Genomic DNA, 90,367 nt, shown 5'->3' with positions numbered 1-90,367 from the left:
CGAAATAGCCCGACGGACGATGTCATTCTGCCGGGAAAGACAAAACCCCTTGGTTTCCCAAGGGGTTTTGATGGTGGAGCCAAGCGGGATCGAACCGCTGACCTCTACAATGCCATTGTAGCGCTCTCCCAACTGAGCTATGGCCCCAATTTAGTTGTGCCCTGGTGGGACGATCAGCGTTGGTCTTGAGTGGGCTGACCTCAGGGGTGTGTGCGGCGGGAACTTAAAGGCGCGGTTGCGAATGCGCAAGGGTAAAATGACGCGTGTATGACATTTTACGACTGATTATTCACCGCATCCGCCCCCGCTTGTCACACCGCATCCGACACCGCGCCACCATGACGTTGTTTTGGATGCGTTGGACATGCAGCTGTGATGCCAAGGGTTGGCTGAATTACAGGTCTTCGCCCTTGCCATCAACTTTGCGAATGACGCCGCTCACGTCGTCGTCGTCATCCAAATCAGACGTGTCTTCGATGAGATCATCGTCGTCGTCTTCATCATCAAGATCGTCGTCGACGTCCAAATCCAGATCAATGTCCAGATCATCATCATCATCGTCGTCACCCGGCAGGATGGACTTTTTGATAACGGGTTTGGGTGCGGGCTCGGCCACAAGCTCAAGTTTGGCTTTGGGCTTAGGTTTTCCGACCTCAACGACCGTTGCGCACTTGGGGCAAACGGGCGGTGTTTTGCCAAGATCGAAAAACCGCGTTTCGCAGTTTGGGCACTCTTGTTTCTGACCTAGGTTTGGCTTGGCCACTGGGCAGTCTCCGAACTTTTCTTAACGATGTTAATAACTCATTCGCAATTGCCACGTTCCGCGGGTTCTGTCAAAAGGAAAAATATGCTAGAGAGCGCAGAGTTGGCTGTTTCCATTCCCATTAAAGGCTGAAACCATTGTCCTCCTTGACATCCCACCGTTGTGGCCCGCTTTTGGGGCGCGTGCGCGTTCCCGGCGATAAATCCATTTCTCACCGTGCTTTGATGCTGGGTGCCGTCGCCTTGGGCGAAACGCGAATCAGCGGATTGCTGGAAGGCGAAGACGTTTTGTGCACGGCGGCGGCGATGCGCGCCATGGGCGCCCAAGTCGAACGCTTAAGCGAGGGCGAATGGGTGGTGAACGGTCTCGGCGTCGGCGGCTTGCTTCAGCCCCACAGTGCGCTCGACATGGGCAATTCGGGCACTGCGGCCCGGTTGCTGATGGGCTTGGTGGCGGGCCAAGGCCTCAAAGCCACCTTTGTGGGCGACGCGTCCTTGTCGTCTCGACCCATGAACCGGGTGATCGATCCGTTGTCACAGGTGGGGGCGGTGTTTGAAGCCAGTGAAGGCGGACGCATGCCGCTTACCATTACGGGGGCCCAAGACCCCATGCCCATCACCTACGAACTGCCGATGGCGTCGGCCCAGGTGAAGTCGGCGGTGCTGTTGGCGGGTTTGAATGCGCCCGGACAAACGGTCGTGATTGAACCCAAGCCGACCCGCGATCACAGCGAAAAAATGCTCACCCACTTTGGCGCAAAAGTCGAAGTGGAAGAACTGGACGGGGGCGCACGGCGCATCACCTTGCACGGTCGACCGGAGTTGCGAGGCCGTGACGTGATCGTGCCGGCGGATATTTCCTCTGCCGCATTTGTTTTGGTTGGGGCCGCCATCGTAGAAGGTTCCGACATCACCGTCACCCACGTGGGCCTCAATCCGCTCCGCGCGGGTGTGGTGGAAACTTTAAAAGACTTTGGCGCGGACATTAAAATCATCGATCAGCGCATCGAGGCCGGTGAAATCGTCGGCGACGTGCGGATTCGCTATCAGGCGCTCAAGGGCTGCACCGTTCCGGCCAGTCGGGCACCGGCGCAAATCGATGAATACCCGGTGTTGTTCGCCGCCGCCGCGTGTGCAGAGGGCGAAAGCCGCTTTGAAGGCTTGGAAGAATTGCGGGTCAAAGAAAGCGATCGTCTCAGCGTCATGGTCGAAGGTCTGACGGCGTGCGGCGTGGAGGTTGAAGAAGGGGACGATTGGTTGGTTGTCAAAGGCGTTGGTGGTACGGGTCAGCGGGTGCCGGGTGGCGCCGAAGTGGCTTCGCATCTGGATCACCGCATCGCCATGTCCTTTTTGGTGTTGGGCATGGCGGCGCAGTATCCCATCAAGGTCGACGACGTCGGCCCCATCGACACCAGCTTTCCGGGTTTTCAGGTTTTGATGGAAAGCCTGGGCGCAACATTGGTTGAAGAATAAGGAAGCAACATGAGCATCGTCATCGCCATCGACGGCCCCGCCGCAGCGGGCAAGGGCACTTTGGGTCTGCGTCTGGAACAGCACTTTAAGCTGGCGAAGCTCGATACCGGGCTGTTGTACCGGGCGACCGGCTTTAAAGTGTTGAGCCAAGGCGGCGACCCCGAAGATCCAGCCCAAGCGGAAGCCGCAGCCCGGGCCTTAGACCCGGCTGAATTGAATAATCCCGAACTGCGCACCGATGAATCGGCGCAAGCCGCTTCCAAGGTTTCCGCGATCCCCGGCGTGCGCGCGGCGTTGCTGGACTTTCAGCGCAATTTCGCCCAAAACCCGCCAAAATTGGCCGATGGCAGTGCGGCCCAAGGCGCCATCTTGGACGGTCGCGACATCGGCACCACGGTGTGTCCCGACGCCGAAGTGAAGCTGTTTGTCACCGCAAGTACGGAAATCCGCGCAAAACGGCGCTTTAAAGAGTTGCGTGATCGCGGTCTTGAAGCTATATATGCGCGCGTTCTCGACGACATGAAGGAACGTGATGCGCGCGATACGTCGCGAAGTGCATCACCGTTGGTGGCGGCAGCCGATGCGCTGCAGCTCGATACCAGCGATATGGACGCCGACCAAGCTTTTGCTGCGGCGCTCGACTTTATTGCGGCGAAGAACCTCTTCTGAAAAACGAAACTGTGTTTCGGAAGTGTGTTAAGCCCCGCATCTCGCAACAGAGATGCGGATTTTTGGATTTGATGAAAGACCGTTGGAACCAACCAGCAGGCCAGAAAGCGTAAAAAAAAGGAAGATTTAACTGATGACCACTGAAAATTTTGCGGACCTTCTCGAAGAGTCCTTTGCCCTAAATTCCATGCTCGAAGGCAGCGTCGTCACCGGCACCGTGCTGCGTGTAGACGGCGATGCCGTTCTCGTTGACGTCGGCATGAAGTCCGAAGGCCGTATTCCGTTGAAGGAATTCGGCGTCGGTGCCGATGCCCAGGTCGTTACTCTGGGCGACCGGATTGACGTCTTTATCGAACGCTACGAAGACCGTGACGGCATGATCCGCTTGAGCCGTGAAAAAGCGCGCCGCGAAGAAGCCTGGATCCAGTTGGAAAAGCTGTTCGAAAAGCAAGAACGCGTGACTGGCACCATCTTTGGCCGCGTCAAAGGCGGCTTTATCGTCGATCTGAACGGCGCCGTGGCGTTCTTGCCCGGTTCCCAGGTTGACATTCGCCCGGTTCGCGACGTTACCCCGTTGATGAACATGCCGCAGCCGTTCCAGATCTTGAAGATGGACCGTTCGCGCAACAACATCGTGGTTTCGCGCCGCGCCGTGTTGGAAGAAACCCGCGCCGAGGCTCGTTCCGAACTCATCGGTCAGCTGAAAGAAGGCGATGTGCTCGAAGGGATGGTTAAAAACATCACCGATTACGGCGCATTTGTGGATTTGGGCGGCGTCGACGGTCTGTTGCACGTCACCGACATCGCGTGGAAGCGCATCAACCATCCGTCCGAAGCGTTGCAGGTTGGCGAAACCGTTAAGGTTCAGGTCATCCGTTTCAACGCCGAAACGCAGCGCATTTCGCTGGGCATGAAGCAGCTTGAGTCTGACCCTTGGGAAGGCGTTGGCGCCAAATACCCGGTCGGCGAGAAGCTCAAAGGTCGCGTCACCAACATCACCGACTACGGCGCATTCGTCGAATTGGAAGCCGGTGTCGAAGGTTTGGTGCACGTTTCCGAAATGTCTTGGACCAAGAAAAACGTCCATCCGGGCAAAATCGTTTCCACCTCTCAGGAAGTGGAAGTCATGGTTCTGGACGTCGATCCCGACAAACGTCGTATTTCGCTTGGCCTCAAGCAGTGTGGCGACAACCCTTGGGACAGCTTCCTCACCACCCACGCGGCGGGCACCGAAGTCGAAGGCGAGATCAAGAACATCACCGAATTCGGTCTGTTCATCGGTCTCACCGAAGAAATCGACGGCATGGTTCACCTGTCCGATCTCAGCTGGGATCAGTCCGGCGAAGACGCCATCAAAGCCTTCAAGAAGGGCGACATGGTCAAGGCCAAAGTGCTCGACGTGGACGTGGCCAAAGAACGCATCTCCCTGGGCATCAAACAGCTCACCAAAGATCCGTTTGAAGAAGGCATGGCCGGTCTCAAGCGTGGCACCGTTGTCACCTGCACGATCACAGCCATCACCGAAGGCGGCATTGAAGTCACCGCCGGTGACGGCGTACCGGGCTTCATCCGCAAGGCTGAACTGAGCCGTGAACGTTCCGAACAGCGTCCTGACCGCTTCGCCGTTGGCGAAAAGGTTGACGCGAAGATCATGCAGATCGACGCCAACAGCCGCAAGCTGTCGCTTTCCGTCAAGGCCCTCGAGGTCCAGGAAGAAAAGCAGGCGATGAACGACTACGGTTCGTCCAACTCGGGCGCATCCTTGGGCGACATCCTGGGCGCTGCATTGCAAGAAAAGAAAGCGTCTACCGACGACTAAGTTTTTTTGCGACGAACACAATCAAAACGCCCCCGGCCAGAAATGGTCGGGGGCGTTTTTTTGCGTTTTGAGGGCCTGCTTCTCGCAAGGCAGCCAAAAAAAGAAATTCTGGTGCATTTTCAGCGAGGCTTGTCGGGGGCTTGTGATAGACTGCGCCCGAATGAGTTCCGTTTGAAACGAGTTGAGTGGGCCCACCATGTCTTTGGATACCGATAAATTGATCGAACGCCGTCGTCAGCGCCGCAGTGCCTTGCTGTGGAAGGTGATGGCGACATTGAGCCTGACCGCTTTGATTGCGGTGTTGGTGATGCGCACCGTCGCCCCGGATAATGGCTTGGCTGGTGGGCAATTGTTTGATGGTGCGCACATCGCGCGCGTGCAAATTTCGGGCATTATCCTGGAAGACCGCTTTCGCGATAAAATGCTCAAAGAGCTTAAAGACGACGACAAGGTCAAAGCCGTTCTGATTGAAATCAACAGCCCCGGCGGCACGGTGGTGGGGGGCGAAAACCTCTATCTGGGTCTTAAGGATCTCGCCAGCAAAAAACCCGTGGTGGCGGTGATGGGCTCGACCGCCACGTCGGCGGCGTATATGACCGCCATCGGTGCGGACCGCATTTTTGCCCGCAACGGCACGTTGACCGGGTCGATCGGGGTGATTTTGCAGACCGCCGATTTGACCGAGCTGATGGACAAAATTGGCATGAAGCCCGTCACCATCAAAAGTGGCGAGCTGAAAGCCCAACCCAATCCCCTGGAAAGCCTTTCGCCCGCGGCCCGCAAGCACATGCAAGACGTGGTCATGGACATGTATGACCTGTTCGTGGGTATGGTGGCGGAAAGGCGCAACATGGACGTGGATGCTGTTAAAAAGCTGGCCGATGGGCGTGTGTTTACCGGCCAAAAGGCCTTGGACGCGGGCTTGATTGACGCCATCGGCGGCGAAGCGGAAGCCATTCTTTGGCTGGAAACGGAAAAAAGTTTGGAAGCCGATTTGCGCGTGGTGGATGAAAAACCCGACTATCCGCGCCCCGATGTCGTCGAAAGGGTCTTTGGGGCAGTTGGAAAAGCGCTGGTTTCAGAACGACTTACCCTTGACGGACTGCTCGCAGTTTGGCAACCTGAACTGTAGGTGTCGACCCGCAGGCTTTGGGACGAGCAATCGTGTTCGGATTCAAGGACTGGTCTGAGTTTTTTTGGGGGGCGACAATCCCCGGTTTGCTTGGACTTTTGCCGTTTTGGGGAGGTCCGACATGAGGTGTAAACATGACAAAATCTGAATTGATCCAACGACTGTCAGAGGCCAACCCACATCTGTATTTGCGCGATGTGGAACGCATCGTTACCACCATCTTTGATGAAATCACGGATGCGTTGGCCCAGGGCGATCGGGTTGAGCTGCGCGGCTTCGGCGCTTTTTCGGTAAAAGAGCGGGGCTCGCGGACCGGGCGTAACCCGCGCACGGGTGACGCGGTTGACGTTCCGTCCAAGTTCATTCCGTATTTTAAAACGGGCAAGCAGCTGCGCGAAAAACTGAACGCAGGCTGAGTTGCCTCGGCGGTCCTGAAATAACCTCAGACGGGAGCAAGCCTTTGCGGCGTTTCATCTCGTGGCTGATTATGATTCCCGCTGCGGTGGCGGTGGTTGTCTTCGCCTTGAACAACAAAGACCCCATAACCCTCAACCTGTGGCCGTTCGCCTTGGTGGTGGAACAAGAGCTGTATCTGGTGTTGACCGCCGTGCTTGGAGTTGGCGTGCTGTTGGGCGGCGTGGTGTCGTGGTCCGGCGGTGGGCATATGCGCGCCAGCTTGCGCAAACAAGCCTATGAAGGCGAAGTCGCGCGGCGACAATTGCAGGCGGAACACGAAGAAAACCTCAAACTGCGCGCTGAGGTGAAGGCCATGAAGTCGGTTATGGAACACGGTTCTCAACAGTCGTCCGATGACGACGGCAAAACCATAGAGCACGCGCCCTCGTCTGCTGCTCCAGGGGGCTCAGCAGGCCAACTGATAAAATCGCAAAACGTCTCTTAAAAAAACGTCACTTCAATTTGCCACCGAAATGGTGTGCGCCTTCGCACGGTGAGAACAAACATGGTTGGAATAGAACATCCCCGGCAACGTATTTTTGTTGCACTGGACATGACCGATCTTGGACGTGCAGTTGAATTGGCTCACGGCCTCAAGGGGGCCGTCGGCGGGGTTAAGCTGGGCAAAGAATTTTTCACCGCCCACGGGCCAGACGGCGTGCACCGGGTCACCGAATGCGGCATGCCGTTGTTCCTGGATCTCAAATTTCACGACATTCCCAACACCGTGGCCGGCGCCATTCGCGCTTCGTTGGCGTTGAATCCGTTTATCGTCAACGTGCACGCAGGCGGCGGGCGGCGCATGATGTGGGCGGCTGCCGAGGCCGCCAATCAGGCCCCGGCGGAAACGCGCCCCAACGTCATCGGCGTGACGGTTCTGACCAGCATGGCGCGCGAAGACTTGGCCGAAGTCGGCGTCGATGAAGACCCGTTGGAACAGGTCTTGCGCCTGGGCCGCTTGGCAAAATCCAGCGGTCTCGACGGGGTGGTGTGTTCGGCCAAGGAAGTGGTCGCCCTGCGCGGCTCGGTCGGGCGCGATTTCTTGCTGGTGGTGCCGGGCATCCGCCCCACCTGGGCCAGCACAGACGACCAACGCCGCGTCGTCACCCCCAAAGACGCCGTCGATTTGGGCGCCGACTACCTGGTCATCGGCCGCCCCATCACCGCCCACAATCACCCCCTAGAAGCCGCCCGCTTGATCGCCGAAGAACTTTCCTAATGGCGGAGCCTCAACCGAGCATTGGTGCGCTTGCGGTTGCAAAAACAACCTATCGTCTTATTTGGCGCATGGTGATCCCGGCACTGGTGTTGATGGCGGTGCCGTTTGTTGTGTCGCTGGCGGCGGCGTATGGCGGTCAGAAAATAGGTTTGTTGTTGCATTTGCCGCTTAGCCTTATTGCGTACCTCGCCAATGTCGTCTTTATTGCAGCGCTGCTTCGTCATGTTTTGCTGAACGCACCGGCATCGGTGCGCGCTTTGAAGATTGGTCGGACCGAACTGCATATACTGGCCGTAGGTGTCATTGCAGTGCTGTTTCTGTTGTGCCTTCGATACATCCATCTGAACGTGCTCATTGTTGTGCTGACGTCGTTTACGGCCGTTTTCGTCATGTTATTAGGCTCAAAATTGGGATGGTTTGTTTTTATGGGTGGCTATTTGCTTGTCTTCCTATATTTTATCCTGCGCTTTGGGACGACTTTGCCTTTGATTGTGCAACATGGCACCAAATTCACCACCGCCATGGTCCAGGCTTGGTCCATGACCCGCGGGCGGGTGGGGAGCCTTTTTTGGGCGTTCGTGCTGGTGATGGTGCCCGTCGGAGTAATCAACGTCTTTGGCGTGCGCTTTGTGGGCGGTCATCTTCCCCTACAGCCCGATCTTATCCGCGTGTTTGTCAGTGTGGTTCAGGCGTATATTGTCATGACAGCCTTGACGATTTTCTCAGCAGTGGTATTCCAGGGGCTACACCAACCCGCCAAACCCGTCAGGACCCCATGACCGAGCACACGCCAGAGTCTCAAGAGCCGTTTCGCAGTCTTTCATATCAAGCTATGCAAACCTTGTGGCAGGCGTTTCCGGTGCTGGTGCGCTTGGCGGTGCTGCCGTTTGCGTTGTCGGTGGGGGCGGTCATTTTGGCGCGTTTGGTGGGACCGCCGGCACGCTATGGATTTGATGTGTTGCACGGCCTGTTTTTGCTGTCTTACATCACCTCGGTTTCCCGGGTGAGCGAAAGTCAGGCGTCGGGTCACGTGGTGACAGGACCCAGCCTTTGGGGCTGGGCCGTGCCGCAACCGATTTGGCCGGGGGTGCGCCCGCTTTTGGGGCTGTTGGGGGAAGCGCTGTTGCTGATCATTCCGGGCATCGTTTTGCTGTTTATCGCCACCATGGTAGTCAGCGCCGCCTTGTCCTCCATTGACAGTCTGGTGCTGGAGGTGGTGGGGATCCTTTTGCCGGAATTTATCCTCAACACGTTGTTGGGCTTGGTGCTGGGCGCGGGTGTGGCTAAAATCTTGGCTGAGCGCAACGCGGCATAGGAAAGAAACATGCCCATCGACGTTAAAATTTGTGGCATTAACTCAGTCGAAGCCCTGGACGCCGCCGTGGCCGGGGGCGCGAAGATGCTGGGCTTTGTGTTTTTTCCAAAATCGCCGAGGGCGGTGACGCCAATGGAAGCCAAGGCGCTGATGGCGCACGTGCCCGACGGGGTCTTGAAGGTCGCCTTGATGGTCGATCCCGACGATTTTGATGCGCGCGCGGTCTGTCACCAATTGCCCATCGATATTTTACAGCTTCACGGGTCCGAGAGTTTGGAGCGCGTTGCCGACCTCAAGGCCGTGACAGGACTACCCGTCATGAAGGCCGTCGGCATCGCAGGGGCGGATGACATTGCCCGGGCACACAGTTATGAAAGCGTCGTCGAGCGGTTGTTGTTGGACGCCAAAGCGCCCAACGACGCGGTGCTGCCGGGTGGCAATGCGGTGAGCTTCGACTGGCCTTTGATTGCCGACGAAACGTGGACAAAACCGTGGATGTTGGCGGGCGGATTGACGGTGGAAAACTTGAGCGAAGCGGTGAACATCAGCAAAGCGACCTTCGTTGACGTGTCCAGCGGTGTCGAAGACAGTCCCGGTGTGAAGTCGGTGGCAAAAATTCGTGCCTTTCTCAGCCTTGCCAATTCATTATAAGTCATGTGAAAGCCACATTTAGCGGCTCAAATCTGTGGCAATTGGACGCATCTCTTGCTATGGTCCGCCCTCCAAACCACCCGAGTACCGAAGCCCACTGAGTGCTGAAACCGATGAACAAGCCCAACACATTTCGCGCTGGCCCGGACGAAACCGGACATTTTGGCATCTTTGGCGGCCGCTTTGTGGCCGAAACCTTGATGCCGCTGGTTTTGGACGTGGCCAAAGCCTATGAAGAAGCCAAGGCGGACCCCGAGTTCGCCCGCGAAAAGGCCTATTATCTGGCTCAATACGTGGGCCGTCCAAGCCCCTTGTACTTTGCCGAGCGGCTCACAGCCAAGCTGGGCGGGGCGAAAGTTTATCTCAAACGCGAAGACTTGAACCACACTGGCGCGCACAAGGTGAACAACACGGTGGGGCAAATCTTGCTCGCCAAACGCATGGGCAAAACCCGCATCATAGCCGAAACCGGGGCCGGTCAACACGGCGTGGCGACGGCCACCGTGTGTGCGCTGTTTGACATTCCGTGCACCATCTACATGGGCACCAAAGACATCGAACGCCAAGCGCCCAACGTGTTTCGCATGAAAATGCTGGGCGCCGAGGTCAAACCCGTGACCGTGGGCTCGTGCTCGTTGAAAGACGCCATGAACGAAGCCATCCGCGATTGGGTGGCCAACGTCGAAAATACCTATTTCCTGGTCGGCACGGCGGCGGGCATGCATCCGTTTCCCATGATGGTGCGCGATTTTCAGTGCGTCATCGGCGAAGAAGTTCGGGAGCAATGCCTCAAAGCCGAAGGTCGTTTGCCCGACACCTTGGTCGCGTGCATCGGCGGCGGCTCCAACGCCATAGGCTTGTTCCATCCGTTTTTGGACGACGCCGACGTGCGCATCATCGGTACCGAAGCGGCCGGACGGGGCATTGAGACTGGCAAACACGCCGCCAGCCTGACCGCGGGGTCGCCCGGCGTGCTGCACGGCAACCGCATGTATTTGCTGCAAGACGAAGACGGCCAGGTCAAAGAAGCCGACAGCATTTCGGCGGGCCTGGATTATCCCGGCATCGGACCGGAACATTGCTGGCTGCACGACATCGGACGGGTCGAATACGTGCCCGTCACCGATGACGAAGCGCTGGCGGCGTTTCACACCCTGACCCGCTTGGAAGGCATCATTCCGGCTTTGGAATCAGCGCACGCTTTGGCCCACGTCATCAAGCTCGCCCCAACGCTTCCCAAAGACAACATTTTGGTGATGAACCTGTCGGGACGCGGCGACAAAGATTTGAACACCGTCGCCGCCCACATGGGTGTGGAGATGGGGGTGAACCTGTGAACGCCGTAAACGCAAAATCCGTGGTGACACGTTTGGCCAAACGCTTTGCCGATTTGAAAGCCGAAGGGCGCGGCGGTTTGGTGGCGTTTGTCACCGCTGGCGATCCCGACGCCGACGTCGGTCTGGAAATTTTGTTGGGTCTGCCCGCTGCGGGGGCCGACATCATTGAACTGGGGATGCCGTTTTCCGATCCCATGGCGGACGGCCCGGCCATTCAGGCCAGTTCCCAGCGCGCTTTGGCACACGGTATGACGCTCAGAAAAACCTTGGATCAGGTGCGCACCTTTCGCCTCCAAGACGATGCGACGCCGATTGTCTTGATGGGGTACTTCAATCCCATCCACCATTACGGCGTCGAAAAATTTGTGTCGGACGCCAAAACGGCGGGCGTGGACGGTTTGATCATCGTCGATTTGCCGCCCGAAGAAGAAGCCGAGCTGTGTTTGCCCGCGCTGGCCGGCGGCATCAATTTTATTTATCTGACCGCCCCCACCACGGACGATGAGCGTCTGCCGCGCGTGGTGGAGAATGCGTCAGGATTCGTTTACTATGTGTCCATCACCGGGGTTACCGGAACGGCGTCAGCGGCGGTTGGCGATATCGAAGCCGCGGTTGCGCGCATTCGCCGTCACACCGATCTGCCCGTCGCGGTGGGTTTTGGCATCACCACGGCCCAGGCTGCCGGCGATGTCGCAGCGGTTGCCGATGCCGCCGTTGTGGGTTCGGCCCTGGTCAATCGCATCCGCGACAACTTGGATGCGGGCGGCAAGGCCAAGCCGGGTTTGGTCAAAGAAGTGTTAGGCTTTGTCACAGAGCTTGCGGACGGTGTCCGCAAAGGCAACAAATAAAGGATCACGCATGAACTGGCTCAAAGATTTCGTCAGGCCGAAGCTCAAAGAATTGGTTGGTGGGGGCAAAGACATCCCCGAAAACCTGTGGCATCAATGCCCCAGCTGTCAGCAGATGATCTTTCACCGTGACTTGGAAGCAAAGCTCAACGTCTGTCAGCATTGCGGCCATCACATGCGCATTGGTGTGGGCAAACGCTTAGAGCTGTTGTTTGACGGCGGTGCCTACAAAACCGCGCGCTTCACCTCTCCGGTCACCGATCCGCTGAAATTCAAAGACATCAAACGTTATTCGGATCGTTTGAAAGAATCCCAATCGAAAACCTCGGAAGAAGACGCGCTGATCGTCGCGCACGGCAAAATGGGCGGGCAAAATGTTGTCATCGCCGCGTTTAACTTTGCCTTTATGGGCGGCTCCATGGGCACGGCGGTGGGGGAAGGCATCTTGACCGCGTCGCGTCTGGCTCAGGTCCAGGACGCCTCGCTGATCATCATTCCCGCATCCGGCGGCGCGCGTATGCAAGAAGGCATTTTGTCGCTGATGCAAATGGCCCGCACCACCATTGCGGTGGAGGAAGTCAAAGAAAAAGGTCTGCCCTATCTGGTGCTGTTGACCGATCCCACCACCGGGGGCGTGTCGGCCTCGTTTGCCATGTTGGGCGACGTGGCGATTGCAGAACCGGGTTGCGTGATCGGCTTTGCCGGACGGCGCGTGATTGAACAAACCATTCGCGAGCAACTGCCCGCCGACTTCCAAACCGCTGAATATCTGCTCGACCACGGCATGGTCGACATGGTGGTGGAACGCAAAAATTTACGCTCAACCATCATTCGCGTGCTGTCTTTGTTGCGCAACACAGGCGCTCCGGCGGACGTGGTGGAACTGCTCGCTGAGCCGGTGGTTATGCCCGATGCCAAGTTCGGCAAATCGATCGTCGATGCGCCCATTCCCCACGGCGCGCGTCCACCCGAAGGGGATGGTCGAAAATAGCGTCCTCCGCATTTTTCCGTCCCAACAGTTTGTGGGCTTGAACGACCCGACGTGACCTCACATATAAAGGCCCATCATGAGCACCGATGACATCCTCGCGCGCTTGATGGCGCTGCACCCCAAATCCATCGACCTGAGCCTCGAACGCGTAGAGCGTTTGTTAGGCGCTCTCGATCATCCGGAACAGAAACTGCCCCCGGTGGTGCACATTGCGGGCACCAACGGCAAAGGTTCGACCGCCGCATTTTTGCGGGCGTTCTGCGAGGCGGCGGGGCTTAAGGTGCATGTCTACACATCACCGCACTTGGTGTCTTTTAACGAACGCATCCGCGTGGCCGGACAGATTATTGATGACGATGCCTTGAACGCCGTGTTGGAAGCGTGCGAACAGGCCAACGCGGGTCTGCCCATCACCTTTTTTGAAATCACCACGGCGGCGGCGTTCTTGGCCTTTTCCAGGGTGGCGGCGGACATCGTTATTTTGGAAACCGGGTTGGGCGGGCGCTTGGATGCAACCAACGTTTTGGATCAGCCGCGCTTGACCTGCATCACCCCGGTGTCGCTGGACCATCAGCATTTTCTGGGCGAAACTCTGGAAGAAATCGTCGCGGAAAAAGCGGGCATCTTGAAACCGGGCGTGGCGTGCATTGTCGCCGCTCAGGGCAGTCGCGCCGCCGATAAGGTGTTGAAGAAAAAAGCCAAAGAGGTCGGCGCCAAGTTGATTTGGGAAGGGGCTGATTGGTTTGCCCGCTCTAAAGGGGGGCGCCGCTCTCAAGCGGACAGCGGCATGCTCTACAAAGGTCACGGCGTGCAAGGGGAAGTCGAACGGGCCTTTCCGACGCCGCACTTGCTGGGGCGCCACCAGATGCACAACGCCGCCTTGGCGATGGCCTGCGCAGAAGCCTTGGCCCCGGATTTTGACATTTCAGATGCCGCCATATCGCTGGGGCTCAAGGCGGTGCGCTGGCCTGGACGTATGCAGCACTTGACCCAAGGACCGCTGGTGCAAGCCCTCCCGCCCCAGTGGGAGCTGTGGCTGGATGGTGGACACAACAAAGCGGCGGCGGAAATGCTGGCCCAGCACACCCGCCAGTGGCGCGGGCAAGATTTGTGGCTGGTGTTTGGCGCGTTGAACCAACGCCCACCGCTGGCGTTTCTCAAGCCCTTGGAAGGCAAAGTTAAGGGAGTGCGCTGTGTCGATATTCCCGACCAAGAAAACACCCTGGCGGCTGTCGAAGGCGCCAAGGTGGCGGCGAGTCTCAATATGAACGCCAAAACCGCCGCTTCGGTGAATGATGCCGTCGCCTCCATCGCCGCTGAGCAAGTCCCAGGCAGTCCGCCCGCCCGGGTCTTGATATGCGGGTCGCTGTATCTGGCCGGGCACGTTCTCAAAGACAACTCCTAAGTCGGCTCTCTTGCATTGAAAGCAGTACCTGAGCAGTGCAGTAATATATTAGAACTATATTATACTAAAATGTACTGTAAAAATAACTGGGTCATACTTGGGAAATTTGCTAAAATTAAAGCCTGAAAAGCAGGAAGGAATTGAAGGAGGCCCAATGACAGTTCCGACCGAGGAAACACGCGCGGAAATTCAGGCTCAATTGATTACATCACTTTATAAAGGAACCGTATCTGCGGTGAGCGTTCACGTCGTTCTCGCTGCTGTACTTGCTTATATGTTGTCGCATGTTGTGGAGGCCACGCAGTTGGTGGTGTGGGGCGGGGCCTTGGCGCTGGTCTTTGCCGTGCGCATTTGGGCCAACACAAAGTTTACCGCCGCAGCTCCCCGTGCCGCAAACATCCGGCCCTGGTGGTTGCTGATGATGATGACGGCCTTCCTCACGGGGTTGGCGTGGGGCGGTGCGGCATGGGTATTTTTAGCGGAAATTCCGCTCGACCATCAATTGTTTCTGGCGATGATCTTTGTCATCATCACCACCGGTGCGATGAGCTATTTGTATCCCGTGCCCTCTGTTTTTCTGGCTTTTATCGTTCCCGTTATGGGGCTTTTTTTAACCCGCAGTGTGCAAATTGGTGGTGATCTGCATGGCGCCGTTGCGACTGCGGCGGCGTTGTTGTGGGTGCTGTCGGTCTACTTTGTGAAGCGCCATCGAGATGAATTGATGCAAAGTTTAGAGTTGCGCGAACAATACGCCGCCGTGTTGGAACAGTTGGCGCAAGAAAATAAAGAAGTCCGTAGCGAATACAGCGAAACCCATAAGATGGAAGTGGTTCTGCGACAAAAAACAGCGGTCCTCAACGCGGTGTCCAAGGTCCAAGGTTTGTTCATCGCCAATCGCCAACCGCGAGATATTTTTGATCAAATGCTGCAGATCATCATCGAACTGACGGACAGCTCGTTTGGATTTATCGGTGAGCTGGTGGTCCCTGAAGACGATGCGCCGTATCTCAAAATATTTGCGATCACAGATCAGGCCAAAAGGGCGCTGCTCAAGGCAGGCCAAGGAGACCTCAATCTGCAATGCCATGATCCGAAAACCGTCTTGGGGTACATCGTCAACAGCGGAGAACCGATTCTTTCAAATGACGCAAACTTTGATCTTCGTTGTGAGGGTCTGCCGAAGGAGAGGCCGAATATAAAGGCTTTTATGGGTGTCCCGCTGTACATCGGGGATCAGATAGGGGGTATTTTTTGCCTCGCAAATCGGTCCAAGGGCTATGACATTGAATTGCTGACGGCGCTGGAGCCGGTGATTACGGCAGCGGCGCAGATGATCGATGCGGTACAAAGTCGCCGCGCGCGAGCGGAAACACAAGAGCAACTGGAGCAGGCTAAAGAACAAGCGGAAAGCGCTAACAGAGCCAAGACCGAGTTCTTGTCGTCCATGAGCCATGAATTGCGCACGCCGATGAACGCGGTTTTGGGTTTTGCGCAGTTGATGCAATACAATCCGAAAGTTCCGTTGCATCCCGTTCAGGCCGATCATGTCGAGCAAATCATCAAAGCGGGCAACCATTTGCTGGAACTGATCAACGAGGTTCTGGACCTGTCACGCATCGAAGCGGGGCGGGTGAACTTGAGCGTTGAAACGCTGGATATTCACGAAGTCGGCGAAGACTGCATTGCTTATATTTCTCCGCTGGCTGCACGGCGCGGACTGGAGCTGAGCGCCGACATTCCAGCACCCGGCCAGGTCACTGTTGTTGCCGACCGCATGCGGTTTCGTCAAGTGCTGCTGAATTTGCTGTCCAATGCCGTGAAGTACAATGTGCACGGCGGTTCGGTTGAATTGTTGATCACACACGAAGAGAAAGGCATGGTGCGCTGTTGCGTGATTGACGACGGCCCCGGCATCGACATAGCCAAACAAGAAGAAATGTTTGAGCCCTTTTCGCGCTTGGGTGCGGAATGCACCGATATTGAAGGGACCGGCATCGGCCTAACCATATCGCGCAAGTTGACTCAGCTGATGGGCGGCAAGTTGGGCTTTGAAAGTGAGTTGGGAAAAGGGTCAAAGTTTTGGGTCGATCTGCCCAGCGTCGAAACCGTGTTGGATGTTCCCGTTATTGATCTGACCGGCAACAGTTTACCGCAGTTGCCCAGCGGCCAACACAAGGTGCTTTATGTCGAAGACAACCCCGACAATCTGCGCTTGATGGAACATGTGATTCCGATGCTCAACGATGCCCACCTGATCAGCGCACACACCGGCGAGCTGGGTGTGGAGATGGCCGAGGTCCACCATCCCGATGTGATTTTGATGGACGTACATCTGCCGGGCATTGATGGATTTGAGGCGTTAAAGCGTATACGCGCCAATGGCAACATCGCCACCATCCCCGTGATCGCCATCAGCGCCGACGCCATGAGTGCCGATATCGAACGTGGACTGGCCGCAGGTTTTGACGCCTACCTGACCAAACCCATTGACCTAAAGCAGGTGGTGGAAAGCATCAGCGCCGTGCTTGGGCCGTCGTAATCGTTTGACCTCATATGATAATCAACACTGTGCATCAGGGCTTATTATCAGTATAAGATGACCGTTTGTCGTTTGTCTCTTCGCATACGATGCAATATCAGGCTGCATTTACAGCTCACACACATTGTCCGTGCCCCCGTTAGCGGGTGCGGTCCTTTCTTCTTTGATAGGCTTTGAATGCATCTCAGAAAATGGCAACAAAAAATCATCGACAGCTTTCCGTCGATCATTCGCCAGCACCGCAAATTTATTCTGAAAGCACCCACGGGTGCCGGCAAGACAGTGCTGGCCAGCGAGATCGTTGAGCGGTTTTATAAGGACCAGAAGATTGTGGTGCTGTGCCACCGCCTGGTTCTGTTAGAGCAACTCGAACAGGCCTTGAGCAAAAAACACGCTGTGCGCAAGTTGGTGGCGTCGGATACGGGTCATGCTTTTGAAGGCTACGATATTTTGCTCTCGACCAATATGCGCGCCAAGGAAATGTTGGCAGACGCGATCACCAAGGCCGACCTTATCATTGTCGACGAGGCGCACCGCGTCTCGCCCAATGGACGGGCGTATAAACGGATCATCGATACCTTTAACGAAAAGGCCAAACCCGATGCCCACTTCATCGGTCTGACGGCCTCGCCTGAACGCATTACGAATGATCAGCGTGACCAGCTGAATTTGGCCTTTGATACCATCATCGACTGCGCCAACATCGAAGACTTGATTGAAGAAGGCGTGTTGGTGCAACCGGTCTATCGGGCTCATTTTGTGCACGATTTGGAGTTGGACGGCATCGACATCAGTTCAGGGGACTTTCCGGTTACCAAACTGGCGCCTGCGATCATTCGCTCATCGATGATCGACTATGCGACGTGGAGCTATAACGAAGAGCGTTTGAAGGTTTCGGGCAAACCGATCTCGGCCTGGTTCTGTGCCGACATCAGCGTTGCGGAAGCCACGTTGGAAAAAATCCAGGAATTCGGCATCAAGGCCGCAATCATCACCGCTGGGACCTCCATCAAAGAGCGCATGCTTCTTTTGGCCCGTCATGAGCGCGGTGAGATTGAGGCCATGGTCTCGGTGGGTGTGCTCGCCGAGGGCTGGGATAACCCATTTTGCAACATCATCGTCCATCTTCGCCCGACCTTGTCAAAGGTGCTGTGGGGGCAGTCCGTGGGCCGTGGATTGCGCTCGGCACCGGGCAAGGACAAATGCATCGTCATCGATGTGAGCTCCAACTGGAGCACATTCGGTCCTGTTGAAAAACTGGAATGGAGCCTGTGGAGCACACGGCGTTCTCATATGAAGTATTTGAACCGGTTCAACTGGATCGGTCGACAACATGATGGCGAGGACGTTCACGACACCTATTTGCTGTGCAAAAATGTCTTGGCGAACAAATCGCGCTGCTCACACATTTATAAAAAAAATGCCTACGAAAACGACACCTGTCCGGTCTGCGGCACCTATGCGGCCACCGATATCTACAAAGAGCAGAAACTGGACAGCTCCCTGAACGAAGGGGGGCTGCATCAGCTGTTCTTTGACAGGGCACCCAAGGTTTACGGCGAGATGAACCTGTCGGTTTGGGAAAGCCTGGGCGGGATGGCTTGGAAATCCGCCACCGACAAAGAGCGCGTGTTTCTCACCTTCTGCATGGCTTTTGCCGAAGTATCTGGCGCAGAGACCCATTCGGAATCGGAATATTGGGATGCTGCCCTCGCCACAGAAACGCAGATCCGTAAGTATCTTGTGAAACATAAGTTCTGGATCAAAAAACAAGAAGATTTTGAATTGACGCTTATCGCCGATGGCCTGCTGGCCGGCAAACAAATTCGCTCCTTGCCTGCCCATTACGGCATTTCCCTGTGCGGAACGGCCTTTCAAACCCACACGTCCGCCGAAAACGAACGCAAGTACCAAAAGGCCATTAAGATCACCGAAAGGCTCGCCATGCTCGGCTGCTCCTCACACGACAACCTCCCTTACTTCAACGCAGCTGATCATATGGGTGTTTGATCGGTGGTCGTGCTGCTGGTCGGGGCACGGTCTTAAGCGTTGGACTGCGTAATTTGGGTAATCGACAGTTGACACGTATCAATGCATCCTATGCATACGCGGGTATAGTGTCGCGCCAGAGGCTGTTTTGTATGATTTAAATTTCTTGTTCTACGTTAAAAAATTCATAAATAGTATTGTGGGACTGCGGAAAGCTGAGTGAGTGTTGATCAGGTCATCATGGCGTTTCCGTGGGCATTTTTTTGCTGATGCGCTCAAGCCTGATATCCGCAATAGGGGAACATGGTAGAGTGTAATGTCAGATATTGTTGACAAAAAAACAAAAAACCTCGCTTTGCAATTGCTCCCCATGCAGCTTCTTAGTGTGGTCATCGTTGCGTTATTGGCATGGTTTTTTGTACCTTACTATGTTGAGAAGAGCGCAGAAGAGCAAGCGGCACTTGCGGCCGAACAGGTGGCTCGTAATTTTCTGACGCTTCGAACCTATTATACCGATAATGTTGTCAATAAAGTGCTCAACAGCGATGGCAATCTCATCGTTGACCACGGACATAAAACCATAGCGAATGCAATCCCTCTGCCCGCGAGTTTGATCTTTGATATGGGTGAACTTCTCAAAGATAGCCAAGTCCAACTTAAATTTTACAGTCCCTTTCCATTTGAAAACCGCAAGGATCGACAGCTCGATGCTTATGGTCAGGCGGCCTGGCTTGCGCTCACACAAAACCCCAATACCCCATATGTTCAGCATACAAAAATGAATGGTCAGGAAGTCGTTCGCTTAGCCGTGGCGGATAGAATGACCAGTCAAGTTTGTATCGATTGTCATAACTCTCATCCCCTAAGTCCGAAAAAAGACTGGCACTTGGGAGATGTTCGGGGGGTTCTGGAAATCTCCAGTAATATTTCCAGCCAAGTCAGTAAGGGCCACAAGCTCGGCCTGTACATTGTGATCGGATTTGTGGTCTTGATCGGGGGCATGATGGCCATGTCTTTTCGCATAACGTTTGTCGAGTTTGATAAATGGAGTAACGCTCGCAAAATACATGAGCGGGAACTCTCAGATGCTTCGATGAAAGCGAATGCAGCAAGCAAAGCGAAGTCCGTATTTTTGGCGAATATGAGCCATGAACTGCGAACGCCATTGAATGCGATCATTGGATATTCAGAAATCCTGTCGAAGGGTATCTTGGGAAAATTAAACAATGCAAAACACGAAGAGTACGCCCTCGATATATACAATTGTGGAAATCATCTGCTCAATTTGATTAACGATATTTTGGATATTTCGAAAATTGAAGCGAAAAAGGAGGAGTTGTCCGAACGGATCATTGAGGTTCGGCTCATGATGGAAACCAGTTTGCAACGCGTCCGGCCTCTCGCTGATCAAAAGGGTATAACCCTGTCTATCGACGTGCCGGATCATCTTCCTGGCCTCTTGTGCGATGAAAGACGGGTCGTGCAGGTGCTCATCAACCTCCTGAACAATGCCATCAAATTTACCAATATGGGCGGTCATGTCGATTTTACGTCTGAGCTGGACGGGGCGGGAAGACATGTTGTGAAGGTTTCCGATAATGGCCGTGGCATTGCTCAGGAACACCTGAGCCGGATTATTATGCCTTTTGAGCAAATCGGCGATGCTTTCGATTCCCCTCAGGAGGGTACAGGTTTGGGTCTTACCATCTGTAAATCCCTTATGAAACTTCATGGGGGTGATTTGGAAATTTCAAGTGAACTGGGAACAGGAACAACGGTGACGGTCACGTTCCCACCGGAAAGAACCGTCCCAGACACGACCGATCCGGGGCAAAATCCAACGTTGGCGTAAGCCGCCTGTCCCCTGTGATAAAAGCAAAAAAATGGAGCCGGCCCTTGGGGCGGCTCCATTTTGATTTTTGATCCCAGGAAGGCTCTGCATCCATCCAAAAGGCGGATTAGAGCGAGCTTTGGATCCATTCTTGCAGTTTGTTCTTCGGCAAGGCACCGATTTTAACCGAGGCGGGCTGGCCGTTTTTGAACATGATCAAGGTCGGAATACCGCGCACGCCGTATTTGGTCGGCGCTTTGGGGTTGTTGTCGATGTTGAGCTTGGCGATGACGAGTTGCTCGCCCAATTCTTCAGAGATGGCTTCCAGCGCGGGGGCGATCTGCTTGCACGGACCGCACCATTCCGCCCAGAAATCGACCAGCACAGGGGTGGTCGATTGAAGGACTTCGGCGTCAAAAGTGTCGTCGGTGATCTCTTTCATGTGATGGGATCCTGAAAAATCATGAAGGGTTAAATCGTTGTCCCAAATCTAAGTGGGCGAAGGCCAAGCGTCAAGCAATCCGGAATGGGCAAATGGACCAAGGGTGCAAAAGCCTTCAATTTGGGGGGCATTTGGCATCTGGCTCTGGCGGCAGTTCCATCACATGGGGGCCGTCGGTCCACAGCAACAGGCAGCGAATCTGTTTGTTCGGGTAGATTCGCGCCAACAGCGTACGGTAACCGGCCATTTGCCCCAGATACTGGGGCGCCACCAGGGCCGGGTCCTTGGGCGCGGGGCGGTTGGTTTTGTAATCAATCACCAAAACGTCATGCTCGCGCACCAGCAAACGATCCAAGCGCGCCGACACCACCTGGGCATCGATGACGCCCGACAGGCTGACTTCGGCCAAGCTGTCAGGACCAAAAAGCGGGGCAAATTCGGGGTTTTCCAAAACCGCCAAGGTTTCCGTCAAAATATCGCCTTGCAGCGCCGGGTCGAGGTCATGGGCCGGGCGCGCCAGCCACGCCCTGGCCGCTGACGCGCGTTTTGCCGGGGCCAGGTTGGGGAGAATCTCCAGCAATTTGTGCACCAGCAAACCGCGTTTAAAACGATCCGCATTGTCGCCCGCAAAGGGTCCCAACGCGGGCGGCGCTTCGGGTTCGGGGCGCGACGGCGTCAGCGGTTTGGGCGGGCTGTCTTCCAAGGGGGCCGGGGTATGGGCCCAATCGGGCAGTCGTGTGTCCAGGCGTGTCGGTTTGGCCAAAGCGGGTTTTTTCGCCTCGACCTCTTGGGGTGTTTCATAACGCCAAGCGATTTCGCCATCGCCAAAGGGAATTTCCGTTCCGACGTCGGCCACGACGGGTTGGATGAGATTGTACCAACATCCCTCAGTTCGCCCGCGGCTGTCTTCAAACCCGGTGATGTACAAACGGTCCTTGGCGCGGGTCATGGCGACGTAAAGCAAGCGACGGTATTCGCGTTCACGTTCAGCGCGTTCCGCGTCGGTTTGGTCTTGAAACACTTGGCAGCGGGCATCTTTGTACGGAGCCCACAACACCCCCGCGGGGGTATCCGCATCTTTGCCGCCCAACCACTGAATGGGTCCGTCTTGGCGGCCATCGGGTTTGGTGCAGGTGTCGGTCAAAAAGACGATGCCCGCTTCCAGGCCCTTGGCTCCGTGCACGGTCATCACCCGCACCTGATCGCCTTGCACGTCCATGTCGCGTTTGATTTGTTGGGCGCTGGCGGTGAGCCAATGCAAAAAACCTTGCAAAGACGGCGTGTGGGTGCGTTCAAAATCCAGCGCCAGGCTGAGGAACTCATCAATCGGGTCTTCGGCGTCCACGCCCAAGCGGCGCGTCAACGCCAAGCGTCCACCATCGCGCAAAAGGCCTGCATAAAACTCATATGGCGGCATGAAGTCGGCGCGCGCCAGCAAGTTGGACAGCACGCTATGGGCGTGGGTGAAACTGGGCAATTCGTGCCGGCGGTGTTTGAGTTCTGCCCACAGGTTGCCGCGACGGGGGTGAGCCAGGGTGAACAGGTCTTCTTCACTGAGACCCACCAGGGGGCTTTTGAGAACTTCGGCCAAGCTCAAATCGTCTTCGGGCAGCACCGAGAACCGCCCGGCGGACAGCAAATCCATCACCGCCATTTGTTCCGTCAACACCATGCGATCCGCCCCCGCGACGGGGATGGAGTTGCTTTTCAATTGGCGTACCATTTCTTCGGCAAAACGCGCCCGGCGGCGCACCAAAATCAAAATATCGCCCGCCTGGATGGGACGGTCTTGAGACGTGAGGATGGTTTCGCTGGCGATCCAGTGTTTAATCGTGTCGGCAATCTGACGTGCCAGACGCATTTCGGCCCGTTCTTCACTGACGTAATCAACGGGCACGTCCCAGGGTTCAGAGGTCGTCTTTTCCAGCGGCTTGTGGGTGGGCCATACTTCGACCAAACCGGCTTCGCCCCGGCGGTGAGAATCATGTGCCACCCGTTCGCCCGCAAAGGTCAGACCGTCGGCGGCCTCTGGGTTGGCGAACACCCGGTCGACGACTTGCAGCACCGCGCGGGTGGTGCGAAAAGATGTGATCAAGGGAATTGCGGAAAACTGTCCGCCAGCGTTTTTCACCCGAGATTCAAAGTGTGCCTGCATGCGCCCGAATTCGTGGGGGTCGGCCCCTTGGAACGAATAGATGGATTGTTTTTCGTCGCCCACCGCAAACACCGTGCGCGGTTTGGGTTGCGGGGAATCCGCGTGTTCTTCGTGCACCCCCGCGCCCGCATAAAATTCTGCCGCGATGCGTTTGACGATGTCCCATTGGGCGGGGCTGGTGTCTTGGCTTTCATCGACCAAGATATGATCGATGCCGCCGTCCAGTTTGAAGTGCACCCAACTGATGCCTCCGTCGACCATCAACAAGGCGCGGGCTTTGTCGATCAAGTCGTCGTAATCTAGATGCGCGCGCACTCTTTTTAAGCGCTCATAAGCCTCCAGCATGGCGTGGCCGACGACCAGCAGGTGCCCGGTGGCGTCTGCCGTGGCACGGGCTTTCAGCTTGTCCAGCGCGGCCAAAACGCGGGCTTGCTCAGCGGCCAAAGTATCTTCCGCCGCTTCCGCCCCTTTGGTGGTGAGCTTCTTGCGCGCCTCGCCCGCTTGGGTGACGAACAGCGGCGCGTAGTCGCTTTGAAAGTGCTGGGCGCGATCCGGGTTTTTGATGTAGGCGCGCAACTTGACGGCAAAGTCTTGGCTGGTCTTGGCACCTTTGCTTAACGCATTGGCTGCTCCCATCAGTCCAACTTCGTTCAAGGACCTGTCGATGGCGGCTTCGATGGCTTGGACGGAGGTTTCGTCCGCTTGCAGTCCCACCAATTTGGTCACAGCAGGACCGATGCCGCCTTGGCGGGCATAATCTTCAAGAGCGTCGGCCAGCTTGGCTCTGTTGTTGGCGAGGCTTTGCATCAGGCTGGAAAAATCGTCTTCGCCCACGTGTTCGGCAATCGCTTCGATGGCCTGGGCCAGGGCGCTGGCGGGCTCTAAAACGGTGCGTTCCAGCATCCGTTCGCGGGCTTCAAACAACAGCTCGGCGGTGGTGCGTTCATCAATGACGGAAAAATGCGGCGCGACCCCGGCTTCGATGGGAAAGCGGGCAATCAAGCTTTCGCAAAACGAATGGATGGTGCGAATTTTCAGGCCCCCCGGCACGTCAAGCACGCGGGCGAACAAGCGTCGCGCGGTTTGCAGGGTGGTTTCGTCGGGCTCGGCTTGGGTCAACAAGCGCAGGTCTCCGCCCAGCGCTTGGTCGTCCATCAAGGCCCACGCGCCCAACTGGGTGTTGATGCGTTCCGCCATTTCCGCGGCGGCGGTTTTGGTGAACGTCAGGCACAAGATTTTTTGCGGCGGTGCACCGTCCAGCAGCAACCGGGCGATGCGATCCACCAACACCCGGGTCTTGCCGGTGCCCGCGTTGGCCGACACCCACACGGAGCCACCGGGTTGGGCGGCGGCGTATTGACCGGCGGTGCGTTTAAAACCACTCATGCGTCGCCTCCATCTTCGCCGCCCGCCGACCATTCCTTGACCCGGGCCAGATGATTAAAATCACCAAAGCGGCTTTGGAACATGGGCCGGGGGTGCGACAGGTAGGGCGTTTCGGCGTCGCCATATTTGTGAACCATCTGCACCAGACGTTCATAGGCGTCTTGGGTGGCTTGGTTGCCGTCCAGCTTGATGGGCTTTTGCTCGCCCGCCACCCGTCCACCGGACAGGCGCACATACAGCAGACCGGAAATGTCGGCGTTGCCTTTGAGATCTTGAAACCCCCCGCCCTGGGCGATCACCGCTTCCAAGGGCAATTGTGGGGTGAGGCCGCTGGCGACCTGCGGGGTGGTGGGTGGTTGCCCGGTTTTGTAATCGATAAGGCTAAGCCCGCCCGCGGCGTCCCGGTCAATACGGTCAGCCTGACACGTCAGCGTGAACGGCCCGGTCAGGCCGTCGATGTCAATCTGACCGTTTTGTTCAATGAGAACGGGGACAAACCCGGCCGCGCGGCGCTGGCGTTCAAAGCCAATGAACCAAGCGGCAATACGTTTGAAGCGCGGCCACCAAAAGGCGCGGACGCCGGGGTTGGCGATGTATTCGTCAAACACCTGTTTGCCGATCTCCATCAACTCCGCCTCGGCCATATCATCGTCTTCGGGCAGGGCCTCCATGTGGGCCTTGATGAAACGTTCCAAGGCTTTGTGCACAACGATGCCGCGGTCCGCCGCACCGGGGTCGGCTTCAATATCGTCCAGCGGCTCCAGGCGCAAAATCTTCCGCGCATAAATGGCGTAAGGGTCGCGAATCCAGGTTTCCACTTGGGTGACCGACAGGCGCATGGGCCGCGCCGTGACGGGGGGCTTTGGCTTCGGCGGCTTGATAGGTTCGGCCGCATCGCCGGATCGGGTGAGATCATCGGCCCACGCCAGCCAGTTTTCATCTAAGGGTTCGCGCAAAGCTTCGTCATTGGCGAGCAAGGTTTTTAGGCGAACCAGCCAACGCGACGGCACTTGGGGGCTGCCGCCGGACCGTTCGGAGCGGGTCAAATAGATTTTCGACGCGCTGAACGCTTGGACAAAATCATGCGCACTGAGACCGATGCGGCGTTCCGGCAAGGGCAAACCGAACTGGCGCATCATGGGGCGGCTCATCCATGGGCTGGCGTCAGTTTCGGGCGGCCAGGAGCCCTCGTTAAGACCGCCCAACACGACATGGTCGGCGTGTTGCAGACGCGCTTCCAAAGGCCCCCAAATGAACACACGGGGATGGCGGGCATACCGCGGACGCACCGCTCGGCCCGCCATCAGGGCTTGGATGAGCGCGGGATAAAGATCGCCGGGCAGGGGATCGAGTGCGGCCAAGGCCTCAAACGCCTCGGCGACAAAGCTGCTCAGCGCTTCGCCCGCCTCAGTGGCCCACAAGCTGCGCTCCGGTCCTTGGGCCAGCTTCACGGCGCAATCCGTGTGTAAGCGCAAAAGATGAGCGGCATCCGTATGGGGGGTTTGCAACGCCTGGGCAAAAGGCTCGACTGTTTCGCGCAGCAATTGGATGACGGTGCGGATGTCTTTTTGCGCCAAGCCGTGGCGGGCAAAGCGTTGGCCAGCGCGTTCGTCGTGCAAAAACACCCGGTGCAAATCCTCCAGGCCCTTTAACCCCGCACCCGGTCTTGGGCCACGCAGCAAAGCAATTTCCAAGGCCCGCACGGCGCTGCGTAAACCTGTCGCGTCAAGCCCCACGGCCTCGCCTGAAGCTAAGGGATGCTTCAGGCATGCGAGCAAATCGACGGGCTGAAATCCGCCCGCTGCCATGTCGGCCAAAAGATTGAAAAAGGCTCCGGGTGGTGTTTGGTCCAAGGGCGTTCCGGCAGAATCGTCCACCTCCACGCCCCAGCGACCCAGTTCCACCGCAACCCGGCGCGCCAAGGACCGGTCTGGCGTGATCAGCGCGGCGGTCTTAAAGGGCTCTTGCAAGGTGCGGCGTAAAATCAGTGCGATGGCGGTGGCTTCTTCGCGCGGGGTCGGCGCGTCCAGACGCACCACGCCTTGGAGCGCTTGGGGAGAAACGGGCTCAGTACTTTGCCACAGGTGGGTGGCTTCGGCGGGGGCCAGAGCCATGTGCAGCAATGCGGTGCGTGGATGAATGGGGTCTTGGGCTTGGGCTTGGTCTTGGGCTTGGTCTGGGGCCTTGTTCCAGGGCAAAACCTGGGCGCGCTCCAAACCGATTTTGTGCAGCAACTGCGCCATTCCGTATTGGGGATGGGTGGCGTCCAAATTTGCCCACACGTCATCATCCGTGTGTTGGTCCAAGCCCGGCAAAACCAGCGCGCCTAAGGGCAAGTTTGCGACGACTTGTAACAGTTCCGCCGTGGCGGGAATGGTGCCGGTGGACCCTGCGGCGATGATCGGCGTTTGTGGCGGGTTCAATTGCCACGTTTGGGCGCGCGCGCGCAGCAACGCATCGCGCCGCTGGGCTGGGTCGATGTGCCCCATCTGCTCCAACAATGCCGGCCACAAGGTGCCGAGAATCTCCAAAAAATCGACGGTCTTTTGCCAGTGCTTCGACAAATCGTCACGCACCACCAAGTCGGCCAAGCGGCTCAAATCCAAGCCTTCGGTGTGCACTTGGTCGACCAGCTGCGCCAGCTCACCTGCCAAGCGCACGGCTTGGTCGGGGGTGGTATCTGCATCCTTGGCCATCACCAAGCGGGCCAGCAAAACGATGCGCTTGGTGGCGGAAATGGCGGGCGGCAAGGCCAGCGCCTCTTCGATGCCCGCAGTAGAGAGGTTGGCATGCTCCAGGGCCAGATCTTCTTCGTCCACATCGCCCAACGGCAGCATTTGCGGCAACAGCATGGGTGCACCGTTCGATACGCGCAAAAACGCATCGCGCAAGGCCCGACAGGCTCGCCGGGTCGGCAGCAACACCCGCACCTGGGCTAAAGCTTCCGGGGCCGTGCCGACTTGATTGAGGATGCCCTTGGCCAGTTCGTCGACAAACGATTTGTCAGACGCGATGGTGTAAACCTTGGCCCCGCTCATCGGCGTACATCCCGTCCGTGCTGGTGGCCATGCTCAACCAGCCAGGCTTCGGTGTCGTCGCGCGCTTCGGGGGTGCCGACGTGAAACCATTCACCGTCGTGCACCAGCCCATACAAACGGTTCGTTGCCAAGGCGCGGTTATAGAGCACGTTCAGCGAATAGGCGCCGCCCGGTGCGCCCTCAAACAGGCGCGGGTGAAGCAACTGCACACCGGTAAAAACGTAAGCCTTGGCATCGCTATTTTGTCGCCGCGTCAATAGTCCATTGTTCGCTATGGTAAAGTCACCGGGGCCGTCGTAGCCCATGGCGCGATCTGGATTGTGGAGCAGCAACAGCCCGTCCATGGTCCCGTCATTCCACGCCTCGGCCAAACGGGTTAGGGCGTTTTGGGGGCCGTCTAACCACAAGCCGTCGGAATTGCAGGCAAAAAAGGGCTCCAGTCCGAGCAATTTCAAAGCATTTTCAATGCCGCCACCGGTTTCCAGCACCGGGTCTTCGGCGGTAAACTGAACGGTGGGGTGGGTGCGGTCTTTGAGATGCGCTTTGATTTGATGGCCTAAATAATGGATGTTGACCACCGCATGGGCGACGCCCGCGTCCGCAATGCGCGCCAAGGCCCAATCGATGAGGGTCCTTCCGGCCACTTGGATCAGCGGTTTGGGGCGGGTGTCGGTCAACGGGCGCATGCGCGTGCCCAGCCCCGCGGCCAAAATCATAGCAGACGATGGATTCATGAGGCGGCGTCCGGGGCGTGGCGTTTGGCGGCGGGAATGTGCGCATCCATCCACGCTTTCATCTCATTCAGGGCTGGATGGGTGAGGGCTTGTTCCAGCAACCGCCACAGCCGGGCGATGTGATTGAGGTAGTGGGGCTTGGCATCGCGGCGGTCCAAACGGGTGAAGATGCCGATGACCTTGGCGTGGCGTTGGGCGGCCAAGATGGCGTAAGCGCGTTCAAATTCTGTGCGTGCTGGGCCGTGAATGTTGAGCGCGTCGGTGTAGCGTTCCAGCATGCGCGCTTGCAGGGCGGGCTCGATGTCGCGCCGGGCGTCTTGCAATAGGCTCATCAAATCATAAGCCGGGTGCCCGGCCAGCGCGTCTTGAAAATCCAGCAATCCGCACGCTTTAACGCCGGGACGGTCGGGCAAATGCATCAAGTTATCCACATGGAAATCGCGCAAAACCAGGGTCCGGGGGCCGACATGCACATGGGCAAACAGGTCCAGCCAAATGCGTTCAAAGGCGCTGCGGGCGTCGATGGAGACGTCGAGACCTTGGGCGGGCATAAACCAATCGAGCAACAAAACCGCTTCGTCGCGCAGCCGTTTGTCATTGTAAGGCGGCAGCCATTCGGGCGTTACCACTTGGATTTCCAGGGCGTGGAGGGCGATCAGAACATCGGTCGCCAGGGCGTAAAGCATGTCTTCGTCAGCACCGCTATTGAGCAGGTTGGTGAACGTGGCGTCGCCAAAATCTTCCAGCAGCAAAAAACCGTTCTCAGCGTCTTCGCTGAGAATATCCGGCGCGCTGAACCCCAACCCGCGCAAATGCGTGTCGACCAGGACAAACGGGCGCACATCTTCGTGGGCAGGTGGTGCGTCCATCACCAAGGTGCTCTGGTCATCCAGGTGGAGGCGGATGTAGCGGCGAAACGACGCGTCTGCGGACATGGGTGCTAAGTTCGCATCGCCCCACCCGGCAGCGGTGAGGAACGCGGCCATGCGTTGGGCGCGATTGTCTTTGTTTAAGTCCATATCAGTCATGCCCACAGGTCCTTAAGCGTTCGGACCAATCCGTGCTGTGCGGGATCAGTTCAGCTTGGCGGTGGTTACGCCCTTTGGTGACGGTGAGGTGCACATCCAAGCGGTCGCGGGGGATGTAGGTGCCCATGCGGTCCGGCCATTCGATCAGCGAAACGGCATCCGTCAAAGCGTCTTCGATGCCCAGTTCAAAAATGTCTTCGGGGTGGTCCAAGCGGTAGAGGTCAAAATGGCACAGGGTGAATGGCTCGCCTTCGTAGGTCTGCACCAGGGTAAACGTCGGGCTGGGTACGTCTTCGTCGGGCTCGGTCAGGGTGCGGATAAAGGCACGAGCGAATTCGGTTTTGCCCGCCCCCAAATCACCCGAAAGAGCGATCACATCGCCGATTTTGGCGACCCGCGCCAACCGCGCTGCCAACGCGTGCGTCGCCTTCAGGCCGGCCAGTTCGATGATGACGGTTTCGGTGTCTGTGCTCATGGTGTCGTATCATAGCGTGAGCGGTGTCTTTGGCCCAATCTTTTTCCCTTAAAGACCAGTGTGAACCTGTTATAAAGCTCATAAGATTCGCACAACCTGTTTAACCCTCATCCATCGGGAGAGGCTATGCCCAACTCATCAGATGCCCCTACGTCGCATGACGCCGCTGAGGCCCCCTCGGAACCCGTGAAAACTGACGTCGCCGTGATCGGCGCGGGCCCGGTGGGCCTGTTTGCCGTATTTGAATGCGGCATGTTAAAAATGTCGTGTCATGTGATCGATGCGTTGGACGATGTGGGCGGGCAATTGACGGCCTTGTACCCGGAAAAACCCATTTATGACATTCCCGGCCATCCAGATATCTTGGCGGGCGATTTGATTGCCAATCTGGAGGCCCAAGCGGCCCCGTTCCACCCCACGTATCATTTGTCCCAACAGGTCACGGCGCTGGCCAGTAAGCCGGACGGACGCTGGCAGCTCACCACCTCCAAAGGGGTGAGCATCGATGCGGGCGCGGTGATCATTGCGGCGGGCGTCGGCGCGTTTGGTCCCAATCGTCCCCCCTTGGACGGCATTCAGGACTTTGAAGGTTTAGGGGCAGGCTTGGGCGTGAATTATCTGGTCAAGCGCCGCGAAGATTTCCGCGGTAAAAAGGTCATCATCGCGGGTGGTGGCGATTCGGCTGTCGATTGGGCGGTGTCCCTTGCCGAAGTCGCCGAAAGCATCAAAGTCGTGCATCGTCGACCAAAGTTCCGCGCCGCGCCCGAAACGGTGCAGCGCATGGAAGCTTTGGCCAAAAGCGGCAATGTGGAATTGGTGGTGCCTTATCAGTTGGCGGGTCTTGAAGGCGGGCCGGATGGTTTGAACGCGGTGCGGGTTGCGGATTTGGACGGCAACGACCGTGTCTTGGAAGCCGACGTGTTGCTGCCGTTTTTTGGCTTGTCGCAAAACATCGGCCCCATAGCCGAATGGAAATTGGGCATCGAGCACAATCACATCAGCGTTGATCCGGCCACCATGAACGCCGGGCGTGCAGGTATTTTTGGGGCGGGCGATATTGTGTCCTATCCGGGTAAGCTGAAGCTGATTTTGATGGGTTTTTCGGAAGCCGCCTTGGCGGCGCACAGCGCGCGGGACCATATCCATCCGAACGAAGCTTATCATTTTGAACATTCGACTTCGAGTGGGGTGCCGGGCAGCGCCTAGACTGCGGTTTGACAGATGTGGCTGATGTGGCTGATGTGGGCATACGTTATATGAGCGTGAACAATAGGTATCGTTTTTGGGTTGTGTTGGGACTCGTCTTTGGTATGAGTGCGCCGCTCCTTGCCCAAAACGCACCTTCTCAGCCATCCCCATCGGAAAAGGTCCGCGACGAAAAATCCCAGATCGATGACACTTTGCAAATGTGCTTTCAGTGTCACGGCGCAGGCGCGGTGAGTCAAATTCCCACCCGTCCTACGCTGGCCGGACAAAAAGCCGATTATATTCGTCGCCAACTGAAGGCCTTTAGGCTGGCCGCTTTAAGCGCCAACGAAACGACCGAGGGCGGAGACGGGCCGCGAACGGCCACACCGCTCAAGCGCACCGATCCGGTGATGGAGCACATGGTGGCGGGGGTTCCCGATCATTTAATTGATCCGTTGGCTGCGGCCTTGTCGAACTTGCCTTGCGATGGTGGTAAAGCCTCGCCTCCACACACCAAGACTTCGTCTCTTCCTCCCAGCGCAGAGGCCTGCACCGTCTGTCACGGTGTGGATGGCATCAGTTCGCAAAGCCAAGTGCCCAATTTGGCCGGGCAGCAGCGCGCCTATTTGCGTCGCCAATTGTTGCTGATCCGGGAAACCGCCTGGGGGGCGCAGCCCCGTGAAGGCGAAGCATGGCGCAGCCATCCGATTATGGAAGCCCAAACGGCCCGCATTCCCATCGCCGATATCGACGCCATTGCTCGATATTATACCGAGTTGGATTGTCGCGGCGCAAATCCGGGTGGGATTAAATCTGATAGGGCTCAATAACGGTACCCATAAACAAAGGATCTCCCCGTGAACAGACAGAAACGATTTTGGGTGGTCGGCGCCGTTGCGGTGCTCGGGACGCTTGGCGTGCTTGGGTACGTGCAGAATCAGACGGATGCACACCCGAATATACCGACCCCAGATATGCAGGTGAACGCACAATTGGAGCCGCAAGCCGTCGGGGTTTCGTCGTTTCGCTCCGATGTGCAGCGTGAGCTTGATGTTTGTTTTCGCTGCCACGGTGAAGGCGGGGTCAGTTTGCGCCCGGCATACCCCACCATTGCGGGGCAAAAACCAGACTATATCCGCCGCCAGTTGCAGGTGTTTCGACACACGGGCAACGATCCGTCCGATGAGGTCCTCTACAGGAACGAAACGGGTGATCAATTCGATGCGTTTCGCAGCAAATTGCCCCATCGCAACAATGTGGCGATGGACGGCATGGCCAAAAGTGTGCCAAGCGCGCTGCTTGACTCCGTTGTGAAGGCCCTGTCGAGCCTGCCGTGCGATGGTGGAAAACCCAAGGTAATAACGGAAATTCGCCCGTCCCTACCGACAAAAACAAACCGCTGCGTCGTATGTCATGGGCAGAACGGCATCAGCCTCGAACCCAATACCCCGAATTTGGCCGGACAGCACCAGGTCTATTTGCGTCGAGAGTTGATCATGATCCGCGATTCTGCGCGGGGGCTAATACCCGATGCGAACGCGCCGTCGCGAAGTCATCCGACCATGGAAGCCCAGGCTGAACATTTGACGGACAGCGATATCGATGAAATTTCGGGCTATTTTGCGGCGCTTGATTGCCGGGGTGGGCTGTAAGGTAAAGGTGCTGTACGTCCCATGTGCGTTGCGTATATAAGATGAATTAAAGAATCTTATTGAAAATGCTTATTTCGGATATTTATTTATTTAATCAAATAAATAGCTTAGCTCAATAATTAGCGGGGACGATCGATAAATCCGCTGAACAGATCGGGCTGGCGCTGGCTGTCTTCATCGACTTCGACGGGCAAGTGACACGACACCTGGGTGCCGCGCCCTGGACGGCTGGTCAGCTGGACCTCACCATTGTGCAGTTCAATAAAACGCGCAATCAACGCCAAGCCCGGCGGGACTTCGTTTTCTTTCAAGCCGGTTCCGCCATCGGTGACGCTGAACACCACGTCGCCGCCTTCGCGGTGCGCCTGCAAGAGAATTTGCCCCCCCGGCGGTGTGCTCGATACCGCACTGGACAACAATGTGAACAATACCTGCTTGAGGCGCTTTTCATCCGCAACCACCCAGCCGATATCGGCGGGACTGTCGAATTCGATATCGACGTCTTTGCGCCGGGCGCGTTCGCGGATCAAATTCATGGCGGTCACAAGCAAACGGTTCACGTCAACGGTGTCCAGCTCCAAGGTCATGAGCCCCGCCTCGACGGAGGCCAAATCGAGCATGTTGTCGATGATGCCGATGAGTTCTTCGGCGCTTTCGACGATGCCTTGCGAATATTCATGCTGGCGCTCATTCAGCTCACCAAAATGATTATCGGTCAAAATTGAGGCGAAACCGACGATGGCATTCAGCGGGGTGCGAATCTCGTGACTGATTCCGGCCATGAATTCGGATTTCAACACGTTGGCTTCGGCCATGGCGTGGGCGCGTTCCAACAGGGCGTTTTCGACCCGCGCACTGTCGGTGACGTCCAGATAGCTTAGCAACACGGCACCGTCGGGCAGGGGCACCTTGGCGTATTCCAGAACCCCGCCGTCGGTCAGGCGGACCCGACCACGATCAGAATCGCGGCTCATCAACTTGGCGGCCAGGTGGATGGTGTCGAACGCACCGTCACCGCCGTTCGGCCCATCGTCACGGCGGATCAAGGCGGTGATGTGCTTGATAAAGCCGCTCATGCGCAGCGGCACTTCGTCGTTTTTCGGGGCCAGTTTCCAGATCCGCGCAAAGGACGGGTTCATCAGCTTGACTTGCCCGTCAACGCCAAACACCGCCACCCCTTCATAAAGGTTGTCGAGGGTTTCGCGCTGCACCGCGGACAGGGTTTTGTAATTGCGTTCCAAATCCAAGTGATCGGTGACATCTTCATAGGCGAAGATCAAGCCGCCCAGCGGATGAGGGCTGGCAACGGAGCGCAATGTGGAGCCGTCGGGCAGGTGCAATAAGGTTTCTTGGGGCCCGTCGAGGCGGCCAAACAGGCCCGTCTGTTCGGCCTTGAAAGCTTTGAAGTCGGCGACTTCAGGCAAGCGCCGTTGTTCACGCAAGCGTTCCAGAACATCTGTGTAGGCGGGTTCGTCGCTCAGCCAGGAGGGATTTAAGTCCCACAGTTTGGCGAACGCGGAATTGAACAAGGTGAGCTTTTGGTCGGCACCGTAAATGGCGATGGCGGTGGTCAGGGTTTCCAGCACTTGGTTTTGCGCCTGAATATGGCGGGTAAACGTGTCTTTGGATTGCTGGGCATAGGTCATGTCTTGCGCGATGCCCAAGGTGCCACCCCCCGGCAGCGGCACTTCGGTGATGTCAACAAGGCACGATGTACCATCGTCGCGGTCCAGAACCTGGCGTTCGGTGAGCGCCGACTTTTCGCCCCGTGCCCGTTCTGCCAAGCTGTGTCCAGCCTGGGCTGCACCCAAAACCCGCGCAGCGTTGTTGATGGCTTGGACACCCAATTTGCCGCCCCGCAACCACGCAGGCAGAGGCATGGCTTCGATGATGTCGCGCGCGCTGATGCTCGCCCCTTCGGCAGGCGGCGCCAAATCGGAAACGTCGCGCATCCACAAAACATCGGCCAAAGAGGCGTCAGATTCGCCGTCATGGACTTCGCCGGCACCTGCGCGCACACCAACGATGAGCAATCGCCGCGCGCCGTCTTTGGTGGTGACCACACATTCAAACGGTGCTCCTGCCGTGCGCAGGCGGTGCGCTGCGCCCATCAAAACCTTGGCGTCGTCGCCGGTGAAGCATTCCATCACCGACCGAAAACTGGAACGCACGCCATCGCGCAGCCCCAACAGCACCGCCAAGCGCCGCGAACAGGCTTCGGAATTGTTCGCCACCACCCACAAAAACAAGCCATCGGGCGCGGTGGCCAAAATTTCATGGCTGATTTCGGCGTCGGACAACAGCCGCTCATGCTTGTGGCGCAGTTGATTGAGTTGGCGGCGTTGACGCAACGCAAACACAATCAGCCCCAGCGCTGCCAGCGCCATCGCCAGCGCCAGAAGCGGGGCTGCGCTTGCCAAGATTTGGTTGAACGTGAAACCGTCCATAGTGCGACAGATGTCCCTTCGGATTTTCTCAGCATTATCAGGGGGGTGATCCCTTGAGGGGGATGTTAGGCCCAGGTTGTCTTTGGGGCAACAAAAAGGGCGCTCCGGTGAGCGCCCTTTCGTAAAATATGTTTGGCCGTTTAGTAGCGGTAGCTATCGGGCTTGAACGGGCCTTCGACGGTGACGCCGATGTATTTGGCTTGTGTGGGGGACAATTTGGTGAGCGTTGCGCCCAATTTGTCCAGGTGCAAGCGGGCGACCTTTTCGTCCAGGTGTTTGGGCAGAACGTAAACGTCGTTCTTGTATTTGCCGTCAGCGTTGTTCTTGAACAGTTCAATCTGCGCCAAAACCTGATTGGTGAAGCTTGCGGACATGACGAAGCTGGGGTGGCCGGTGGCGCAGCCCAGGTTCACAAGGCGGCCTTGGGCCAACAAGATGATGCGGTTGCCGTCGGGGAAAGTGATTTCGTCCACTTGCGGCTTGATGTTGTTCCACTTCATGTTTTTGAGGCCCGCAACCTGGATCTCGTTGTCGAAGTGACCAATGTTGCAGACGATGGCACGATCTTTCATGCCCCGCATATGTTCAACGGTGAGGATGTCAACGTTGCCGGTGGTGGTGACGTAGATGTCGCCTTCGGGCAGGGCTTGTTCGACGGTGACGACCTCAAAGCCTTCCATGCACGCCTGCAGGGCGCAGATCGGATCGACTTCGGTGACCAGCACGCGACAGCCGGACGAACGCAGACTTTCCGCAGAGCCTTTGCCGACATCGCCGTAACCGCAAACCACGGCGACTTTGCCCGCCATCATCACGTCGGTGGCGCGGCGGATGCTATCGACCAGGCTTTCGCGGCAGCCGTACTTGTTGTCAAACTTGGATTTGGTGACGGAATCGTTGACGTTGATGGCGGGGAACAACAGCGTGCCCTTTTTCGCCATTTCGTACAAACGGTGCACGCCGGTGGTGGTTTCTTCGGTGACGCCTTTGATGTTGGCGGCGGCCTTGGTGTACCACTGGGGGTCTTTGGCAAGGTGTGCCTTGATCGCGGCAAACAGGACTTCTTCTTCTTCGGTGCCGGGCTTGTCGAGGACCGAGAGGTCTTTTTCCGCGTCCTTGCCCAGATGCAACAGCAACGTGGCGTCGCCGCCGTCGTCCAAAATCATGTTGGGCGAGCCGCCATCGTGCCACGTGAACAGACGGTGGGTGAAGTCCCAGTAGTCTTCCAAGGTTTCGCCCTTGTGGGCAAACACCGGGGTACCGTTGTCGGCGATGGCGGCGGCGGCGTGGTCTTGGGTCGAATAAATGTTGCACGACACCCAGCGCACTTCAGCGCCCAGCATTTCCAGCGTTTCAATCAGCACGGCGGTTTGAATGGTCATGTGCAAGGACCCGGCGATGCGTGCGCCTTTCAGCGGTTGCTCGGCTTTGAGCTCTTCGCGGATGGACACCAGTCCGGGCATTTCGGTGTTGGACAGGTCAATGTCCTTGTGGCCCCATTCGGCTAGGCTGATATCGGCAACTTGAAAGTCTTGTGCGTCGCTCATGGATGCGTCTCCTGGACGTGAAAGTCGGTGAACTGAGTGAATCTGTTGGTTGGGGGTTTACCAGCCCTTAGGCGGCGGGGCAAGGGCGGAAATGTACCGATTCTTGGGGTGGAGGGGCAATAGGTGCGGAGGAAGGGTCAAATAATTTCGTCTTCGTCGAACAACGGATCGACTTCAAACTCTTTTTCCGCTTGGTTGACAAACTTTTCGACGCCGCCGCTACGGCGAATGTGGGCGATGTGAAACAAAGCGTCCCCTTGGTTGACGATGGGTAAATTGGTGCGCCCGATGATGACGCCTTCGGTTTGCACTAAGAGCTCGCGCTCCTTTTCGCCGATGGGATCGGAAATCACGCCCATGACGTCGCCCACATGCACCGCTTCGCCAATGGTGTGAAAGGCCCTGAGCAACCCCCCGCGGGGGGCGCGGATCCAGTGGCTGGTGGTGGCGAACTGGGGTCTGGTTTTGGTGTCGGCGACGGCCTTGTCTGCGACCATGCCCAAGGCCTTCATCACCCGCAAAATGCCTTTGACGCCGACCCGCACGGCAAATTCATCAAAACGCAGCGCTTCACCGGCTTCATAGACCAAGACATCCACGCCGGCCTCATGCGCGGTCATGCGCAGTGAGCCTTCGCGGTAGGGCGATTCCAGAACCACCGGCGCACCGAACACTTCAGCCAGCTCTGCCGCACGGTTGCCGTCACGGGTGATGCGAATTTGCGGCAGGTTGATGCGGTGCTGGGCGGCGGAGTGGAGATCAATGCCGATGTCGGAACGCTTGACCACTTCGGTCATAAACAGGTTGGCCAATTGCCCCGCCAAGGACCCCTTGGGCGAACCCGGAAAGGAACGATTGAGATCGCGTCTGTCGGGCAGGTAGCGGCTGTGGTTGATGAAGCCAAAGGCGTTGACGATGGGCACGCACAACAAGGTGCCGCGCAGCGTACGCACCGCGCTGGCGTTGACGATCCGGCGCACAATTTCCACGCCGATCACTTCATCACCGTGCACCGCGGCGGAAATGAACATCACCGGGCCGGGGCGTTTTCCGTGCACCACGTGAACCGACATGTTCATGGGCGTGTGGTTGGACAGCAAGCTGACGGGAATATCCACCGTCTTGCGGGTGCCGGGCGCCACCGAGGTGCCATTGATCAGGAAAGGCTCAACCATTTACATATGACCTGTCGTTCATGAGGCCTAACATCATATCTGCCTAACCTCGGCCTTTGGTTTTGGTTTTGCCGGGTTTGGCATTTTTTTCCAAAAATTCAATGATTTTGCCTGCGACATCAATGCCGGTGGCCGATTCAACGCCTTCAAGACCTGGCGAAGAGTTGACTTCCATCACCACCGGACCGTGGTTGGAACGCAGCATATCCACACCGCACACATTCAGGCCCATAGCCTTGGCGGCGCGCAGAGCGGTGGAGCGTTCCTCGGCGGTGATTTTGATGTTTTGCGCATGGCCGCCCCTGTGCAGGTTGGAGCGGAAATCATCCCCCGATCCGGTGCGCTGCATGGCCGCGACCACCTTGCCGCCAACCACCAGGGCACGGATGTCCTTGTTGCCCGCTTCTTTGATGAATTCTTGGACCAAAATGTTCACCTTGGCACCGCGAAAGGCTTCGATGATGGATTTGGCCGAACGCGGCGTTTCCGCCAGCACCACGCCGATGCCTTGGGTGCCTTCCAACAATTTGATCACCACAGGGGTGCCTCCCGCGATTTCGAGCACCTGATCGGTGCGGCTGGTGTCGTGGGCAAAAGCGGTGACCGGCAGACCGATGCCATCGCGAGCCAGCAATTGCATGGACCGCAGTTTGTCGCGTGATCGACCGATGGCCACAGACTCGTTGAGCGGATAGACTCCCATCATTTCCAACTGGCGCACCACCGCCGTGCCGTAAAACGTGATCGACGCCCCGATGCGCGGAATGACCGCGTCATAACCTTCCAGCTTTTCGCCGCCATAGTACAGTTCCGGGCGATGGGATGTGATGTTCATGTAGCAGCGCAGCGTATCGAAAACGTCGATTTCGTGGCCTCGGTCTTGGGCGGCTTTGACCAGGCGTTCGTGGGAATACAGTTCCGCATTTCGGGCCAGCATCATAATTTTCATCGGATAAAATCCAGTTCGGTGGGCTATGAACAATCAGGTGCGTGAGGCGATATAGGAACGACCGGGGTTTATCAAGAAGCGATTTTTCACCGCGGTGCGCCCGAGCAGCAGGCGAAAGCCCATTTTATCACGGTTGGTCAGGGTGAGTTCGATCGTCCAACTTACATTGCCCAGGGTAACACCGGTTTCAACGACGTAGCGCATCTCCTGCTTGCCGCCCGTGTTGCGCACATAGCGGCGATCGGTTACCGCCGCTTCGCACGAGATTACGGTGCGATTGTTACGTTGGATCGGGTGCAGGTTAAAACGGACCCAGGGCCTACCGTCGACATCGAACGGTTCAATGTCCCAGGCGTGCAGGGCGGACGTGCGTGCGCCGGTATCGATTTTGGCTTTCATCCGCCGAATGCCCAATTGCGGTAAATCCACCCATTCGCGCCAGCCAATCAGCGTGAGTGAACGGGATTTTGAGGGCTTTGAAACCTTTAGAGGTTTTAGCGTGGACGAGGACGTTTTGCGTTTGACGGTCATGGACCGGAACTTTCAAGCTGACGGACAGCGGGCATTTGCCCACCATGCGGGATCAGAATGCGGAACGCGCGGATGAGTGCTTTTGAGGGCGTTCCGTTTCGTTGGCGGCAGGTGCCGACATGGGCAAGGTGAAACTGAACGTCGAGCCGACCCCGGGTTTGCTTTTTATGAACATTTTTCCGTGGTTGCGTTCGACAAATTCTTTGCACAATAGCAAGCCTAAGCCGGTGCCTTTTTCGCCGTCGGTGCCTTTGGTGGTGACGTTGGTCGATAAATGGAAAATCGCTTCTGCGGTTTTGACGTCCATGCCAACGCCGGTGTCAATGATGCTCACCTGGGCCAAGTGTTCAGGGGTGTGGGCGTATTGGATGGTGATGGTGCCGCCCTTTGGCGTGAACTTAATGGCGTTGCTGACCAAGTTCCGGATCACAGTGTCGATGGTTTGGGAATCGGCATAAGCCGTCGGGGCTTCGCCGCATTCCTTCAACTGGATGCCTTTGTCGCGGGCCACAGGCCCCAGGATTTCAAGGGTGTTGGCGACAATCTCGTTCAGCGCAAAAAAATGGGGGGTGTATTCTACGCGGTCCATTTGCAGCCGGGCCCATTCCAACAAGTTTTCCAACAGCTTGAATACACGGTTGGCACTTTCATTGATGGTGTGAGCGTAATCTTTGACTTTTTCTTTTGTCAACACATCGACGCGCTGCTCCAACAACGAGGTGAAGCCCAGCAGGGCGGTGAAGGGGCTGCGCAGGTCGTGGGCGATGATGGAAAAGAACTTGTTTTTTTCTTGGTTGAGCTTTTCCAGTTCGTCTTTGGCAAGGGCGTAGTTCTCAGCCAATTCGACATACTGAATATTGATGGCCTCAGCCCGTTCGCGTTCATCCTGGATGGTGCGCATTTCTTGGAGCAAATGATCGTTGGTTTTGCGCAGGCTTTCTTCGGATTTGCGCAAAACGACGGTCAGGTGGACAAAGTTTCGCAGCATCGCATCTTGACTGCCGTCCCACGGCAAGGCCGCCAGGGCACCGGCTTGTATGAAGGCATTTTCCGTAGGACGACTGTCGATGTCCATCAATACGATGATGGGAATGCGCACGCCGGATTCTTTGGCCCCTGCGCACACCGCCAGGGCAAATTCCGGCTGGTCGGAGATGGCGCGCACCACACACAGTTGAAATTTGAAACTGACCAAAGCCGTCAGCGTTTCCTCGGTGTCGTCAGAATGAACGAGATCAATGCTAAAGCCATCCTCTTTAAAAGCCTCCAGCAGGGCATGCTCTGTCTCGATGCCGCCACCGGCCAAAAGGATTTTTGCGGACTTCATACCCTTTGATCGCCTCTCTTATTTGTCCATGGCCTTAAGCATTTGCTTGATTATTATAAAGATGCCTCAATCTAAAGGCTATTCAAACTATAAACATACCTTAAAGAGTCCAAAATGGAGCAGATGCCGTGACCGAAGTCGAAACCGCTGAACGCCATAAATCAAAAATGGAAAAAAAGAAGGCCGCGCGCGACAAAATCATGGCGGCCAAGACCGAAACGCGCGGCTTGGTGATTGTCCACACCGGTAAGGGCAAAGGCAAATCCACGGCCGCTTGGGGCATGGCCCTGCGCACCTTGGGGTATGGCCGCCGGGTGGGGATCGTGCAGTTTGTGAAGGGTAAATGGGACACGGGCGAGCGCGTCACGTTTGAAAAATTCGGCGATCAATGCGTGATTGAAGCCCATGGCGAAGGGTTCAGCTGGGAAAGTCAGGACTTAGAGCGCGACAAAGCCGCCGCCGCCCGGGCGTGGGCAGCGGTGACGACGATGATGGCGGACGACACCATTTCGTTGCTGATTTTGGACGAAATCAATATTGCGTTGCGCTATGGCCAATTGGACGCCGCGATGGTGGTGGACGCCCTGAAATCCAAACGGGCGGATTTGCACATGGTGCTGACCGGGCGCAATGCGCTGGATGAAATCATTGACGTGGCCGATTTGGTGACGGAAATGACGTTGGTGAAGCATCCTTTCCGCTCCGGGATAAAAGCACAAGAAGGCATCGAATTTTAACATTTGCGTGGTATTTTTACGCTCTCAACTGAGGTGAATCGGGCGAATCGACGGGATCGGCGCGTTCATGAAAAAGGGCAGTCAGATGATTTCACGTATCAAAGCAATTGTAGTGGTGTTGATGGCGTTGCCGTTGGCCTTGTCAGCGTGCTCGACCCGCCCCATCACCGATGAAGCGCGGGCCCACCAGATTGTCCAAGGCGCGCAGTTGGCGGTGCAAAAATTCAAGGCCTCAAACGAACAGCCCATGGATGAATTTCGCGCCATGCTGCCCAAAGCCCAAGGTATCCTCATCATGCCGGGCGTGATCAAAGGCGGCTTTATTTTGGCGGCAGAAGGCGGCAGCGGTGTTTTGCTGGCCAAGAATGGAAACGGTGAATGGGGCCAACCCGCCTTTTATGCGCTGGCGGCGGGCAGTGTCGGCCTGCAAGCGGGCGCTCAGGTTGGCGATGCGATTTTGCTGATTTTCAGCCAAGACGCGGTGCGCGCGGTCATCGACCATCAAGGCAAGCTGGGGGCTGATTTGGGTCTGATCATCGGCACCATCGGGGCGGGGGTCGAAGCGTCGACCACCACCAACGCCGGTGCCGATATCTTGGTCTTCAGCCAAGGCGTGGGCGCGTTCGCCGGGGGCTCGCTCGAAGCCGCCGCCTTGATCAAACGCAACGACTTGAACAAAGCCTATTACGGCGAAATGCTGACGCCCACCGACATTGTGCTGGGAGGGCGTGCGCAAAACCCCGCCGCTGACGGCTTGCGCAAGGTGTTGAATGGTCAATAAGCGTACGGCATCAGCTCAAGTTTCACTTAAAGAACCAGCCCCGAAAGAGCCCGCCCCGGCACCTCAGCCGATGGCCAAGGCGTTTATGGTGCAAGGCACCGGCTCGGACGCGGGCAAGTCTTTGCTGGTGGCGGGGCTGTGTCGGGCGTTCACCCGGCGTGGCCTGGTCGTGCGCCCGTTTAAGCCGCAAAATATGTCCAACAACGCCGCCGTTACCTCGGACAGCGGCGAAATCGGCCGTGCTCAGGCGTTGCAGGCCCGTGCCTGTGGGGTTGCCCCGCACACCGATATGAACCCGGTGTTGCTGAAACCCGAACACGATTCCGGCGCCCAGCTGGTGGTGAACGGTCACATGCGCGGCCAAGTGAAGCCGCAAGATTTCCGCACCTTTAAAGAAACCCTGTTGCCGGACGTCCTGGCCGCGTTCGAACGCCTGAAATCGACCTGTGATTTGGTGATTGTCGAAGGGGCCGGCAGTCCGTCGGAAGTCAATTTACGCGCCGGCGACATCGCCAACATGGGCTTCGCCCTGGCGGCCAATGCACCGGATGGCGTGCCCGTGGTGCTGGCGGGCGACGTGGAAAAGGGCGGTGTCATCGCCCAGGTGGTGGGCACCCATGCGGTGCTGATGCCGTCCGAGCGCGCCCTGATCAAGGGCTTTGTCATCAACAAATTTCGCGGCGACGTGGCGCTGTTTATGCCCGCCATGACCGACATCGAAGCGCGCACCGGATGGCCGGGCTTGGGCGTTGTTGGGTGGTTTTTGGACGCTGCAAAACTGCCGAAAGAAGACAGCGCCTCGTTGGGCACGTGGCTGGAAGCGGGACGCGGCCATGGCGCGCATCCCATCCGCATCGCCGTGCCGCGCTTGGCGCGCATCGCCAACTTCGATGATCTCGATCCCTTGATGGCGGAAGACGATGTTGAAGTGTTGATGATTGAGGCGGGCCAAGCCATTCCCGGCGACGTGGACGTGATTGTGCTGCCCGGCTCCAAATCCGTGATCAGCGATTTGCGTCAAGTGAAAACGGAACGCTGGGACATCGACATCGCCGCGCACCTCCACCGCGGCGGTTTGGTGGTGGGCCTGTGTGGCGGCTATCAAATGCTGGGCCAGCGCATTTCAGACCCCGACGGCATCGAAGGGGATGCAGGCGAAGAACCGGGCCTGGGCTTTTTGGACGTGGAAACCGTGCTGACGGGCGACAAAACCCTGGAGCAGGTGACGGGCAAAGTCGCCGCAACGGGACTGGATATAGCAGGCTATGAAATGCACATCGGCCTCACCGAAGGCCCCGATCGCCATACGCCCTGGTTCCATCTTCAAGACGGCCGCGAAGAGGGTGCACTCAGCCCCAGTGGCCACGTCATGGGCACCTATCTGCACGGCGTGTTTGCAACGGACGCCTTTCGCCATGACTTCTTGAGCCAACTGCGCGAAGGCCGCAGCGGCGGCGCGGCCTACGAACAAGGCGTGGAAAACGCGCTCGACGCGCTCGCGGATCATTTGGAAGCCTGTCTGGACTTGGACACTGTGCTGGGCCTTGCGACATAAAATAACAAGGTTCCTCGACGCGGCGCCTGGATTGCCACGCCCCCCTTCGGGGTCTCGCAATGACGGGGAGGACCAAAGTCTTCGACGAAGTTTCGTCCTGACCGGATTTGATCCGGTCATCCACGTCTTACTCGCGCCTCCTAAAAAAGTCATGGATACGCGGGTCAAGCCCGCGCAAGACGGCTGAATTCAAGCGTGCCCTTAGGGTGCCCCATACGATCTGAGTTGATAACGCTTCGTCCTGACGTCTTTTTTGCGTGAAGCAAAGACAGGCGTTGACACAATCCACACGTCGCGTTGAGGAACACACGACAATTTGTCGCATTGGCCTTTCTCAGTTCCCTTTAAAAACAACCCCTTACGGCTGGAACAAAACTTGCTGTGTTCGGCACACCGGCACCTTTGGCCATCCATAAGGGGAACTTAAAATGAGTTACCAAGACATCGACGTCCGCGACGTCGCGACCTTGTTAAAACGCGAAAATCTGGTGGTGCTCGACACCCGCGACACCTCGAGCCAGCGCCAAGGCCAACTGCCCAAGGCCCAACCCGCCAGCGACCACGTCATCTCCACCTTGATGAAACAACGCCGCACCAATCCCCCGGTGCTGGTCTACTGCTATGAAGGCAACAGCAGTCGCGACCTGTGCAGTTTCCTCGAACAACTGGGCCTCAGCGAAATTTACAATTTGGCCGGTGGGTGGAAGGCGTGGCTGGCTCAGGGAGGTTAATCAGGGTGGCTAAACCAGCGCGTTAAAATCGTCCAGCAGCATGGCGATGCGGCCGCTGTCGGTTTGGCCCATGATGACGGTGGCGCGGTTTTGCGCGGCGGCCAGATCGATCTCGCGGACCCGTTGTTTGACAGGACCCAAGGCATGGGCGCTCATGGACAATTCGCGGATGCCCAGCCCCATCAGCAGCGCGGTATAACGTGGATCGCCGGCCATTTCCCCGCACAGCGATATGGGAATGCGCGCCCGCAAAGCGGCTTCGGTGGTGAACTGGATGAGGCGCAAAACGGAGGGGTGCAGCGGGTTATAGAGCGCCGCCACCTGTTCGTCGGTGCGGTCCACGGCCATGGTGTACATGGTCAGATCGTTGGACCCGATGGCGAAAAAGTCCGACACAGAGGCCAGCGCGTCCGCCGTCAGCGCGGCGCTGGGGACTTCGATCATGACGCCCATGGGCGGCAGCTTATCGGCGATTTTGACCTTTTTGCGTTTCAGCTTGGTGGCAAGTTTCATGAGGATTTCGCGGGCGGTGCGCACTTCTTGCTGGCTGCACACCATCGGCAGCAAAATCCGCACCGGGCCGTGAGCGCCAGCGCGCAAAATGGCGGTGAGTTGCGCTTCAAACAAGTCCGGTTTTTTCAAAGACAGGCGAATGCCGCGCAGGCCCAGCGCGCTCTGGGCGCTGTCGCCGATGTCCTGGGTCAGGGATTCGGCCAGCTTTTCCCCACCAATGTCCAAGGTACGCACGGTGACGGTGCGCCCATCCATGGCTTTGACGATGTCGCGGAGAATCTTGTATTGCTCTTCCTCGCCGGGAATGTCGTCTCGGTTCATGAACATGAATTCTGAGCGCAGCAAACCGATGCTGGACGCCCCCGCGTCCAACACGCCGGGCATTTCGATGGGCAGCTCGACATTGCAGCCCAGCGAGATTTCGGTGCCGTCGCGGGTGACGGACGGTTGACGGCGCAACCGTGTGAGACGGCTCAGCGTGCGGCGGTGTTTGGCTTGCTTGGCTTCGAACGCGGCCAAGGTTGCAGGCTTGGGATTGATGACGATGCGGCCCTGATCACCATCGATGACGATATGATCGCCGGACTGAATATGGCCCAACAAGCCGGCAGCCCCCAACACGGCGGGCAATCCCAAGGCGCGCGCCATGATCGCCGTGTGACCTTGCGCGCCGCCCAAAACGGTGGCGAAACCGGACACTTTGTCGGGGTTGAGCTGGGCGGTGTCGGCGGGGGTCATTTCTTCGGAAATGATGATCGCGCCTTTGCGCACCGTGTTCAGCGGTTTCACGTGGGACTTGGTCAGCGCGCGGATCAAGCGGTAGGCGACTTCGCGGATGTCGTCCATGCGTGCGGCGATATAGGTGTCGTCAAGCGCCTCAAAGCCCGTCGTTATGTCTTTGATTTCGGCTTGAACGGCGGCTTCAGCGTTGATTTTGTCATCGCGAATGCGCCGATAGGCCCCGCGGACCAGACGCGAATCCTTGAGCATCTGCTGATACGCTTCGAGCAAGAAACCCATTTCTTCCGCGGCCGCGGCGGGCATCGTCGCCGCTTTGGCTTGCAGCCGTCCGATTTGGCGTTGCGCGGTTTGCAGGGCGCCGTCCAAGCGCGTGCACTCTTCTTCGATTTGTGCCCCGCGCACCGAGTATTCGGGCACCGCGATGGAACCGCTTTCGCGAACATGGACGTAACCGATGGCGACGCCGGGGGAAACGCCCAGTCCGTGAAGGATGATTTCTTTGGGGCCTGATTTGGCGGCGGGGCTCATGGGCTAGCAGCCTTCGCCAAATTTGTCGTCGATAAGGGCTTCAATCGCGGCCATGGCAGCGGCGTGCTCTGCCCCGGTGATGGAGACAAAAATACTTGAGCCAATGCCTGCGGCCAACATCATCAGGCCCATGATGGACCCGCCCGAAACCGATTGGCCGTCTTTGGTGACGGTGATTTCAGCGTCAAATTGCCCCGCCAGTTTGACAAATTTGGCAGCGGCGCGAGCATGTAGACCGCGTTGATTGCGAATGGTGATGGTGCGCTCAAGGACTTGAGCGTTTGGGGAGGCATTCACGACAAATTCCTTTTGGCTCTTTTAAGAACCGTCTTGGCCCAAAAGATCAGACGCGATGTTGATGTACTTGCGTCCGGCTTCTTGAGCTTGGGTTGCGGCGGCTTTTAAGGCTGAGTCGGTGCGCACGCTGGCCAGTTTGATGAGCATCGGCAGGTTGACCCCGGCGATGACTTCCACGTTGGCTTTTTCGATCACGCTGATGGCCAGGTTCGACGGCGTGCCGCCAAACATATCGGTGAGCAAAATCACTCCAGTGCCATCGTCAACTTTCGAAATACTGTCCAGGATTTGCCCCCGGCGTTCCTCCATGTCGTCATCCGGTCCGATGCAGATGGTCGCCACGCCGTCTTGCGGGCCGACCACGTGTTCCATGGCGGAGACAAATTCTTCGGCCAAACGACCGTGTGTCACGAGCACAATGCCTATCATGACGTTTTCCCGTTCCCTTGTTGTTGCTCCGGTTTTTGTTCTGGCCCCACGTGCGCTTGAGCGTCAGTGGGCATGTCTCGATGTGCCAGCCGGATGCGGTTGTGATGTGTTCCCAGCCACGCCGCAAGTTTCTCAGCGACGAAGACGGAACGGTGTTTTCCCCCTGTGCACCCCACGGCGATGGTGAGGTAGGATTTTCCCTCTGTTTCAAAGCGCGTCACCATGGGTTCCAGCAGTGCGCTCAAATTGGCGAAAAATCCGGCAAATTCCGTGTCATCTTCAATATACGCCTGAACCCCAGGATCAAGACCCGTCAGGGGTTTCAGGTGGGGATCATAGTGGGGATTGCGCAAAAAGCGAACATCGAAGACAAGATCCGCATCGCGGGGCAATCCCTTGCGAAACGAAAAGGACGTCACAAAGATCGCCATGCCCGCGTCCGTGTGTTCGTCGCCAAAGGCATGGTCGAGAAAACTTTTGACGTCGTAGGGGGTGTCGCCGGTGGTGTCGAGATGAATGTCGGTGATGTCCAAGAGCGGCGATATCAGCCCGCGCTCCAAACGAATGCCGTCCAAAACCGGCAAGTCGATGGCCAGCGGATGGCGGTGACGGGTTTCGGTGTAGCGCCTCACCAGCTCTTCATCGCCGCAATTGACAAACAGCACTTTGACCTGAACGCCGGGTTGTGCGCACAAGACCCGCCATTGGCGAATGAAGGTATCGGCGGCAAAGTCGCGGGTGCGGATATCCACGCCCACCGCAATGGGCCGCGGCGCCTGGGTGGTGTCGGAAAAGACATCCGAGGGCGGCGCGACGATGTTGGGCAGCAACGACAGCGGAACGTTGTCCAAGGCTTCAAAGCCTAAATCCTCAAACGCTTTGAGCACCGTAGTTTTGCCCGCACCGGACATGCCTGTGACCAAGACAACGTGACGCGAAGGGGAAAGGGGCGAAGAAGTCATGGGCGGGAGGATATCCACAAATGGTGAAGGTTTGAATGCATTTCGAACATAGGCCTGCACTTTTTAAGGGGGCGGCTGTTTTTCTATGTGGACTGAAAGAGGTTTTCTTTCAGCGCTTTGAGCGTCATGCGCACCTTGGCGGGTGCGGAGGCATCGAAACCGTGGAGGCGAAAGGAAGGAATATCTATGCCTTCGATGGATTCCGTTTGCGCCCCGGGCAAACGCTCAATCTCGGCCAATGGCACCAAATCGAAAATGGCCGTTACGGGGGCGCGGGGCACGCAACCGACGCGCAAGATACCGACGCCGCGCACTTCCAACAGGCCTTCAATGGCTGTGGGGGCATTGGCGTAGAGTATGCCGTCCTGGGTGCTGAGTTCTGTGTAATCATCGGCCACCAACCCGGCGCCGTCGTCCATCAGACGCAACGCCAGATCAGACTTGCCGCTGCCGGGCTTTCCCCGCAGCAGCACGCCTTTGCCCTTGATCAAGACACACGTGGCATGAATACGTTCCATCCATTCAGCGTAAACGGGCGGGCGATGGAGTCAATGCCTGTGATGAGGTGCGATTAAGTTTTTTAAGTACGCATTTAAGCCGCAGGCAGGCGCACGGTGAATTGTGCGCCCAAGGCTTTTCCGTTTTCGTTACGAAGCGTTTCGGCGACGATGGTGCCGCCGTGGGCTTCGATGATTTGTTTGGAAATGGCGAGGCCCAGACCGGAATGGCGACCGAATTGTTCCGCTTCGGGGCGTTCGGTGTAAAAGCGATTGAAGATGTCGATCTCTTTGCCGGGGGGGATGCCGGGGCCTTGATCTTCGACGGTGATGAGGATCGAGCCATTGTTACGGTGCGCGCCAAGACGGATCACCGCGCCGGAGGGCGGGCTGAAGGATACTGCGTTGGTAATCAGGTTGCGAAACACCTGGACCAGGCGGTCTTCCATGCCGATCACTTGGACCGTGCCCTGCACATCCACAACCAGTTGAGGCGCGCCTGCAGACGTGGTGTGGGAATGAATGTCGGCCAGGGTGGAGAGCATTTTGCCCAAGTCGACGGGCAGGGTTTCCGCGCGGGACAGTTCCGCATCCAGTCGGGACGCGTCGGAAATGTCGCTGATCAGACGGTCCAGGCGTTCGACGTCGTCTTGAATGACGGCCATCAGTTTGCGCTGTTGGTCCGGGTCTTTCAGGCGCGCCGCTGTTTCCACGGCGCTTTTGAGACTGGTGAGGGGATTTTTGATTTCGTGGCTGACGTCGGCGGCGAACGCTTCGATGGCGTCCATGCGGGTCCACAGCGCTTCGGTCATGTCGTTGAGCGCAATCGCCAGTTCGCCGATTTCATCGTTACGTCCGCGCATGCCGGGAATGGTGTGTTGGCGGTGCTGACCCTTGCGCACCCGGTCGGCGGCGCGGGCCAAGATGCGGATCGGGCGGGCGATGGTGCCGGCCAGATAAAACGACATCAACACGGTGATCATCAAGGTGAAGGCAAAGATGCGCAGAATTTCCAGACGCACATCAAACAGCGCGGCATCGATCTCGAGAGATGATTTGGACAGCATCAAGACGCCCAAGGTCTGCTTGTAGCGGGTGACCGGCATGGCGACTGACAGCACCAAGGAACCGTCCGGCATGGAGCGACGCGCCACCCACGTTTCACCGTCCAGTGCGCCCATGGCTTCGCGGTAATCTTGTGCGCGCTGCTCAACTTTTTCACTGTAAGGCGGGTACTCGTCGGTGCCCGGCAACCAGGTGTAGAGGGTGTCAAAGGCGTAAAACAATGTGGTCAGCACGCCGTCGGATTCCTCTTCGACGGTCGGTGGCGGCAGGCTTTCCGCCTGTACTTGGCCGCCCGGTTCCAACAAGATGCGCGAATCGGCCACCAGTGAGCCGTCAAAGGCAAACAGTCGGGCGCGGGTTTCGGCGGTGAACGCCAAACGGCGCACAATTTGGCTGGCCAGATCGGGCAACAATTGTTGGCCCGCTTCGGACACGGCCGATTCGCCCAACGCCACGGCAAAAATTTCGGCATGGGTGCGCAGCGCGGAAAGTTCCGTTGCAATCAAGTTGCGTCGATATTCGCCAAGATAAAACAACCCCGCCACCAACAAGGCCGGAGCCAGCAGGTTGACCGCCAAAATGCGCCGGGTTAAGGGCGAAAAGCGGCTGTTCAATGCAGAAGGGCGTTCGGCAGGCGCGCGCTCGCTGGGCTGGCCCGGGTTGACACGCGGGGAAGCCTGCGCGTTTTTGTCCGGGTCTGCGGTTTGAGGGTGCGGTTCAGGTTGTGACATAAGCAAAGCTTAAATCACTCGCCCGAATAACGATAGCCCACACCGTAGAGCGTTTCGATGGCGCCGAAGGTGTCATCCACTTCGCGGAATTTACGCCGCAACCGTTTGATGTGGCTGTCGATGGTGCGGTCGTCCACATAGATGTGTTCGCCGTAAGCGGCATCAATCAACTGATCGCGGCTTTTGACGTGACCGGGATTGCGCGCCAAGGCCTGCAACAGCAAAAATTCCGTGACGGTCAGGTTCACGTGCTGGTTTTTCCACACACACAGGTGACGGGTGCTGTCCAGGGTCAGGTCGCCCCGGTGAACCACTTCTGCGCCAGCGCTCGGCGGTTCGCGGCGGCGCAAAACGGCGCGGATGCGTTCGATCAGCAAGCGTTGGGAAAACGGCTTTTTGATATAGTCGTCGGCGCCCATGCGCAGGCCCATGGCCTCGTCCAACTCATCGTCTTTGGAGGTGAGAAAAATCACCGGCAGATCGCCGCGTTTTCGCAGTTCGGTCAACAGTTCCATACCATCCATGCGCGGCATTTTGATATCGAGGATGGCGAGATCAGGTGGATTGCGCGATATTTCGCGCAAGGCTTCTTGTCCGTCCTTATAGGTGAAGACTTCAAAGCCTTCCGCTTCCAGCGTCATGGCGACGGATGTGAGGATGTTGCGGTCATCATCAACCAGGGCAATGGTTTGGGCCATGTGAGTTCCAAATTTCTGTTTGGGTGATGTTAGCTGAAATGCGACGTTCATAGGCAAAAAATCTCCGCTTTTCCAATCTATCCAATTGACCTTTGCTTTGTGGCAAAATTATAGTGTGATCAAGGCAGATCAGGGTCATGGGCCAAAAGCTAAGTCTTTTGGCCGCAAGCGGAGATTGATGATGCACAATGCTAATCACAGCACCAAGCGCCAAATCGCATTTCGAAATGGTTCTCACAATCGTCCAAAAGTTCGCGCAAAAGCCGCCCAAGCCCCTGCCTTTGGTCCTGTTTTGATGGTTTTGGGTTTTGTGAGCTTGGCGGTTTTGGCCTTTGCGTCCTGGATCCAAACGCCTGCGCTGTCGTTCTGACGGCCTTTCGAGCCGACGAAACCCCAACTGGGGATCCCAACAATGGGAGACCCTAAAAAGGTGACCAGGGGCCAACGTGGGTGAATTTATCAAATCCTTAAATGCATTTGCGCAGTTGCTGTTGGAAGCGGCGCGCGATTTGATGCCCATTGTCTTGGTCATTGCGTTTTTTCAAGCGGTGGTGATCCGCGAACCTTTTCCCAACCTGGCCGAAACGTTGGTGGGTGCGGGATTGGTGGTGGTGGGGTTGGCTTTTTTTGTGCGCGGTTTGGAAATGGGTCTGTTCCCCCTGGGCGAAGCCATGGCTCAGGCGTTTGCCAAAAAAGGCAGCCTGTTGTGGCTGATGGGGTTTGCTTTTGCGTTGGGTTTTGGCACCACGGTTGCGGAACCCGCGCTGATCGCGGTGGCCTCCGAAGCTGCCGAAACGGTCGCCGAGGGTGGCTTGATTTTGTCCGACAAAGAAAGCATGGCGTCCTATGCCTATGGCCTGCGCCTGACCGTGGCGCTGTCGGTAGGGTTGGCGATCATGATCGGCGTGTTGCGCATCATTAAGGGCTGGCCCATCCAGGTGGTGATCATTTCCGGCTATTTGTGTGTGGTGGTTTTGACCTTCTTCGCACCAGCGGAAATTGTTGGCATCGCCTACGACAGTGGCGGCGTGACCACCTCGACCATCACAGTGCCGTTGGTGACGGCGCTGGGCGTGGGCTTGGCCACATCCATTCGCGGGCGCAATCCCATGACCGACGGCTTTGGCTTGATTGCGCTGGCCAGCTTGACACCGATGATGTTCGTGATGGTCTACGGAATGGTGTACTGAGATGGTGGGGCTAAGATGATGGATCTGGTTCATCACATCGCACATACGGGTTGGGTGACGCTGTTCGACGTCTTGCCCATTGCCGCCATTCTGCTCTTTTTTCAAGTTTTTGTGCTGCGTCGGGTGCCGCCCAAGCCCAAGCGCATTGCGGTGGGGTTTGGCTATGTCGTGGTTGGCCTGACGCTGTTCTTGGTGGGCTTGGAAATGGCCTTGTTTCCATTGGGCAAAACCATGGCCGAGCAGTTGACCGCCCCTCAGTTTCTTGGTGGGGATGCCTTGTTGGGCAAGGTCAACTGGCTTGATTACATGTGGGTTTATATCTTTGCCGCGTCGATTGGGTTTGCCACCACGGTGGCGGAGCCGGCCTTGATTGCGGTGGCGCTCAAGGCCGAACAGATCTCCGGCGGCGCCATCCATGCGCGCGGGCTTCGTCTGGCAGTTGCCTTGGGTGTGGCGGTGGGGGTGTCTTTGGGGTCGTATCGGATCGTCTCGGGCACGCCGCTTCATTGGTATATAATAGTTGGCTATATCGTTGTCATCATTCAGACGGCTTGGGCGTCTAAGTTTATCGTCGCCCTGGCCTATGACAGCGGTGGCGTAACCACGTCGACGGTGACGGTGCCGGTGGTGACGGCGCTGGGCTTGGGGTTGGCTTCGACCATACCCGGTCGCAGCCCTTTATTGGACGGATTTGGATTGATAGCGTTCGCCAGTTTGTTTCCCATCATGGCGGTTTTGGCGTATGCCAATTTGGCCGAATGGTTGCTGCGGCGAAAAGTTGCGAAAGATCAAACGGGGGAAAAGGATAAAAATTATGAACCTCAAACTGATAATGGCACTCGTTAAAGACGAGATCACACAAACCATCATTGATGCGGCACGCGACGCCGGGGCCACCGGGGCCACGGTGATCACCAGCGCCCAGGGTGAAGGCCTCAAAAAGGAAAAGACTTTTTTGGGGCTAGACCTGGCCGCTCAACGCGATATCGTGCTGTTTTTGGTGGCGGAGCCCAAAGCGCGAGAAATTCTGGAAACCATCGCCAAGGCCGGAAAATTCGATGAAGAGCCCGGTTCCGGCATCGCCTGCCAAATTGCTTTGGAAGATGCTGTCGGGCTGTCGACACAGTTGCCAACGTTGATTGATGAAGTCGAGAAAGAGATATGAGCGCAAAAAGCTACGTTAAGGTCGAAGACATCATGTCCGTGACCATTGCCACCATCGATTCCACTGCCACGGTTCAAGAAGCCGTGACAAAAATGCGCGATGCGGGGGTGAGTTCCTTGGTGGTTGAACGCCGTGATGAGGCGGATGAATATGGTCTGGTGGTGGTGACCGACATTGCCAAGCGGGTGATCGCGGAAAATAGATCTCCCGAACGGGTCAATGTTTATGAAATCATGTCCAAGCCGGTCCTGACCCTGCCCAAAGAAATGAACATCCGCTACGCCGTGCGTTTGTTGGTTCAGTTTGGTGTCAGCCGCGGTTTGGTGGTGGATGGGCAACGCGTTCCTGTGGGCATCGTCACCTTGCGCGATATGGTGTTGCGCCATGTCGATGACTGACAAAAGGATTGCGTCGTTGTGAAAAGCACACCATTCAGCGCGGCCCGCGAAGCGCGGCTGATCGCCCGCCAAGCGCAAAAAGGAGCCTTGGCCACGCTGCGTCGAGCCGCCCGCGATGAGGCCAAAGGCCAGCCTTACGTGTCGAAGGTCGGCGTCGCCCTGGCCGCAGACGGCTGCCCGTTGTTTTTGTTTTCGACCTTGGCGGCGCACACCCAAGATTTACTCGCCGATCCCCGCGCATCGGTGCTTTTGGAAGCACCGACAACAGCCCTAAATCCACTGGAAGGGGCGCGCTGCACGCTGATCGGGCAGATGGAAAAAGTGCCGGTTGATGACGTTCCTGCGGCGCGTACCCAGTATCTCGCCCATCATCCCCGTGCGGCCCAGTACGCCGATTTCGGGGATTTTGCCATGTGGCGACTGCGGATCGAAAAGGTCCATTATGTGGGTGGTTTTGGCCAGGCAAAGTGGGCCAAGGGCAAAGAATACCTGCTTGGTGGGGACGGTTTGAAGGGGGCCGAAGGGCGCATCCTCAAAACCCTGGATGACGACGCTGTGCAAACCCTGTGCGCCGGGGCGTATGTCGGCGTATCTGGTGGTGTGCCTGGGCGCAAAACCTCTGCTCGCAACGCTCTGGGCTGGCGCGTCTTGGCGGTGGACGGAGACGGCTTTGTGGCCGCCCGTTTTGTGAAAGGGGGGCAAAAAGGTGCGCCGTTGCGCGTGAACTTTGACACCCCGGCTGGCGATCTGCGGAGCTGGCGGGCGCGCTTTCAAATGGCGCTCAAGCGGCTCTCAGCCCCGGCAAAAGGCCTTTCCTAAAAAACGTCGTGAATATCCTTAAATTTTACTTAATAGATGCCTTTCGATCTGTATAATGACCTTGGTACTGCTGTCGCTGCTGGTTTGACAGGTCACCTTTGTACGTTTGGATATGCCATGGGCCTCGCTACGCTTATTTCTGCACTTTCCTTCTTCATCGCCATGCTGGCGTTGTGGTTGACCAGCGACATTGTCAAAAAAGTTGAAAACCAAAACGAGAAGTTCCTGCGTGCTCACGTCGCAACGTTGCGCGATGAAATGCGCGAGATGGACAAGATGCTGCACAAAACGACGCGTTTGGCACAACAGATGGAACAGGGGCATGCCGCCCTAGCGGAAGGCCGGACAGAGCACGCGACGGCCATTCGCGCCCTTCAAGATCAAATGATTTTGGTCAGTGCAAAGCTTGACGATTTGGACCAATCTATCCCCCAACGCTACCGCGTAAAGCCGCTTAAATCCGATCAAAAAATGAGTCAAAAAGCCAGCATTCAATAAGCGTTTGTTGGTGCGGTTTGGCGCGCTTGCGGTTCACTTGATTCCCCGCCTTTGACAGGCCATTTTGACTGTTTTTTTCAGTTTTGTGTTATGGCGGGTATTGAACCTCTCTAATACGCAGTGCAAGGCGTTGTGTTTCAAATCTTTTTTGCAGGTGCACAAAACCTTTTGACGGGACCGTCACACTCGCTAACCTGTAGCCCCTTTTCAGGGCTATCGATTAAAATGTACGGAGGACACAGTACAATGCTCAACAGTGCGGACGCGCCATCAGCGCACGCCAAGCTCAATGCCTGGATCGACGAGATTGCGGCGCTGACAAAACCGGCTGCCATTCACTGGTGTGATGGCAGTAAGGAAGAATTTGACCGTATGTGTGCCGAGATGGTGGCAGCGGGCACGTTGATCAAGCTGAACGAAGACAAGCGTCCCGGCAGCTATTTGGCGCGCTCAAGCCCCTCAGACGTGGCGCGTGTCGAAGACCGCACGTACATTTGTTCCGAGCGCGAAGAAGACGCAGGCCCCACCAACAACTGGATGGCTCCGGCTGAGATGCGCAAAACCCTGAGCGGCCTGTATGACGGCTGTATGCAGGGCCGCACCATGTATGTGGTGCCGTTTTCCATGGGGCCTTTGGGCTCTCCCATCGCGCACATTGGGGTGCAGTTGACCGACAGCGCTTATGCCGCCGCCAATATGCGCATCATGACCCGCATGGGCTCCAAGGTGCTCGACGTTTTGGGCGCGGATGGCGCGTTTGTGCCGTGCGTTCATTCCGTCGGTGCGCCGCTGGCCGCCGGTGAAAAAGACTCCGTTTGGCCGTGCAACGATGAAAAGTACATCGTCCATTATCCCGAAACCCGCGAAATCTGGTCGTTTGGATCGGGCTATGGCGGCAATGCGCTGTTGGGTAAAAAGTGTTTTGCGCTGCGCATCGCGTCGGCCATGGCGCGTGACGAAGGCTGGCTGGCCGAGCACATGCTGATTGTCGGTCTGGAAAGCCCCGAAGGGGAAAAGACCTACGTGGCGGCGGCGTTCCCGTCGGCGTGCGGCAAAACCAACCTGGCCATGCTGATTCCGCCCGCAGGCTTTGACGGCTGGAAAGTGTGGACGGTCGGTGACGACATCGCCTGGATCAAACCGGGTGCCGACGGCAAATTGTATGCCATCAACCCCGAATACGGTTATTTCGGCGTTGCCCCGGGCACCTCTGACAAGTCCAACCCGTCGGCGATGAAGGCTTTGTCAAAAGATTGCATCTACACCAACGTGGCGCTGACCGATGACAAGGATGTGTGGTGGGAAGATATGTCCGCCGCTCCCGCCCATGCCATCGATTGGAAGGGCAACGATTGGGCGCCGGATTCCGATACTCCGGCGGCGCATCCGAACGCGCGTTTTACGGCGCCCGCTTCGCAGTGCCCCAGCATCGACCCCAATTGGGAAGACCCCAAGGGCGTGCCGATTTCGGCCTTCATCTTTGGCGGCCGTCTGTCCAAAACCTTCCCCTTGGCTTATCAGGCGTTTGATTGGAATCACGGCGTCTATATGGCCGCGACCATGGGCTCGGAAGCCACCGCCGCCGCCGTGGGTCAAGCCGCCATTCGTCGCGACCCGTTCGCCATGTTGCCGTTTTGCGGCTACAACATGGGCGATTACTGGCAGCACTGGGTGGACTTTGGCGCAAAGCTGTCCAACCCGCCCGCCATTTTCCGCGTGAACTGGTTCCGCAAAGATCAGAACGGCAAGTTTATGTGGCCGGGCTTTGGTCAGAACATGCGGGTCTTGAAGTGGATCGTCGATCGCGTGAACGGCAACGGCAATGCGGTTGAAAGCCCCATCGGTTTGATGCCGACCCACGCCGACATCACCTGGAACGGTCTGGATTACGACAAGGACACGTTTGAACATCTGATGGAAGTCGATCGCGCCGGTGCCATGGCCGATGCCGAAGACCAGTCTGAACTGTTTGGTCGCTTTGGCGACAAACTTCCAGCCGAAATGGAAAATCAACGCCAAGCGCAGATCAAACGCTTGAACGATGCGCCGGAAATCTGGCGTCATAAATCCTAAGATCTGGCCTATAGGCCGCCCAAACAAACCGCCGCCCTGAGTTGGGCGGCGGTTTTGTTTTGCCAGATGTCGGGATCCTTTAAGGCTTCTCGGCCTTTTCCAGATTGCCGATCATGTGTTCAAGGAGTTCCATAAGGGCTTTGCGATCTTTTTTCTTCACCCCGTCAAAGGCCGATTTGACGACGCTTTTGGCCCCCTTGGTCAAGGTGCCCTGAAGGTTTTTGGCCATGCCCGTCAGATGAATGCGCATGGCGCGGCGGTCTGCCGGGTCGGGCTCTCTGTAAATCAGGCAATCACGTTCCATGCGTTTGAGGGTGTTGGACATGGTCGCCTGTTCAATTTTGACCCGTTCATACAGTTCGCGCTGGGTCAGCCCATCTTGGTCCCACAAACACATCAGCACCGGAAATTGACCGGGCGCAACACCATGGGACTTCAACTGATCATACAGCGATTGGGTGAACAACCGCGACAAATGGTTGATGACATATGCTGGTGATTTTTCAGGTTCGCTGGCCATGGCAGGGACGTCCTTTATATGAAGGCTGACGACGGACATAGAGTGTACACAATATAGTCAGCTATTGGTATATAAATATGATCCGCAGGAAACGGTTTGCTGCGGTCGCTCTTAGGCACCCGTTTCGGGGTTGTCGGTGTCCGCGTCGTCCGGCTCATGAATCCGTTTGCCGCAGTGGGGGCAGGTTTCCATAGCCTCTTCGGCCTGTCTGACCCTGACGGCATGCATAATGGCCCGGGTGTCGAATTCGCTTAAGTTCAACTGTTGCACCAGTTGGTTAAGTTCGTCTTTCTCTTCGATCGTTATGATGCCGTCTTCCATGACGCCTTCGACATGCTCTTCCAAGATGGCGCGGCGGCGGTGTAGGGCGCTGCTGAACCCGGATGCCAAAATACCCGCAGGCAGCGCCACCATGCCCAAACCGATGATGCCGATGAACGCGCCGAGCATTTTGCCCCACGGCGTCAAGGGGACCATGTCGCCATAGCCGACCGTGGTCATGGTCACTGTGGCCCAATACATAGAGGCAGGAATGGATGAAAACACTTTGGGCTGAACGGGATGTTCAACCACAAAGGCCAAGGTTGAGGCGACGAACATCAACAGCATGGAGACAAACAAAGCCGCGCCGATGGTGCGGGCTTCTTCGCGAAACACCTGGAACAAAAGCGTCATAGCGCTGGAATAACGGGTCAGCTTGAAGATCCGCAGCAGCCTCAACGCACGTAAAACTCGAAGATCGTCGGTGGCGAAAAAGCTGAGATAAAAGGGTGCAATGGCGATCAGATCAATGAGCGCCATCCAGGTGATCATATATTTGATGCGCCCCTTGATCGGATGGGTATGGGTTGGATTCCACGGATTGTCGACGACGGACCACACCCGGGCGATGTACTCAATGCTGAAAACCGTTACGGAAAAAACTTCGAAAGCGTAGAAATACGGTCCTGCAAGAGCCTGCAAATCTTTGATCGATTCCAACACAACCGCTAAAATATTTAACGATATCAGTGCAATAAGAACAAGATCGACAAACCGCGATATGGCATCTGTCTTGCCCGTGGTGAACAAGATGAGCGCCGTGCGGCGGCGCAGCCTTCGATAAAGGTTGAGGTTCGTCGGTTCGTCCATGGCAAAAGATACTGCAAAAGAGGTTAACCAAAGCAGAACGAAACGCTACGCCGATTCAGCCTTTTGAAGACCGATGCGCGCTCCCACGCCAGCCAAAATGAGCCATGCCAAAATCAAAAGCCCGCCACCGACAGGTGCGGCGCCTTCGACGGGCACCATGGACAGTGCGCCAAAGCAATAAAGCGTGCCGGAAAACAAAAAGATTCCTGCCTGAAAAAACGCGCCAGCGATGTGCAGCGCGCGGCGCTTGGTACGTCCCTCAACCGGGCGGATGACCAGCCCGACGGCGACCAAGGCCATGGCGTGCCACATTTGATACTGCGAACCCATCATGAAAACATCGCGGATTTCAGGGGTATCGCCCAAGGCATGCCAGCCATAGGCTCCGGCCCCAACAGAGATGGCGCCATTGAGGCCGGCGAGGAGTATCCAAATGTTCATGTCGTGTTCCTTTATTGGCGTTCTTTAACAATCTGTTGAGCGTTTTGCTATATCACCAATACCATGGCCTTACGAAATGCCCTGATGATTTTGATGTTCCCCGCCTTGATGGTGGTGGCGGGGGTTGCCTTTACGGCAGCCCAGCCCCAAGTGCCGTGGTCGTTGGGGGCAACGTTGGTCTATACACCTTATTTGGTCGCCGCCCTGGCGGCAATCGTAGGCGGTTGGTTCAAATGTCCTCGCATCGTTTTGATGGCCATGTTGATCGCTGGCGCTCATTGGGTTGTGCAAGCTTTTGTCGCGGGGGTCAACATTCATGACCGCGGCCCGGAAATCACCGTGATCTATGCCGGGCTGGCGGTGCTGTTTCCGCTCAACGCCGCGCTGGTGGCGCTCAAGGCCGATCGCGGCTTGTTGTCGCTGGGGGTTCTCAGCCGCGTTTTGTTCGCGGGTTTGCAAATCGTCGCCCTTCTGGTGGTGTGGGATGCCGGTGAAACCGCGCGGACGTTAACCGATGAGGTTCTGCACACCCGCGTGTTTCACAAGGACCTGGATTATTGGTCGTTGTTGCCGCAACCGGCCTTGATGTTGTTCGCTTTGGTATGTGCCGGGTTGTTGGCGCGCGCGGTGTGGAAGGGTGGTGTTCTGGATGGGGGGCTGTTCGGCGCCGTGGCGGTGTCGGCGTTGGCGTTGCATGCGGCGGGCGATGGGCCGCTGTCGTCCATCTTGTTTTCCTTGGCCGCCATCGTGTTGCTGGCCGCGGTCGGTCAGGAAAGCTACCGCCTGGCCTATATTGACGAGTTAACGGGGCTGCCGGGCAGACGCGCGTTGATGCACGATTTGATGGCGCTCGGCAACGATTACACGGTGGCGATGTTAGACGTCGATCACTTCAAAAAATTCAACGACACCTACGGTCATGACGTGGGCGATCAGGTGCTGAAAATGGTCGCCGCGCAAATGATGCGCGTCACCGGCGGCGGACGCTCTTATCGCTATGGCGGAGAAGAATTTACCGTTCTGTTTGCTCGCAAAGGCGTGGACAGCGCCGTTAAGCACTTGGATAAACTGCGCCAATCCATCGAGGCGGCGTCTTTTAAGTTGCGCGACAAAGACCGCCCCAAAACAAAACCGGAAAACCCAAAAGGCAAAAAAAATACCAAAAGACTCGCGTCAAATCAGGCTAACGATATCGTCAGTGTGACCATTTCCATTGGCGCGGCTCCCTATGAGGATGGCGTCAGTCCGCAAGACGCGCTGAAGGCTGCCGACCAAGCGCTTTACCGGGCCAAGGACGGTGGGCGCAACCGGGTCTCCGTTTAAAGCGGGAAAAGGGTTTAGTGGCGCCAGTAGCCGGGCGTCAGCAGCACCAAAACGGTAAAAAATTCCAAGCGTCCCAGCAACATGGATAAGGCCAGCACCCATTTTGCAGCGTCGGGCAAGGACGCAAACGTTCCGCTGGGACCAATGATCGTGCCCAGCCCCGGCCCGACGTTGGCGACGGCCGTCGCCGCTCCGCTCATGGCGGTGACCAAATCCAGGCCTAAGCTGGTGAGCAGCAAACCGATCAATCCGGTAATGACCAAAAATGACAAGGTGAAGACCAAAACACCCAAAGCCACATCGGCGGAGATGGTGGTGTCGCCAAACTGTGTGGTGCGCACGCCGTGCGGGTAAATCAGCCGCCAAACATAGCCGCTGAACACTTGGCGCAGCACTTGAAAGCGCAATATCTTGATGCCGCCGCTGGTGGACCCGGTGCATCCACCGATAAAGGTCATCAAAAAGAATGCCCCCACAGGAAGGGCGCCCCACAAGGCGTAATCGGTGGACACAAATCCGGTGGTTGAAATCACCGACACAATGTTGAACGCCGACATACGCAGGGCCTGAAAAATGGAGAAGTTGTCTTTGAACACCAACCATGCCGACAGCATTAAGGTCATGGTCAGCAAAATACCCAACAGGCCGCGAATTTGTGGATCGCGGCGAAAGGCCATTTTATCGCCGTGGGCAAATTTAAAATAAGCGACGAACGGGATCGATCCGCTGATCATGAACACCAAGATGATATTTTCGATCAAGGCGCTGTGAAAATATCCAATGGATGAATCGTGGCTGGAAAAGCCCCCCGTAGAAAGCGTCGTCATGGCGTGCATGGCGGCGTCCAAAGGGCTCATGCCCGCATACCACAGCGCCAACCCACAGGCCGTCGTCAACAGCGCATAGGTCACCAGCAAGGTGGCGGTCATGCGCTTGATGCGGGGGATCACGCGCTCAGACGTATCCGACGATTCGGTGCGAAACAGCTGCATCCCGCCGGAGCGCAGAAACGGTAAAATCGCGATGGCCATAACAATGATGCCGATGCCGCCCATCCACTGAAGGATGCTGCGCCACAGCAAGATGCCCGGCGGCATCGTGTCCAGACCGGTTAAAACCGTCGATCCGGTGGTGGTCAAACCCGACATGGATTCGAAAAAAGCGTCGGCAAAATCGATATTAAGGGCCGAAAAGCGCAACGGTAAAGCGGCGAAAAAGGCCAGCAAAAGCCATCCCGAGGTGGTCAACATAAAGGCTTGTTTGATGTTCAGTTGTAAATCGCGGCCGTATTGGGAAAGCGTCAGCAACGAGCCAAAAAACATCGTCACAACGGCGCTTGCGGCAAAAACCTGCCAGTCCGGGTTATGGGCGATCAAATCGGCCAGCAACGGCGGAAACATGCCAAAGGCCAGAACCATCAAAAGCAGGCCGTTGATGAACATGACAGGGCGGAAAGTCAAACGGAGGAACTCCAAAATTCAACATATGCGCAGATACGGGGCGAATACTACGCGCCTTAGCCGTAAAATGCACAAAAAAATGGAGACGTGGAACATCGGGGCTTTAGCGCCTATGTCTGATAGGGGTACGGTTGTGAAAAGAGAACAGATTTATGGCTGAAAATTTACACTCAGACACGGTTGACGCCATTTTGTCCTTTTGGTTTGGCACCCCGGACGCCGCAGATTATGGCACGGATCGGGCGGCCTGGTTCGTCAAAGATCCGAAATTTGATGAAGACATCAAAACCCGATTTGAAGATGTGCTGATGACCTTGACCAGCACCGAGGTCCAGCAGATGGCCAATAGCCCCGAAGGGGCGGTGGCGGCGGTGGTGCTGTTCGATCAATTTCCGCGCAATATCTACAGAAATGATGCCCGAGCCTTCGCCACGGACGCCCAGGCCCTGTCGCTCGCCCGTCAGGCCGTGAACCGAGGCTTTGATCAAAAAGTCATCCCCGTGATGCGAAAGTTTTTGTATCTGCCGTTTGAACACAGCGAAAATCTGGAAGATCAAAACATGGCTTTGGCGTTGTTTGCAACTTTGGGGCCGCTGGACCTGGACTACGCGCAAAAGCATTTTGATATCATCGCCCGCTTTGGTCGCTTCCCCCATCGCAATGAAGCCCTGGGACGGACCAGCACGACGGAGGAAATAAAGTTTCTCAGCCAGCCGGGGTCGTCATTTTAAGTTTAAAGGCTTTTAGCCTTTCATCGCGCACGCGCCATTGCCGCATCCAGATGCGGCGGGGCAGGTGGGGAAATCGGGCGCGGACTGACCGCCGACGTTGGGGGCGCTGAGGCCTTTGACCAAGTCTTTTGAGCCACACGTGGGGCACGCCAAGGTCTTGGCTTGAAGCTGCGCCTGGCAATCGTCATAACCATCAAAATGATGGGCGAATTCGTGGTCTTTGTCGCAAATCAGGGTGTAGGAAATCATGGCTGCCCTCAGGTTGGACCGTGTTGAGAGCCGATATATAAGCGGGTGGCGCATATTGTCAAAGGGCCAATGACCCGGCAGGGCAAAATTAAAGCTCCGCGACTTGTGAAATCCGTCCCTTGGATTGCCACGCCCCCTTCGGGGTCTCGCAATGACGAAGACAGGGGCGTCATTGCGAGCGAAGCGAAGCAATCCAGAGCCGAATGCACCGCCATGACCATGTCCGACGTCGAAGAGGCAAAATTAAGCGGTGTCTTCATAATCCATGTAAACACCCCCGGCAGCGCTGTAGCATTGCACGTAGGTGCGCAAAATGTCTTCTCGGTTGCGGCTGGTGAGGGTTTTGCCTTCGGCGACAAAAATTTTGTCGAGCAGCTTGTAGGCAATCTGCTCGCGGGTGTTTTCGCCAACGAGCACTTTGCTGTGTTCCGTCATGATAAACGCCCCGTTCCTTTTGTCTGTCCTCTGCCTGGGTACGCTATAGAGACGTACAAAGGGCCGCTCTGTGAAGAACGGCCCTTCGGTTTTTACCTAAAATACGGGCTAGCGCGGCAGTTCGGTCGAACCCATGAGGAACTTGTCCACCGCACGCGCCGCTTGGCGACCTTCGCGGATGGCCCATACCACCAACGACTGACCCCGGCGCATGTCGCCGGCGGCGAACACTTTGGGGATCGACGTTTGGTAATCTTCGGTGTTGGCATCGACGTTGCCGCGGGGGTCTTTGGCGACGCCCAACTGTTCCAGCATGCCTTCGTGGACCGGATGGACAAAACCCATGGCGAGGAATACGCGCTCGCAGGGGATTTCAAATTCCGATCCGGCGACCTCGGTCATCTTGCCGTGGTCCCATTGCACCCGCACGACCTTGGCGGCTTTGAGGTTGCCGTTTTCATCGCCGATGAAGGCTTTGGTCAGCAAGCTCCAATCGCGTTGGCAGCCTTCTTCGTGGCTGGTCGACGTGCGCAGCTTTTGCGGCCAATCGGGCCAGGTGGTGAGCTTGTCTTCCTTTTCCGGCGGTCTCGGCATGATTTCGATTTGCGTGATCGACGCCGCCCCTTGGCGGGCCGAGGTGCCGACGCAATCTGAACCCGTATCGCCGCCGCCGATGACCAACACGTTTTTGCCGGTGGCCAAGATGTCGGTGACGTCGAAGCTTTCGCCGCCGTTGCGACGGTTTTGCTGGGTCAAGAAATCCATGGCGAAATGCACGCCATTTAACTCACGTCCCGGAACGGGAAGATCGCGGGGTTTTTCCGCGCCGCCCGACAATACAATCGCGTCGTAATAGTTCATCAATGATTCGACCGAGACGTCTTTGCCGATGGTGGTGTTAGGGCGGAAGTCCACGCCTTCGCCCTTCAACTGGCTGAGACGCCGATCGATGATGGATTTGTCGAGTTTGAAATCGGGAATGCCGTAGCGCATCAGACCACCCGCATGGGCGTTCTTTTCATAGAGCGAGACCTTGTGTCCGACCCGCGCCAATTGCTGCGCTGCCGCCATGCCCGCAGGACCGGCACCGACGACGGCGATTTTTTTGTCGGTGTGGTGCTTGGCGATCTTGGGTTCAATCCAACCCTCGGCCCAGCCGTTGTCGACGATGGCGCACTCGATTGTTTTGATGGTGACGGGCTTGTCGTCCAAGTTCAGCGTGCACGAAGCTTCGCACGGCGCCGGACAAATGCGTCCGGTGAATTCCGGGAAGTTGTTGGTGGAATGCAGCATCGCCAGCGCCGACTTCATGTCGCCCTGATAGGTCAGGTCGTTCCATTCGGGGATGATGTTCATCACCGGGCAGCCTTGATGGCAGTACGGGATACCGCAATCCATGCAGCGCGCACCTTGTTTTTGCAACTCGTCTTGTTTGAGCGCAATGGAGAATTCCTGGTAATGGTCCAGGCGTTCGCTCACCGGCGCGTAAGAACGGTCATGGCGATCGATTTCGAGAAATCCGGTTGGCTTACCCATAGTCTTAGTTCCCCACCGATGTGTTGACGCCGTCATGTTCGGACGCACGCTGTTTGGCCTGCATTTCTTGAAGTGCTCGGCGGTAATCCACCGGCATCACCTTGACGAATTTGGGCAAGTACGTGTCCCAATGGTTCAAGATGTTTTTGGCCAGCGGGCTGGCGGTGTAATGATGATGCTGTTCGATCAGCGTTTTGAGACGCTGGGCATCATAGCGGGTCATGTCGTGGTTGATGTCGACGCGGCCATGGGTTTCCAAATCGCCGCCTTGACCGTTGAGTTCTTCATTGAGGCGTTCTTCGGCCTCGATGGGTTCCAGATCAACCTGCGCCAAGTTGCAACGGGTTTCAAAATCACCCGCTTCATCCAAAACGTAAGCGACACCGCCGGACATGCCCGCGGCGAAGTTACGTCCGGTCTGACCCAGCACGACAACAATGCCGCCGGTCATGTATTCGCAACCGTGATCGCCCACACCTTCGACAACCGTGGAGGCGCCGGAGTTGCGCACCGCAAAACGCTCACCCGCGACGCCTTGGAAATAGGCTTCACCGGACGTTGCGCCATAAAGGCACGTGTTGCCCGCGATGATGTTGTCTTGCGGGATGATCGGGCAATCGTCGGTCGGGCGAATGACAATGCGTCCACCCGAAAGACCCTTGCCGACATAATCGTTGGCATCGCCTTGGAGATTGATGGTGACGCCCTTGGCCAGCCATGCGCCCAACGATTGCCCCGCCGTGCCGCGGGCATTGATGACGATGCTGTCATCGGCCAATCCGGCTTTGCCGTGCTTCAAGGCAATTTCACCCGAAAGCATCGCGCCGACCGTACGGTTGACGTTGATGAACTGGGTATCAATGCGCACCGGCTTGCCACCGTCGATGGTGGCGCGGGCCTGGGCGATGAGGGCGTTGTCCAAGGCTTTGTCGAGACCGTGGTCTTGGCTTTCGCAATGGAAGACGGCCACGCCTGGACCTGCGACGGGCTTGTGCAAGATGCCGGAGAAGTCCAAACCGCGACCTTTCCAATGATCGATGGCGGTGTTCATTTCCAAACACTCGGAACGGCCGATCATTTCCTGGATGGTTTTAAAGCCAAGCTCAGCCATCAGCACACGAACTTCTTCGGCCATGAAGGTGACGTAGTTGACCACGTGCGCGGGCTGACCGGGGAACAGCTTGCGCAGTTCCGGGTTTTGCGTGGCAATGCCCACCGGACAGGTGTTCAAGTGACACTTGCGCATCATCAAACAACCCGCCGCAATCAACGCTCCCGTGGCAAAGCCGAATTCGTCCGCACCCAACAAAGCGCCCACGACGATGTCGCGGGCCGTGCGCAGGCCGCCGTCAACCTGCACGGCAACACGGCCGCGCAACTTGTTCAACACCAAGGTCTGGTGGGTTTCGGCCAAACCGATTTCCCACGGACCGCCCGCGTGTTGTGTGGAGGTCAAGGGCGAAGCCCCGGTGCCGCCGTCAAAGCCGGAGATGGTGATGTGATCGGCATGCGCTTTGCTGACGCCAGCGGCAACCGTGCCGACGCCGACTTCGGACACTAACTTGACCGAAATGCGCGCCTTGGGGTTGACATTTTTCAGATCGTGAATCAACTGCGCCAAATCTTCGATGGAATAAATATCGTGATGCGGCGGCGGAGAAATCAGCCCCACGCCCGGCGTGGAGTGGCGTACCCGGGCAATCCACTCATCAACCTTGTGGCCGGGCAGTTGTCCGCCTTCGCCAGGCTTTGCGCCTTGGGCCATTTTGATTTGAATGTCGTCGGCGTTGACCAGGTATTCAGTGGTCACGCCAAAACGTCCGGATGCCACCTGTTTGATGGCCGAACGCATGCTGTCACCGTTTTCCATGGGCTTAAAGCGCACTGCTTCTTCGCCGCCTTCGCCGGTGTTGGACTTGCCGCCCATCCGGTTCATGGCAATTGCCAAGGTGGTGTGCGCTTCCCAGGAAATGGAACCGAACGACATGGCCCCGGTGGCGAAACGTTTGCAGATGTTTTCAATCGGCTCAACTTGATCCAAGGGCACGGACTTGCCGGTGCCTTTTAAGGTGAACAGCCCACGCAGGTTTTTCACCTGCACGTCATGACCGTTCATGGCCGCTTCGAATTTGCGATAGGTATCGCGATCACCTTTGCGCACAGCGTGCTGCAGCAAGGAAATCGTTTCCGGCGACCACGCGTGTTGTTCACCGCGGTGACGCCAAGCCAGTTCACCGCCCACATCCAGGTGTTTGTGATAGAGCGGGTTGTTGCCAAACGCGAGCGCATGGCGACGGGTTGTTTCTTCGGCCACTTCGTCCAGACCGATGCCGCCGATGCGCGATGCGGTGTTGGTGAAGAAGCGATCGATGAAGCTTGCGTTCAAGCCCACGGCGTCGAAAATCTGTGCACCGCAGTACGATTGGAAGGTCGAGATGCCCATTTTGGAGAAGACTTTGAGCATGCCTTTGGCGACCGCTTTGATGTAGCGGTATTGGGCTTCAGCAATGGTCAATTCTTCAGGCAATTCACTGCCCATATCGGCAATGGTGTCGAAGGCCAAATAGGGGTTGATGGCTTCTGCGCCATAGCCCGCCAGCAGACAGAAATCATGCACCCGGCGCGCTTCGCCGGTTTCGACAACCAGACCCGCAGAGGTTCTGAGCCCGGTGCGGATCAAGTGGTGATGCACACCCGCCGTCGCCAACAAGGCCGGGATCGCGATGTGATCGATATCCAAATTGCGATCCGACAAAATGATGATGTTGTAGCCTGCGTTGACGACTTCTTCGGCTTTGGCAAACAGCTTTTCAAGCGCTGCTTCCATACCCGCCGCACCTTGGTCGGCGGGATAGACGATGTCCAGCGTGACCGCCTTGAAGGCGCGGTCAACGTAGTGTTCGATGTGGCGGATTTTTTCCAGGTCCAGGTTCGACAAAATCGGCTGGCGCACTTCCAGACGCATGCGCTTGCCGGCGTCGGTTGGGTCCAACAGGTTAGGACGCGGGCCGATCAAGCTCACCAGGCTCATCACCAATTCTTCGCGGATTGGATCGATGGGCGGGTTGGTGACTTGGGCAAAGTTCTGGGCGAAATAATCGTATAGCACCTTGGGCCGGTCCGAGAGCACGGCGATGGGTGTGTCACGACCCATGGAGCCAATGGGGTCTTGGCCACTGATCACCATCGGTTTGATGAAGTGCTTCAAATCTTCCTGAGTATAGCCAAACGCCTGCTGGGCATCCAAAAGCGTGTCATGATCGGGGGCCATGGCGGGATTTTCGTCGGGCAGGTCTTCGACGCGGATCTGGGTCTGGTCAAGCCATTCCTGATACGGCTTGTCCTTGGCCAGTTCTGACTTGATTTCTTCGTCGTCGATGATGCGGCCCTGTTCCAGGTCGATCAAGAACATCTTGCCCGGCTGCAAACGCCACTTTTTGACGATCTTGTGTTCAGGGATAGGCAACACGCCCACTTCCGACGCCATAATGACGAAGTCGTCATCGGTCACGATGTAGCGCGCCGGGCGCAAGCCGTTGCGATCCAGGGTCGCACCGATTTGGCGGCCATCGGTAAAGCACACGGCGGCGGGGCCGTCCCACGGTTCCATCAAGGCGGCGTGGTATTCGTAAAAAGCGCGTCGATCATTGTCCATCAGCGGGTTGTTGTCCCACGCTTCGGGAATCATCATCATCATCGCATGGGCCAGCGAATAGCCGCCCGCGACCAACAGTTCCAAAGCGTTGTCGAAGGTCGCGGAATCGGAGGCGCCGTCGCCGATCAACGGCCACAACTTGTCCAGATCATCGCCCAAAACCGTTGAGCTCATGGTCGCTTTGCGCGCGGCCATCCAGTTGATGTTGCCGCGCACGGTGTTGATTTCACCGTTGTGGCACAGATAGCGGAACGGCTGCGCCAGTTCCCAGCTGGGGAAGGTGTTGGTGGAAAACCGTTGATGCACCAAGGCCAGGGCAGAGGTCGTGCGCGGGTCTTTGAGATCTTGGTAATAGTTCGCCAAGTTGCCCGACAGCACCATGCCCTTGTAAACGATGGTGTGGGTCGACAGGGACGGCATATAGAAGTTGGCGCGGTTGCCGGCATCGTCCCAGATGGCGTGGTGGACTTGTTTGCGGATGACAAACAGCTTGCGCTCGAACGCGGCCTGATCGGAGGTGCCTGGGCCTTTTTTGATGAAGACCTGACGGATCACCGGCTCATCGGCTTTGACGCTTTCACCCAGGCAGGAATTGTCCACTGGCACGTCGCGCCAGCCCAACAGCTCTTGACCTTCGCGGGGCACAACCGTATCGAACGCGTTCAGGCAAGCGGCGCGCAAGACTTCGTCTTGGGGCAAAAACACTTGACCCACCGCATAATCACCGATGCCGGGCAAGGTAAAGCCCAACTTAGCGCATTCCTCGACGAACAGGTCATGGGGAATTTGCATGATGATGCCCGCACCGTCACCCGCCAAGGGATCGGCGCCGACCGCGCCACGGTGGTCCAAATTCACCAGAATTTGCAAACCTTGGCGAACGATCTCGTGGCTCTTTTGGTTCTTAATGTTGCAAATGAATCCAACACCACAGTTGTCGTGCTCGTTGCTTGGGTCGTAAAGGCCTTGGCTTTCGGGCAGCCCGCTTGCTTTCATGGTCTTGTCCAGTCTTAAGTCCGCCGCAAAAATGCGGATGAAAAGTGTATATGTTTCAAGGCGCTAATGTCTTATCCGCCGCCAGTCGTGTCCAGCGCGGCCAGCGCCATAGCAAACCTTGTCAGAAACTTGGAGGCGCGACATTACTAGAACTATACCGAAAAAGAAAGCCCGCCGCTGCAATTTTTGAAACACTTTGAAACACGCAGAAATCTGGGGGTTTGGGCCGATTTGCGACAGTCTCGCCCCGGGCCTTTAGGGTATTTTTTCACCAACCGGAAAAACGGTGCGGATTCAGCTCTTTGCGTGAAGATGCGGGTGCGCTAATGTTGCCGCGTTCTCGGGAAATTCCCTTGGATTCACCCCCTTTTTACGAGGCTTGAGTACCGCCGTGCCGCTTTTTCACATTGTCATTTTAGCGCTTGTTCAGGGCGTGACCGAGTTTCTGCCCATCAGTTCCAGTGCCCATTTGATCTTGACCCCTCGGTTTTTCGACTGGCAAGACCAAGGCCTGATATTGGACGTGGCCGTGCATGTGGGCACGTTGGGGGCGGTGATGGCGTATCTGTGGCGTGACGTGCTCGACATGTTCATCGGGTTGTGGCGCATGGTTCTGGGCAAGGGCATTAATGCGGGGGCGCGGCTTGCTTTTTTTGTGGTGCTGGGCACGATCCCCGTCATTATAGCTGGCTATGCCATGAACAAAGTGATGCCCGACGGCATTCGCTCCATCGAAGTGATCGGTTGGGCGACCTTGGGTTTTGGCGTTTTGCTGTGGGTCATGGACCGTTTCAGCGTCACCTTGCGCACCATGGAGCACTTAAAGCTTTCAGATGTCGTGTTGATCGGTTTGTCGCAATGTCTGGCTTTGATTCCGGGCACGTCGCGCAGCGGCATCACCATGACCACCGGGCGTTTTCTGGGCATGGAACGATCTGATTGCGCGCGCTTTTCCATGCTCTTGAGCATTCCCGCCATCGTCGGCGCGGGCACGCTTAAGGGGCTTGAACTTTACAAAACAGGCGACGCCCTGCAAATCAGCACTGCGCTCACCGGCGTCGGCTTGTCGTTCGTCTCCGCCCTGATCGCCATTGCCCTGATGATGGCCTGGCTCAAACGCGCCAGCTTCACCCCGTTCGTGATCTATCGCTTAGGCCTCGGCTGTGTGCTGTTGGCGGTGAGCTATGGGTACTTGTAGGTGTATGAGCGGTCTCGTTGAACGGAACTGATTAACGGTTTTGCTAGTCATCGTGCTCTTTCCGTAACTTTTTGTCGTTCTCTGTATTCGGCAAACCAAATTGATAGGGTACGCCCCTCCTTATGGATTGCCAGGCGCGTTTAGCGTCGTCTTCATCGGCGTTGCGGTGGCAGGCGACGCAATTCTCAAAATCACGGATACCCTCTTCCTCATGTTCCTCCCGAATTTTACTGGGGGAATGTTCATGGCATTCGTAGCATGTGTATTTTTTGTAGTCGCCGGTCGTGTGGCAGGCCTCGCACTTGACGTCGTGATCCCTGTCAAACACGAAGAATTTATTGTGATCGAAGGTCGCAGGTTTCCATTTTTCAGTGGTGTGACACTGGCCACATTGGCCAGAGACCTGACTGTGCAATTTGTCGCTTGGAACCTTGGCCTTGTGGCAGGAAATACATTGCGCAAGTTCGGCTTTATCCAACACTTTGTGATCGAAGGTTGCGGGTTTCCATTTATCGGTACCATGGCATTGCGAGCACGTTTCGGAGACATTGCGATGAAGCTGATCCGCTGGCATTTGATGGCAACTTACACACTTCTCGCGTATCGATGTTTCAACCAGTCCATGGGAAAATTTTTGAAAGCTGCGGAATTTGGCCACGCCCATGTGATCGCTGTGACACGCCACACAGTCTTGAAGCAACAGCTTTTGATGAAAGGGGACCGCAGTCTTCTTTTTCTCTAAAAGAATGCCCTTTGTGGTCATTACGCCGATGTCATCAACTTTGTGACACGCCACGCATTTTTCCGAAGACGCGCCTAAAAAAAGTGTGTGGCAGGCGAAGCAATCCGCTTCGGATGTGCGGTGGTCAAAAATCAACTTACCGGGACTGACCATCAGTTCGGCGTACTTGAACACCAGCACCGTGATCGCCACGAGGTTAAGGGCTAAAAAAATCTTGACGATCGGTCTCATTTCCACCCCCAAAACATAAAGACACTGATGATGTGACCAATGGCCAGCATTGCGAAAGCAAAGGAGATGGGAAAGTGCACGATACGCCACTTTTGCATGGTCTCAAAGGTTACGGAATCCCAAAACAATTCCTTCTCAGCCTCCGTCTTGGAGAGGCCGTGTATGGTGTACTTTTCATGCATTCCCGTCAGGTGACGTCGCGAGCGGTCCAAAAGGTAGCGCCCGACCATGCCGCTGACGACATTAATCATCATGGCAAGCAAGGCCAACCAGGGAAGGATGGCGTTGAAGTGGATACCCGCATGGATAAGAATCATCAGCGCGCCGAGCCACGTGAAAACCTCATGCAGGCTGAGCAAAAAGCGCGGGTTTCCCGATTGAATGATTTTGCGTTTACGCAGCGAATACAGGAGAGACAAAATGATCAAAAGGGTTCCGGGTATTCCCAGATAACGCCCAACCCAGACAAGATCAAATTGGTGAAGGACAAGATCGCCCAAGATCGTCATCGCAATCAGCACGATGAAATATCCAAGAAACGGAACCACTTTTACACGGAATAGGGATTTGTCCATGATCGCCCTCATGCTTGCAGGGTTAGATTACGTGTCGGGCGCGAAACACACATCAGGCAACACCCCAGGTCAGGATCAAAGTCGGGAGGTTGTGGGTATTCCACCTCGCCTTCGTCGATGCTCACTTGACACGAGCCACACCCGCCAGCGCGACAACCCGACGCAACCTCGATGCCATTGTCTTCAGCAAATTCCAGCAACGATGCGGAGCTGCCATCCCAAGTGACCGTCTTTCCCGACTTAGCGAAGGTGACGGAGACAGGAAGTGACGAAGTTATTTCGTGAGGGGACAGTGTGTCTTGAGGTTGCGATTTGATCAGGGATGCTGGACCAAAAGCTTCGTAGAAAACATTTTGTTTCGGTACGCCCCAGTCATAGAGCGCCGGAACCAGTGCCTCCATCATCGCACTGGGGCCACAGATGTAAAACTGATAGGGCTTTAAAGAAAGGGTTTGGCGCAACAGGGTTAGGTCCACATGGCCACGGTGGTGGTAGTCGACCCCTTCGACGTCGCCCGGTTGAGGAGAACTGTAGCATACGTGGAGGCGGAAATTGTCGTGGTCCCGAGCCAGGGCCGCAAGATGGTCCTTCATGACGTGTTCCGTGCTGTTGCGCACGCCGTAGAACAACCACATTTCCCGCTTGCTGCCAGTCGAAAGCGCGGCATTCAGCATGCTGATCATGGGGGTGATGCCAATGCCCCCACCAATCAACACGATGGGCCCGTTTCCCGGCTGTAAGAAGAAATGACCGCCAGGGGCGCGGACGGCTAGAACGTCGCCTTCCTGTACATGGTCATGTAGATGATTTGACGATAGACCAGGTGGTAGATCGGTGGACCCAGCAGGAGCGGGCACGCGTTTAACAGAAATCCGATAATGATCGTGACCCGGACTTTCCGATAAGGAATAACAGCGAACAATCGGCTTGCGCCCTTCGCCAGAGGGGTCGTCAATGTTGAGTTGGAAGGTGAGAAACTGGCCCGGCTGAAAATCGGCAAGCGGCTCGTCGTCTGTTGGCATTAAATAGAATGAGCAGACGTTTTTATTGCGGTCTTCAAAAATTTTCTTTGAAACCCGGAAGTTACGAAAGCCTTTCCAGTGGGCTTCCTGTGAGGGGGGATGGTCCAATTCGGGACGGCTTAAATCAGCCTCTCCGATTATATCGGTGTCGAACCCGACCATGCGATGGCGCATATCCTGATAGATGCCCCAATGACGCCGAAACGCCACCGCACCAAAGATGGCGACTTGAAGCACGAACGCAATTGTTATGTAGATCAGCAGCTCGACAACGGTCATTTGAAAACTTTCATCTGATCCCTATACCCACTTCTTTGAAGTATAGTCGCTGCTGGCTGAATAGGGCCTTAACGGCGTGTTCAAAGAAGGTTCATGAAGGTTCAGTCACAATGCCGGATAAGATCTCAATCCTAGCACGAAGAGGGTATCATGTATCTGCCATTTGTATTCATCCTGACGGCTCTTCCGTCAATTCTTGCCGCTTTAGCAGTCGCTTTGTTGGTTTGGGGAATTGTCAAAGTTAGTCAACTGATCTTCAGAAATCTGGCACACCACCAATAAGGTGCGATCCCTATGCTCAGCAGGCTGGAATTTTGCTCTCGTTAAACACAAAAACCGCGCTTGACAGCGCTTGACAGCGCTTGATAGAGAACCCAGTCGTTGCAAGCACAACATGATTCAAATCAACGCAATTGATTAACCAGGAGCCCCTTACACGATGGACATCACGCGACTGATAGACGGTTTTTTAGGCCCAGGCGTAGGTGCCAGCATTGGCCAAACTGTTGGCAGTGTTGCCACTCAGGCTTCAGAGACGGCAAGATCAGCAACCCAGAATATGCCTGGTGGCGTGATGGGAGGGGCTGCGGCTGGGGGGATCATGGCGCTTTTGCTCGGCACGAAAAAAGGCCGTAAAATAGGCGGGTCTGTTTTGATGTATGGTGGCTTGGCTGCGCTGGGCGGGCTGGCCTATAAGGCTTATACCGATTACAAATCGAACCAAGCGACGCCGCCATTTGGATCCGGGACGGAACCGCAAGGGCACCCCCCTCAACCCCAAACGATTTTCCAAGCGCCTGCCGACAGTGGTTTTGATCCGGCGATGATCCAAGATACGTCAGGACGGGATCTGCGCTTGAGCCTCGTTCAGGCGATGATCAGTGCGGCCAAAGCAGATGGTCATATTGATGCTGCTGAAAACAAAATTATCATGGGTCAGATCGACAGCCTGGGCTTGGCATCCGACGAAAAGGCATTTCTGTTCGACCAACTTCGGAGACCATCCGATCCCCTTTCCATCGCCAATTTAGCCCGCGACGAACGCCAGGCAACGGAACTGTATTTAGCCTCCTTGCTGGCCATCGATACCGACACGCCCGAAGAGCAGCGTTACATGGACCGCTTAGGCGATGCCTTAAGGCTTCCCGATGCGCTGCGCATCAAGCTGACTCATCAGGTTGCTGCAACAAAGGGATAAGGCTGAGGGGCAGAGGCGAGACGCCTAAAGTTTGCAGCCTAATAGCCTTGGGTGAAATCTACCAAGTTGTCGGGCGTTTTGCCGTCTTCTAAGTCCCTGAGTGCTTCGGCGATCACTTCACTGGCTGACATCGGTGTGGTGAGGCTGGCGACGTGCGGCGTGACGAAGACGTTGTCCATGCTCCAGTAGGGATGCTCTTGGGGCAGCGGTTCGGTGTTAAACACGTCCAGCGCGGCGGCGGATATGTGGCCGCTGGTGAGCGCGTCGATTAAATCTTCATCGACCACCAACGGTCCGCGTCCGGCGTTGATGAAAAATGCGCCTTGGGGCAGGTGGGACAGGGTATCCGTGTTGATCAGGCTGCGGGTGGCGTCGCTTAGGGGCAGCAGACACAGCAAAATTTCCGTGCGCTGTAAAAACGCTTCAAGCTGGTCTTGTCCGGCGTAACTGGTGACGCCGGGCAGTTCTTTGGCGGTGCGGCTCCACCCGGCCAGGTTTTCAAAGCCCAGCAGCAACAGGGCGTGGGCGACGTTTTGGCCCAACTCGCCCAAACCCAAGATACCCACCGCCCGGTTTTTGGTGTTGGCGTTGGCGTGCTGAGTCCACGCTTGCGCGCGCTGCTGGCGGGCATAGACGTGCATGTCGCGATGGAAATGCAAAACCCAGTGGACGCAATATTCGACCATGCCGGAACTCAACAGCGGATCGACCAAGCGCACCAGCGGCACATGGCGGGGCAGGGTTTGGTCTTGCAGCAACGCATCCACACCGGCGCCTAAATTGAAGATGCCTTTCAAGTTGGTAAAGCGCGTCAACAACCCTGGTTCGGGCTTCCACACCAAGGCGTAATCGATGCTGGCGGGGTCCAGGTCGTCTTGGCCCCACACCAACACGTCGGCCTCAGGCAAATGACGGCGCAAGGCTTGGAGCCAGGGTTTGGGGTTGTCCGCACTGATAAACACAACGTTCATGGTGTCAAGTCTCCATCGCCTTCGGCGTCAATGTTGAACGCGGCGCGCATCAGGGCTTGGGTATAGGGCTTTAAGGGGTTGTCGAAAATTTGCTCGGCGGGGCCATGTTCGACCACTTTGCCCCGTTGCATGACCATCACGTCATGGGCCAAGGCGCGCACGACTTTGAGATCGTGGCTGATGAACAGATAGGTCAAGGTGTGCTTTTTTTGTAAAGCACGCAGCAATTCGACGATCTGTGCCTGTACCGACACGTCGAGCGCGCTGGTGGGCTCGTCCAGCACGATCAGTTCGGGCTTCAGCACCAAGGCGCGGGCGATGGAAATGCGCTGGCGCTGCCCGCCGGAAAATTCGTGGGGGTAGCGATCCATCATTTGGGGGCTCAAGCCCACCTCGTTCAGCACGTCGCCGACCAAGGCTCGGCGTTCGTCTTCGGTAGACGCCAGACCGTGCACCGCCAACCCTTCACCGATGATTTGTTCCACCGACATGCGTGGGCTTAACGATCCAAACGGGTCTTGAAAGACGATCTGCATTTGCTTGCGCAAGGGGCGTACGGCTTTGGCGGAAAGACGGTCGATGGCTTGGTCCTTAAAGCGAATGGCGCCGCTGGAAAGCTCCAAGCGCACCAAGGCGCGGGCCAAAGTCGATTTGCCCGATCCGCTTTCGCCGACGATCCCCAACGTGTGGCCACGCTTGACCGCCAGATCAACACCGTCCACGGCTTTGACGTGGCCGATGGTGCGGCGGATGAAGCCCTTTTGAATGGGGAACCAAACTTTAAGATCATCGGCGGCCATGATTTCGGGCGCGTCCGCCTCTGCTGGGTCGGGTCGGCCCTTGGGTTCGGACGCCAACAGGCGCTGGGTGTAGGGGTGCTGCGGAGCGTTGAAAATCGTTTTTGTCTCGCCGTGCTCAACCAACACGCCGTTTTGCATCACATAGGCCCGATCCGCGATGCGGCGCACGATGCCCAAATCATGGGTGATGAACAAAATGCCCAAGCCCATCTTGGCTTGTAAATCGGCCAGCAGTTTTAACAGCTGCGCCTGGATGGTGACGTCCACCGCAGTGGTGGGTTCGTCGGCAATCAGCAAGTCGGGCTCATTGGCCAAGGCCATGGCGATCATGATGCGTTGTTGCTGGCCGCCAGAAAATTCATGGGGCAGGTTTTTCAGCCTGGGTATTTGCCCTTCCAAGCCCACCAGATGCATCAGTTCATCCACCCGTGCGGCCACTTGGGCGGGCGTTCTGGAATGATGGATGGTGATGGCTTCCGCGATTTGCTGGCCAATGGGATGCAGCGGATTGAGGCTGGTGAGCGGTTCTTGAAACACCATCGAAATGTCTTCGCCCCGCAACGCCCGCATGACGGGGCCGGGTGCGCCCATCAGCTCTTCGCCCTTAAACAAAACCGAGCCTGTGGGGTGATGCGCCAAGGGATAAGGCAGCAGTTGCATGATCGACAAGGCACTGACCGATTTACCCGATCCGCTTTCGCCGACCAAGGCCACGGTTTCGCCTTTGTCGATGTGAAACGACACGCCGCGCACGGCTTCAACGGCACTGGGGCCGGAGCCGAATGTGACCGACAAATTTTTAACGTGGAGAAGGTGGCTCATGCGCGAAACACCTTTCGCGGATCAAAGGCATCACGCACCGCTTCGCCGACAAATACCAGCAACGTCAACATAATGGAGATGATGAAAAAGGCCGTCAGTCCCAACCACGGCGCGTGCAAATTGGCTTTGCCTTGGTTGAGCAATTCCCCCAACGATGCTGAGCCCGGCGGCAGACCAAAGCCCAAAAAATCCAACGCGGTTAAAGTGGTGATGGATGCCGACGTGATGAACGGCAAAAACGTGATGGTCGCGACCATGGCGTTGGGCAGGATGTGGCGGCGCATGATGGTGGCGTTGGAAACGCCCAACGCGCGTGCGGCGCGGACATAATCGAAGTTGCGGGTTTTGAGAAACTCAGCCCGCACCACACCGACCAAGCCCATCCAACTGAACATCAACATGATGCCCAACAGCCACCAGAAATTCGGCTCGACAATGGACGCCATGATGATCAGCAAATAAAGCATCGGCAGACCCGACCAAATTTCCATGAAGCGCTGAAACAACAAATCCGTGAGACCACCGAAGTAGCCTTGCACAGCCCCCGCCGCAATGCCGATGGCGGAACTGACAATGGTCAAGATCAAGCCGAACAGCACCGAAATGCGAAAGCCGTAAATCAACCGTGCCGCCACGTCGCGGCCTTGGTCGTCGGTCCCTAAATAATTGTTCAAACTGGGCGGGCTGGGGGCGGGTTGGTCCAAGGCGTAGTTGACGGTGTCGTAGGAAAAATGAACGATCGGCCACAAGATCCAACCTTGTTCGCGAATCATGTCCTGGATGTCGGGATCGGAATATTCCGTCGGCGTTTCGAGAAAGCCGCCAAAGGTGGTTTCGGGGTAATCAAGCAAAATGGGGACATAATATTCATTATTATATTGCACCAAGATGGGGCGATCGTTGGCGATCAACTCGGCACCTAAGCTGGCGATGAACAAAGTCAAAAAAATCCACAGCGACCAATAGCCGCGTCGGTTGGCTTTGAAGTTGTCGATGCGGCGTCGGTTGATGGGCGAAATGCGCAGACCGCAAAAGGTTGGGGGAGGTTGATCCATGCTCACCGCTCCACCTTTTCAAAGTCGATGCGCGGATCGATGACGTGATACATCACGTCGCCGATGATGCCCATGATCAGACCCAGCAAAGTGAAAAAATACATGGATGCAAACATCACCGGATAATCGCGTTTGATGGCCGCTTCAAACCCCAACAGGCCCAATCCATCGAGCGAAAAAATCACTTCGATCAACAATGATCCGGTGAATAAAATGCTGATGAAGGCGCTGGGAAATCCGGCGATGACAATCAACATGGCGTTGCGAAAAACGTGGCGGTACATGATGCGGTTTTCGCTCAAGCCCTTGGCCCGTGCGGTCATCACGTATTGTTTGTTGATCTCTTCCAAAAATGAATTTTTCGTCAGCATGGCAAGGCTGGCAAAGCCGCCGATCACCAACGCGCCCACCGGCAACACCATGTGCCACAGGTAATCCGTGATTTGTTGAAAGGTCGAAAGCTCGGCCCAGTTTTCCGACGTCAATCCGCGCAAGGGAAACCAGTTGAGATAACGCCCACCGGCAAACACGATGACCAACAAGATGGCGAATAAAAAACTGGGAATGGCATTGCCGACGATGATCACGCTGGACGTCGCCACATCAAAACGCGATCCGTCCTTGACCGCCTTCATGATGCCCAGCGGTATGGAAATCAGATAGACCAATAGCGTGGTCCACAGACCCAGAGAAATCGACACGGGCATTTTGTCCAACACCAAATCGATCACCTTGCGGTCGCGAAAATAGCTCTCGCCAAAATCGAAGGTGACGTAGTTTTTCATCATCATCCAAAAGCGTTCATAGGCGGGCTTGTCAAAGCCGTACATCTTTTCGATGCTCTTGATGAATTCAGGGTCCAGGCCTTGGGCGCCTCGGTATTTGCTTTGGCTATTTTGCCCACTGCCTTGGCCAACCCCCTGGGAAGACGGCTTGGCGCCGCTGACTTCGCCCTGGTTCGATCCGCTGATGCGCGCCGTGGCCCCTACATCGATGCCTTGAATTTGCGCGATCATTTGTTCCACCGGGCCACCGGGGGCGGCCTGAATGACGACAAAGTTCACCACCATAATTCCGAACAATGTCGGAATGACCAGGCTTAAGCGGCGCAGGATATAGGCGAACATGAGGGTTTAATCGTTTCCTGATTTACTGACCACGAGAGGTGTTGAGTTTGGCGGCTTTCGCTTCATCGTACCACCACGTGCCAATCTGGGTACCCTTCATGGGCACTGTTTCGGGGCGGGTGAATTTGTTCCAATAGATCAGCCGATCATAAGGAATATGCCAATGGGGAATGACGTAGTATCCCCACTGCAACACCCGGTCCAGGGCATGCACACGCGTGACCAGGGATTCCCGGTCCGGCGCGGCAATGATTTTTTTCACCAAGTCATCCACCACCGGATCTTTGATGCCGGCATAGTTGCTGCTGCCCTCGGTATCGGCGGCGGCGGAACCCCAAAAACCCAACTGCTCATTGCCTGGCGACATGGACTGTCCCCAGCTGGACACCATCATGTCAAAATCAAAGCTGCGGATGCGTTCAATATATTGCGCGGTGTCGATGGTGCGCACACGGGCGTCGATGCCCAACCGTTCCAGGTTTTTGGTGAACGGTAAAACGATGCGTTCGAATGCGGGTTGGATCAAAATGATTTCAAACGAGAAAACTTCGCCGGTTTTTTCGTTCACCCGACGTTTGTCCTGGATCACCCAGCCCGCGTCCTTCAATAACAAATCGGCGGCTCTGAGATTGTCGCGAATGCGGCCATCGCCGTTGGTGGTGGGCGGGTGGTATTCTTTGGTGAAGACTTCGTCGGGGATGCTGCCCCGGTAAGGGTCCAATATCTTCAATTCGTCGGCACCGGGTAATCCGGTTGCTGCCAATTCGGAGTTGTCGAAATAGCTGCGGGTGCGAGTGTACTGCCCATAAAACAGATTTTTGTTGGACCATTCAAAATCCAAAGCATAGCCCAGTGCGCTGCGTACGCGGGGGTCTTTGAACATGTCGCGGCGGGTGTTGAACACAAAACCTTGCATGCCTTGGGGACGATGATGGCTGACGGTTTCTTTGATCAGCTGACCGTTTTTAACTTCGGGCATGTCATAGGATGTGGCCCAGATTTTGGATGTGTTTTCGTTGCGAAAATCAATCGCGCCCCCTTTAAAGGCTTCGACCAAAATGGAGGCGTCGCGAAAATATTCGTAACGCAGTTCGGCAAAGTTATTCTGCCCAACATTGACCGCCAAATCGCGACCCCAATAATCGGGGACACGATCATAGGTGATGGAGCGTCCCGTTTCAAATGTGCCGACCTTGTAAGGTCCCGATCCCAAGGGCGGCTCCAAGGTGGTTTTTTCGAAGTCGCGGGTGGCCCAGTAGTGTTTGGGTAAAATCGCCATCTGACCCAGAATCAACGGCAGTTCGCGGTTTTCGTTGCTCTTGAAAGTGAACTTGACGGAGAGCGGGTCCAGCGCCTCCACTTTGTCCACATCGGCGTAATAATAGCGAAAGCTGGGAGCGCCTTTGGCGATCAAGGTTTCGAATGTCCATTTGACGTCGTCCGCAGTGATCGGTTGGCCGTCGTGCCACTTGGCTTGGGGGCGCAGGTGAAAGGTGATCCATGAACGGTCTTCGGGCACTTCCAGGCTTTCGGCCAACAGGCCGTATTCGGTAAAGGCTTCATCGGCGGAAGGCGACAGTAAGCTGTCGTAAATGTTGCCGATGCCGTCCACAACTTCGCCCTTGGAAATAAATCCGTTGAAACTGTCAAAGCTGCCCTGGCTGCCCTGGCGGATGGTGCCGCCTATGGGGGCGTTGGGATTGACGTAGTCAAAGTGGGTGAAGTCCGGGCCGTACTTCGGTGCCCCGTGCATGGCGATGGCGTGCATACGCATGGGGGCGGAGGCGTGGACGGGCTTGGTGTCTTCGGCCAAGCTTTTGGGCGCTGTAAAAATCGGGCTTAAGAGCACGGCGGCTGTCAAAAGGGTGGCGGTCTTCAAGTTCAGCATGGAAGCTTCCGATAAAATGGTGCCAGTTTACGTACTTAAGTTTGCGGGCTCAGTTCGTGGGCTTAATCGGTTGAATGTGCCCGTTGATTGTGGCCGGATCAAGGAGTTGTTACGGATTTTAGGCGGACTTTGATTTGACTTCTCTGTAAAATTTGAAGTTATTGCGTCCGCTTTCTTTGACCGCATACATGGCTTGGTCTGCCGCATGGGCCAGTTCGTCCAGAGTTTTGCCGTCTTCGGGAAAAATGCTGATGCCAATTGAGGCCCCGACAGAAGCTAGTTTTCCATCGGCCACCGGGATGGGTTCGAGCAATCGAGAGATGACTTTTTGCGCCACCACGGCAGCGCTGTCGGCATGGTCCAAGTTTTCCAAGATGGCGACGAATTCGTCACCGCCAAAGCGCGCCACGGTGTCTGACAAGCGCACACAGGTCAGCATCCGTTCCGCCACCGCTTTCAGCACGGCATCACCCGCTTCGTGACCCAGTTCATCATTGATGGGTTTGAATTTGTCCAAATCGACAAACAATATGGCCAAAGGCTTGCCGGAGCGTTCGGCCCGGACAATCGCGCGTTCAACGCGTTCGATATACAGATTGCGGTTGGGCAGTTGGGTCAGGGCATCGTGGTGCGCCATGTGCTTGATTTTGTCTTGGGCTTTTTTGCGCTCAGTGATGTCGCGGATAACGCCGGTAAACAGCCGCTGATTGCCTTCCTTCATTTCGGTGACCGTCAGTTCAATGGGGAAAACCGCGCCGTTGGCGTGCTGGCCTTCGAGTTCTCGCGAATTTTCAAGGCTGAGAGCATTGCCTTGGGTGACATAGGCGTGAAGGTGGTGGTCATGGTGATCGGCGTAGTGGCTGGGCATCAGCATCTTGACATTTTGCCCCAAGACTTGGTTTTTGGGGTAGCCAAACATGCGTTCTCCGGCCGCGTTGATGGATTGTACATTGCCTTTTTGATCAATGGTGATGATGGCGTCGCGCACCGTACCCAGCACATTGGCGAGCCGTTGCTCACGTCTGCGGGCATCTTCGGAGGCGCGGATGTAATTGGAGATGTCGCGACATTCCACCATGTAAGACGGCACGCCCTGGTCATCGGGGATTTGCGTCAGTTCGCGCACCAGCATCAACACGTCGATGGGCATGGCGTTTATGGGGCGTAGCTTCAGCGGTACGCCGGTTTCTTCTTCGGCAAAGGCATCGATGCCGAGTGCAATCAAGTCAGCATAGTCGGCGTGTATGAATTCGGCCAGTTCATGGCCCAAGACGGCGTCTGGAGTGTCTGCCCCCAACATAGAGACTCCGGCGGGATTGATGTCAATGAGGCGTCCTTCTTTGAGCACGCCCACCATATTGGATATGGCGCGCAACAGTTCCGAATTGCAGGTGGGGGGAAGTGAATTCGTCACGTCTTTTCTTTATCAGGTTTTCTTAATCTGGGGGGTGGAGAGGACTACCTTTTGAGCTGTTTAAGCGCGACTTGATGCTGACTTTTGTCACCAGCCGCAAGCACGCGCCCTTCACTTTGTAACGTTAACGGCGCACCGTGCCAATCTGTGATGATGCCGCCCGCTCCTTCGATAACCGGCACCAAAGCGGCAAAGTCGTAGGTTCCCAGGCTGGCTTCGCAAACCAAATCCACATGACCGGACGCCAGAAGACCGTAGGCATAACAATCGCCGCCGTACACCGTGCGCCAGACGCTGGCCGACAGTCGTTCGAATGCGGCCTTGTTTTCACCCACGAACATGGCTGGCGTGGTGGCGTAAAGCCAGGCTTGGTCCAAGGCTTTGAGGCGGCGCGTGGTGACCGCTTGGCCATTGTGCAAAGTCGCTTGACCTTTGACGCCGATCCACCGTTCATCGACCCCCGGCGCGTCGATCAGGCCGACAATGGGCACACCGTTTTGACACAGCGCGATCAGCGTGCCGAACAACGGCTTGCCAGTGACAAACGAATTGGTGCCGTCGATGGGGTCCAGCACCCAGACGTATTCGGCGTCGATGTTTTCGCTGCCATATTCTTCGCCCAAGATGCCGTGGCTGGGAAAGCGTTCATTGATCAGCGTGCGCATGACCCGTTCCGCGGTGCGGTCGGCTTCGGTCACCGGCGAGGCATCTGACTTGGCATCAATGGCGATGCCGGTGCGAAAGCGGCTTAAAATTTCAGGGCGCGCGGCATCGGCCAGACGGACGGCCAAGTCCTTAAAGTCAGAAAATTCAGTCATGGAAGGGTCAATCCGTTTGGGTCTTTAAATAAGCGATGATATCGGCACGGTCTTCAGCGTTTTTAAGCCCGGCAAAGGTCATTTTGGTGTCGGGAATAAAACTGCGCGGACCGGCAATGAAGGAACTGATGTCCGCTTCGTTCCAGGTTCCTCCGCGCATTTTCAGGGTATTTGAATAATTGAAGGTCTTGGAACTGGCCCGCTCGCGGCCCACAATTGACCATAAATTGGGGCCCGTGCGGTCTTTGTCGCCCTTGGCGATGGTGTGGCAGACCATGCATTTTTTACGAAATAGGCTGTGGCCTTTGTCAGCATCGCCCTCTAAGGCCGAGGCTTGGGGGGCCGGAGCCTCTACGGCGGCGGGTTCCGGTTCCGCAGGGCTTTCGGGCACAACAGCAGTCTGGGCTTCTGCATCGGGTTGGGCTTCAGCAGCAGGCTGAGCTTCAGCTTCGGGTTCCGGGGCTGAAGCTTCCATCGTTCGCTCTTCATTTTGAGTCTGCGTCGTCGTAAAGGCGAAGTCCCCCACAAAATTGATGACCGCCAATGCGGCGATGGTGAAGAGGATGGCAGCAATCAGGTCTCTGAACATGAAAAAATGTGTCCTTGAACGTGAGGAAAGGCGTTTATGACTGTACACGCAAGTGTGCTTGCATCGCAATGGTAAGACAATGCATGACAAGGATAGCCTTGGCGTCTTATAAGGCCTTAAAAGCGGGGCCTTGAATGGGGCCGACGGATATGGTCTCGTGTGGGGGCGCGACATAGACCCGTTTGAAAAGTATAGATTTGCAGGTGCATTTTGATGTTGAATCCCATCGTGATCATTCCCGCGCGGATGGCGTCTACGCGACTACCGGGCAAGCCCTTGGCCGATATCGGCGGGCTGGCGATGATTGTGCACGTGTTGCGGCGCGCCGAAGAAGCCGCCATCGGTCCGGTCGTCGTGGCCTGTGCGGAACTGGAAATCAAAGCTGCGATCGAAGCGGCGGGCGGACGCGCGGTGCTGACCGACCCAAATCACCCGTCGGGATCGGATCGGATTTTTGAGGCCCTGCAAAGCGTCGATCCAAAGGGCGATCATGACGCCATCGTCAATCTGCAAGGCGATTTGCCGGTGTTGGACCCCTTGGTGGTGCAGGCCTGCGTCCGCCCGCTCATGGATCCGGCCGTTGACATCGCCACCTTGGTGGCCGAAATCGAAGACGATGCAGAACGCACCAACCCCAACGTGGTGAAGGCTGTGGTGGGTTTTAAAGAAGGCCAGGATATGGGCCGGGCGTTGTATTTTTCGCGCTCTCAGGTGCCTTATGGCGACGGTCCGCTGTATCATCACATCGGCATCTACGCCTATCGCCGCGCAGCCCTGGAACGCTTTGTCAGCTTGGCCCCGGGCATTTTGGAAATGCGCGAGAAGCTAGAGCAGCTGCGCGCCCTTGAAAACGGAATGCGTATTGATGCGGTGCGTGTAGACACCGTCCCGTTCGGCGTGGATACACCCGAAGATTTAGAGCGCGCCAGAATCATTTTGAAGGCGAAAGAGAGCAAGCTATGAGCAGTGAAAACATCATCGCCTTTCAAGGAGAACCGGGGGCCAATTCGGACATGGCGTGCCGCGCCGTGTATCCAAATATGGAGACCCTGGCGTGCTACACGTTTGAAGACGCCTTTGCGGCTGTGCGGGGGGGCAAAGCGCGTTTGGCGATGATCCCCATCGACAATTCGGTCGCAGGACGGGTGGCGGACATTCACCACCTTTTACCCAATTCCGGCCTGCATATCATTGGCGAGCACTTTCAACGCATCGATCACCATCTGTTGGCCGTCAAAGGCTCGAAGGTCGAAGACTTGACCCATGTGCACAGCCACGTGCATGCGCTCAACCAATGTCGCACGGTGATTAAGGAACTGGGCCTGAAGCCGGTGGTTCATGCCGACACGGCGGGCGCGGCGCATATGATTCGCGATTTGGGCGACCCCAGCCAAGGGGCCATCGCGTCCAAGCTGGCGGGTGAAATTTATGGCCTGGAAGACCTGCGCGCCAACATTGAAGATGCCGAACACAACACCACGCGTTTTCTCATCATGGCCAACGACGCGGTGATGCCGCCTCTCGGCGAAGGCAAAGTCGTGACCAGCTTTGTGTTTCGGGTGCAAAGCATTCCGGCGGCCTTGTACAAAGCGCTTGGCGGTTTTGCCACCAATGGGGTGAACATGACCAAGCTGGAAAGCTATATCATCGACGGCAGCTTCCAGGCCGCGCAGTTTTACGCCGAGGTCGAAGGTCATCCCGACGAGCGGGCCATGCAACTGGCTTTCAAAGAACTGCATTTTTTCACCCATGAAGTGAAAATTATGGGCACCTATCCTGCAGCCGTGGCGCGCGATGAGATTGGCTAAGGGGCGTTAATTTAGGCCCCGCCCCCAGCTTTCTTCTTGCATTCGGGCAGAGGATGGCTCTATTTCAGGGGAGGCGTTGCGGTCGTAAAGACGACCCGAGCATAAATTTTTTCGAATGGGAAATTGTCGGCATGCTTAAGCGTGAACAAGACAAATTGGCGTTTCAAAACATGGATCCGTCTCAAGATCCGTTGAAATTGCTGCGGATGACGGGTTTTAACACCCTTGATGACGCAACGTTGCTGGGCGCGTTGTTGGATCTGAAGGCTCACCTGCGCAAAGAAGGTGTGATGGAAGACCTGCATAACAAAGGCCGCGAAGCGTTAAGGGTTTTGGCCGAACGCAAAATGAAGTGAGCGTTGCGTTTGTGTGGGACGGACAGGCCTTAAGACACGGTTGATAAATTGTATGGCTTGCGCCTTTTCCGGCTTGGACGAACGGCGTGTGCCTGTTAGTGTAATGACGAATCTATGATGATCCTTGATTTTCCTTGATTCTGGCCCCGTATGGGGTGTGGGCGTTTGGTTAGGTTGTTTGAAATATCTATGAATTTGCCGTTTTTGAGCCTGAGTGCTGTGCGCCGTCTGACCTCCGGAATCCCTGGGATTCCGGGCACGGGTGCGGTTGCCTTGCTGGCAGGGCTGGCGGTTTCTGGGTGCTCCACATTCTCAGCCAGCCAATCCACGGCGTTTTTGGAAGACTGTTTGAGCGACAGCGCGGACATCATCGAAAAAGTCGATTGGGACACCGTCCAACCTAACCGGGTGCGGATTGTCGACAACAATTACCGCCCGATGGTGATGTCTTTTGAACAAGGGCGTCCTTATACCCTGGTCATCACCAACGCCGATCCGTCTTCCCACAGCCTTTGGGCGCCAAGCTTTATGAAACAAGGCATCGCACTCAAAAGTGTGCAAATTGGCGACAATGCTCCGGCTATGGGGTGCGTGAACGGCGTGCGCATTGCGCCCCGCAGCACCGTCACCTTGCGTTTTGTTCCGGTTTGGGAAGGCCGATACGAAATGTTTGACAGCGGATTTGCGCTGATTCCCGGTCAGTTGACCGCCGGGGTCTTCCATATTGTCGAGCCGCGCGTCGGTTTGGCCGCGAAATAATTTTCCCTCATTCTTTCAATGCATTGATATTTAGTCATTTTTCGCCATTTTTTATGGGGGAAAATAAACTTTGCGATGGGCTTTGCAGGGGCCGGGTCGCCTTGATATACTCCGCCCGGGAGATCGGCGCGGACGAAGTTCTCGCCAACCCGGTCAGGTCCGGAAGGAAGCAGCCGTAACGAGTTTCGCTACGGGTCGCTGCCGGTCTCCCACCTCTTTTTTTGGGTAAGCGCACATCAGGGGCTGGGCTGTTTCGATATGTCAAACGTAACGAAGACAGATGCCCCGGTTGAAGAATACCGGGTCCTTGCGCGCAAATACCGCCCCACCGACTTTCACACCCTGATCGGTCAAAACGCCCTGGTGCGCACCTTGACCAATGCCATTCAATCGGGTCGACTCGCACATGCCTTTATGTTGACCGGGGTGCGGGGCGTGGGCAAGACCACCACCGCGCGGATCATTGCGCGCGCGCTCAACTGCATCGGTGCGGATGGTCAAGGCGGCGAAACCGCTGAGCCGTGCGGGGTGTGCCAAAACTGCACGGCCATTGCCGAAGACAGGCACGTCGATGTGATGGAAATGGACGCCGCGTCCAGAACCGGCGTCGATGATATCCGCGAAATCATCGAAGGGGTGCGCTACAAACCGGTTTCAGCACGCTACAAAGTCTACATCATCGATGAAGTGCACATGCTGTCGAAGAACGCCTTCAACGCCCTGTTGAAGACGCTGGAAGAGCCGCCCGAGCACGTTAAATTCATCTTCGCCACCACCGAAATTCGTAAGGTCCCGGTGACGGTGCTGTCGCGTTGTCAGCGGTTTGATCTGCGTCGCATCGATATGGACACCTTGTCCGCACACTTCAAAGGCATCGTCGAAAAAGAAGGGGCCAGCGTTTCTGAGGGCGCACTGTCGCTGATTTCACGCGCCGCCGACGGCTCGGTACGTGACGGTTTGTCGTTGCTGGACCAAGCCATCGCCCACACGCAAGGCGAAGTGGGTGAAGACGCCGTGCGCGATATGTTGGGCTTGGCGGACCGGGCGCGCACCTTTGATTTGCTGGACGCCGTGATGAAGGGCGATGTCGAAGTGGCGTTGGGCATTTTGGCGTCCCAATACGACAGCGGCGCCGACCCCGCCCAGGTGCTGGAAGACATGCTGGAATTGGTGCATTGGTTGACCCGCATTAAGGTCACCCCCAGCGCGGCGGAAGCCCCCGGGGTCGCCGAAATGGAACGCACCCGCGGCACGGAGATGGCCGGTGGCTTAAGCATGGCGGCGTTGACCCGGGCCTGGCAAATGCTGTTGAAAGGGTTGAGCGAAGTGCGCTCCGCCCCCAGCGCCTTGCAGGCGGCGGAAATGATTTTGGTGCGCTTGATGTTTGGCCTGGAGCTTCCCAGCCCTGCCGATGCCTTAAAACAATTGCAAGACGCGCCCCCCCCGGTAAATGCGCCTGGGTTTGGTGCGGCGCCTCAGGGTGGCGGTGGTGGAACATCCCGTGGCGGCACGATGAGCGGATCCGCCGTGGGCACCACGAGCGGTGCGCCAACGGTGACTCACAGCCCAACCTCAATGCTTTCTGGGCATTCCGGGCGTTCTGGAGGTGCACAAACGCAAGCCGAACCGCAAGTTTTGAGCGTTTCAGAACTGCAACTGCCCGATCCACAAACCTTTGAGCATGTGGTCGAGTTGGCAGAATCCTTAGGCGAAATGATTTTGCACGCCAACTTGATTTCCAATGTGCACCTGGTGAGTTTCCGCCCCGGTAAAATGGAATATCACCCAGGCGACCACGCCCCCGGCGATTTGGCGCAGCGGTTGTCAAAAATGCTCAACGACCACACCGGACGGCGCTGGGTGGTGACGGTGTCCAACGCCCCCGGCCAGCCGACCTTGCAGCAACAAGAACAAGCTGAAATCGCTGCTGAAAAGGTAAATGCGGCGCGCGATCCCTTGGTGCAAAAAGTCTTGGAGGCCTTTCCCGGTGCCCAAATCGCCTCAGTCAAAGACATTTCTGCGGTGCTGGAACCGCTGACCGATGTGATCGACTTAATCGAAGAGGAAGAGCAGAGCGACGTTTAGAACGCTCTGCGTGCTTTCGGACGCTTCACAGGATTTTGGTGATGTGGGCCAAGGCCGCGTCATGGCCCCGGGCATAAGCGGTGACTTCGGTGCCGGGGCGAAATTTTCCGTGAAAAACCGCCCGCCAATGGCCGTCTTCGTCCGAAACCGTGGGCAAATTTGCCGACATCACGCCGTTTTCGGGGATTTCGAAGTAGACGTTGACGTTTTCAGAGCCGCCTTCGGTCACCCCCAACACGGTAAACCCTTCATAAATGGCGTCTTCGTTTTGCGGCAACGTAATGATGTATTCGATGCTGATATGAGACATAACGGCCTCCCAATCGCTTTAAAGTCTTGTGTTTGTTAAAGACGCGGGGGAGGCCGTTTTGTGTCGCAAACTTAAATTGGGCCTTAAAACGAGAAGGTGTGGCTGACCTCAACATCATTGCAGATGATGGTGATGGTTTGTTCTTCACCGTCATACATTTGTGTGTCGGATGCCGTCCAAGTTTGAGTGCCCGGCGTGTTGGTCATATCCGTGCCCAAGCTTTGGGCCGGGAAAAACACCTGCGGTGTGCTGTTGTTGCCAGTGGCGTCGATGGTGCAGTTGACCGTCACGCAGATATTTGCGGGTGGTTTGGTGCCATCTGTGGTGATGGTGATGTCGCTGATGGTGGTCATGAAATCCTCCGAGATCGCGTGTTTGAACGATCCTCTCCCCGGCGGATAGGTTTAACGTCACCACAACCTTTGATTTATGTCAAATAATTATTCACGCAATGCGATGGGTGTAGGTGTGCGGGTGAAAGAACCGGGCGGCAAGACGGGAGAGGTCCTGGTTCGCGTTCATTTGATTTATCTGATGTATCTAGATGGAATGATTACGTTTTGTCTTCGTCTGACAATCGTGTTTAATGACTTGCGTCCAACAAAACGTCGGAGAAGCACTTGTGACGGGTTACAGCACTCAATTGATCACCAAGCTTCGGTTCTCTTTGCTGGGCCTTATGCTCTTTATTTTTGTTGGGGTGACGACCGGGACGGTGATGGTGATTACCGATGACCGTAAGCAAGAAATTGTTAACGCGGCAAAGACCATGCAATCGTTGGCTATGGTGCTCAGCAAAGAAGCGGATTCCACGTTGGCATTGGCTGACACGGTTTTGTCAAACCTTATTAAGGATCTTGATCTGCATCGTCTTGACGCCTTTTCCGATGCCCAACACATTCACAAAGTCCTCGAGCACCAACAT

At 56.6% G+C, this 90,367-nt stretch carries 83 protein-coding genes, 1 tRNA gene and 1 other RNA gene (1 of these 85 cut by a window edge); 43 read left to right on the top strand and 42 right to left on the bottom strand.

All coding sequences use genetic code 11. The features are described from left to right. Nucleotides 1-71 precede the first annotated feature (71 nt). Both BEN30_RS02870 and BEN30_RS02865 read right to left on the bottom strand, forming a co-directional pair. Nucleotides 72-147 (bottom strand) — tRNA-Ala (locus BEN30_RS02870). A 247-nt stretch (nt 148-394) separates the two neighbouring features. Then, nucleotides 395-763, bottom strand: coding sequence for an FYDLN acid domain-containing protein (locus BEN30_RS02865; RefSeq protein ID WP_069956809.1), 369 nt, complete (start codon nt 761-763; stop codon nt 395-397). A 128-nt stretch (nt 764-891) separates the two neighbouring features. Between BEN30_RS02865 and aroA the strand changes: the two genes are divergently transcribed. The 17 genes from aroA to BEN30_RS02780 all read left to right on the top strand — a co-directional run bounded on the left by aroA (nt 892) and on the right by BEN30_RS02780 (nt 20,457). Next, nucleotides 892-2,235, top strand: a complete 1,344-nt coding sequence (gene aroA, locus BEN30_RS02860) for a 3-phosphoshikimate 1-carboxyvinyltransferase (protein WP_069956808.1) — start codon at nt 892-894, stop codon at nt 2,233-2,235. Nucleotides 2,236-2,244: 9 nt separating this feature from the next. Then, nucleotides 2,245-2,904, top strand: coding sequence for a (d)CMP kinase (cmk, locus tag BEN30_RS02855; RefSeq protein WP_069956807.1), 660 nt, complete (start codon nt 2,245-2,247; stop codon nt 2,902-2,904). A gap of 133 nt (nt 2,905-3,037) precedes the next feature. Continuing rightward, nucleotides 3,038-4,723: a 30S ribosomal protein S1 gene (rpsA, locus tag BEN30_RS02850; RefSeq protein WP_069956806.1), complete on the top strand. Its 1,686-nt coding sequence runs from the start codon at nt 3,038-3,040 to the stop codon at nt 4,721-4,723. Between the two features lie 196 nt (nt 4,724-4,919). Beyond that, the gene (sppA, locus tag BEN30_RS02845) at nt 4,920-5,855 is read left to right on the top strand and encodes a signal peptide peptidase SppA (protein WP_069956805.1); all 936 of its coding nucleotides are present in this window, start codon (nt 4,920-4,922) and stop codon (nt 5,853-5,855) included. 134 nt (nt 5,856-5,989) lie between these two features. Beyond that, nucleotides 5,990-6,271, top strand: coding sequence for an integration host factor subunit beta (gene ihfB, locus BEN30_RS02840; protein WP_069956804.1), 282 nt, complete (start codon nt 5,990-5,992; stop codon nt 6,269-6,271). A 44-nt stretch (nt 6,272-6,315) separates the two neighbouring features. Then, entirely contained in the window at nt 6,316-6,756 is a 441-nt protein-coding gene (locus tag BEN30_RS02835) for a lipopolysaccharide assembly protein LapA domain-containing protein (protein WP_139134808.1), read from the top strand. A gap of 60 nt (nt 6,757-6,816) precedes the next feature. Continuing rightward, nucleotides 6,817-7,530, top strand: a complete 714-nt coding sequence (gene pyrF / locus BEN30_RS02830; RefSeq protein ID WP_069956802.1) for an orotidine-5'-phosphate decarboxylase — start codon at nt 6,817-6,819, stop codon at nt 7,528-7,530. Further along, nucleotides 7,530-8,309, top strand: a complete 780-nt coding sequence (locus tag BEN30_RS02825) for a glycerophosphoryl diester phosphodiesterase membrane domain-containing protein (RefSeq protein WP_069956801.1) — start codon at nt 7,530-7,532, stop codon at nt 8,307-8,309. Before pyrF ends, BEN30_RS02825 begins: the two co-directional genes overlap by 1 nt. Beyond that, nucleotides 8,306-8,845 (top strand): hypothetical protein, encoded by a 540-nt coding sequence (locus BEN30_RS02820; protein ID WP_139134807.1) that lies wholly within the window; start codon nt 8,306-8,308, stop codon nt 8,843-8,845. The genes BEN30_RS02825 and BEN30_RS02820 overlap by 4 nt, the downstream gene beginning before the upstream one ends. 9 nt (nt 8,846-8,854) lie before the next feature. Next, the gene (locus BEN30_RS02815; RefSeq protein ID WP_069956799.1) at nt 8,855-9,496 is read left to right on the top strand and encodes a phosphoribosylanthranilate isomerase; all 642 of its coding nucleotides are present in this window, start codon (nt 8,855-8,857) and stop codon (nt 9,494-9,496) included. Between the two features lie 113 nt (nt 9,497-9,609). Beyond that, entirely contained in the window at nt 9,610-10,833 is a 1,224-nt protein-coding gene (gene trpB / locus BEN30_RS02810) for a tryptophan synthase subunit beta (protein ID WP_069956798.1), read from the top strand. After that, nucleotides 10,830-11,681, top strand: a complete 852-nt coding sequence (gene trpA / locus BEN30_RS02805) for a tryptophan synthase subunit alpha (RefSeq protein ID WP_069956797.1) — start codon at nt 10,830-10,832, stop codon at nt 11,679-11,681. Before trpB ends, trpA begins: the two co-directional genes overlap by 4 nt. 10 nt (nt 11,682-11,691) lie before the next feature. Continuing rightward, on the top strand, nt 11,692-12,672 hold the full coding sequence (gene accD, locus BEN30_RS02800; RefSeq protein WP_069956796.1) for an acetyl-CoA carboxylase, carboxyltransferase subunit beta: 981 nt from the start codon (nt 11,692-11,694) through the stop codon (nt 12,670-12,672). 76 nt (nt 12,673-12,748) lie between these two features. Next, entirely contained in the window at nt 12,749-14,077 is a 1,329-nt protein-coding gene (locus BEN30_RS02795; protein ID WP_069956795.1) for a bifunctional folylpolyglutamate synthase/dihydrofolate synthase, read from the top strand. 154 nt (nt 14,078-14,231) lie between these two features. Further along, nucleotides 14,232-16,616, top strand: a complete 2,385-nt coding sequence (locus BEN30_RS02790) for an ATP-binding protein (protein ID WP_084004937.1) — start codon at nt 14,232-14,234, stop codon at nt 16,614-16,616. Nucleotides 16,617-16,793: 177 nt separating this feature from the next. Further along, the gene (locus BEN30_RS02785; RefSeq protein WP_069956793.1) at nt 16,794-18,626 is read left to right on the top strand and encodes a DEAD/DEAH box helicase; all 1,833 of its coding nucleotides are present in this window, start codon (nt 16,794-16,796) and stop codon (nt 18,624-18,626) included. Nucleotides 18,627-18,921: 295 nt separating this feature from the next. Further along, entirely contained in the window at nt 18,922-20,457 is a 1,536-nt protein-coding gene (locus BEN30_RS02780) for an ATP-binding protein (RefSeq protein ID WP_069956792.1), read from the top strand. A gap of 106 nt (nt 20,458-20,563) precedes the next feature. Here BEN30_RS02780 and trxA read toward each other — a convergent pair whose 3' ends face one another. From trxA to tsaE, 6 genes are all read right to left on the bottom strand, one after another. Next, on the bottom strand, nt 20,564-20,878 hold the full coding sequence (gene trxA, locus BEN30_RS02775; protein WP_069956791.1) for a thioredoxin: 315 nt from the start codon (nt 20,876-20,878) through the stop codon (nt 20,564-20,566). Between the two features lie 115 nt (nt 20,879-20,993). After that, a complete protein-coding gene (addA, locus tag BEN30_RS02770; protein WP_069956790.1) occupies nt 20,994-24,419 on the bottom strand; it encodes a double-strand break repair helicase AddA in 3,426 nt (1,141 codons plus the stop codon). Continuing rightward, a complete protein-coding gene (gene addB / locus BEN30_RS02765; RefSeq protein ID WP_069956789.1) occupies nt 24,416-27,457 on the bottom strand; it encodes a double-strand break repair protein AddB in 3,042 nt (1,013 codons plus the stop codon). Before addB ends, addA begins: the two co-directional genes overlap by 4 nt. Next, nucleotides 27,454-28,191, bottom strand: a complete 738-nt coding sequence (locus tag BEN30_RS02760; protein WP_069956788.1) for a nucleotidyltransferase family protein — start codon at nt 28,189-28,191, stop codon at nt 27,454-27,456. The genes addB and BEN30_RS02760 overlap by 4 nt, the downstream gene beginning before the upstream one ends. Further along, complete coding sequence (locus BEN30_RS02755; RefSeq protein ID WP_245648964.1) at nt 28,188-29,219, bottom strand: aminoglycoside phosphotransferase family protein; 1,032 nt, start codon at nt 29,217-29,219, stop codon at nt 28,188-28,190. The genes BEN30_RS02760 and BEN30_RS02755 overlap by 4 nt, the downstream gene beginning before the upstream one ends. Next, a complete protein-coding gene (gene tsaE / locus BEN30_RS02750) occupies nt 29,212-29,694 on the bottom strand; it encodes a tRNA (adenosine(37)-N6)-threonylcarbamoyltransferase complex ATPase subunit type 1 TsaE (RefSeq protein WP_084004935.1) in 483 nt (160 codons plus the stop codon). Before tsaE ends, BEN30_RS02755 begins: the two co-directional genes overlap by 8 nt. Nucleotides 29,695-29,820: 126 nt before the next feature. On the opposite strand from tsaE, the gene BEN30_RS02745 reads away from it, so the two are divergent. From BEN30_RS02745 to BEN30_RS02735, 3 genes are all read left to right on the top strand, one after another. Further along, on the top strand, nt 29,821-30,900 hold the full coding sequence (locus BEN30_RS02745; RefSeq protein WP_069956786.1) for an NAD(P)/FAD-dependent oxidoreductase: 1,080 nt from the start codon (nt 29,821-29,823) through the stop codon (nt 30,898-30,900). Nucleotides 30,901-31,004: 104 nt separating this feature from the next. Then, nucleotides 31,005-31,712 carry a c-type cytochrome gene (locus BEN30_RS02740; protein WP_069956785.1) on the top strand — a complete coding sequence of 236 codons (708 nt, stop codon included), beginning with the start codon at nt 31,005-31,007 and terminating at the stop codon, nt 31,710-31,712. 27 nt (nt 31,713-31,739) lie between these two features. After that, nucleotides 31,740-32,534 (top strand): c-type cytochrome, encoded by a 795-nt coding sequence (locus tag BEN30_RS02735; RefSeq protein ID WP_139134805.1) that lies wholly within the window; start codon nt 31,740-31,742, stop codon nt 32,532-32,534. 119 nt (nt 32,535-32,653) lie between these two features. Here the strand turns inward: BEN30_RS02735 and BEN30_RS02730 are convergent, their stop codons facing one another. The 6 genes from BEN30_RS02730 to BEN30_RS02705 form a co-directional block, all read right to left on the bottom strand. Continuing rightward, the gene (locus BEN30_RS02730; protein ID WP_069956783.1) at nt 32,654-34,981 is read right to left on the bottom strand and encodes a sensor histidine kinase; all 2,328 of its coding nucleotides are present in this window, start codon (nt 34,979-34,981) and stop codon (nt 32,654-32,656) included. Nucleotides 34,982-35,121: 140 nt separating this feature from the next. Beyond that, nucleotides 35,122-36,528 (bottom strand): adenosylhomocysteinase, encoded by a 1,407-nt coding sequence (gene ahcY / locus BEN30_RS02725; protein WP_069956782.1) that lies wholly within the window; start codon nt 36,526-36,528, stop codon nt 35,122-35,124. Nucleotides 36,529-36,665: 137 nt separating this feature from the next. After that, nucleotides 36,666-37,703 (bottom strand): succinylglutamate desuccinylase/aspartoacylase family protein, encoded by a 1,038-nt coding sequence (locus BEN30_RS02720; RefSeq protein WP_069956781.1) that lies wholly within the window; start codon nt 37,701-37,703, stop codon nt 36,666-36,668. Nucleotides 37,704-37,746: 43 nt separating this feature from the next. Next, nucleotides 37,747-38,652: a 30S ribosomal protein S6--L-glutamate ligase gene (rimK, locus tag BEN30_RS02715; RefSeq protein ID WP_069956780.1), complete on the bottom strand. Its 906-nt coding sequence runs from the start codon at nt 38,650-38,652 to the stop codon at nt 37,747-37,749. Nucleotides 38,653-38,685: 33 nt separating this feature from the next. Further along, a complete protein-coding gene (locus BEN30_RS02710; protein ID WP_069956779.1) occupies nt 38,686-39,183 on the bottom strand; it encodes an ATP-dependent zinc protease family protein in 498 nt (165 codons plus the stop codon). A gap of 52 nt (nt 39,184-39,235) precedes the next feature. Continuing rightward, nucleotides 39,236-40,510, bottom strand: coding sequence for an ATP-binding protein (locus tag BEN30_RS02705; protein WP_069956778.1), 1,275 nt, complete (start codon nt 40,508-40,510; stop codon nt 39,236-39,238). 128 nt (nt 40,511-40,638) lie between these two features. Here BEN30_RS02705 and cobO point away from each other — a divergent pair, with 128 nt between their 5' ends. The 4 genes from cobO to BEN30_RS02685 all read left to right on the top strand — a co-directional run bounded on the left by cobO (nt 40,639) and on the right by BEN30_RS02685 (nt 44,314). Next, the gene (gene cobO / locus BEN30_RS02700) at nt 40,639-41,247 is read left to right on the top strand and encodes a cob(I)yrinic acid a,c-diamide adenosyltransferase (protein ID WP_069956777.1); all 609 of its coding nucleotides are present in this window, start codon (nt 40,639-40,641) and stop codon (nt 41,245-41,247) included. An 85-nt stretch (nt 41,248-41,332) separates the two neighbouring features. Further along, entirely contained in the window at nt 41,333-42,028 is a 696-nt protein-coding gene (locus BEN30_RS02695; RefSeq protein WP_069956776.1) for a lipid-binding SYLF domain-containing protein, read from the top strand. 70 nt (nt 42,029-42,098) lie between these two features. Then, complete coding sequence (locus tag BEN30_RS02690; RefSeq protein ID WP_069956843.1) at nt 42,099-43,583, top strand: cobyric acid synthase; 1,485 nt, start codon at nt 42,099-42,101, stop codon at nt 43,581-43,583. Nucleotides 43,584-44,011: 428 nt separating this feature from the next. Further along, complete coding sequence (locus BEN30_RS02685) at nt 44,012-44,314, top strand: rhodanese-like domain-containing protein (protein ID WP_069956775.1); 303 nt, start codon at nt 44,012-44,014, stop codon at nt 44,312-44,314. A gap of 9 nt (nt 44,315-44,323) precedes the next feature. Here BEN30_RS02685 and ptsP read toward each other — a convergent pair whose 3' ends face one another. From ptsP to BEN30_RS02650, 7 genes are all read right to left on the bottom strand, one after another. After that, entirely contained in the window at nt 44,324-46,096 is a 1,773-nt protein-coding gene (ptsP, locus tag BEN30_RS02680; protein ID WP_069956774.1) for a phosphoenolpyruvate--protein phosphotransferase, read from the bottom strand. Nucleotides 46,097-46,099: 3 nt separating this feature from the next. Further along, the gene (locus BEN30_RS02675) at nt 46,100-46,393 is read right to left on the bottom strand and encodes an HPr family phosphocarrier protein (protein ID WP_069956773.1); all 294 of its coding nucleotides are present in this window, start codon (nt 46,391-46,393) and stop codon (nt 46,100-46,102) included. A gap of 21 nt (nt 46,394-46,414) precedes the next feature. Next, the gene (locus BEN30_RS02670) at nt 46,415-46,822 is read right to left on the bottom strand and encodes a PTS sugar transporter subunit IIA (RefSeq protein WP_069956772.1); all 408 of its coding nucleotides are present in this window, start codon (nt 46,820-46,822) and stop codon (nt 46,415-46,417) included. Next, nucleotides 46,819-47,784 (bottom strand): RNase adapter RapZ, encoded by a 966-nt coding sequence (gene rapZ, locus BEN30_RS02665; protein ID WP_069956771.1) that lies wholly within the window; start codon nt 47,782-47,784, stop codon nt 46,819-46,821. Before rapZ ends, BEN30_RS02670 begins: the two co-directional genes overlap by 4 nt. Nucleotides 47,785-47,867: 83 nt before the next feature. Next, a complete protein-coding gene (locus tag BEN30_RS02660) occupies nt 47,868-48,302 on the bottom strand; it encodes an HPr kinase/phosphorylase (RefSeq protein WP_069956770.1) in 435 nt (144 codons plus the stop codon). A 74-nt stretch (nt 48,303-48,376) separates the two neighbouring features. Beyond that, nucleotides 48,377-50,077, bottom strand: coding sequence for a stimulus-sensing domain-containing protein (locus BEN30_RS02655; protein WP_084004933.1), 1,701 nt, complete (start codon nt 50,075-50,077; stop codon nt 48,377-48,379). A 14-nt stretch (nt 50,078-50,091) separates the two neighbouring features. Then, nucleotides 50,092-50,775, bottom strand: coding sequence for a response regulator transcription factor (locus BEN30_RS02650; RefSeq protein ID WP_069956769.1), 684 nt, complete (start codon nt 50,773-50,775; stop codon nt 50,092-50,094). A gap of 178 nt (nt 50,776-50,953) precedes the next feature. Here BEN30_RS02650 and BEN30_RS02645 point away from each other — a divergent pair, with 178 nt between their 5' ends. The 8 genes from BEN30_RS02645 to BEN30_RS02610 all read left to right on the top strand — a co-directional run bounded on the left by BEN30_RS02645 (nt 50,954) and on the right by BEN30_RS02610 (nt 56,918). After that, a complete protein-coding gene (locus BEN30_RS02645) occupies nt 50,954-51,145 on the top strand; it encodes a hypothetical protein (protein WP_069956768.1) in 192 nt (63 codons plus the stop codon). Between the two features lie 76 nt (nt 51,146-51,221). Further along, a complete protein-coding gene (locus BEN30_RS02640; RefSeq protein ID WP_211563244.1) occupies nt 51,222-51,965 on the top strand; it encodes a DUF1538 domain-containing protein in 744 nt (247 codons plus the stop codon). Nucleotides 51,966-51,980: 15 nt separating this feature from the next. Then, the gene (locus BEN30_RS02635; protein ID WP_211563243.1) at nt 51,981-52,811 is read left to right on the top strand and encodes a DUF1538 domain-containing protein; all 831 of its coding nucleotides are present in this window, start codon (nt 51,981-51,983) and stop codon (nt 52,809-52,811) included. Then, the gene (locus BEN30_RS02630; RefSeq protein WP_069956767.1) at nt 52,780-53,130 is read left to right on the top strand and encodes a P-II family nitrogen regulator; all 351 of its coding nucleotides are present in this window, start codon (nt 52,780-52,782) and stop codon (nt 53,128-53,130) included. Before BEN30_RS02635 ends, BEN30_RS02630 begins: the two co-directional genes overlap by 32 nt. Next, nucleotides 53,127-53,528 (top strand): CBS domain-containing protein, encoded by a 402-nt coding sequence (locus BEN30_RS02625; protein WP_069956766.1) that lies wholly within the window; start codon nt 53,127-53,129, stop codon nt 53,526-53,528. The genes BEN30_RS02630 and BEN30_RS02625 overlap by 4 nt, the downstream gene beginning before the upstream one ends. A gap of 18 nt (nt 53,529-53,546) precedes the next feature. Beyond that, nucleotides 53,547-54,347, top strand: coding sequence for a HugZ family pyridoxamine 5'-phosphate oxidase (locus BEN30_RS02620; protein ID WP_069956765.1), 801 nt, complete (start codon nt 53,547-53,549; stop codon nt 54,345-54,347). 117 nt (nt 54,348-54,464) lie between these two features. Continuing rightward, nucleotides 54,465-54,845, top strand: coding sequence for a hypothetical protein (locus BEN30_RS02615; protein ID WP_069956764.1), 381 nt, complete (start codon nt 54,465-54,467; stop codon nt 54,843-54,845). A 246-nt stretch (nt 54,846-55,091) separates the two neighbouring features. Continuing rightward, nucleotides 55,092-56,918, top strand: a complete 1,827-nt coding sequence (locus BEN30_RS02610; protein ID WP_069956763.1) for a phosphoenolpyruvate carboxykinase (GTP) — start codon at nt 55,092-55,094, stop codon at nt 56,916-56,918. Between the two features lie 79 nt (nt 56,919-56,997). Here the strand turns inward: BEN30_RS02610 and BEN30_RS02605 are convergent, their stop codons facing one another. The 3 genes from BEN30_RS02605 to BEN30_RS02595 form a co-directional block, all read right to left on the bottom strand. Continuing rightward, on the bottom strand, nt 56,998-57,438 hold the full coding sequence (locus BEN30_RS02605) for a MarR family winged helix-turn-helix transcriptional regulator (RefSeq protein ID WP_069956839.1): 441 nt from the start codon (nt 57,436-57,438) through the stop codon (nt 56,998-57,000). A gap of 111 nt (nt 57,439-57,549) precedes the next feature. Further along, nucleotides 57,550-58,569, bottom strand: coding sequence for an ion transporter (locus tag BEN30_RS02600; RefSeq protein ID WP_069956762.1), 1,020 nt, complete (start codon nt 58,567-58,569; stop codon nt 57,550-57,552). 45 nt (nt 58,570-58,614) lie between these two features. Continuing rightward, complete coding sequence (locus tag BEN30_RS02595) at nt 58,615-59,010, bottom strand: DUF423 domain-containing protein (RefSeq protein WP_069956761.1); 396 nt, start codon at nt 59,008-59,010, stop codon at nt 58,615-58,617. A gap of 63 nt (nt 59,011-59,073) precedes the next feature. Here BEN30_RS02595 and BEN30_RS02590 point away from each other — a divergent pair, with 63 nt between their 5' ends. After that, nucleotides 59,074-60,333 (top strand): GGDEF domain-containing protein, encoded by a 1,260-nt coding sequence (locus tag BEN30_RS02590; RefSeq protein WP_069956760.1) that lies wholly within the window; start codon nt 59,074-59,076, stop codon nt 60,331-60,333. Between the two features lie 14 nt (nt 60,334-60,347). Here BEN30_RS02590 and BEN30_RS02585 read toward each other — a convergent pair whose 3' ends face one another. Further along, on the bottom strand, nt 60,348-61,793 hold the full coding sequence (locus BEN30_RS02585; RefSeq protein WP_245648963.1) for a TrkH family potassium uptake protein: 1,446 nt from the start codon (nt 61,791-61,793) through the stop codon (nt 60,348-60,350). Nucleotides 61,794-61,945: 152 nt separating this feature from the next. On the opposite strand from BEN30_RS02585, the gene BEN30_RS02575 reads away from it, so the two are divergent. Continuing rightward, the gene (locus BEN30_RS02575) at nt 61,946-62,524 is read left to right on the top strand and encodes a DUF924 family protein (RefSeq protein ID WP_069956757.1); all 579 of its coding nucleotides are present in this window, start codon (nt 61,946-61,948) and stop codon (nt 62,522-62,524) included. A 12-nt stretch (nt 62,525-62,536) separates the two neighbouring features. Here BEN30_RS02575 and BEN30_RS02570 read toward each other — a convergent pair whose 3' ends face one another. From BEN30_RS02570 to gltB, 4 genes are all read right to left on the bottom strand, one after another. Next, nucleotides 62,537-62,773: a DUF1178 family protein gene (locus BEN30_RS02570; protein ID WP_069956756.1), complete on the bottom strand. Its 237-nt coding sequence runs from the start codon at nt 62,771-62,773 to the stop codon at nt 62,537-62,539. Between the two features lie 243 nt (nt 62,774-63,016). Then, nucleotides 63,017-63,208, bottom strand: a complete 192-nt coding sequence (locus BEN30_RS02565; RefSeq protein ID WP_069956755.1) for a hypothetical protein — start codon at nt 63,206-63,208, stop codon at nt 63,017-63,019. Nucleotides 63,209-63,316: 108 nt separating this feature from the next. Beyond that, on the bottom strand, nt 63,317-64,744 hold the full coding sequence (locus BEN30_RS02560; RefSeq protein ID WP_069956754.1) for a glutamate synthase subunit beta: 1,428 nt from the start codon (nt 64,742-64,744) through the stop codon (nt 63,317-63,319). Nucleotides 64,745-64,748: 4 nt separating this feature from the next. Further along, nucleotides 64,749-69,395, bottom strand: coding sequence for a glutamate synthase large subunit (gene gltB / locus BEN30_RS02555; RefSeq protein ID WP_069956753.1), 4,647 nt, complete (start codon nt 69,393-69,395; stop codon nt 64,749-64,751). Between the two features lie 391 nt (nt 69,396-69,786). On the opposite strand from gltB, the gene BEN30_RS02550 reads away from it, so the two are divergent. Next, nucleotides 69,787-70,593: an undecaprenyl-diphosphate phosphatase gene (locus BEN30_RS02550; protein WP_069956752.1), complete on the top strand. Its 807-nt coding sequence runs from the start codon at nt 69,787-69,789 to the stop codon at nt 70,591-70,593. A 43-nt stretch (nt 70,594-70,636) separates the two neighbouring features. Here BEN30_RS02550 and BEN30_RS02545 read toward each other — a convergent pair whose 3' ends face one another. From BEN30_RS02545 to BEN30_RS02535, 3 genes are read right to left on the bottom strand one after another with little or no spacing between them, the layout of a single operon-like run. Further along, the gene (locus BEN30_RS02545) at nt 70,637-71,572 is read right to left on the bottom strand and encodes a cytochrome c3 family protein (protein ID WP_245648967.1); all 936 of its coding nucleotides are present in this window, start codon (nt 71,570-71,572) and stop codon (nt 70,637-70,639) included. Beyond that, nucleotides 71,563-72,141 carry a hypothetical protein gene (locus BEN30_RS02540; RefSeq protein WP_069956838.1) on the bottom strand — a complete coding sequence of 193 codons (579 nt, stop codon included), beginning with the start codon at nt 72,139-72,141 and terminating at the stop codon, nt 71,563-71,565. The genes BEN30_RS02545 and BEN30_RS02540 overlap by 10 nt, the downstream gene beginning before the upstream one ends. Before the next feature lie 8 nt (nt 72,142-72,149). Next, nucleotides 72,150-73,442 (bottom strand): 2Fe-2S iron-sulfur cluster-binding protein, encoded by a 1,293-nt coding sequence (locus BEN30_RS02535; RefSeq protein WP_069956750.1) that lies wholly within the window; start codon nt 73,440-73,442, stop codon nt 72,150-72,152. A 439-nt stretch (nt 73,443-73,881) separates the two neighbouring features. Here BEN30_RS02535 and BEN30_RS02530 point away from each other — a divergent pair, with 439 nt between their 5' ends. After that, on the top strand, nt 73,882-74,640 hold the full coding sequence (locus tag BEN30_RS02530; protein ID WP_069956749.1) for a tellurite resistance TerB family protein: 759 nt from the start codon (nt 73,882-73,884) through the stop codon (nt 74,638-74,640). Between the two features lie 38 nt (nt 74,641-74,678). Here BEN30_RS02530 and BEN30_RS02525 read toward each other — a convergent pair whose 3' ends face one another. The 8 genes from BEN30_RS02525 to BEN30_RS17660 form a co-directional block, all read right to left on the bottom strand. Then, nucleotides 74,679-75,611: a 2-hydroxyacid dehydrogenase gene (locus tag BEN30_RS02525; RefSeq protein WP_069956748.1), complete on the bottom strand. Its 933-nt coding sequence runs from the start codon at nt 75,609-75,611 to the stop codon at nt 74,679-74,681. Beyond that, entirely contained in the window at nt 75,608-77,233 is a 1,626-nt protein-coding gene (locus BEN30_RS02520; protein ID WP_069956747.1) for an ABC transporter ATP-binding protein, read from the bottom strand. The genes BEN30_RS02525 and BEN30_RS02520 overlap by 4 nt, the downstream gene beginning before the upstream one ends. Beyond that, nucleotides 77,230-78,288, bottom strand: a complete 1,059-nt coding sequence (locus BEN30_RS02515) for an ABC transporter permease (RefSeq protein WP_069956746.1) — start codon at nt 78,286-78,288, stop codon at nt 77,230-77,232. The genes BEN30_RS02520 and BEN30_RS02515 overlap by 4 nt, the downstream gene beginning before the upstream one ends. 2 nt (nt 78,289-78,290) lie before the next feature. Beyond that, nucleotides 78,291-79,415, bottom strand: coding sequence for a microcin C ABC transporter permease YejB (locus tag BEN30_RS02510; protein WP_069956745.1), 1,125 nt, complete (start codon nt 79,413-79,415; stop codon nt 78,291-78,293). Nucleotides 79,416-79,437: 22 nt separating this feature from the next. After that, nucleotides 79,438-81,303 carry an extracellular solute-binding protein gene (locus tag BEN30_RS02505; RefSeq protein ID WP_084004930.1) on the bottom strand — a complete coding sequence of 622 codons (1,866 nt, stop codon included), beginning with the start codon at nt 81,301-81,303 and terminating at the stop codon, nt 79,438-79,440. Between the two features lie 118 nt (nt 81,304-81,421). Continuing rightward, a complete protein-coding gene (locus BEN30_RS02500) occupies nt 81,422-82,717 on the bottom strand; it encodes a diguanylate cyclase domain-containing protein (protein ID WP_069956744.1) in 1,296 nt (431 codons plus the stop codon). Nucleotides 82,718-82,761: 44 nt separating this feature from the next. Continuing rightward, on the bottom strand, nt 82,762-83,535 hold the full coding sequence (hisN, locus tag BEN30_RS02495) for a histidinol-phosphatase (RefSeq protein ID WP_069956743.1): 774 nt from the start codon (nt 83,533-83,535) through the stop codon (nt 82,762-82,764). Nucleotides 83,536-83,542: 7 nt separating this feature from the next. After that, the gene (locus BEN30_RS17660; RefSeq protein WP_170826936.1) at nt 83,543-84,124 is read right to left on the bottom strand and encodes a c-type cytochrome; all 582 of its coding nucleotides are present in this window, start codon (nt 84,122-84,124) and stop codon (nt 83,543-83,545) included. Nucleotides 84,125-84,331: 207 nt separating this feature from the next. Between BEN30_RS17660 and BEN30_RS02485 the strand changes: the two genes are divergently transcribed. The 6 genes from BEN30_RS02485 to BEN30_RS02460 all read left to right on the top strand — a co-directional run bounded on the left by BEN30_RS02485 (nt 84,332) and on the right by BEN30_RS02460 (nt 89,132). After that, entirely contained in the window at nt 84,332-85,087 is a 756-nt protein-coding gene (locus tag BEN30_RS02485) for a 3-deoxy-manno-octulosonate cytidylyltransferase (protein ID WP_139134804.1), read from the top strand. Continuing rightward, nucleotides 85,084-85,932, top strand: coding sequence for a prephenate dehydratase (locus BEN30_RS02480; RefSeq protein ID WP_069956741.1), 849 nt, complete (start codon nt 85,084-85,086; stop codon nt 85,930-85,932). The genes BEN30_RS02485 and BEN30_RS02480 overlap by 4 nt, the downstream gene beginning before the upstream one ends. Before the next feature lie 131 nt (nt 85,933-86,063). Then, nucleotides 86,064-86,288 carry a conjugal transfer protein TraD gene (locus tag BEN30_RS02475; protein ID WP_069956740.1) on the top strand — a complete coding sequence of 75 codons (225 nt, stop codon included), beginning with the start codon at nt 86,064-86,066 and terminating at the stop codon, nt 86,286-86,288. A gap of 189 nt (nt 86,289-86,477) precedes the next feature. Continuing rightward, nucleotides 86,478-87,047 (top strand): cupredoxin domain-containing protein, encoded by a 570-nt coding sequence (locus BEN30_RS02470; protein ID WP_069956739.1) that lies wholly within the window; start codon nt 86,478-86,480, stop codon nt 87,045-87,047. Nucleotides 87,048-87,162: 115 nt separating this feature from the next. After that, an RNA gene (gene ffs / locus BEN30_RS02465) (signal recognition particle sRNA small type) lies at nt 87,163-87,263 on the top strand. Nucleotides 87,264-87,305: 42 nt separating this feature from the next. Next, nucleotides 87,306-89,132 carry a DNA polymerase III subunit gamma/tau gene (locus BEN30_RS02460; RefSeq protein ID WP_069956738.1) on the top strand — a complete coding sequence of 609 codons (1,827 nt, stop codon included), beginning with the start codon at nt 87,306-87,308 and terminating at the stop codon, nt 89,130-89,132. Between the two features lie 25 nt (nt 89,133-89,157). On the opposite strand, the gene BEN30_RS02455 is transcribed toward BEN30_RS02460, so the two are convergent. Further along, on the bottom strand, nt 89,158-89,442 hold the full coding sequence (locus BEN30_RS02455; protein WP_069956737.1) for a hypothetical protein: 285 nt from the start codon (nt 89,440-89,442) through the stop codon (nt 89,158-89,160). Nucleotides 89,443-89,525: 83 nt separating this feature from the next. Beyond that, nucleotides 89,526-89,795 carry a hypothetical protein gene (locus BEN30_RS02450; protein WP_069956736.1) on the bottom strand — a complete coding sequence of 90 codons (270 nt, stop codon included), beginning with the start codon at nt 89,793-89,795 and terminating at the stop codon, nt 89,526-89,528. Nucleotides 89,796-90,064: 269 nt separating this feature from the next. Between BEN30_RS02450 and BEN30_RS02445 the strand changes: the two genes are divergently transcribed. Beyond that, nucleotides 90,065-90,367, top strand: the beginning of a protein-coding gene (locus BEN30_RS02445) for a sensor domain-containing diguanylate cyclase (protein WP_170826935.1). Its footprint extends 1,203 nt past the window's final position; 303 of the gene's 1,506 nt are visible here — the first part of the coding sequence; its start codon is at nt 90,065-90,067; its stop codon lies off the right edge, out of view.

Source organism: Magnetovibrio blakemorei (assembly GCF_001746755.1).
In the GTDB taxonomy this organism is placed as follows: domain Bacteria; phylum Pseudomonadota; class Alphaproteobacteria; order Rhodospirillales; family Magnetovibrionaceae; genus Magnetovibrio; species Magnetovibrio blakemorei.
The sequence above is the reverse complement of the archived record's forward strand: the minus strand, read 5'-3'. Positions and strand labels throughout refer to the sequence as shown.

Coding starts and splice junctions, on each gene's coding strand:
- BEN30_RS02570 (WP_069956756.1), bottom strand. CDS start 62,773: ATGATTTCCTACACCCTGATTTGCGACAAAGACCACGAATTCGCCCAT.
- BEN30_RS02575 (WP_069956757.1), top strand. CDS start 61,946: ATGGCTGAAAATTTACACTCAGACACGGTTGACGCCATTTTGTCCTTT.
- BEN30_RS02790 (WP_084004937.1), top strand. CDS start 14,232: ATGACAGTTCCGACCGAGGAAACACGCGCGGAAATTCAGGCTCAATTG.
- rimK (WP_069956780.1), bottom strand. CDS start 38,652: ATGAAAATTATGATGCTGGCCCGAAATGCGGAACTGTATTCCCACGAA.
- BEN30_RS02460 (WP_069956738.1), top strand. CDS start 87,306: ATGTCAAACGTAACGAAGACAGATGCCCCGGTTGAAGAATACCGGGTC.
- BEN30_RS02540 (WP_069956838.1), bottom strand. CDS start 72,141: ATGGACAAATCCCTATTCCGTGTAAAAGTGGTTCCGTTTCTTGGATAT.
- BEN30_RS02615 (WP_069956764.1), top strand. CDS start 54,465: ATGGGCCTCGCTACGCTTATTTCTGCACTTTCCTTCTTCATCGCCATG.
- BEN30_RS02825 (WP_069956801.1), top strand. CDS start 7,530: ATGGCGGAGCCTCAACCGAGCATTGGTGCGCTTGCGGTTGCAAAAACA.
- BEN30_RS02530 (WP_069956749.1), top strand. CDS start 73,882: ATGGACATCACGCGACTGATAGACGGTTTTTTAGGCCCAGGCGTAGGT.
- tsaE (WP_084004935.1), bottom strand. CDS start 29,694: ATGAGCACAGACACCGAAACCGTCATCATCGAACTGGCCGGCCTGAAG.
- BEN30_RS02720 (WP_069956781.1), bottom strand. CDS start 37,703: ATGGTTGAGCCTTTCCTGATCAATGGCACCTCGGTGGCGCCCGGCACC.
- BEN30_RS02695 (WP_069956776.1), top strand. CDS start 41,333: ATGATTTCACGTATCAAAGCAATTGTAGTGGTGTTGATGGCGTTGCCG.
- BEN30_RS02625 (WP_069956766.1), top strand. CDS start 53,127: ATGAGCGCAAAAAGCTACGTTAAGGTCGAAGACATCATGTCCGTGACC.
- hisN (WP_069956743.1), bottom strand. CDS start 83,535: ATGACTGAATTTTCTGACTTTAAGGACTTGGCCGTCCGTCTGGCCGAT.
- BEN30_RS02730 (WP_069956783.1), bottom strand. CDS start 34,981: ATGGACGGTTTCACGTTCAACCAAATCTTGGCAAGCGCAGCCCCGCTT.
- BEN30_RS02590 (WP_069956760.1), top strand. CDS start 59,074: ATGGCCTTACGAAATGCCCTGATGATTTTGATGTTCCCCGCCTTGATG.
- BEN30_RS02510 (WP_069956745.1), bottom strand. CDS start 79,415: ATGTTCGCCTATATCCTGCGCCGCTTAAGCCTGGTCATTCCGACATTG.
- BEN30_RS02535 (WP_069956750.1), bottom strand. CDS start 73,442: ATGACCGTTGTCGAGCTGCTGATCTACATAACAATTGCGTTCGTGCTT.
- sppA (WP_069956805.1), top strand. CDS start 4,920: ATGTCTTTGGATACCGATAAATTGATCGAACGCCGTCGTCAGCGCCGC.
- BEN30_RS02515 (WP_069956746.1), bottom strand. CDS start 78,288: ATGGATCAACCTCCCCCAACCTTTTGCGGTCTGCGCATTTCGCCCATC.
- gltB (WP_069956753.1), bottom strand. CDS start 69,395: ATGAAAGCAAGCGGGCTGCCCGAAAGCCAAGGCCTTTACGACCCAAGC.
- BEN30_RS02610 (WP_069956763.1), top strand. CDS start 55,092: ATGCTCAACAGTGCGGACGCGCCATCAGCGCACGCCAAGCTCAATGCC.
- BEN30_RS02475 (WP_069956740.1), top strand. CDS start 86,064: ATGCTTAAGCGTGAACAAGACAAATTGGCGTTTCAAAACATGGATCCG.
- trpB (WP_069956798.1), top strand. CDS start 9,610: ATGAACAAGCCCAACACATTTCGCGCTGGCCCGGACGAAACCGGACAT.
- BEN30_RS02605 (WP_069956839.1), bottom strand. CDS start 57,438: ATGGCCAGCGAACCTGAAAAATCACCAGCATATGTCATCAACCATTTG.
- rapZ (WP_069956771.1), bottom strand. CDS start 47,784: ATGACTTCTTCGCCCCTTTCCCCTTCGCGTCACGTTGTCTTGGTCACA.
- BEN30_RS02660 (WP_069956770.1), bottom strand. CDS start 48,302: ATGGAACGTATTCATGCCACGTGTGTCTTGATCAAGGGCAAAGGCGTG.
- BEN30_RS02710 (WP_069956779.1), bottom strand. CDS start 39,183: ATGACCGTCAAACGCAAAACGTCCTCGTCCACGCTAAAACCTCTAAAG.
- BEN30_RS02650 (WP_069956769.1), bottom strand. CDS start 50,775: ATGGCCCAAACCATTGCCCTGGTTGATGATGACCGCAACATCCTCACA.
- BEN30_RS02785 (WP_069956793.1), top strand. CDS start 16,794: ATGCATCTCAGAAAATGGCAACAAAAAATCATCGACAGCTTTCCGTCG.
- BEN30_RS02670 (WP_069956772.1), bottom strand. CDS start 46,822: ATGATAGGCATTGTGCTCGTGACACACGGTCGTTTGGCCGAAGAATTT.
- BEN30_RS02795 (WP_069956795.1), top strand. CDS start 12,749: ATGAGCACCGATGACATCCTCGCGCGCTTGATGGCGCTGCACCCCAAA.
- BEN30_RS02740 (WP_069956785.1), top strand. CDS start 31,005: ATGAGTGCGCCGCTCCTTGCCCAAAACGCACCTTCTCAGCCATCCCCA.
- BEN30_RS02560 (WP_069956754.1), bottom strand. CDS start 64,744: ATGGGTAAGCCAACCGGATTTCTCGAAATCGATCGCCATGACCGTTCT.
- accD (WP_069956796.1), top strand. CDS start 11,692: ATGAACTGGCTCAAAGATTTCGTCAGGCCGAAGCTCAAAGAATTGGTT.
- BEN30_RS02600 (WP_069956762.1), bottom strand. CDS start 58,569: ATGGACGAACCGACGAACCTCAACCTTTATCGAAGGCTGCGCCGCCGC.
- BEN30_RS02525 (WP_069956748.1), bottom strand. CDS start 75,611: ATGAACGTTGTGTTTATCAGTGCGGACAACCCCAAACCCTGGCTCCAA.
- BEN30_RS02520 (WP_069956747.1), bottom strand. CDS start 77,233: ATGAGCCACCTTCTCCACGTTAAAAATTTGTCGGTCACATTCGGCTCC.
- ihfB (WP_069956804.1), top strand. CDS start 5,990: ATGACAAAATCTGAATTGATCCAACGACTGTCAGAGGCCAACCCACAT.
- trxA (WP_069956791.1), bottom strand. CDS start 20,878: ATGAAAGAGATCACCGACGACACTTTTGACGCCGAAGTCCTTCAATCG.
- BEN30_RS02645 (WP_069956768.1), top strand. CDS start 50,954: ATGATGCACAATGCTAATCACAGCACCAAGCGCCAAATCGCATTTCGA.
- BEN30_RS02630 (WP_069956767.1), top strand. CDS start 52,780: ATGAACCTCAAACTGATAATGGCACTCGTTAAAGACGAGATCACACAA.
- BEN30_RS02655 (WP_084004933.1), bottom strand. CDS start 50,077: ATGTCACAACCTGAACCGCACCCTCAAACCGCAGACCCGGACAAAAAC.
- BEN30_RS02480 (WP_069956741.1), top strand. CDS start 85,084: ATGAGCAGTGAAAACATCATCGCCTTTCAAGGAGAACCGGGGGCCAAT.
- BEN30_RS02755 (WP_245648964.1), bottom strand. CDS start 29,219: ATGACTGATATGGACTTAAACAAAGACAATCGCGCCCAACGCATGGCC.
- BEN30_RS02690 (WP_069956843.1), top strand. CDS start 42,099: ATGGCCAAGGCGTTTATGGTGCAAGGCACCGGCTCGGACGCGGGCAAG.
- BEN30_RS02705 (WP_069956778.1), bottom strand. CDS start 40,510: ATGAAGTCCGCAAAAATCCTTTTGGCCGGTGGCGGCATCGAGACAGAG.
- cmk (WP_069956807.1), top strand. CDS start 2,245: ATGAGCATCGTCATCGCCATCGACGGCCCCGCCGCAGCGGGCAAGGGC.
- pyrF (WP_069956802.1), top strand. CDS start 6,817: ATGGTTGGAATAGAACATCCCCGGCAACGTATTTTTGTTGCACTGGAC.
- BEN30_RS02815 (WP_069956799.1), top strand. CDS start 8,855: ATGCCCATCGACGTTAAAATTTGTGGCATTAACTCAGTCGAAGCCCTG.
- addA (WP_069956790.1), bottom strand. CDS start 24,419: ATGAGTGGTTTTAAACGCACCGCCGGTCAATACGCCGCCGCCCAACCC.
- BEN30_RS02505 (WP_084004930.1), bottom strand. CDS start 81,303: ATGCTGAACTTGAAGACCGCCACCCTTTTGACAGCCGCCGTGCTCTTA.
- BEN30_RS02820 (WP_139134807.1), top strand. CDS start 8,306: ATGACCGAGCACACGCCAGAGTCTCAAGAGCCGTTTCGCAGTCTTTCA.
- rpsA (WP_069956806.1), top strand. CDS start 3,038: ATGACCACTGAAAATTTTGCGGACCTTCTCGAAGAGTCCTTTGCCCTA.
- BEN30_RS02595 (WP_069956761.1), bottom strand. CDS start 59,010: ATGAACATTTGGATACTCCTCGCCGGCCTCAATGGCGCCATCTCTGTT.
- BEN30_RS02760 (WP_069956788.1), bottom strand. CDS start 28,191: ATGAATCCATCGTCTGCTATGATTTTGGCCGCGGGGCTGGGCACGCGC.
- BEN30_RS02745 (WP_069956786.1), top strand. CDS start 29,821: ATGCCCAACTCATCAGATGCCCCTACGTCGCATGACGCCGCTGAGGCC.
- BEN30_RS02635 (WP_211563243.1), top strand. CDS start 51,981: ATGATGGATCTGGTTCATCACATCGCACATACGGGTTGGGTGACGCTG.
- BEN30_RS02470 (WP_069956739.1), top strand. CDS start 86,478: ATGAATTTGCCGTTTTTGAGCCTGAGTGCTGTGCGCCGTCTGACCTCC.
- BEN30_RS02685 (WP_069956775.1), top strand. CDS start 44,012: ATGAGTTACCAAGACATCGACGTCCGCGACGTCGCGACCTTGTTAAAA.
- ptsP (WP_069956774.1), bottom strand. CDS start 46,096: ATGAGCCCCGCCGCCAAATCAGGCCCCAAAGAAATCATCCTTCACGGA.
- addB (WP_069956789.1), bottom strand. CDS start 27,457: ATGAGCGGGGCCAAGGTTTACACCATCGCGTCTGACAAATCGTTTGTC.
- BEN30_RS17660 (WP_170826936.1), bottom strand. CDS start 84,124: ATGTTCAGAGACCTGATTGCTGCCATCCTCTTCACCATCGCCGCATTG.
- ahcY (WP_069956782.1), bottom strand. CDS start 36,528: ATGAGCGACGCACAAGACTTTCAAGTTGCCGATATCAGCCTAGCCGAA.
- BEN30_RS02565 (WP_069956755.1), bottom strand. CDS start 63,208: ATGACGGAACACAGCAAAGTGCTCGTTGGCGAAAACACCCGCGAGCAG.
- BEN30_RS02450 (WP_069956736.1), bottom strand. CDS start 89,795: ATGACCACCATCAGCGACATCACCATCACCACAGATGGCACCAAACCA.
- BEN30_RS02780 (WP_069956792.1), top strand. CDS start 18,922: ATGTCAGATATTGTTGACAAAAAAACAAAAAACCTCGCTTTGCAATTG.
- BEN30_RS02455 (WP_069956737.1), bottom strand. CDS start 89,442: ATGTCTCATATCAGCATCGAATACATCATTACGTTGCCGCAAAACGAA.